Genomic DNA, 115,343 nt, shown 5'->3' on the forward strand with positions numbered 1-115,343 from the left:
TAATTCAAGATCACCAAATAGATCAACATTGATATCAACTAACTCTTCAAGCGTATAGATGCGCTCATCCTTGACGATACCATCTGAAACAAAAGCACCGAAAACACGATCTGATCTCGCATCAATAAATGAGAAACCGTTATTATTTCCTGCTAAAGAAAGTAATGTATTGACTTTGTATATCTCAAGCTTATGGTTTGTAAGAGCAAATGTTTTAGCAAATGTCATACCGATTCTCAATCCAGTATAGCTGCCGGGACCACTAGTTATTACGATTGCATCTATATCCATTGGCACTAATCCAGCCTCTTGAATTGCTTCGTCTACATAACTCAACAAGAATTCTGATTGTTTTTTATCCATAAGTGATTGTTTATTTACTCTCAGTACATCATTCACTTTCAAACCGACAGCAAGAAATTTATGTGATGTATCTATAATTAGTGTATTCATTAGTTAAGCTCCTCAATTGTAATCGTTCTCTCATTTTCGTCTTCATAATCCAGGGTTATTAAATAATCGATTTTGAAATCTAAATCATCTAGGTACTTACCCCATTCAAGTACGACCACATTACGATCATCTAATAAGTCAAAAAGACCGATTGCGTCGGATGATACACCCTCTAATCGATATGCATCAATATGCTTTAAGTTAAGTCTTCCATCATATTCCTTTAAGATTGTAAATGTCGGACTACTAATCGTTTCGTCAATTTCTAATCCCTTAGCAAGACCTTTAGTAAATGCTGTTTTCCCAACTCCCAAATCACCCGCTAGGGAAATGAGGCACCCTTTCTTTAGACTTTGTCCAAGTTGCTCTCCAAGTTTCATTGTCTCAGTTACTGAGTATGTTTTTATTTGTTTTTTCATTTTTATCACCATCCGAATAATTATATCACACTTCTCACACAAAAATTAAAAAAGACACTCTAAATAGAGTGTCAAATTACCTGGCGATGAACTATCTTCACTAGCGCGTGGCTAGATATTGTCGCCGCTAAAGTGCTTAACTTCTGTGTTCGAGATGGGAACAGGTGTGACCACTTCGCTAAAATCACCAGATCATAGTGCATTAGAGAGATGAACTCTCAAAACTGAATAACAGAAATTTGATCTTTTTCGAATCGTTGTATCTTTTGTGATTAAAACCTCGACCTATTAGTATCAGTCAGCTCCACATATCACTATGCTTCCACCTCTGACCTATCAACCTGATCGTCTCTCAGGGGTCTTACTACTTACGTATGGGAAATCTCATCTTGGAGTTGGCTTCGTGCTTAGATGCTTTCAGCGCTTATCCAGTCCATACTTAGCTACCCAGCGATGCCCTTGGCAGAACAACTGGTACACCAGCGGTATGTCCATCCCGGTCCTCTCGTACTAGGGACAGCGCTCCTCAAATTTCCTACGCCCACAACAGATAGGGACCGAACTGTCTCACGACGTTCTGAACCCAGCTCGCGTACCGCTTTAATGGGCGGACAGCCCAACCCTTGGAACCTAATTCAGCTCCAGGATGCGATGAGCCGACATCGAGGTGCCAAACCTCGCCGTCGATGTGAACTCTTGGGCGAGATTAGCCTGTTATCCCCAGGGTAGCTTTTATCCGTTAAGCGACGGCCCTTCCACTCGGAACCGCCGGATCACTAAGCCCGACTTTCGTCCCTGCTCGACTTGTAGGTCTCGCAGTCAAGCACCCTTCTGCCTTTACGCTCGTCGATTGATTTCCAACCAATCTGAGGGTACCTTTGGGCGCCTCCGTTACTCTTTAGGAGGCGACCGCCCCAGTCAAACTGCCCACCTGACACTCTCCCGGTACCGGATCACGGTACGCGGTTAGAACTTCAAACATACAAGAGTGGTATCCCAATGGCGACTCCACATATACTAGCGTACATGCTTCATAGTCTCCCACCTATCCTGTACATGTAGGCTCAAAGTTCAATATCAAGCTACAGTAAAGCTCCATGGGGTCTTTCCGTCTAGTTGCGGGTAACCGGCATCTTTACCGGTACTAAGATTTCACCGAGTCTGCTGCCGAGACAGCGCCCAAATCGTTACACCTTTCGTGCGGGTCGGAACTTACCCGACAAGGAATTTCGCTACCTTAGGACCGTTATAGTTACGGCCGCCGTTCACTGGGGCTTCAGTTCAATGCTTCGAACGAATTCTAACATATTCCCTTAACCTTCCAGCACCGGGCAGGTGTCACCCCCTATACTTCGTCTTGCGACTTTGCAGAGAGCTGTGTTTTAGTTAAACAGTCGCTTGGGCCTCTTCACTGCGGCTCTTACGAGCACCCCTTCTCCCGAAGTTACGGGGTCATTTTGCCGAGTTCCTTGGCAACAGTTCTCTCGCTCACCTTAGGATTCTCTCCTTGCCTACCTGTGTCGGTTTTGGTACGGGCCAATACATAATTAACGCTAGAAACTTTTCTTGAGAGCTGGCATCAGTTACTTCGCTACTTCCTCACGGGTTCACTCCTCGTAACGCCTTTGCTTTGCATGGCGGATTTGCCTACCATACAGCTCCTTCGCTTAAACCAGCACTTCCAGTCGCTGGCATAACCTAGCCTTCTCTGTCATTCCTTCACTTATGTATCGGGTACAGGAATATCAACCTGTTGTCCATCGACTACGCTTTTCAGCCTCATCTTAGGTCCCGACTTACCCAGGGAGGACGAGCCTTCCCCTGGAAACCTTAGGCAATCGGTGTGTCAGATTCTCACTGACATCTCGCTACTCACACCGGCATTCTCACTTCTATACACTCCACTGCTCCTTACGGTACAGCTTCAACGCAGTATAGAACGCTCCCCTACCATTTATTGAAACAATAAATCCATAGTTTCGGTATCATACTTAGCCCCGGTACATTTTCGGCGCAGGGTCACTCGACTAGTGAGCTGTTACGCACTCTTTAAAGGATGGCTGCTTCTGAGCCAACCTCCTAGTTGTCTGTGCATCCCCACATCCTTTTCCACTTAGCATGAATTTTGGGACCTTAACTGATGGTCTGGGCTGTTTCCCTTTCGACTACGGACCTTATCACCCATAGTCTGACTGCCAACTACTATCCACTGGCATTCGGAGTTTGATTATATTCAGTACCCCGAGATGGGGCCATCATACATTCAGTGCTCTACCTCCAGTGGCCTTACATTGACGCTAGCCCTAAAGCTATTTCGGGGAGAACCAGCTATATCTGAGTTCGATTGGAATTTCTCCGCTAGCCACAACTCATCCGCCAGCTTTTCAACGATGGTCGGTTCGGTCCTCCATTTGGTTTCACCCAAACTTCAACCTGGTCATGGCTAGATCACTCAGTTTCGGGTCTACCACAATGTACTATATCGCCCTATTAAGACTCGCTTTCGCTTCGGCTCCGTCTCTTCAACTTAACCTCGCACATTATGAGTAACTCGCCGGTTCATTCTACAAAAGGCACGCCATCACCCATTAACGGGCTCTGACTTCTTGTAAGCATACGGTTTCAGGATCTATTTCACTCCGCTTCCGCGGTTCTTTTCACCTTTCCCTCACGGTACTGGTTCACTATCGGTCACTAAGGAGTATTTAGCCTTACCGGGTGGTCCCGGTTGATTCCGACAAGGTTTCTCGTGCCTCGCCGTACTCAGGATACCACTAGAGTATCTTACGCTTTCGTCTACAGGGTTTGCACCTTCTTTGACTGGCCTTTCAATGCCATTCGACTAGCTTCGATATCCCACGTTGTGGTCCTACTACCCCATCACGAAGATGGTTTGGGCTCTTCCCGTTTCGCTCGCCACTACTCAGGGAATCACTTTTGTTTTCTTTTCCTCTTGCTACTAAGATGTTTCAGTTCGCAAGGTTGCCTCATCATAAACTATGTATTCATTTATGTGTAATACTGCATAACCAGTATTGGGTTTCCCCATTCGGATACCCCCGGATCGTTGTGTACGTACCACTCCCCGAGGCATTTCGCTGTTAGTCGCGTCCTTCATCAGCTCTTAGTGCCTAGGCATCCACCGTACGCCCTTACATATTTAATCACATGTAATTTCGCGCCCTAATTCTTAAAATCAGGTTTTTTTTAACGCTTATCGCTTGATAAGCTGTGTGTTTGCTTTGATTGCTTACTTAATTGCTTAAGTTACTGTTTTTGTTTAACTTGATGTAAATCTAGTTTTATACAACTATTCGAAAAGATCATGTTGATAACATTTATTTCTTTGTCTATCTCTTTTTCTTTTCTGTTATTCAGTTTTCAAAGATCATTTTTCTTGAGATTCCAACGGACTCTCAAAACTAAACAGGAAACTTTAGGTGTCAACTTCACGTCTTTCTAATTACTCCTTAGAAAGGAGGTGATCCATCCCCACCTTCCGGTAGGGATACCTTGTTACGACTTAACCCCAATCATCGATCCTACCTTCGACGGCTCCCTCCTAGTAAACTAGGTTAGGCCACCGGCTTCGGGTATTACCAACTCTCATGGTTTGACGGGCGGTGTGTACAAGGCCCGAGAACGTATTCACCGCGGCATTCTGATCCGCGATTACTAGCGATTCCGACTTCATGGAGTCGAGTTGCAGACTCCAATCCGAACTGAGACGTACTTTCTGAGATTCGCTCCGCATCGCTGCTTCGCTGCCCTCTGTATACGCCATTGTAGTACGTGTGTAGCCCAGATCATAAGGGGCATGATGATTTGACGTCATCCCCACCTTCCTCCGGTTTATCACCGGCAGTCTCTTTAGAGTCCCCAACTTAATGCTGGTAACTAAAGACAAGGGTTGCGCTCGTTGCGGGACTTAACCCAACATCTCACGACACGAGCTGACGACAACCATGCACCACCTGTATCCGCCATAACTATTACACATCTCTGTGCTTTTGCGCGGTATGTCAAGACCTGGTAAGGTTCTTCGCGTTGCTTCGAATTAAACCACATACTCCACCGCTTGTGCGGGCCCCCGTCAATTCCTTTGAGTTTTACGCTTGCGCGCATACTCCCCAGGCGGGATACTTATTGCGTTAACTACAGCACTGAATTTCTCCAACACTTAGTATCCATCGTTTACGGCGTGGACTACTAGGGTATCTAATCCTATTTGCTCCCCACGCTTTCGAGCCTCAGCGTCAGTTACAGGCCAGTTAGCCGCCTTCGCCACTGGTGTTCCTCCATATATCTACGCATTTTACCGCTACACATGGAATTCCACTAACCTCTCCTGCACTCTAGTCTACCAGTTTCTATGGCATCACGGGGTTAAGCCCCGAACTTTAACCATAAACTTGATAAACCGCCTGCGCTCCCTTTACGCCCAATAATTCCGGATAACGCTTGCCACCTACGTATTACCGCGGCTGCTGGCACGTAGTTAGCCGTGGCTTTCTGGTAAGGTACCGTCATATAGAAAGCATTCCCTCTTCCTATCGTTCTTCCCTTACAACAGAGCTTTACAACCCGAAGGCCGTCTTCACTCACGCGGCGTTGCTCGGTCAGGGTTTCCCCCATTGCCGAAAATTCCCTACTGCTGCCTCCCGTAGGAGTCTGGGCCGTGTCTCAGTCCCAGTGTGGCCGGTCACCCTCTCAGGTCGGCTACGCATCATCGTCTTGGTAAGCCGTTACCTTACCAACTAACTAATGCGCCATAAGCCCATCTCGTTGTGATGTATCCCATCTTTAATTAATCTAAGATGTCTTAGATTAACGTATCCGGTATTAGCAGAAGTTTCCCTCTGTTATCCCAGGCATCGAGGCAGGTTGCTTATGTATTACTCACCCGTTCGCCACTAAGTTCCAAGGAGCAAGCTCCTCTTCACTTCGTTCGACTTGCATGTATTAGGCACGCCGCCAGCGTTCATCCTGAGCCAGGATCAAACTCTCCATTTGATTCTTTCTCTTTTTAACTCTGACGAGTTTTGTTTATTTATTTATCCGTATTTCTTTTTGAAATTGACGTTTCCTGTTTAGTTTTCAAAGACCATTTTCTGCACCCAGTTTCCCTTAGCGCTTGTATATAATACCACCCTCTTTAGCCACCGTCAACACTATTTTCACTTTATTTTGACATTTCTTCTTTTTTTAGATCTTTTCAGTTCATTCGTGATTTTCACGGTTCATATATGCCTATTTAACCTATTTTTTTGTCCTTTTTTTAGCCTATTTGAGGATTGCTTTTTGCTTGTTTTACCCTTTCCGGTCTTACAGATTGTGCTTTTATAAGCTTTATGACGATCATCATCAAAGTCCAGAATCTTTCTAAATCCTGAATTCTTGATATTCTCATCGTGTCTTGTCATTTTATACAGAGATGATTGCTTACAGTAATGATTTAATGACATAAAAAAGACACTCGAAAGTGATGATGCTTTGACAGCATAAAAAAAAGACACTCGAAAGTGATGATGCTTTAACAGCATAAAAAAAAGACACTCTAAATAGAGTGTCAAATTACCTGGCGATGAACTATCTTCACTAGCGCGTGGCTAGATATTGTCGCCGCTAAAGTGCTTAACTTCTGTGTTCGAGATGGGAACAGGTGTGACCACTTCGCTAAAATCACCAGATCATAGTGCATTAGAGAGATGAACTCTCAAAACTGAATAACAGAAATTTGATCTTTTTCGAATCGTTGTATCTTTTGTGATTAAAACCTCGACCTATTAGTATCAGTCAGCTCCACATATCACTATGCTTCCACCTCTGACCTATCAACCTGATCGTCTCTCAGGGGTCTTACTACTTACGTATGGGAAATCTCATCTTGGAGTTGGCTTCGTGCTTAGATGCTTTCAGCGCTTATCCAGTCCATACTTAGCTACCCAGCGATGCCCTTGGCAGAACAACTGGTACACCAGCGGTATGTCCATCCCGGTCCTCTCGTACTAGGGACAGCGCTCCTCAAATTTCCTACGCCCACAACAGATAGGGACCGAACTGTCTCACGACGTTCTGAACCCAGCTCGCGTACCGCTTTAATGGGCGGACAGCCCAACCCTTGGAACCTAATTCAGCTCCAGGATGCGATGAGCCGACATCGAGGTGCCAAACCTCGCCGTCGATGTGAACTCTTGGGCGAGATTAGCCTGTTATCCCCAGGGTAGCTTTTATCCGTTAAGCGACGGCCCTTCCACTCGGAACCGCCGGATCACTAAGCCCGACTTTCGTCCCTGCTCGACTTGTAGGTCTCGCAGTCAAGCACCCTTCTGCCTTTACGCTCGTCGATTGATTTCCAACCAATCTGAGGGTACCTTTGGGCGCCTCCGTTACTCTTTAGGAGGCGACCGCCCCAGTCAAACTGCCCACCTGACACTCTCCCGGTACCGGATCACGGTACGCGGTTAGAACTTCAAACATACAAGAGTGGTATCCCAATGGCGACTCCACATATACTAGCGTACATGCTTCATAGTCTCCCACCTATCCTGTACATGTAGGCTCAAAGTTCAATATCAAGCTACAGTAAAGCTCCATGGGGTCTTTCCGTCTAGTTGCGGGTAACCGGCATCTTTACCGGTACTAAGATTTCACCGAGTCTGCTGCCGAGACAGCGCCCAAATCGTTACACCTTTCGTGCGGGTCGGAACTTACCCGACAAGGAATTTCGCTACCTTAGGACCGTTATAGTTACGGCCGCCGTTCACTGGGGCTTCAGTTCAATGCTTCGAACGAATTCTAACATATTCCCTTAACCTTCCAGCACCGGGCAGGTGTCACCCCCTATACTTCGTCTTGCGACTTTGCAGAGAGCTGTGTTTTAGTTAAACAGTCGCTTGGGCCTCTTCACTGCGGCTCTTACGAGCACCCCTTCTCCCGAAGTTACGGGGTCATTTTGCCGAGTTCCTTGGCAACAGTTCTCTCGCTCACCTTAGGATTCTCTCCTTGCCTACCTGTGTCGGTTTTGGTACGGGCCAATACATAATTAACGCTAGAAACTTTTCTTGAGAGCTGGCATCAGTTACTTCGCTACTTCCTCACGGGTTCACTCCTCGTAACGCCTTTGCTTTGCATGGCGGATTTGCCTACCATACAGCTCCTTCGCTTAAACCAGCACTTCCAGTCGCTGGCATAACCTAGCCTTCTCTGTCATTCCTTCACTTATGTATCGGGTACAGGAATATCAACCTGTTGTCCATCGACTACGCTTTTCAGCCTCATCTTAGGTCCCGACTTACCCAGGGAGGACGAGCCTTCCCCTGGAAACCTTAGGCAATCGGTGTGTCAGATTCTCACTGACATCTCGCTACTCACACCGGCATTCTCACTTCTATACACTCCACTGCTCCTTACGGTACAGCTTCAACGCAGTATAGAACGCTCCCCTACCATTTATTGAAACAATAAATCCATAGTTTCGGTATCATACTTAGCCCCGGTACATTTTCGGCGCAGGGTCACTCGACTAGTGAGCTGTTACGCACTCTTTAAAGGATGGCTGCTTCTGAGCCAACCTCCTAGTTGTCTGTGCATCCCCACATCCTTTTCCACTTAGCATGAATTTTGGGACCTTAACTGATGGTCTGGGCTGTTTCCCTTTCGACTACGGACCTTATCACCCATAGTCTGACTGCCAACTACTATCCACTGGCATTCGGAGTTTGATTATATTCAGTACCCCGAGATGGGGCCATCATACATTCAGTGCTCTACCTCCAGTGGCCTTACATTGACGCTAGCCCTAAAGCTATTTCGGGGAGAACCAGCTATATCTGAGTTCGATTGGAATTTCTCCGCTAGCCACAACTCATCCGCCAGCTTTTCAACGATGGTCGGTTCGGTCCTCCATTTGGTTTCACCCAAACTTCAACCTGGTCATGGCTAGATCACTCAGTTTCGGGTCTACCACAATGTACTATATCGCCCTATTAAGACTCGCTTTCGCTTCGGCTCCGTCTCTTCAACTTAACCTCGCACATTATGAGTAACTCGCCGGTTCATTCTACAAAAGGCACGCCATCACCCATTAACGGGCTCTGACTTCTTGTAAGCATACGGTTTCAGGATCTATTTCACTCCGCTTCCGCGGTTCTTTTCACCTTTCCCTCACGGTACTGGTTCACTATCGGTCACTAAGGAGTATTTAGCCTTACCGGGTGGTCCCGGTTGATTCCGACAAGGTTTCTCGTGCCTCGCCGTACTCAGGATACCACTAGAGTATCTTACGCTTTCGTCTACAGGGTTTGCACCTTCTTTGACTGGCCTTTCAATGCCATTCGACTAGCTTCGATATCCCACGTTGTGGTCCTACTACCCCATCACGAAGATGGTTTGGGCTCTTCCCGTTTCGCTCGCCACTACTCAGGGAATCACTTTTGTTTTCTTTTCCTCTTGCTACTAAGATGTTTCAGTTCGCAAGGTTGCCTCATCATAAACTATGTATTCATTTATGTGTAATACTGCATAACCAGTATTGGGTTTCCCCATTCGGATACCCCCGGATCGTTGTGTACGTACCACTCCCCGAGGCATTTCGCTGTTAGTCGCGTCCTTCATCAGCTCTTAGTGCCTAGGCATCCACCGTACGCCCTTACATATTTAATCACATGTAATTTCGCGCCCTAATTCTTAAAATCAGGTTTTTTTTAACGCTTATCGCTTGATAAGCTGTGTGTTTGCTTTGATTGCTTACTTAATTGCTTAAGTTACTGTTTTTGTTTAACTTGATGTAAATCTAGTTTTATACAACTATTCGAAAAGATCATGTTGATAACATTTATTTCTTTGTCTATCTCTTTTTCTTTTCTGTTATTCAGTTTTCAAAGATCATTTTTCTTGAGATTCCAACGGACTCTCAAAACTAAACAGGAAACTTTAGGTGTCAACTTCACGTCTTTCTAATTACTCCTTAGAAAGGAGGTGATCCATCCCCACCTTCCGGTAGGGATACCTTGTTACGACTTAACCCCAATCATCGATCCTACCTTCGACGGCTCCCTCCTAGTAAACTAGGTTAGGCCACCGGCTTCGGGTATTACCAACTCTCATGGTTTGACGGGCGGTGTGTACAAGGCCCGAGAACGTATTCACCGCGGCATTCTGATCCGCGATTACTAGCGATTCCGACTTCATGGAGTCGAGTTGCAGACTCCAATCCGAACTGAGACGTACTTTCTGAGATTCGCTCCGCATCGCTGCTTCGCTGCCCTCTGTATACGCCATTGTAGTACGTGTGTAGCCCAGATCATAAGGGGCATGATGATTTGACGTCATCCCCACCTTCCTCCGGTTTATCACCGGCAGTCTCTTTAGAGTCCCCAACTTAATGCTGGTAACTAAAGACAAGGGTTGCGCTCGTTGCGGGACTTAACCCAACATCTCACGACACGAGCTGACGACAACCATGCACCACCTGTATCCGCCATAACTATTACACATCTCTGTGCTTTTGCGCGGTATGTCAAGACCTGGTAAGGTTCTTCGCGTTGCTTCGAATTAAACCACATACTCCACCGCTTGTGCGGGCCCCCGTCAATTCCTTTGAGTTTTACGCTTGCGCGCATACTCCCCAGGCGGGATACTTATTGCGTTAACTACAGCACTGAATTTCTCCAACACTTAGTATCCATCGTTTACGGCGTGGACTACTAGGGTATCTAATCCTATTTGCTCCCCACGCTTTCGAGCCTCAGCGTCAGTTACAGGCCAGTTAGCCGCCTTCGCCACTGGTGTTCCTCCATATATCTACGCATTTTACCGCTACACATGGAATTCCACTAACCTCTCCTGCACTCTAGTCTACCAGTTTCTATGGCATCACGGGGTTAAGCCCCGAACTTTAACCATAAACTTGATAAACCGCCTGCGCTCCCTTTACGCCCAATAATTCCGGATAACGCTTGCCACCTACGTATTACCGCGGCTGCTGGCACGTAGTTAGCCGTGGCTTTCTGGTAAGGTACCGTCATATAGAAAGCATTCCCTCTTCCTATCGTTCTTCCCTTACAACAGAGCTTTACAACCCGAAGGCCGTCTTCACTCACGCGGCGTTGCTCGGTCAGGGTTTCCCCCATTGCCGAAAATTCCCTACTGCTGCCTCCCGTAGGAGTCTGGGCCGTGTCTCAGTCCCAGTGTGGCCGGTCACCCTCTCAGGTCGGCTACGCATCATCGTCTTGGTAAGCCGTTACCTTACCAACTAACTAATGCGCCATAAGCCCATCTCGTTGTGATGTATCCCATCTTTAATTAATCTAAGATGTCTTAGATTAACGTATCCGGTATTAGCAGAAGTTTCCCTCTGTTATCCCAGGCATCGAGGCAGGTTGCTTATGTATTACTCACCCGTTCGCCACTAAGTTCCAAGGAGCAAGCTCCTCTTCACTTCGTTCGACTTGCATGTATTAGGCACGCCGCCAGCGTTCATCCTGAGCCAGGATCAAACTCTCCATTTGATTCTTTCTCTTTTTAACTCTGACGAGTTTTGTTTATTTATTTATCCGTATTTCTTTTTGAAATTGACGTTTCCTGTTTAGTTTTCAAAGACCATTTTCTGCACCCGGTTTCCCTTAGCGCTTGTATATAATACCACCCTCTTTAGCCACCGTCAACACTATTTTCACTTTATTTTGACATTTCTTCTTTTTTTAGATCTTTTCAGTTCATTCGTGATTTTCACGGTTCATATATGCCTATTTAACCTATTTTTTTGTCCTTTTTTTAGCCTATTTGAGGATTGCTTTTTGCTTGTTTTACCCTTTCCGGTCTTACAGATTGTGCTTTTATAAGCTTTATGACGATCATCATCAAGGTCCAGAATCTTTCTAAATCCTGAATTCTTGATATTCTCATCGTGTCTTGTCATTTTATTCAGAGATGATTGCTTACAGTAATGATTTAATGACATAAAAAAGACACTCGAAAGTGATGATGCTTTGACAGCATAAAAAAAAAGACACTCTAAATAGAGTGTCAAATTACCTGGTGATGAACTATCTTCACTAGCGCGTGGCTAGATATTGTCGCCGCTAAAGTGCTTAACTTCTGTGTTCGAGATGGGAACAGGTGTGACCACTTCGCTAAAATCACCAGATCATAGTGCATTAGAGAGATGAACTCTCAAAACTGAATAACAGAAATTTGATCTTTTTCGAATCGTTGTATCTTTTGTGATTAAAACCTCGACCTATTAGTATCAGTCAGCTCCACATATCACTATGCTTCCACCTCTGACCTATCAACCTGATCGTCTCTCAGGGGTCTTACTACTTACGTATGGGAAATCTCATCTTGGAGTTGGCTTCGTGCTTAGATGCTTTCAGCGCTTATCCAGTCCATACTTAGCTACCCAGCGATGCCCTTGGCAGAACAACTGGTACACCAGCGGTATGTCCATCCCGGTCCTCTCGTACTAGGGACAGCGCTCCTCAAATTTCCTACGCCCACAACAGATAGGGACCGAACTGTCTCACGACGTTCTGAACCCAGCTCGCGTACCGCTTTAATGGGCGGACAGCCCAACCCTTGGAACCTAATTCAGCTCCAGGATGCGATGAGCCGACATCGAGGTGCCAAACCTCGCCGTCGATGTGAACTCTTGGGCGAGATTAGCCTGTTATCCCCAGGGTAGCTTTTATCCGTTAAGCGACGGCCCTTCCACTCGGAACCGCCGGATCACTAAGCCCGACTTTCGTCCCTGCTCGACTTGTAGGTCTCGCAGTCAAGCACCCTTCTGCCTTTACGCTCGTCGATTGATTTCCAACCAATCTGAGGGTACCTTTGGGCGCCTCCGTTACTCTTTAGGAGGCGACCGCCCCAGTCAAACTGCCCACCTGACACTCTCCCGGTACCGGATCACGGTACGCGGTTAGAACTTCAAACATACAAGAGTGGTATCCCAATGGCGACTCCACATATACTAGCGTACATGCTTCATAGTCTCCCACCTATCCTGTACATGTAGGCTCAAAGTTCAATATCAAGCTACAGTAAAGCTCCATGGGGTCTTTCCGTCTAGTTGCGGGTAACCGGCATCTTTACCGGTACTAAGATTTCACCGAGTCTGCTGCCGAGACAGCGCCCAAATCGTTACACCTTTCGTGCGGGTCGGAACTTACCCGACAAGGAATTTCGCTACCTTAGGACCGTTATAGTTACGGCCGCCGTTCACTGGGGCTTCAGTTCAATGCTTCGAACGAATTCTAACATATTCCCTTAACCTTCCAGCACCGGGCAGGTGTCACCCCCTATACTTCGTCTTGCGACTTTGCAGAGAGCTGTGTTTTAGTTAAACAGTCGCTTGGGCCTCTTCACTGCGGCTCTTACGAGCACCCCTTCTCCCGAAGTTACGGGGTCATTTTGCCGAGTTCCTTGGCAACAGTTCTCTCGCTCACCTTAGGATTCTCTCCTTGCCTACCTGTGTCGGTTTTGGTACGGGCCAATACATAATTAACGCTAGAAACTTTTCTTGAGAGCTGGCATCAGTTACTTCGCTACTTCCTCACGGGTTCACTCCTCGTAACGCCTTTGCTTTGCATGGCGGATTTGCCTACCATACAGCTCCTTCGCTTAAACCAGCACTTCCAGTCGCTGGCATAACCTAGCCTTCTCTGTCATTCCTTCACTTATGTATCGGGTACAGGAATATCAACCTGTTGTCCATCGACTACGCTTTTCAGCCTCATCTTAGGTCCCGACTTACCCAGGGAGGACGAGCCTTCCCCTGGAAACCTTAGGCAATCGGTGTGTCAGATTCTCACTGACATCTCGCTACTCACACCGGCATTCTCACTTCTATACACTCCACTGCTCCTTACGGTACAGCTTCAACGCAGTATAGAACGCTCCCCTACCATTTATTGAAACAATAAATCCATAGTTTCGGTATCATACTTAGCCCCGGTACATTTTCGGCGCAGGGTCACTCGACTAGTGAGCTGTTACGCACTCTTTAAAGGATGGCTGCTTCTGAGCCAACCTCCTAGTTGTCTGTGCATCCCCACATCCTTTTCCACTTAGCATGAATTTTGGGACCTTAACTGATGGTCTGGGCTGTTTCCCTTTCGACTACGGACCTTATCACCCATAGTCTGACTGCCAACTACTATCCACTGGCATTCGGAGTTTGATTATATTCAGTACCCCGAGATGGGGCCATCATACATTCAGTGCTCTACCTCCAGTGGCCTTACATTGACGCTAGCCCTAAAGCTATTTCGGGGAGAACCAGCTATATCTGAGTTCGATTGGAATTTCTCCGCTAGCCACAACTCATCCGCCAGCTTTTCAACGATGGTCGGTTCGGTCCTCCATTTGGTTTCACCCAAACTTCAACCTGGTCATGGCTAGATCACTCAGTTTCGGGTCTACCACAATGTACTATATCGCCCTATTAAGACTCGCTTTCGCTTCGGCTCCGTCTCTTCAACTTAACCTCGCACATTATGAGTAACTCGCCGGTTCATTCTACAAAAGGCACGCCATCACCCATTAACGGGCTCTGACTTCTTGTAAGCATACGGTTTCAGGATCTATTTCACTCCGCTTCCGCGGTTCTTTTCACCTTTCCCTCACGGTACTGGTTCACTATCGGTCACTAAGGAGTATTTAGCCTTACCGGGTGGTCCCGGTTGATTCCGACAAGGTTTCTCGTGCCTCGCCGTACTCAGGATACCACTAGAGTATCTTACGCTTTCGTCTACAGGGTTTGCACCTTCTTTGACTGGCCTTTCAATGCCATTCGACTAGCTTCGATATCCCACGTTGTGGTCCTACTACCCCATCACGAAGATGGTTTGGGCTCTTCCCGTTTCGCTCGCCACTACTCAGGGAATCACTTTTGTTTTCTTTTCCTCTTGCTACTAAGATGTTTCAGTTCGCAAGGTTGCCTCATCATAAACTATGTATTCATTTATGTGTAATACTGCATAACCAGTATTGGGTTTCCCCATTCGGATACCCCCGGATCGTTGTGTACGTACCACTCCCCGAGGCATTTCGCTGTTAGTCGCGTCCTTCATCAGCTCTTAGTGCCTAGGCATCCACCGTACGCCCTTACATATTTAATCACATGTAATTTCGCGCCCTAATTCTTAAAATCAGGTTTTTTTTAACGCTTATCGCTTGATAAGCTGTGTGTTTGCTTTGATTGCTTACTTAATTGCTTAAGTTACTGTTTTTGTTTAACTTGATGTAAATCTAGTTTTATACAACTATTCGAAAAGATCATGTTGATAACATTTATTTCTTTGTCTATCTCTTTTTCTTTTCTGTTATTCAGTTTTCAAAGATCATTTTTCTTGAGATTCCAACGGACTCTCAAAACTAAACAGGAAACTTTAGGTGTCAACTTCACGTCTTTCTAATTACTCCTTAGAAAGGAGGTGATCCATCCCCACCTTCCGGTAGGGATACCTTGTTACGACTTAACCCCAATCATCGATCCTACCTTCGACGGCTCCCTCCTAGTAAACTAGGTTAGGCCACCGGCTTCGGGTATTACCAACTCTCATGGTTTGACGGGCGGTGTGTACAAGGCCCGAGAACGTATTCACCGCGGCATTCTGATCCGCGATTACTAGCGATTCCGACTTCATGGAGTCGAGTTGCAGACTCCAATCCGAACTGAGACGTACTTTCTGAGATTCGCTCCGCATCGCTGCTTCGCTGCCCTCTGTATACGCCATTGTAGTACGTGTGTAGCCCAGATCATAAGGGGCATGATGATTTGACGTCATCCCCACCTTCCTCCGGTTTATCACCGGCAGTCTCTTTAGAGTCCCCAACTTAATGCTGGTAACTAAAGACAAGGGTTGCGCTCGTTGCGGGACTTAACCCAACATCTCACGACACGAGCTGACGACAACCATGCACCACCTGTATCCGCCATAACTATTACACATCTCTGTGCTTTTGCGCGGTATGTCAAGACCTGGTAAGGTTCTTCGCGTTGCTTCGAATTAAACCACATACTCCACCGCTTGTGCGGGCCCCCGTCAATTCCTTTGAGTTTTACGCTTGCGCGCATACTCCCCAGGCGGGATACTTATTGCGTTAACTACAGCACTGAATTTCTCCAACACTTAGTATCCATCGTTTACGGCGTGGACTACTAGGGTATCTAATCCTATTTGCTCCCCACGCTTTCGAGCCTCAGCGTCAGTTACAGGCCAGTTAGCCGCCTTCGCCACTGGTGTTCCTCCATATATCTACGCATTTTACCGCTACACATGGAATTCCACTAACCTCTCCTGCACTCTAGTCTACCAGTTTCTATGGCATCACGGGGTTAAGCCCCGAACTTTAACCATAAACTTGATAAACCGCCTGCGCTCCCTTTACGCCCAATAATTCCGGATAACGCTTGCCACCTACGTATTACCGCGGCTGCTGGCACGTAGTTAGCCGTGGCTTTCTGGTAAGGTACCGTCATATAGAAAGCATTCCCTCTTCCTATCGTTCTTCCCTTACAACAGAGCTTTACAACCCGAAGGCCGTCTTCACTCACGCGGCGTTGCTCGGTCAGGGTTTCCCCCATTGCCGAAAATTCCCTACTGCTGCCTCCCGTAGGAGTCTGGGCCGTGTCTCAGTCCCAGTGTGGCCGGTCACCCTCTCAGGTCGGCTACGCATCATCGTCTTGGTAAGCCGTTACCTTACCAACTAACTAATGCGCCATAAGCCCATCTCGTTGTGATGTATCCCATCTTTAATTAATCTAAGATGTCTTAGATTAACGTATCCGGTATTAGCAGAAGTTTCCCTCTGTTATCCCAGGCATCGAGGCAGGTTGCTTATGTATTACTCACCCGTTCGCCACTAAGTTCCAAGGAGCAAGCTCCTCTTCACTTCGTTCGACTTGCATGTATTAGGCACGCCGCCAGCGTTCATCCTGAGCCAGGATCAAACTCTCCATTTGATTCTTTCTCTTTTTAACTCTGACGAGTTTTGTTTATTTATTTATCCGTATTTCTTTTTGAAATTGACGTTTCCTGTTTAGTTTTCAAAGACCATTTTCTGCACCCGGTTTCCCTTAGCGCTTGTATATAATATCCCACATCCTGTGTTTTGTCAAATGATTTCGGGCTTTTTATTTAAATTCTTTTACCGTTAAATATTTATCGAAATATCTATATATCTCTTCTTCATTAAATGGGTAACTTTTACTCTTAACTTGTTCAACCAACCGATCCTTCTCTTCGACAACTATATCGATAATTTCTTTCGAATAATTCATCAAAACTTGATGCTCATCAAATTCATCTTCATCAAGAACTATATACTTCCCGTCTGGAAATACTTTAACATCAAGATCATAATCTATGTTCTTAAGACCTTCTTCATCGAATACACTTGGTGAAGCGAGATTGCAGTAATAATAAACTCCCTTATTACGTATCATTGAAATAACATTGTACCAACGATTTAAGTAGTAAAAACAAATTGCTGGTTCGCGTGTGAACCATCTTCTACCATCTGATTCAACAACCCAAGTTTTATACGTTATTAAAACAATTTTTTCGTCATCGACATCAAGAACTGTGCCACTAGACCAGGTCCGATGAAGCGAACCATCATGTTTATAACTTTGTATATAAATAACTTCTCCAACTTTTGGTAACATAACAACACTTCCCATCCTTTAACATTATACACAATAAATGTCTAATTTCTATGCTTAATTCCAGTTCTATGTATTAATAAAGCATTCAATTTAGGCATGAGTGCTAAAATAAGAGAAAAAGATATTATTGTTGTGGGAATCATGAATGTAGCGTTATATGAAACAACGCCAGAAAACACATTACCACGATAGAACTCTGCATAAAACATTAACCCCGAAATTGTATGTAGCACAAACCTTGATAAATTTGAAACAACAACGCCTACTGGTAAAGATAAATCATAAACTTTGAAATCAGGAACTAATCCTGCGACCGAATAAATCGAATATGCAAAAATGTAATCCAAAAAAAATTGAAACCAGTGAATCACAATCGGAGTATTAATAATGCACTTAACAAGAAAAGATAACACCGCAACACACAGTGATTTTCCAAATCCCAAATGATAGCTAGCAATAATTAACACTATAATACTCAAGGATACGGAACCACCTTGCGGTAATCTCAAAATGTCAAAAGTATTTGTAATACATTCTAAAGCTCCAAAAAGTGCCACATACACTGAAAGCGTCGCTAAATCTTTAGTTTTCATTTAATCACCTCAAAACGTTTAAGACTGAAATAAACAACTTAGCTCTTTAATTATATCTATTGTATAAAAAATAAAAAGAGGTTAAAGCACCTCTTTTCCTAAATTCAAATCTCAACCGCACCACCCAAGGTGCGGTTGTTTTTGTATAATAAAAGGAGCCCACCCGACTAAAAGGAGCTCCCATATGAAGTATAAACAATTAGATAAAAAAATGAAAGACCAAATTGATATTCTATTAAGCATCGGCTACTCTATGCGCAAGGCAGCACGTAAACTCAATATATCTCATTCTACGATTTCTAGATATAAAAATAATGTCTATAAGAAACGAACGATTGATATTCGAGAAAAATATTCCCACCTAATCGAATATCTGCATTCTCACTATGATCCTAAAGTTCATTCGGTAGAAGTATGCTTGAGTAACTATAAACGATATCATCCATATAAACCGTGTGTTTCATCGCAGCAAGTCTATAACTGGATTAATCAAGGTAAACTTGATATAAAACCAAATAGAATGTGCTATAAACGTCGAAAACGTAAAAAGAGAATTAGTGGAATGATGAATCACTTGAGATGGAACTTGGAAGAGAAAACAGTACTTCCAATTAGCCTTAGACCTAAATACATTGAGAAACGTAACGAGATTGGCCATCTCGAAATCGACTCTATAATCGGTAAGAAACATGAATCTGCAGCGATTATATCCATTGTAGACCGCTGCTCAAGAATGACCTGGCTTATTAAAGCAGAATATCGATATGACTATTACACATCAAACTTAATTCGAAAATTTATTGAAGAGAATAATATAACCACGAAATCGATAACAGTAGATAATGGACTTGAATTTAAAACATTAGGAATTACAGCCAAGCGGTTGGGTGTGAAACTATATAAGTGTGATCCATACTGTTCTTTTCAACGTGGAACCAATGAACGAGCGAATGCAATAGTAAGAAGGTTTATACCAAAAGGTAAATCAATGTATGATATAGCGCAACAATATCTTGATGATATTTGCTTCAAAATTAACTCAATGCCGCGAAAAATATTTGACTTCAAAACGGCCTATGAGATAGACTTTAATAAAAGTAAAAGTGGTGCGGTTGAGATTTGATAAAAGAAAAGAGGTTAAAGCACCTCTTTTAAATAGTCAATAAAATCACGATACTTCACTCCATATATATGTTGCCCATCTAATTGCTCATAAAGAAGTAGTTTCGAATTAAACACTAAGTCATGAATTCGAGCATAATTTGGCACAATATCTAAATATGTCATAACTGATTTATCTTTTAAACAGGCCGTCTTTCTTATCACATGATGATCAAGCGTCGCATAAGCAAACTTCGCTTCAAACAATTCCAATACATCACCCACTAAGATAAGCGTAGCATTCAAATCGTAAAAATCTGTAAATACGGAATGCGATCCATAGGGAAAATCCATTTCCGTAGGTCTACCAAAGTATCTACTAAATTTACCCGCTGTCGCAATCATTAAACTTGGGTGTGTAACATAAATGCATTCTTGTTGAAGTGTCATAAGCTGCATCATTTTCCCACTGGATAACACAAGACGTTCTTGATTTGAAATATACGGAACCATATCTTTGACAAGCACATCAGAATTAAACTCACAATCTCCAAAAACGCAAACGGTTCCCTCTTTCATGTGACTTTGAATCCCATCCAGAATAATTTTAGAATAAAACGGATCGAATCCATCACTCTCATGCACAAGCACCAAACCATCTTTTTCCACTTCTAATCGTTTTAAGAGTTTTTCCACTGTTAGAGCCACGTCTTTTGAAGAATACATAGATAACACCTCCGCTTCTATATTCACTAAATAAATTGTTATATATTAATGTTTTTTTCTTGATGTTGACTATGAGCGAGTTTGCTTGCTGCAGAAGCTGCAATTGCTCCCACAATATCGTCAAGAAATGTATTGCAAGTTCCATTGTTATGGTCATTCAAAGTTCCGATTATGCCTGGCTTGACTTTATCAATGTATCCATAATTTGTGAGCGCAATTGAGCCATAAAGGTTACAAATTCCGTAGGCGAGAACTTCATCAATTCCATAAAGTCCTTCATCGCGATGAATAATGTCTTCGATATAATGACCACCAAAATCTTTATTTTCAACAGAAATGTCAATGTTAATTCCGGTAATTAACGCATGTTGAACTTCACGCTTATTCAAAACACTGTTAACAATCGGTTCTATATCAATAGAATCGATATCTTCAACATAGTCTTTTTGAAGAAAAACAACACACTCGATAATATCAGATATTTCAACGCCACGACACTTTAACAATTCCACACATTTATCATACATAATGAACCCTCCCATATATAGATTTATTATACATGACTTTTATCATAAAAAAACAGAAATGGATGGTTGGTTTGTTATTTATTTCATTTTACGACTGCTTGCGTTACAATATAAGGAATAATTAGGAGGTCAATATATGACATACGAAGAATTACTCGATAAATTAAATAGCTTGAATCTTGCAATTACAACAATGAGTTTTGACGCACTCACAATTGCACCGAGAAATGGCGCAGCTTTCCGTAATAAAGCACTATCTATTCTCTCAGGTGAATATTTTGCACTACTGACTGACCCGAAAACCTATCAAATATTGGAAGAGAGTCAAAATAACGAAAACCCCATTATTGCGGAGAGTGCTAAAACACAACTTCGTCAACTTAATAAAATCAAGAATATACCATCCGAAGAATACATTGCATTCGATAAACTAAAATATGACTCACAACAATCTTGGGAAGATGCGCGTGAAAAAGGTGATTACGATATTTTCAAAAAAGATCTTGACGCCTTAATTTTAGGTCAAAAAAGCGCGATCAACCGCCGAAATTCAACTTTAAGTATTTATGAATCATGTCTCGATGATTACGAGGAAGGCTTACGTGAATCTCATGTTGAAGGATTCTTCAGCACAATCGAACAAAAACTTGTACCATTTATTGATAAGGTGATTGAAGCACAAGGACCTAAACCAGCGTTTCTAAGCGCAGCGGTATCAATTCACGAACAAGATTTAATTTCAGATTTAATTAAGGACCATATGGGCTATGATTCATCATTTGGATACATGGGACATGCAGCACATCCATTCAGTAGCACGTTCTCAATTAATGACTCCCGCATCACAACACATTATTACGAAAACGACTTCACATCAAATATTTTTTCAATCATTCACGAAATTGGTCACTCAATGTACAACCACCAAGTCAATATTGACTTCGAAGGTTATCCTATTGCCGATAGTATGAGCATGAGTCTACATGAGTCACAATCACGATTAATGGAAAATATGATTGGTAGAAGTAAATCATTTTGGACACCTCTATATCCAAAACTTCAAGAAATTATTCCTCATGTTTTAGAGGATGTTAATCTTGATGCATTTATCAAGGGTATCAATTACGTAGAAAAAGGCTATATTCGTGTTGAAGCTGACGAACTTACATATCCACTTCATATTATGGTTCGATATAATACCGAGAAAGAAATTTTCAATAACAATCACTGCGCAGAAGGTCTTGATCAATTCTTTGCAAATCAGATGACACAATTACTTGGTATCACACCGAAAAATCCAAGTGATGGAATCCTTCAAGACGTGCACTGGAGCGATGCATCCTTTGGATATTTCCCAACATATGCATTGGGTACAGCCTATGCTGCTCAGTTCATGAAAAAAATGGAAGAAGATATCAATGTTGAAGAAGCACTCTTAAATGGTCAAATGGATATTGTTTTTAATTGGTTACGTGACAACATCCATCAATTCGGTGGGATGTATGATACACAAACCATGATTGAAAGAGTTACCAACGAGCCATTCAATCCAAACTACTACATTGATTATCTCATTGAAAAGTATTCGTCACTTCTAGGCATTTAGTTAGACCCAGTCCTCCATCTTTGTTACAATTTAGTTATAAATAGAGGAGGACTTACGATGACTTATAAATTACCTGAACTTTCATATGACTTTAATGCATTAGAACCACAAATTGATGCGAAAACAATGGAAATTCATTACACAAAGCATCATCAAACATATATTACAAATTTAAATACAGCGATTGAAAAACACCCGGAATTAGAACAAGAATCACTTACAAACCTTATTGAGAACTTAAAGAATGTCCCAGAAGACATCCGCACAGCAGTTCAAAATAATGGTGGCGGTCATCTAAACCATACGATGTTTTGGGAATTTTTATCTCCAAACAAGGGTCAACAACCTGGTGAAGCCTTAATGACTGCAATCAATCATGATTTCGGTTCATTCGACGCATTTAAAGAAGCATTCTCTAATGCAGCAAAAACACGTTTTGGGAGTGGATGGGCTTGGTTAGTGATGGATTCAAACAAATCACTTAAAGTTGTATCTACCGCAAATCAAGATAATCCACTTTCAGATGGATTAACACCAATTTTAGGTCTTGATGTTTGGGAACACGCATATTACCTTAACTATCAAAACCGTCGTCCTGATTACATTAATAGTTTTTTTGAAATTATTAATTGGGCAAAAGTTGATCAATTGTATACAGAAAACAAATAAACTTATCAAAAAGCACCTCACTCATTATTGGAACTGACCTAGTTCCTTGGGACTAAAGAAAAAACCAAGTTAGGATGAAGTTAACCGATAATTTACGGGAGATTGATATCCTAGCTTTTCTTGTATTCGATTTTCATTGTAATATTTTAAATAGTTTATCACAGTTTGTGATACAATTTCAGTAGAACCCTTTAGGTCTGGGTTTAATTCGAATGTTTCACACTTTAGCGAGGCATGAAACGATTCGATAGGAGCATTATCAGCGGGTGTACCCTTACGGGACATACTCATGGTAATGCTTTTATTTTTTACTTTGAGTTGATACTCTTTTGATGTATAGACACTCCCTTGATCAGAATGAAGAATACATGGCTGAACGATATCCGGAAGTTGATTTAATGTATCAACCACACATTCTAGGTTTTGTCTGTCACTCAATGTAGACGCAATAATCTCACCATTATATAAATCCATGATCGTAGATAAATAGAGCATCTTATGGCCATAAGGGATGTAAGTGATATCTGTCACCAATTTCTCTAGAGGACGTAGTGATTTAAAGTCGCGATTAATGATATTGGGCATAATGATCTTCGGATTTTTGTTTTTTCTATACCGTTTGACCTTAACACGGCATTGACATTGGTGTTTCTGCATTATCTTTTGAACAGTGTTCTTATTGATAATTCTTTCTTTTCGAATTAATGCAGTTATTTTTCGATATCCATAACGAAATTTATTTTCTTTACAAAGTTCAATTACTAATGCTTCATTGACAGAATAATTATTAGACTCAAGTTGCTCTTTTTTAGTCCAACGGTAATACGTTGACTTAGGTACCCCAAAAAGATTCAAGATATCTTTAATAGATACAGTGTTGCGATACTCTTCAACGAGCTTGATGATTATTTCAGGAACCACATCCTTTCTCTTTCCAAATACTTTTTTAATAGTTCAATTTGTTGCTCCAAAGATTTAATTCTAAGTCTTTGTGTTTCTTCGACCGTGTCTCCTTCAGGCCCTTTTCCAAAAGTATATTGCTTGCCTACAGGTTGAGAAAATCGGTAGTGTTCACCATTTCGATACCATCTCCACCATGTTTTGACTTGTGTTACATTTTTTATTCCAAGTTCAGTCTGAATAAACCTGCTTGAGTAGCCTGCCAATTTCATTTCTATAACTTTCATCTTTGTCTCATAGCTATGCATAGTTCGTGTTCCCATATAAAAACCTCCTATATTGAACTATTTTACAATAATTCTCATACAAGAGGTTTTTTTCTTTAGTCCCACGGAACTAGGTCAGTTCCATTCATAAAGTGAGGTGCTTTTATTCAAAAAAAACTGCAAGAATGCAGAGATTCTAATTAATCTCGCTTCCTGCAATTTTTTTATCGATCCAAGATCATTTGTTCATATCCTAAAAACTCAAATCCCAATCGTTCATAAAGTTTTTTAGCACCACGATTACCTGGCGTTACTTCCAATCTGAATCGGATAACATCAGGAAATTTATCCATCAAGATCGATAAAGCCTCAGTACCTAGACCCTTACCACGGTAAGCATCGTCCACCAATAACTCCTCTACCCATAATTGCAATCCACCAACCTCAGTTGAAAACATAATCGAACATAATAAATAACCACATACGTTCCCTTCTTCAACCAAAAACCACCCAAAACAGTCGTTTTCTTTGATGATATGATTAAAGTTTCGCTTGAATAATTCGTAATCTGGTTCACCCAAACATGCAGGACTTGTTAAAAACTTTGTCGCAAGTTCGGCGTACAACGTTAAATCCGAATCCGTAAATGCTTTTAATTCCATAATGCCTCCCTATTTTCGAAGTGTGTAACAAATAATTGCGGATGCAATCGCAACATTTAGTGATTCAAACTGTGACGTTTCAATTTTGACAGTTCCATCACATAAGTCCACTACAGCATCCGACACACCACTCCCTTCAGAACCCATCACAACCGCAATCGGACAGGTTTTAATATCTTGTAAATTGTGCGTGTTTTCACCGAGGTAACTCGCATACACAGGAATGTTCCACGCTTTTATTTGAGTTATTGCAAGGTCTAAAGTCATCCGAATGACCGGAATATGAAATATTGACCCTTGTGTGGAACGTATCACTTTGTCATTAAACTCATCCACACAGGTTTCAGAGACAACAACAGCATCAAAACCAAAACTATGCGCGGTACGGATAATGGTACCGAGATTACCAGGATCTTGAACACCATCACAAATGAGATATCGATCAGCGTGCGTTAATGCACGCTGTGGTTTCGAAATCACTGCAAACTGGTTCGAACCAGAAATTGTATTGGATAGTTTTTGAGCTATATGCTCTGTAATCTGGATATCATCTTTTTCCGTTAATCCTATTGTTTTTTTTACAATACCAGCTGCATGAGCTTCCTGAATTAAGTGTTCACCCTCTATCAAAACTTCATTGTGTTCGTCTCGATACTTCTTTTTGCTTAATTTAGTACAATGCTTAACGAAATCATTTTGAAGTGATGTAATTTTCATATCTAAGCCTTAACAACATCGTGACAACGTGGGCAAAGTTCATCTTCACCGACAACATCAACGATATTCCAACAACGCGGACATGTATGACCTTCAACTTTTTCAACAGAAACTTCATAACCCATTACTTCTGGTAACGCGTCATTAACGAGTTCAAGTTTGGACACAATAAACCATTGTGCATCATGTTTTCCAAGAATACTTTGAACGCGTGTTTCATCTACATCATCAAGATGGAGGCGTACATGCGCTTCTAAAGACTTACCAATTACTTTTTCTGCACGTTTTTCTTCAAGTGCTTTAAATACGGATTCACGTAATTTCAAGAGTGAATCCATTGACGCAACTTCTTCACTTGAAAGGATTGGATCAACCAAGTTACTGAATTCTTGAAGATGGATACTCTCATCTTCTGGTCTAAAGACACGGTTCAACTCTTCTGTAGTATGAACTAGAATTGGTGCCATAATTCGGGAATAGATCATTAACGCATGATAAATCACTGTTTGAATTTCACGTCTTGAGCGGTCATCTTCTTTTTCAATATATAGAATATCTTTTGTATAGTCTAAGTAATATGATGACATCATATTTGTAAGAGAACTTACAACTGAGGTCGTTACTTTTTGATAATCAAATGCTTTGTATGCTTCTTGAGCTTCTTTATTAACACGAATTACTTCATTTAAGACATAACGGTTAAGCAGTGATAATTCTTCAATCGCAATTCCGTCCGCGTCAATATCAAAGTTTGCAAGGTTTCCATGCATAAATCTAAATGTATTTCGAATCTTACGGTAAGATTCGGATACTTGTTTTAATAAGTCCTGTGACATCTTGATATCAGAATGGTAGTCGACACTGGCAACCCAAAGGCGTAGAATATCTGCTCCTAAAGTTTCAGTAATTGCTTGAGGACTTAAAGCGTTCCCTTTCGATTTACTCATCTTTTCGCCGTCATCATGCATAATAAAGCCATGACTTACGACTTGTTTATATGGCGCAAAACCATAGAGTGCAACGGAAATGATTAATGATGAGTTGAACCAACCACGATATTGGTCAGAACCTTCTGCATAAACATCCACAGGAAGTGGTGTCTTACAGTGGTTTAACGCTGCAGTGTGTGATGATCCTGAATCAAACCAAACATCCATAATATCTGTTTCTTTTTTAAATGTACCATTTGGTGAATTTGGATGTGTATAGCCTTCTGGTAATAAATCAATTGCTTCACGTTCAAACCATACATTCGTACCAAATTGTTCAACTAAATTAGCTACATGATCAAAAACATCTTGCTCAATAATTGGAGATCCATCTTCAGCGTAAAAAATCGGAATTGGAACACCCCAAACACGTTGACGTGAAATACACCAATCACCACGATCTGCAATCATATTATGCATACGTTTTTGACCCCATTTTGGTGTCCACTCTACTTTTTCAATCTCATCCAATACATTTTGACGTACGGAGTCAATTGATGCAAACCATTGCGTTGTTGCACGGTAGATAATTGGCTTTTTAGTTCTCCAGTCATGCGCATAGCTATGTTTAATCCAACCCATTTTTAAGAGCGCACCCAATGATTCAAGTTTCATGGTTACAGCTTTATTCGCTTCTTCAAAGAAGAGTCCTGCAAATTCACCCGTAACTTCAGTTAAAACACCTTGCTCATTAACTGGACTGATTGGCTTAATACCATAAAGTGCACAGACATTAAAGTCATCAACACCATGGTCAGGAGCCGTATGAACACAACCTGTTCCAGCTTCATCGGTAACATGATCACCATTTAATACAGGTGATAAACGATCATAAAGTGGATGTTGTGTTGTGACACCTTCGATGTCACGCCCTTTGAAACGTTTTAAAATTTCTCCTTGTTCAAGTTCTAATTCTTTAAGTGCGGACTCCATTAAGGATTCCATGAACACCATGTTGCCCTTTTCAGTTTGAACAAGTACGTATTCCATATTTGCATTAACTGAAATTGCCAGGTTTGCAGGGATTGTCCATGGCGTTGTTGTCCAAATAACCATCTTATCGCCAGCATCTAAGACACCTTTACCATCAACCACATCAAAAGCAACAAAAATTGCTGGGTCACGACGTTCTCGATATTCAATTTCTGCCTCAGCAAGTGCAGATTCACTTGATGGTGACCAATACACAGGTTTTAATCCTTTGTAGATCATACCCTTCATAGCCATTTCCGCAAATACACGAATTTGTGTAGCCTCAAAATCCTTATTTAATGTAAGATAAGGATTTTTATAATCCCCAATTTTACCTAAAGATTTAAAATCGGCCATTTGAATTGCAACTTGTTCATGCGCATATTTCTCACAAAGCGCTCTAAATTCATAAGTCGGCATTTCTTTGCGATTTACGCCTAATTTTTGAATTGCATTTTCAATTGGTAAACCATGTGTATCCCAACCTGGTCTAAATGGTGTTTGATATCCCGCCATAAACTTAGTACGGACAATTAAATCTTTTTGAATACCATTTAGGGCATGTCCAATATGGATATTTCCATTTGCATATGGAGGTCCATCATGCACTGTGAAAAGTGGCGCACCTTCGCGCACTTCTTGCATTCTTTCATATAGGTTCATTTCATCCCAATCAGCTTGAATTCCAGGTTCTTTTTTATTAAGATTCCCTCTCATTTCAAAATCTGTCTTTGGTAATAACAGTGTATCTTTATAGTTCATATTTTTTGCTCCTAACATATAAAAAAAGACGCCCTCATAAGGGCGTCTTCAACGCGGTACCACCTTAATTTACAGATAAAATCTGTAATCTCAATACGTTAACGCCGTAATACGTACTTTCTACTATGATTTCAAAAGTAAGGTTCACAAGTGATATTAAAACGGATTGTTACTTGTTTTCACCATCCACAAGCTCTCTGAAACAATTTATCGCCCTAATTTGTCTTGATCTTCACCAATAAGTTTGGAATTGGGTGCATCTGGCAATGTTAAATCGTCAATTGCAATCTCTAATTCCAATAATTTTTCTTTTAACTCGTCACGGAGTTCGTTAGATTCATTTGAAATACGAGCTATTTCAACGAGTACTTGACGCGATGTTGACATCGCCTCACGAACAATCATGTCCGCATTCATATAGGCTGTATCTATAATTGAATTTGCTTCTCGTAAGGCAAGCCGCGACATTTCTTCTGCAGCCTTCTCACGAACACCACTTTCGCTCACCAATTGTTGATATCGCTTTTTGATTATATCACGTTGTTCTTGTAATGACTCAACTTGTTTTTGATAAAGTTCAATTTGTTTCGTTAATATTGTTTTATCATGTTCCAAGTTGGTTATCATTTGATCAACTTCAAAGCGGTCATACCCTTGGCGCATTACTCTAAATTTGGGTTTATGAGACATACTCAATTACTACTGATCTAAATCTTCAAGGTTCATGCTAATTTCCCCTTGAACTCCTATTGTACGTGGTGTACAAAGAATTACATTGTGGCCAATTTTTTGAATTGATCCATCAAGTGCAAACACAACCCCCGTTAAGAAATCAATCGTACGTTGTGCATAATCACGTTGTAATCGATGTAAGTTTACAACTGCTGCACGTTTTTCTTTTAAGTAACGTGCTACCTCTTCAGATTCTTCAAATGATCTCGGTTCAAATAAAACCATTTTTGTATCTGATGGTAATTTAGGCGCCTCTGATGATGCGCGTGGTGTTTCATATTCGCTCAAGCTCTCAGCCTCCTCGTCAGTAAGTTCAAGATATTCATCTTCAACCGGTGTAAGAATATTTTTAAGTTTATCTTTAAAGCTCATCGTTCAAACCTCCGTTTTGATAAGTATATCATATCATAATAATAGTTTAAAATTAATCGTTATCGCGATCAACCTCAAGCAATCCATAATCGCCGTCAAGACGTTTATAGACAACTGCTACATCTGATGTTTCATCATCTGTATAAATAAAGAATGAGTGACCCAACATTTCCATATCTACAATCGCATCATTAAGATTCATTTTTTCAGCCACAATGGATTTAGTCTTAACAAGTTTAGATTCTTCTTTTGCCTCTGATTCTGCAATCATATTTAAAAATGCTTGTGATAATCCCTCACGGTTTTTACGTGAAATTTTTGTTTTATGACGACGAATTTGATCTTCTAATTTATCAACAACACGGTCAAGTGCTGCGTAGAAATCTTCGTGTAAAACTTCCGCACGTAATGGTCCAATTTTAGAAGTAATTGTAACTTCTACTTTAGAACCTTGAGGATAAACATTCACAACCACATTTGCACGCCATGAGTCATCTACCTCAAAATACTTGTGTAAGAATTCTAATTTTTCTTCCACTTTTTCCTGCATTGCATCTGTGATTTCCACATTTTTTCCATGAATATAAACTAACATATAAAACCCTCCCTATTATTGTTGTTTTCTATTTTTGATAAATACTATCATAGTATTTCATCTCACGTCCTGGTGGACGCCCTGTATCATATCGGCGATCACCAAGAAGTGCGTCGAAATTTACAGGTTCATTGTGTTCTAATGCATCGTTTAAAGCCCCGATGCATTCACTTCCTAGCACAATGGACGACTCATAGAGTTCCATAAATGTCTCGTTCGATGTTTCATCGATATTTGTTGGGTTTGACCATGTATCACGCTTTAAATTAAGAACGTCGTATCGCGCATCGATATTCGAATTAACGATATGACTTGAAAACGCCCACGGATAAGCCATTTTACGTTCCAGTTTCTGAATCACTGGAGTCATAATATTGTGCGGATCGTATAAATAACTCAAAATCTTTTTAAAGGAGCAAATTGCTTCTTCAATCACTAAAGGTTCTAAATATATTCCAAAAACTTGAACGAGCATTGCTTGATAGAATGATGCAATAACCCGTCGCTCTTCTTCATTGACATCGACAAAACGTTTCGGTTTTAACGATGCCATATCACGCCCTTTTACATACGTAACCATTAATGAATCAAGCATTGACTCGTACCGGAAATGCCAGTAACGTGTAGCTCCAGCTATTTCCCCACCACGATAAAACACAAATGGATGCGCAAGAGAATCTAAAGACCAATGTTGAAAATGTCCGGCAATAAACGCAATAAGAATTGTTTTTCTTCGTTCATCTTTCATTTCCTTTATAAAACTCACCGCTTGATTATAAAAATCATTAACATGAGTTCGGTGTACAATCCCACCATAATCAGCGACAATTTTATTCAGTTCCTGATCTTGCCATGGAAATACTTTGTAGTAAAACAAAATATCTGGACCATTGCTCCCAAGTAAATACGCCCTTGGATGTTTTTTTATCGCTTTTTGGACTGTCGACACGTCAAGTTCATTATAAACATCGAGTGCCATCAGCCCATGTGTAATAACATTTGGTATGACGGCCACCTCCTTTATTACATTCTAACAAATTACCTCTAAAGTTGCACCACTTTAACACAGTTTTCATATTCTACAAATTCCAATTCAAGTGCTACCGCAACGGCTTCATTTACGACTTGACCATGAAATATATTTAAACCGTTTTTAATTCCTGAATCATGCATAACTGCATCATGAATTCCACTGTTTGCGATTTTTAATGCATACGGTAATGTTGCATTTCCTAACGCATAAGTTGAAGTCTTTGGTACTGCACCCGGCATGTTGGTAACACAGTAATGAACAATTCCCGCTTCAACAAACACTGGTTTGCTGTGTGTTGTGGGATGACTTGACTCAAAACATCCCCCTTGGTCAATCGCAACATCAACCAAGACTGTCCCTGGTTCCATGATTTTCAAATGATCACGTGTGACTAACTTCGGTGCACGTGCTCCAGGTAGTAAGACACTCCCAATCACAACGTCTGCACGACGAAGCTCATCTTCAATGTTTTTTGAATCACTATAAATCGTATTTACAGCAGTACCAAATACATCTTCGATATACGCAAGACGATCTAAATTTCGGTCCATCACGCTCACCGTTGCGCCTGTTCCTAAAGCTGTTTTACAAGCACTCATTCCCACAACGCCACCACCAATAATGACAACATGTCCACCGCGAACTCCCGGAACACCTGACAACAAGATTCCCTTGCCACCATAGGTCTTTTCTAAATATTTCGCACCCTCTTGAATTGATAGGCGTCCTGCAACCTCAGACATCGGCTTTAGAAGTGGTAATCGACCCAACTCATCCGTTACGGTCTCATAAGCTACCGCTGTAATATTACGCTCCATTAATGCTTTTGCTAAGGGTAAATTATCCGCTAAGTGTAGATACGTAAAAAGAATTTGATTGGCTTGCATGAGTTCATATTCTTCAGAAATGGGTTCTTTAACCTTTATGATCATTTCTGATTGTTTCCAAACAGATGCAGCATCATCGCAGATAATCGCACCATTGTTTTGATATTCTTTATCGGTAAATCCACTTCCGAGCCCTAACCCAGCCTCTACATAAACTTCATGACCATTTTTAATATATTCAATAACATGTGAAGGCATAATCCCAACACGTTGTTCAAAATCTTTTCGTTCTTTTACAGATCCTATACGCATTAAAACAACTCCTTTATTTTCTTTAACAAATCTTCGCGTGTTCCGCTCCAATCACACAGATAATCGGTTCCACGATGAATCAGATTATCTGTTAGTAACCATGTTTTCATCCCAAACTGAGACGCCATCATATCTTCTTCGACATCATTTCCAATCATTAAACATGTTTTTGGATCCAACATATTATCACGTATGATTTCTTCATAGTACATTGGGTTTGGTTTACAATGATGGTTTTTCTCAAATCGGGTAATATCATCAAAGTCATCCAATTCAAGGCCCGACCACCAGATGCGTTTATCTGTAGCCAGTTTTGGGAAAAGCGGATTTGTCGCTAAAATTACTTTATAACCCTTTTCTTTGAGGTAACGCACCGTTTCAACCATCGGTTTTGAAATCGATGTTACAGTTTCAACGATATTGTATTCATTTTCATAATAATCATCTAATATCGTATCAATTTGATGTTTGATTTCCGATCCAACAAGGGATTCAAAACAAGTATAAAAAACCTGTTCGTTTGTTTTAAATCCATCCTTATTTTGAATCATTGCCGCACTTGATTTCCACAAGGCCTTAGCCATCAATTCCGGTTCGATTATATGTGCAACCTTTTGCGTAATTGATGTTAAATATGTTCGTTCAAAGTCATCCCCATCAAGCGGTAGAATTGTACCGTCCAAATCAAAGAGTACTGTATCAATTCCGAGTGCATTGCTCAAGTTTACATTTTTCATGTGTTACCTCCCACTTTTTTGAATTATATCATAAGTGTTAAATATTCTTATCATTAAGTTTCAATCTATCGCTCATTTTATTGCTTAATGAACCTCAATTTGTTATAGTTTTAAAGCGAGGAGGTGGAAACCAATGGAAGGTCAGAGTTGCATGAACGATAGTATTAGTGAACGATCTTTGGATGATGACCCCTTGGGTGCACCTCAAGAAAGTCATCGATAAATTTTGTTCATACAAGACAGTATGAAGGGAGTTTATAACTATGTCAGAAATGAAAAAAGAGCTAATTCAAACACTTCAACTTAATCAAGAAGATTTGTTTGAACAATTGGATGCATCTCCGGAGGGTTATACATCCAATCGAGCAGAGGAAAAGCTCGAAGAATTTGGTCCAAATGTGATCAAACCTCAAAAGAAGAAAAACCCTCTTATTGGATTCGTTAATGTTTTAATTAATCCATTTAACTTAGTATTGATGGTAGTTATTGTAATTACATTTATTACAGATATTTTATTAACACAGGAAAAAGATTATTTAACCATTTCGATTTTAGCGATTATCATTATAATTTCGACGCTAATTTCATTTATTCAGGATGAACGCTCAAGTGCGGCCAGCGAGAAACTCTTAAATATGGTGTCAAATACAACGGCAGCACTACGTGATGGTCAGTTTATTGAAATTCCAATTGATGATTTGGTCTTAGGTGATGTTGTACGGCTTTCTGCCGGAGACATCATTCCAGCTGATATGCGTGTAATATCCGCAAAAGACTTATTTATATCACAAGCCACATTAACTGGTGAATCACAACCCATCGAGAAGTTTGTAAAGTTTGATGAGTCTCAAATGGACGCAGACAGTGATTACACGAACTTATGTTTAATGGGAACTAACGTTGTTTCCGGTACAGCTCGTGCAGTTGTAATTCGTACTGGGAGCGATACCTATCTTGGACAAATGAATCGATCATTAAAGAATTCGAAACGTCCAAACAGTTTTGAGAGCAGTATTTCGACAGTAAGTCGCTTACTCATGAAATTAATGCTAATCATGTTACCCGCTATTTTCATCATTAACTGGGTGTTTAAAGCAAATCCAATTGAATCTTTTGTTTTTGCACTTACTGTTGCCGTTGGATTAACACCAGAAATGTTACCCGTTGTATTGAGCAGTGGCTTGGCACGTGGTGCCATCAACATGTCAAAGCATCAAACGATCGTAAAATCACAAAGTTCAATTTCATCATTTGGTGAGATGGATGTATTATGTACCGATAAAACGGGGACGATAACTCAAGATGATATTATTTTAGAACGCTACATGGATACAACCGGTGAAGATGACATGCGTGTATTACGTCATGCTTATCTGAACTCTTATTTCCAAAGCGGACTCAAAAACTTGATTGACCTCGCTATTATTGAACGTGCAACAAGTTACAATATGGATGACCTTGTAAACTATTACACAATTGTTGATGAGATTCCTTTTGACTTTGCACGCCGTCGAATGAGTGTTATTTTGGAAGATAGTAACGATAAAAAACAGCTCATTACAAAAGGTGCTGTTGAAGAAATTATGAAATTATGTTCACACATTGACCGAGATGGAAAAGTATTTCCACTTGACGATGAAACGCGTGAAGAAGCAATGGATGTATATATGCAACATAATAATGACGGTTTGCGTATGATTGCTGTTGCTCAGAAAAATGAATTGCCTACAGATCATGAGTTTGGTGTCGAAGATGAGAAAGATTTGGTTCTAATCGGTTTCATCGGTTTCCTTGATCCACCTAAAGAAAGTGCCAAACCAACAATTGAAAGTTTAAACCGTCATGGTGTTGATGTTGTAGTTATCACTGGTGATAGTTTAGGCGTTGCTAAAAAAGTATGTAGTAAAGTTGGTATTGATACTGAAGTAACTTATATGGGTAAAGATATTGAAGAAATGAGTGATGAACAGCTTCAATCCGTTGTTGAATCCTGTCACCTCTTTGCTAAAATATCCCCTGTACAAAAACAACGTATTGTAGAAGCATTCCAAGCGAATAATCATACCGTTGGTTTCTTAGGCGACGGCATTAACGACGCGCTTGCACTAAAACAAGCTGATGTTGGTATCTCGGTTGATACTGCTGTAGATATCGCTAAAGAGAGTGCTGACATCATTCTTCTGAAAAAAGACTTAACTGTTTTAGAAAAAGGAATTATGGAAGGCCGTAAGACCATTGTAAATATGATTAAGTATCTCGAAATGGCTGTAAGTGGTAATGTTGGGAATATGATTTCCGTAATTGTAGCAAGTGTGTTCTTGCCATTCTTACCACTATTACCTGTTCATATTCTTGTTCAAAATTTACTCAGTGATCTTGCCCAAACTGGAATTCCATTCGATAACTGTGATGACTCAGATCTCGATAAACCTCGCAAGCTTGAATCAGAACGATTGGTTCACTTTATGTCTGTATTTGGACCTTTAAGTTCTGTCTTTGATATTATGTGCTTTATCGTGTTATGGTATGTTCTAGGCGTGAATACAGCCGAACAAGCTACCTTATTTCAAACATTCTGGTTCACATTCGGAATCTTATCTCAAGCACTCATTATCTTTGTAATTCGTGCTAAAAAGCCGTTCTCATTCAAAAACAAACCTGCATCAATTTTGGTTGGTGTATCGACACTTGCTGTCATTATTACCTTGATCTTCGTTCTAACACCGCTTGCTAAGTCAATTGAACTTCAAATCTTAAGTTTAAACCATCTGACATATGTTCTTGGAATCGTAGGTCTATACCTTATTACCACCGCAATTGTTAAGAAATTTGTTTGGACGCCATTGGATTAAAAACAATAGCCCTTATCTTTTAAAAGATAAGGGCTTTTTTATTACTTCGCGTTAAACTTGCGATTAAATTTCGCAATTTGACCCTCAACACGTGCCTCACGTTGTTTTCCCGTATAAAACGGATGCGATGTTGAAGAGCTATCAAGATTCACAAGTGGCATCACGGTACCATCCTCAAGTGTTATCGTTTTATCAGTTTTAATCGTTGAACCAATAATAAATTGAGCTTGCGTGTTGATATCCATAAATACTACATTTCGATATTCTGGATGAATTCCTTTTTTCATACTTATTTTCCCTTCTTTCGATAGTGTTTAATAATCTTTAGTGCTCGTTTTCGTGTTTTAAGATTGGGTGATTTAAGATTTCGATATGCAGTTGAACGATCATTTTTCATAGGTTCCCTCCTCTAGTTGCAAACGTTTCGCATTTAGATATTATCCTACTCTCTATAATTTGTCAATAAAAAAAGACAGGTGGCTTAAAGCACACGTGTCTGAATTGTACTGCCTTTTTCTGTCTTAGTAATAATAATTTGCTGTTCTATAAGTGTTTTCAACTCTGGTACATGAGAGATGATTCCGACATATTCCGCAGTGCCCGCCAGATCTGTTAAAGACTTCATAGCCTGTTGAAGTGAGGCTTCATCCAAGGTTCCAAATCCTTCATCGATAAAGAGCGCATCTACGCGTACTGAGCCTGAGAAGCGTTGAACTACATCAGATAAGCCTAAAGCGAGGGATAACGAAGCTTTAAACGATTCCCCACCGGATAACGATTTAACGGACCTAATCTTCCCAGTATATTGATCGTAAACATCCAAATCCAAGCCCGACTTTGTGTTGAGCCTTTCAGCTTTTTCTTGTCGTAAAAGAACATATCGATTTGAAGTCATCGGTGTAAAACGCTTATTGGCTTCTTCCACAATGTAATCAAAATAAGCCGATTGAACGTAATGTTCTAATGCAATCTTTTGTTTACCGCTTAAATCTCCATTCGCGGTTTTTGAAAGACCGTCCATAATTGCCCCTTGACGTTCCATCGTCAAACTATTCTTTTGGATCGTCTCTAAACGTCTTAAGACAGATTCCAGTGTAGTTATGTTTGTTGAAGCGGCTTGCACCGTCTTATTAAGCGAGACGATCGATCTTTCAATTTCTTGCTTCGCCTCAGATAAGTATTCTAATGTATGAGGTGGTTTCGTTTCACGTTGAACTTTTAATTGATTGATTTCAGAACGAATTTGTATCATGCGCTCATCATAAGTTTTTAAAATTGAAGCTTCGTTTTGTAGTGTTATTTCGTTTACCGTTTCCCACTCAATCTCATGGATATCAAGATTGTATTGATTACAGAGATCAAGAAGTTGTTGCTGTTTAAGTTGATACTCATTTTCTTCTGTTTTGAGTTGTTTAGCGATCTCACTTTCTTGTGTTTTGATTTGTTCAAGCTCTGTTGATGTTGATTGATACAACTCTAAATCTTGTTGTTCTTTCGCTTCCATCTCTTTAATTTGATGATGAAGTGGCTCGATTTTCGCTATCAATACTTCTATACTATCAAACTCTAAATTAGATTGAATCATCTTGATTTCAGATTCTAGAGCTGCATGACGCATATGTTCTTGCTTCATAGATTCGTTAAGTTCATCAAGATTTTTCTTTAATAACTCCATGTTTTGTTGCTGTTCGTGCATTGATTTTATCTTCGAATTTAATGTCTCATGCTCAACACGTTTTAATTCCATCAATGATTTCAAATCTTGAATTTTAATTAAAATCTCATTGAATTCTACTCGAGTCGCATTCTCATCATCTTCTTTAATGAATTCATTAAGATTTGTGATCTTTGTGTTAATCACATGGCAAGTTTGCGCTTGGTTCTGTTGGACCTCTTGTTTCTTAAACACTTCTTGCTTTAATTCCTGTATTTGGTCGTAGGTTAAAACTGAATCCATAAGTAACGCGGGATGTGGATGCTCCAACGATCCACAAACTGGACATGCATGATCATCTTCAAGACTTTGTGCTAACAATCCTGCTTGTTCTTTGTAATATCGTAATTCATGTTGAATAAGCTGTTCGTTGGCGTTAATGTATTCTTTTTCAGCCATTTTAAAAGAATCCTGCTCTTTCATCAAAAGCACTTCTAACTCTCGTTTTGTATCAAAGGATTCGATTCGTTTTAGAAGTTGCTCACGTTGACTCAGATAGGTTTCTAATTGATGCTCTTGAACGATTTTTTCTTTCTCGATCCCATAAGAACGATCTCTAAGCATTTCAAGCGTTGTTTTGAGTTCTTCTTGTTTTGCTAATTCCTCTGCAATCTTCACTTTTTGTAACTTTAGTTCATCTAGACGCTTAATTACCGAGTTGTATGTTACTTTTGTGGACTTCAGGGTCTCATATTGCGGTAACATTTTTTGGTATTGTTCTGCTTGGCGCTTTGCATGTTCAAGCTGGTTCATCCGTTCATTTCGATTTAAATATCGTGTCTTAATTGCAACGAATCGTTCTTGAATGTTTATATTTTTCGCTTGAATGTCTTGATATCGACGCTCGATTGTTGAGTATTTTAGTTTCTTTGCTTCTAATTCTTTATGTAAGGGCATCAACTTATTAAAGATAAGAGTTTGCGTTTCGAGGTTTTTTCGAAGCAATTCGTAATGATCTTTTTGATTTAAAAGCTGCGCCAATTCGTGTTCTTTTTCTTTAAGTAGATTAAGTGTATGTTGGTACGTTTCCCATGCTTTCATTGATTCAAGAATCACATCACGCTTCTTGTTTAGGTTTTTTTGATCGCTAAGATAATCTGTATGTTTGTTTACCATTACACCATGTTTAACTTTTAAATCACTATAGACATCTTCTAAATTAAAACCTGTGTATTCGATGCCTTCTTCAAGATTGGGTAAGCCTACTAAAACACTCTTTACTTCCTGTTTCGTTTGCTCTAATTCACGCTTGAGTTCTAAATTTTTCTGTTTCAGTTTATCTTGCAGTTTAAGATAAAATCGTGTGTCAAAAAGGGTTCGAAATATATCCGATCGCTTAGTGCTCGAGGCATTTAGAAGTTCTAGAAATTCCCCTTGCGCAATCATCACGACTTGTTTAAATTGTTGAGCATCCAAGCCCACAATCTCGATTATTTTCGCATTAACCATTTTAATATCATCAAGTTCTTGACCATTAGGGAGATACAATTGTACACTTGCGTTTTGGACTGTCGTTCCTTCACCACGCGCTTTTAAGCGCTCATAACGGGGTTTGCGAACAATTCGATAGGTCTCATTTCTATGACTGAAGCTTAGATCCACATACGTTTCCACAGATGCATCCGCATAATCACTGCGAAGAGAATCCGACTGACGTTGACTTCCACTGGCTACATCATAAAGTGCAAACGAAATCGCATCAAACAATGTCGTTTTACCTGCTCCAGTATCTCCAGTTATTAAAAATAACCCTTGATGAAATTGGGTAAAATCCACCGTCGTTTCTTCAAAATAGGGACCGAATGCACGCATCGAAAGAAGTATCGGTTTCATAAATTTTCCTCCTGAATTTCGTCGATCATCGCGCTCACAATTTCAGATTCCTCTTGATTAAAATCGCGCCCATTAAGTGTCGTGAAAAAAGCATTAAAAAGATCATACGGCTTTTGTTCTAAAATTTCAGAAGCTCGTGATAACGATGTCTCTGAAGAAGTACGTGCATTATCAAAATCCAAACTTACGAGATTTAGATAAACACTTCTTAATTTATGAAGTGCATCCTCTTGAATAATATCATCGGTCAAGATTGCATGAATATAATCTTCAGTAATATCCTTTTTACCTATTTCATAAAGTTCTTGTAATGGACCTTTAAGAATCCGTACATCCCGCAATGGCTTCATATCCATAAACGATATCGAAACATCCTTATCAAGATTGATAACGATTAATTGTTTTTTATGCATCCATTCAGAGAACGAATATTTTAACGGTGATCCTGCGTAACGAATCGAATCGCGTCCAATCGCTTGAGGTCGATGAATGTGACCGAGCGCTACATAATCAAATGCTTTAAATAAAGACGCATCAATCGCATCCAAACCTCCTACCGAAGGTCCAATTTCTGAATCTGATAAAATTGGTGTTGTTCCATTACCAATTACAAATTGGTGTGCAATCGCGACATTACGATCCTTTTGATTGATCTTTAAATCTTGAAAGATAAACTCAAATGCTTCTTGGAACGTCGTCCCTGTAAACTCAGGATGGCAGTTTCGCACCATGGACGGTTTTATATAAGGAATCATGTGAAAATGAACAGGTCCGAAATCATCCTTAAGTGTCACAACCGGAATAGAACCTGTATAATGAGACGCTAAATAAATATCGTGTTCTTCGAAAAGAGCACGACCAACACCCAGACGCTCTTGAGAATCGTGATTCCCTGAAATGATTAAAACATGAATGCGACGATGGGATAATTGCGTCAAAAAATCATCCCAAACTTCAAATGCTTCTGCACTTGGATTTGCTTTGTCATAGACATCCCCTGCAATAATTAAAACATCCGGTTTGATGTTATCTAAGCTTTCAATAATTTGGTTTAGAACGTACCGCTGATCATCAATAAGACTGAAGTCATTCAGTCTTCGACCAATATGTAAATCTGCTATATGGACTATTTTCACACTATCACTCTTTTCTACCTCTATCTTACCACAATCTTTCAAATTCAAGCGTGGAATTGTACTTCGATTTGGCGTTTAAAAGAGCACCCGCTTCATGATTTTAATGTTCTTTAAGAGAAGGATTGTTTTCTTATTTAATTATGCTAATATCAGAGTATTGGGAGGGTATTATGTTAAGAAAAAGAAAGAAATCAATCAGTGATTCATCACAAAAATTGAGAGTAAGTAAAAAGAAGTGGTTTCGTCGAGACCATGAATCTATCGAAAAAAATAACGAACAATTAGAGCAGGAGCCTCAACGTAAACCAAATTGGTTTACACCAAAGAAAACTATCGCACTTGTTTTAAGCCTTGGAGTTGGTGCCCTTGGAGCGTATTCTATGGATGCAAATCGCGTTTACAGTTTAACGCTCGAAGAAAATGGACAAGCACTCCGAGAACCATTTCTATACACTAATTCTAAAAACACTGAAGTCAGATTACCGAGCGAATCCGATTTTAAAGATGTTGAGCAAGGAAGTTTTAAGGGTTGGTATGATGATCAAGGTAACAACATCACCCATTTAAAATTGGTGAAAGACACACGTGTTGAAGCAAAATGGTATGCGATGCATACTGAAGAGAAAGTCGTACTCAATGAAACCCCGTTTAAGAATATCGAAGAAACAGATGATTCCTTACTTGAATCTGAAAGTTATCAAAAGCAAGTTGGGAAGATTGGGATTGATGAGACACGTAAACAATTGGTGTATCGTGATGATAGTCTCTATAAAGAATCCATCATTTCCGAAAAAAACCTTCAACTTAAAACGGATGCAATTTGGGTTAAAGGGACAAAACCCATTCCTGTAACCCCTACGATACAAGCGACACCTGCTGTAGAATCCGTAAATCATGTGGTTGCAAGATCTGAGGTAAAATCAGAATATTATAAGAACTGTACCGAACTTCGAAAAGTCTACCAAAGGGGTGTTGGGAGTGATCATGAAGCATACAGATTACCACTTGACCGTGACCGAGATGGATGGGCTTGTGAAGCGAAAGGAAATTAGAAAACACTAAAAAGAGAAGGCTTAAGCCTTCTCTTATTTTTTTAATGTATAGGTTGTGACTTCTGAGTATGGGTTTTCTTCTGAATACCAAGGAACACGAGCTCCTGGTAAAAATTCAGGCTCAATTGCGATGGCTGAATGATTCCACGCAAATTGACCTTGACCATTTTTAAAACTCTCATCGAAATAATTTGCAAAATAGATTTGAACTGCCGGACATGATGTTTCAATAAGCAAGGATTTGTTCATAGCCGACAATAAAACACGCTTGTCACCGTTTAATTGATAATTGTGGTCAAGATGACGCGTGTTATCAAATTGTGGATGGTAGCCTTGTAAAACGGACTCAAGTGAGGGATTACTTCGCAAATCAAAAACTGTATCCGTAACATCAATAAATGTACCGTCCGTACATAAATCTTCATCAAGATAGGCTACACGATCCGCATCAACAAGAAGATGATGCTGTGACAAATCCCCATGACCCAACAAATCAAAATACATATGATTTGTAAGATTTAGAGGCATGGAACATGAAGGCGTTGCAGTATAGCTAATTGATAATGATGAACCCTCTAAACGATAGATGATCTCATAGCGAACATTACCGGGATACCCATCACGTTCATGATTAAAATCTCCTTCAAGTACAACAATGGGTTCATCATCGTCATAAAGACTTTTAATCGTTAAATTGCGAGAAGATAAGCCCTCATATCCTCCATGTAAATGCGCGGAACCATTATTCTGACTTAAATGCAGAGTCGTATCATTTAGAGTAATAACACCCTCTCGCGTTCTGCCCGCCAAAGGTCCCACACTGGATCCAAGATAAACCGTATTATTGAGGTAATCCTCATAATTCATATATGACGTTACCACATTCATATCACCAGTTAACTTAAAAGAGGTTATGGTACCTCCAAGCGTTAAGACTTTAACTTCAGCTTCATTTGTTTGTAAAGTAATCTCCTTGACGTTTTGTTGGTGTGTCATCACCTGTTTCACATTTAACATACTATTTCCCCTTTATGAATGTCGAAAAGGATGTGAGGCCACATCCTTTTCTTTATTTAATTTGATGTGTGCCTTCACCAACCGACGCAACATAGAATGTTGCTTCATATCCAATTTTATCAGCATATTGCTTGCCGACATTTTTAATGAATGCATCAACGTGTTGATTCTCAACAATCGCAATCGCACATCCACCAAATCCAGCACCCGTAACACGAGCACCGATCGTTCCTGTTTGACTCCATGCACTTTCCACAAGTGTATCAAGTTCAATACCCGTTACTTCATAATCATCGCGTAGTGATTGATGGCTTTCATTCATGAGCAATCCGAAAGCATTAATATCACCCGATTTTAGCACTTCTGAAGCACGTTTTGTTCGTTCGTTTTCACTTACTGCATGATAAGCACGACGATACACCACTTTATCTTCAAAAAGCGATTCTTTTGCCATCAATTGATCCAAGGAGAGATCACAGAGGTGTTCAATATTATATTCCTCTTTAAGAATAGCAAGTGCTTTTTCGCATTGAGCTCTGCGTTCATTATAAGCAGAATCCGCTAATCCACGACGTTTATTCGTATTCGCAATAACAATGGATGCATCCCCAAGTTCTACAGGAACATATTCATAAGCAAGCGTATTTGTATTTAATAAAATTGCATGATCTTTTTGTCCCATCCCCACAGCAAATTGATCCATAATACCACAATTAACACCAATAAATTGATTCTCTGCTTTTTGTGATAATTTAACACATGTAATCATATCTTCATTGAAATGAAACAGTTTATTAACAATCCAAGCCGTTAAAACTTCAATTGAAGCAGAGCTTGAAAGACCCGCTCCATTCGGAATATTTCCGTAATAGAGAATATCCAATCCAAAGTCACATACATGACCTTCCAACTCAAACATCTTAATAACACCCTTTGGATAATTAGCCCAATCATCTTTTTCATCGTAAACAAGTTGGTCTACTTCTGAAGTAATGATGCCTAAATTTTCAAAATTTGTTGAATAAAGATTGAGTTGTTTATCGTTACGCTTACGAACAAGCGCATACGTACCGTATGTAATCGCACAAGGGAACACAGAACCGCCGCTATAGTCAATATGTTCTCCAATTAAATTAATACGACCTGGTGCAAAGAACTCAAATTCATGGCTTACACCAAATACGGTTTCAAATTGTTGTGCTAGTTGTTTTTCCATAATTATTTCTTACGAGTCGTCTTACGGATATCAAGTGCAACGGCAATAATAATAACAACACCTTGGATTACGTTTGTCATGTCCGGTGATACCCCTAAATAGGATAGACATACTTTCAAGAGTTCGAAAACAAATACCCCAAGAAGAATACCTGGAACCGTACCTTGTCCACCGGCAGTTGATACACCACCAATTGTTGCGGAAGCAATCGCTTCAAGTTCATAACCTTGTCCAGCAGAAGGTCCAACTGAACCAGTTTTAGCGGATAATAAATAACCTGCTAATCCGTAGAGGAATCCTGCAAGTGCAAAGATACGTACTTTAGAGCGACGAACGTTAACACCTGAAACTTCAGCTGCATTTTCATTCCCACCAATTGCATACATGTATTTACCATGTTTTGTTTTATTAAACAAGATCCACATTAAGATACCCACAAAGATTGCAATAATCGTTAGGTATGGAATTGCTCCAAATATTTTACCTTGTCCAATTTGAATAAACTCATCTTTAAATGTACCGATAGGTTTATTTTGACCGTAAAGCATGTTGATACCATAAATCATAATTTGAGTGCCAAGTGTTGCTAAAAACGGTGGAACATTTAGATAGGCAACAATAAGACCGTTAATCATTCCAAATACAGTACATACAACAAGTACGATAAGCAATGGTACAAATAAAGGCATATCTGGAACATTTGGAAAGAACTTTCCAATAAAGTCTGGTTTTTGAACCAGTGTTCCTGTGATTAAAGCTGATAGACCCACAATACGTCCTGCAGATAAGTCCGTTCCGCGAATGATTAAAGTTCCCGAAACACCTAAAGCAATAATAAAGCGTACTGATGTATTCGCTAAAATGTTAGAAACGTTACCTACGGTAAAGAAGTTATCTTGCGTAATACCTGTAAACAGAATCATAACCGCAACCACGATATACATAGAGTAATTTGTTAAAAAATCTTTAAGATCGAATTTTTTATCTTTTTTTTCAAATAAATGCGTTGTCATAATTTTTCTCCCTTATTCCATAAACTTCGTTGCAAGCGTCATAACACTTTCTTGTGTTGCTTCTTTTTTATCTAAGAAGCCTGAAACACGACCCTCGCACATAACCATAATACGATCTGAGACCCCTAATAACTCAGCCATTTCAGAAGAAATCATAATGATACTTTTCCCTTCAGCAGCTAATTCATTAATAATTTGGTAAATCTCAAATTTTGCTCCAACATCAATTCCACGTGTTGGTTCATCTAAAATCAGAATGTCAGGATTGTTGGCTAACCAACGCGATAAGATTACTTTTTGTTGGTTCCCGCCAGATAAATTTTCAATATGCGTTTTCTTGCTTGCAGTTTTAATGTTTAATCGATCAATACTACTATCTACAACTTCGCCTATTTTTTTATCATCTAAAAGACCCTTATGAATATACTGATCAATGGATGCAATGGCAACGTTATCCGATACGGATAAGACACCAAAGATCCCATTACCGCGTCGGTCTTCAGTAACAAGTGCAATACCATTTCGGATTGCATCTTGCGGACGATTAACAACAAGTTGTTTATCACCCAATTTCACAATACCGTGATCAATGGCACGCATACCGTAAATTGCTTCCATAAGTTCGGTACGCTGAGCTCCTACGAGCCCCCCTACCCCCAAGATTTCACCACGTTTTAATTCAAAGTAACACTCTTTAAATGATAATGGATTTGGTGACGTTAAATTCTCAACGCGTAAGACAACTTCTTCAGTCGGTTCGTTTGTCTTTGGTGGGAACAAACTTTTCAACTCACGTCCAACCATATTCTTGATAATGGAATCATTGGTCATCTCACTTGCTGGCCATGTACCAACATAACAACCATCCCGCATGATTGTAATTTCATCCGAAATCCTTAAAATTTCATCCATCTTGTGAGATATATAAACGATTGCGATTCCTTTTTTGGTAAGTTTGTCAATAATTGCGAACAGTTTCTCCACTTCTGTAGCAGTTAATGACGATGTTGGCTCATCCATAATTACAACTTTCGCGTTATGTGAAATTGCTTTTGCAATTTCAATTGACTGCATTTGCGAAACGGTCAGTTCATTAAGTAAGGTTGTTGGCTCCACATCCAATCCAACCTCTTTTAATAAACGATCTGTTTCTTCATACATTTTCTTATGATCAACTGTTTTAAACTTAGTCATTGGGTAATTTCCTAAGAAAATATTCTCCCCAACAGTCATCATCCGAATTGGTTGTAATTCTTGATGAATCATTGAAATTCCTGAATCAATGGCTTCCTTTGCATCTTTAAATTCGACCTCATTACCATTAAAGATTACTGATCCAGAGTCTCTGTGATAGATCCCATATAAACATTTCATCAACGTTGATTTTCCAGCTCCATTTTCACCCATTAGTGCATGAACTGTACCCGGTTTTAATCGTAAATTGACATGGTCTAATGCTTTAACCCCAGGGAATGTTTTATTAATATCTTTCATTTCTAGGATGTATTCGCTCATGTCTGTCACCTTCCTATCCTTATAAATATTCAAGTGTGCCGTTAAGCACACTTGAGATTAAACATTAACGTATTTTTAAATTATTGAGCGTCACGTTCTGCGTAACGTTTTACTGCTTCTTCTACAGTTTCTTTACGAGCTTCTGCGCGTTTAAGTTCTGCTTCTTCAGGTTTAGTTACCCCAACATAATCATGCCAGTAGTAAGCTGAAACATCTTTACCTTGTAATAATTCAAGAGCTACATCAACTGCTGTATGTGATTGGTTAAAGTGGTCATTTAGAACTGTCCCAGTTAACTTACCACCTTTTAGAAGTTCGATCGCATCCGGAATCGCATCAACACCAACTACAAAGATGTCTTCGCCGACTTTACGTCCTGCAGCTTCGATTGCTGTAACAGCACCAACTGCCATACCATCATTATTTGCAAATACTACTTCTAATTTATTACCAAATTGTTCTAAAGCGTTTGCTGTAAATTCTTGTCCTTTAGCTGTATCCCAGTTTGCTTGGTAAGGTTGAGCTAAAGCATTTGTTTTAACGCCTTTTTCTTCAAGACCTTTAACTGAGAACTCTGTACGTTGTTTTGCATCAACGTTTGCAGGGTCACCCATTAAAGTAATGTAGCTTACAGATCCATCGCCATCGATGTCACCTTTGTTTTCAAGGTTTGCAATCATGTAACCTTGGATAGTTCCTGATTGTGTTGCATCAGCTCCAACATAAGTTGTTTTTCCTGGCCAGATTTCTAATTCTTGTGTTTCTGGTTCGCGGTTAATAAATACAACTGGAATGTCTTTTGCTTTTGCTGAATTGATAATTGAACCTGCTGCGGTAGGGTCAACCATGTTTGCGATAATTAAATCTTTACCTTGAGCGATAAAGTTATTAATTTGCTCTGTTTGGTTTGCTTGGTCTTGCTTACCATCTTGAATATCAAGTTTGTAAGTATTTCCATCTTTTTCCCCTACTTCTTTAAAGTATGATGCAAGTTCTTCACGATATAGAGTCATGAAGTTATCATCGAATTTATAGATTGCAACTCCGATGTTGTATGTCTTTCCACCTTCATTAGCATTTCCTTCTGCTCCACCTTTTGATGAGCATCCGAATAAAGTAAGCGCTAACAATGATACCAAAATCAATTTACTCAATTTCTTCATCTGTACTTCCTCCTGTACTAAATTCTAGTAAATGTTTTACCACTAGCAAGGTCATAATAACCCATGTAAGCGCTTATGTCAACGCTTACAGTAAAGTTTTTACTGAAAATACCGTTTCTCTTATAACCAACTTTGTAGAACAAACAATCTTCACGGGAATAAAACTCTTTGAACCGATCATCAGCGTCAGCAGTTGCGCCGCCAACTCTCCCATATACTTCGTATCCAAAGCAACAGTAGTTAGAGGTGGATTGAAGAACTTAGCACTCGCAATATCGTTATAACCAACAATTGAAATCTGATGAGGAATTGAACCCTTCATTTCCCCTAGTGCACGTAATGCTCCCATCGCAATCGTATCACTTGCGCAAACAAAAGCTGTAGGTACAACTTCGTGCTTTAACGCTTCAATGACACTTGCATATCCAGTCTGAGCGGTATACTTTCCAAGATAAACATTATCTTCATGATAATCAAGCTCAGGATCGTTTTTCATTAATTCATTAAACATACTTTCACGTCGATCAACGTATTCAATTTTGGTTGCACCTAAATATTCACGACCTCCAATATAGCCAATTCGTGTGTGCCCCATCTCCTTAAGATGACCAATAGCGGCTTCTGTCGCACCTTCTAAGTCATGGACAACGGCAGAGTATTTGTGAGAATCAGGATTTGAATCGACAAATACAATCGACGGACAATGACGTTCAAGGTCATTTGCTTGTTGGTGCGAAAACTTCCCAACACATACCAAACCATCCAAGTCATCCTCTAGAAACACATCAACCATGTTCTCTTTATAGTAACGTTTAATTTGAATTTTGTGACTGATACAAAAATTTTCAACACTCATTCGCAACGAGTAGTAGTATGGATCCTCTTCTTCTTCATTACTTGAAATCCACTGTACAATACCGACCATCAATACATCTGCTTTTTTATTTTTCTTCTTAATACGATAATTCAATTCTTTCGCAACGCGAAACACCTCATCACGCGTTTCATCTTTTACACTTAAAGTAGGATCTTCATTTAAAATCCTGGAAACGGTTGCCTGACTTACATGTGCCTTCAATGCAATATCTTTAATGGTAGCCATAATATCCTCCTTTTTTTATTGATTCATGCTTCTATCTTGATTTTAGTAAATTTTTACTTGATTTACCAGTGTTATTTACTAATTTCTTCAAGTACTGCTTTTGCTTTGCGACGAAGTTGGTACGTATACACCGCTAGAACGCCGCCAGCACCAATTATTATAAAATAAAGATTATTTCGATAATTTAGATATAAATAGATGAAAAATACTAACAATGATCCAATAACGATTCCACTAAATCGTTCGATGCGGTGAACCATCATTTTTATCACTTCACTGCGATCATCGTTAAATGAAATAATCGGTTCATTTGAACGCGGTCTTGCGAAATAGTAATATGTACCACCTTTCTCACTGCTATAGGTGCAGATCAATATAAATCCTTGATCAAGATATTGTTGCTTTAAGTCATCATCCATAGGTTCAATGGTATACGCAACTTCAAAGTTTAACTTCGCAGGTTCATTCTGACAAAAATGGTATCCATTGCCATCAAATTGTTCCAGCATCAAGCCTTCTTCTGCCTTAGCCTCTAAGTATTGAACCTCTTCTTTAAATTCAATGATCGAAAATGTTGTTTTATCTAATTTCATTTTAATAACCTATCCTTCTAAGTTCGATTATACACGTACAATCCTAAATTAAGCAAATTAAAAGGACCCTGACGGTCCTTTTATTATTGTAATTGTTCTAACACAAGTGCTAATTGACGGCGGTATTCTTCAAGTTTACCACGCTCTTCAAGTACTTTTGCTTCTGGAGCTTTCGCAATAAATTTTTCATTTGAGAGCATTTTTTCAGCACGAGAAATCTCATTCTCGAGCTTTTGTTTTTCTTTTTGGAGCTTTTCAATTAACGCTTCACGATCTACAAGTTCTTCTTGTATTAATCGAATGGCACCCCCGTGAATGGGTTGTGTAATACTATCTTCTGGCAAGGTATTGATTGTAACTTTAGCCATCGACTCAAACATATGGGTGAGCACTTCATTTAATGCATAAGGACTGTTATTTGCATCTAAAAGAGATACATTGAGAGGTTTTGAAGGCTTAACATCATAACTTACACGCACCTCACGTACAGCTTGAATCGCCTCAATCATAAAGTCGACTTCTTCAAGATCTCCAGTTTCAATTTCCACAGCCACCGGCCATGATTCGATATTAATTGAATCTAAATGATTTGGAAGTGCACAGTATATCTCTTCCGTAACAAATGGCATAAATGGATGTAAGAGGATGACAATATTTTTAAGCATGTGGGATAACGTTGCTTTTGTTGCGTATACTACATGCTCATCATCACTTTGCAATCCACTCTTACTTAATTCGATATACCAACTGCAGAAATCATCCCAAACAAAACGAGATAGCGTATTCCCAACAAGAGCAAATTCATATTTATCCATATTACGGGATACTTCTTCCAGTGTTTGGTTGAATTTATGAATTATGTGACGATCAACTTGAGATAATTGTGCTTTTTCGATTTGATAAACATCATCTTCAATATGCATCAATACAAAACGCGAAGCATTCCAAATTTTATTTATAAAATTCCAAGATGCCTCAACTTTTTCGGGCATATAGCGCATATCTTGACCTGGAGTTGAATTGGTTGTTAAGAAATAACGCAAGGCATCAACACCATACGTTTCGATCACATCCATGGGATCAACACCGTTTCCTAAAGACTTACTCATCTTACGTCCATCTTGATCACGAATTAATCCGTGGATTAAGACATCTTCGAAAGGACGAGAATTGGTAAAGTAACGTGCTTGGAAGGCCATACGAGCAACCCAGAAGAAAATAATGTCATATCCTGTTACTAAAACATTTGTCGGATAATAACGTTCTAAATCTTCCGTATTTTCAGGCCAACTTAGTGTTGAAAATGGCCATAATGCACTTGAGAACCATGTATCTAAAACATCTTCATCTTGACGCCAATTATCAATATCTTCAGGTGCTTCAAGTCCAACATAAATTTCCTCAGTTTCTTTATGGAACCATGCTGGAATACGATGTCCCCACCACAATTGACGTGAAATACACCAGTCTTCAATATTATCCAACCAACGCGTAAAAGTATTTTCAAATCGTTCTGGATAAAAATTAATTTTATCATCGCCGTTTTGGTGAGCCAGCACTTCATCCGCTAAGGGTTTCATCTTAACAAACCATTGTTTTGAAAGATACGGCTCAACAATAACATCCGTACGTTCTGAATGACCAACTTGATGAATATGCTTTTCAATCGAAACAAGTTTGCCATCTGCTTCAATATCCGCAACCAAAGCTTTACGACATTCAAAACGTTCCATGCCTTGATATTTACCCGCAAGTTCATTCATAGTTCCATCAGGATTCATACAAATTGGCATCTCTAATCCATATTTTTCACCAATCACGAAGTCATTAGGATCATGGGCAGGTGTACATTTCATAACACCTGTACCAAATTCAATATCAATATAATCATCCGTAATAATAGGTAAAGACTCTCCATTTGCAGGGTTGATTGCATGTTTACCAACTACATGGGTGTATCGAGAATCTTCCGGATGAACCACAATACAAACATCTCCAAACATTGTTTCTGGGCGTGTCGTAGACACTTTAAGCGTTTCACCGGTTTCCAATACAGTATAATCAAAAGTATAGAAATTACCTTCAACTTCCTTATGGATAACTTCGATGTTAGACAGTGCCGTTTGAGCCTCAACATCCCAGTTGATAATTCGGTAACCTTGGAAAATTAACCCGTCATTGTATAAATCTACAAACACTTTATTTACTGCTTGGTTTAAACCTTCATCCAATGTAAAACGTTCACGAGAATAATCCACAGAAATCCCAAGTTTAGACCATTGTTCTCGAATATGCCCAGCATATTCATCTTTCCATTCCCAGGACTTTTCTAAAAACGCTTCTCGCCCAAGGTCGTAACGAGAAATTCCTTGTTCGCGCATTTTCTGTTCAACTTTAGCTTGAGTTGCAATTCCCGCATGATCCATTCCTGGTAAATAAAGTGCATCCTTACCCAAGAGACGTTGATAACGAATGATAATATCTTGTAGGGTATTATCCCATGCATGCCCAAGATGTAATTTCCCAGTAACATTTGGCGGTGGGATTACTAAAGAATATGGCGTTTTTGATGTATCCCCTGCAGTAAAATAACCTTTCTCAATCCATTCATTGTATTTATTTAATTCAATTTCGTTGTGAGCATACTTCTTCGCTAATTTCTCGGTCATAATATTCCTCCTTGAGTAGTCCATAACATATGACATCTTCATATCCGTCTTCAAACTTTGCCGATTGACGTTTAATGCCTTCTTCAATAAAACCTAATTTACGTGCGACAGCACCGGAAGCTGGGTTACACTTTAAGTGTTTGAGTTCCATACGACGCACATCATAATTTTCAAATGCGAAATCCAAGATGGCAGATGCTGCTTCGGTCACAAGACCTAATCCCCAAAATCGTGGATTCAGTGCATAGCCCATTTCATAGACACCTTCTGATGCACTAACCGGCCAAAAATCACAGGTACCAATCATTCGACCATTATTTTTTAAAGTAATCGCAAATGCTTCAGGCCAACCTTTACTTGGTCGGGATAAAAAGACATCTTCGATTACCTGTTTTGTATCCTCAACACTTTGATGAGGTTTAAATCGTGTCATGCGTGATACCTGATACGTTCGCGCATAAAGATACATATCATCTGCATCTTCCATAACCACAGGACGAAGAACCAATCGTTCCGTTTCGAGTCTTAAATCTGTCGTTGGCTTCATAATTCCTCCTACAAAATAAAAAAAACACCATCCAAAGGACGATGAATCGTGGTACCACCTTAATTTACATACATATGTATGCCTCATTGCCGTTAACGCGGGCCACGTAACATCTTACTTAAGTTCAGACATCAATCTCCCAAGCTACATTCACCAGTGCATAAGATTGTTTCACACCAACCAACAATTCTCTTTGCTTAATACAAGGGTTACTCTTCTTGTTCAACGATTTATCTTATTTTATCATATACACACTTACACGTCAATTGAACCCTCGAATATAAAAAAAGAGCTTGCGCTCTTTAATAAGTTTTAATATATTGATCGTAAATTGGTTTTACACCGACTTTTTCATCAGACATACTTGGAATTACTTGGAATGGACCTGTGGACGAATTTCCTTCGATAATCTCCGGACCATCAACCCCAACTGCAACATCCCACCCCATATAACGAACTTGAGGAATTACAAGACAAGCTTCTTGAATACTTGAAATAAGTTGTTCATAATGAGGAACTTTAAAACCAATTAAGTCAGTTCCTATAATTGGATGCTTCGTATGTTGATTACAGTTTTTATCAATAAATGGATATACAACTGTTCCCGATTCATCAAGAATGGTATACATACCCCCTTGACCAATGTTGTCAACGTGACTTCCAAGACCTGATTTTAGGACTGATACCAAAATTCTTGGAATGTTTTCATCATCTAAAAATGTAATGACACGTAAGGTGTTCACACTCGTAGGTGACAATTCATTCATCTTAGGATGTTGCTTGAAGAACTCTTCAATGAGATATTGACGGTTGTCCATCAGTGCAACATATAACTTCTCAAAATCAAGATCTGGATTTTCATTCACATCAACAACTTCAATTCCTCGCCCAACATAATCAGTTGTTCGCTTAGCCATAACCTTACCGTGCTTACGAACAAAAGCTTCAAGACCTTGAGCATCACTTTCGCGAATATCAAATGTATCGCGGTGAACGAAATCACTAAAACGCTTCACAAAAATCGACTTATCATCAAAAATATCAAGATATTCTGGATCGTTATAGTACTTCGCAATACGCGCAGAATGACCTAAAGTAATAAACGTCTCGCGCTGCTTACTGTTTAAATCATAAAATTCAAACTCATTGTAATCAACGTAGCCTGCTGTATACTTGAATGAACACCAAACCATATCAAAGAATAGAACGATACGAGAACGACCACTCTTTTCATGGGCATATTGGATTGCATTCTTAAATCCTGAAAAATCCATACTAAAAAGACGTTTAAAATAATACTTAATTTTCCAAAATAATTTTTTCATTTTCGTCCCTCTCATGTATTCGATAGCAATTAAATTGAATTTAACGCTACTTATTATTAAATATTCTGTTCAATAAACTTAATTATTGGATCACGTGTCTCATTTTTAAGAGTTGAAAATTCAAGTACTGTAACATCTGGGAATTCTTTAAATACATCCCGTTTGATGTTATTAATTTTATTCTTTGATAATTTATCAACTTTTGATAAGACAAGTGCATAACGAATCCCATAATGAATTGCGAATTGAATCATCATAAGATCATCTTGACTTACGCCACGACGCACATCTACAAGAACGAGCATAACAGATGGGTGACGCAGTTCAAAATAACTATCCATTAAAGTCCCATAATGAATTTGCTCCTGTTTGGATCGATTTGCGAAACCATAACCCGGTACATCGGTTAAGATGACTTCTTCATTAATATGATAGAAGTTGATTAATCGCGTTTTTCCAGGTGTTTGTCCAACATAAGCGAGTTTTTTACGATTTGTAATGGCATTGATCAATGAAGATTTTCCAACATTTGATTTTCCAACCATGACAATTTCTTTTTGTCCCGTCTCTGGAAATTGAGACGAATGCGCAGCTGAAATAATCAACTGCGCATCATTTGTCTTCCAAGCCATTAAATAAGCGCTTCTTTCAACACTTCTTCAATGGTTTCGCATGGAATAAATGTAACACTTTCCTTAACAACATCGGGAACTTCTGCTAAGTCTTTTTCATTTAATTTTGGAATAACGATACGGTTAATACCTACACGGTGTGCAGCCAGTGATTTTTCTTTCAAACCACCAATTGGCAAGACATTTCCACGCAATGTAATTTCACCAGTCATCGCAAGATTCGCACGTACTTTATTATCCGTTAAAGCACTAATTAATGCAGTGGTGAAGGTAACCCCTGCGGAAGGACCATCTTTCGGAACAGCACCTTCAGGCACATGAACTTGAACGTCATGTTTTTCAAAGAAATCCGGTGCAATGTTTAAGCTACGAGCATGACTCTTAACATATCCCATTGCAATTTCTGCAGATTCTTTCATTACATCACCTAATTGACCCGTCACAACAAGACGACCCTTACCTTCATAGGTGGTTACTTCGATTGGGAGCACATCCCCACCAAATTGAGTATAAGCAAGACCCGTTACAACACCTACTTGGTCTTTCTTCTCTTTTTGACCATATTCGAAAATAATTTGGCCTAACCATTCGGTAATAAGTTCTTTATTGATTGTGATTGTTTTCTTGCCGTCTTTTAAGATTGCAAGAACTGTTTTTCGACATAATGATGCGATTACGCGTTCTAATTGTCGAACACCCGCTTCACGTGTATAGTGACGAATTACATAACGTAATTGTGCATCACTCATACGGAATTGAGATTTTTTGAGTCCGTTTGATTCCAATTGTTTTGGTATCAAGTGTTCTTTCGCGATATTCAGTTTTTCTTCTTCAGTATAGGAACTGAGTTGAATAATTTCTAAACGATCGCGTAACGCTTCAGGAATATCACCTAAATAGTTTGCAGTCGCAACGAACATAACATTTGATAAATCATAAGGTTCTTCTAAGTAGTTATCACTAAACATTTTATTTTGTTCAGGATCCAACACCTCGAGCATTGCACTTGAAGGATCGCCCTTGTAATCGGATGCCATTTTATCAATTTCATCGATCAAGAACACTGGATTCACGACACCTGCTTTTTTCATTCCCTGAATAATACGTCCAGGTAATGATCCAAGATAAGTACGACGGTGACCACGGATTTCCGCTTCATCACGTACCCCACCTACAGATGCTTTTACAAATTCACGACCAAGTGAATCGGCAATTGATTTTGCAAGTGATGTTTTCCCAACTCCTGGAGGACCCACTAAACAAATGATTGGAGCTTCTAAATTCCCAGTCATTTCTTTTACTGCAAGATACTCCATAATACGATCTTTAACTTTATCTAATCCAAAATGATCATCATCCAGTTTTTCACGTACAAGATTTAAATCTTTAATATCTTCCGTTTGTTGCCACCATGGTGTCTTCAAGAGCCATTCTAAATATGAACGCACAACTCCAGACTCACCCGATGCTTGGGGTAACATTTCATAACGTCGCAACTCTTCCATTGCTTTTTCCTTAACATACTCTGGATAAGGGTTGTTCTCGATCATTTCGCGGAACTCATCACTGTCCTCACCAACATCACCAACATCACCCAATTCTTCACGAATAGCACGCATTTTTTCTCTTAGGTAATATTCACGTTGGTTTTCTTCAACACGATCTTTAACTTTCTCATTGATAGTGTTTTCAATTTGAGCAAGTGTATGCTCACGTTGAATTTCTTCAATAATCATAAGAAGTCTTTCATTTACACTAAGTTCTTCAAGTAATTCCTGCTTGCGTTCAAGTTGAAGTGGGAAGTATTGAGCAAATTGATCACTCAATTGAGATGCAGATACACCCATCGTTAATTGATTAACAATTTCAGTAGGAATCGTTATATTTTGAACAGAAACCTGTTCGATTTCATTTGTGATACGACGAACCAATGCCATTTCTTCATTTTCTTCGCCAATAACATCTTCCAATGCTGTAACGGCACCAAAAAGCATGCGTCCATCATCATTTAATGTATCGATTTTTACACGTTTTAATCCTGTAAATGTAACACGTAAAAAGCCTTGTTTACGTTTAACAGCTTTGATATTAACAAGTGATCCAAACTCAAAAAGTTCATCTTGACGTGGATCATCCACAAGAATGTCTTTTTGACTAACAAGCACTACTTGTCCATTAAAGAACTTTTCTGCTTCATCAATTGCATTCATGCTTTTATGACGTCCAACCTCAATCATAATTTCTTGTTCTGGAAACACAATAACACCGCGCGTTGCAACAACAGGAACGCTTATTGTTATATTTTTTTCGCTCATAGCAATCCCTCCTTTAAGGATAAAAAAGACGCTAAGCGTCTTTTAATTAAGCAAGAGTTTCTTGTACTAGCTCCATCGCTTTTCGTAATAAGATATCGTATCCGATAGCATCTGGTGAAACTAAGTTTTTAACTTGGTCAAGTTCCATGCCGTATGCTTCAGAAATTGTTGTAAATTCTTTTTCAATTTCTTCGTCTTCTACTTTTAATCCTTCAACTTCAGCAATTTTTTCAAGTGTTAAGCGAGTGCGTACACGTTTTTCTGCATCTTCACGCATTTGTTCTTTAACATCTTCTTTAGATTGTCCAAGAATTTGTGAGTAAAGATCGAAGTTCATACCTTGTTGTGCAAGACGTTGGTTGAATTCATTAAACATTTGGTTTAATTCTTCTTCAATCATTGCTGCTGGAATGTCAATTTTCGCATTGTTTGAAATTGTTTCAACAAGTTCTTCATTTACGCGATCTTCTTCTGCTTGTTCACGTTGTGCTTTAAGATTTTTCTTAATTGAATCTTTAAGTGCATCTAATGATGTAATTTCTTCATCATCTAACAATTCAACAAACTCATCGTTTAATTCTGGTAACACTTTTGTTTTTACTTCGTGTAATTTAACTTTGAAGACAACTGGTTGACCAGCTAGGTCTTCTACATGGTATTCTTCTGGGAAAGTGATATCTAAATCTTTTTCATCTTCTGAAACCATACCGATCATTGCTTCTTCGAAACCTGGAATAAATGAGTTTGAACCAATTTCTAATGTATAGTTCTCGCCTTTACCACCTTCAAATGCAACACCGTCTTTAAATCCTTCAAAATCCATTACAACTGTATCGCCGTTTTCTACTGCGCCATCTTTAAGTTGTAATTCTGCTTGTTCTTCTTGTAATTTAACAAGTTCTGCTTCGATATCTTTAGCAGATACTGTGATACGTTTACGTTTGATATCAAGGCCTTTATATTCGCCAAGTTCAACTTCTGGTTTAACTGTAACGATAAATTTCAATGTTAATGCGTCTTCAGTCATTGCTTCAATGTCTAATTCTGGTGTTGCTACGGGTTCAATTTTTTGTTCAACCATTCCCGCAACAAATGCTTCATTAGCGATTGCATTAACTGCATCCATCATAATCATTTGTTCGTTTACTTGTTTACGAGCTAATTCCTTAGGTGCTTGTCCTTTACGGAACCCTTGAATTTCAACGTTTTTAATTGCATTTTCTAAAGTTTTATCTTGTGCTTTTTTCCAAGCTTTTTCTTCAACTTCAACAGTTAATAATCCTGTTGAGTTTTCATTTAATGTCCATGTAGATTTCATGTTTGTCCTCCTAGTACTTCACTATTATAACATAACTTTTAGCACAGTCAACACACGAGTGCTAAAAACTTACCACCACTCTATTTTAACTGAAACGAGTGATTTTTGCATTCTTTATACTTTATACAAATAAGTGTTCACTGTATCTAAAATCTCCTCAGCTTTTAAATCTTTAATTGGTACTGGAAATGCGTCGAGTACACGTTGCTCCAGAGCACCAAGACAAAGAATCAATAAACTCGGATTTTCAGATTCAAGCATATCACCCAGTTGTAACACACATGATTGATACGATGTGGATTCAAATGGATTTTCCAATTGTGATGTATCGATCACATGTTCCGTCATCTTTAACTTTAAATGTAACTCCATATCAATCGATTGATCAATCAAAAAAAACAAAATTTGCTTTTTAATCCAATCTTCGATGTATTCATCTACGAGCCATTTTTTAATATGTGATAGTTCATTACGTAGATTCATTCGTTCCAAAGAAATAATGGCTTTATGTTGTAAAAGTTCATTACCGCGGAATGCTTCCTCCAGGTCTTCAATATCTTCGTAGTATTTACTTGATGGGGTTGTATCAATTCGTAGTGAATCACGAATTGTTTGAAGTTGTGTAAAATATGGTTCGGGTACATAAGGCATTCTCAATTCTTCGTCGATAAGCACAAGTGCCTCACGCGTTTTTCCTTCGTCAAGAAAGCTCTGAATTGAGTCCATGCAAGTTTCATAATAGTTGTTCATACTTTTCCTTTCATACTGTTTCATTTTAACACACTTTTGTTTGATAAAAAACAAAAGTAACGCATTTGTTTTGCTTATCTTTTAAAAGGGTTCGAAACAAAAATAAAACCTCGACGATGTCGAGGTTTAAATATCGATAACTTTTCGAAATTTCGGTAATAAGCCTTCCTTAGAACCGGTTAAACTTGGTTTCATTTGGAATACGCCAGTATTGTAATTTCCTTCGATGAGAGAAGGTCTTTTTTGACCAATTGCGACATCCCATCCAACATATTGGATTTGCGGAACTTCACGTGCCGCACGATCAAGCATCTCAACAATTTCATTGTATAGCGGAACTTGAAAACCAACAATCTCAGTACCTGTAATAGGGTGCTTTTTAAAAGCAACTGCATCTTTATCAAATGCTGGATATAAAACTTTGCCACCATCGTCCAAGACCGTATACATTCCACCAGCACCAAAATTATCCAAGTGCCCTCCATTACCAATTTTTAAAACACCTTCAAGCACATGAACATCCTTACCGTCGAAAAATGTAATCATACGAAGTGTATTGACACTTTCAGGATAAAGGGAAGACATTGCTTCATGTTGAACAAAATACTCCTCAATTAAAAACTGACGGCGTTCCATACGTTCTTTTTTAAACAACTCAAAATCTTCAATTTCTGCCGTAACAAAACGTTCCACGCCATATCCCATAAGACTATCTGTCACTTTTGCCATTACAACATCATGTCCTGCTAAAAACGCTTTAACTAAGTCATCTGATGATTCGCGTAAATCGACAAAATCACGCCCAATATACTCTCGAAATACTTTATTAAATTCTGACTTATCTGCAAATTTATGTCTGAATTCTTTCTGATTATATTTTACGATGATAGAGTTTGCGATACCGCCGGTAATAAACGTCTTGCGTTCCGCACGATTCAATAAATAAAACTCAAACTCGAAGTAATCTAAATAACCCGACTGATAGATAAATGAACATCCAATCATATCTAAAAGAATAAACAATCTAAATTTACCTGTTTCTTTACTAATGACACCAGCAATTCGCCACATATTTTTATAATCTAATGCTTTTAATCTTCTAAAATAATACTTAATTCGACCCATGCTTTACCTCCACATACTCAATCTATAATAACCTTAGTTTTCATTTCAGACAAGACCATATCAATATCCGAATAGTTGAACCCAATACCAATTCCCATCAGGGGCTTGGTAAAGTGCACACGCACCCGACTTAAAATCATCTAAAATATTTGCTCGATGGCTGGGTGATTCCATAAAGCCATTCATGGCACTTTCTACTGAAAACGCACGTTTCGCTAAATTCTCCGCAAAGATTAATTGAGGATTTAGACTATCCCAAGAACTCCCATCTGGACGACGGTGTTCAAAACTTTTCTCAAGATCCACTGCACGAATCCCAGCATACTCAAATAGAGACTCTGACCATGTTAAAACATCTAACTGATGATCTTTTCGAATCTGATTCACATGATTAAACATTAAAAGCGATGCTTCTTTATCAATTTGCTCCGAATTCACGATAATTTCTTTGATTCCAACCCGCGTAATTTCATCAACAGGAGCATAAACAACTTCCGTATATTGAACCGAAGAATCAACCAAATCGTTATTTTTATAGAGTTCTTTGTAAACTGTTCGTTTCAGTCCTGCTTTTCCTTCTTGATCTGTAATCGTTTCTCCCTGATTCATACTTTCATCATTTTTTTCAAGTGTATCAAAGGGAATGGGAGTTTCTTCACTTCGATAATCCTCAACAAAATGATCCGCCGTTTCAGGTTCTAAATCGTCCTGTTGCTCTGTTTTTGTAATTTTTGAACGCTTTGTATTGATAAGGTTCTTTTTCATAATTTTTGGGGGCTGTTGTTCAACTGTTTTCTTGGATATTCCTTGGAAATATCCAACGCCACATCCTAAGCAAAAGACCAATAATCCAAAAAATCCAATAATGTATTTCTTTTTTACTTTCATATGCCCCTCCATATAAAGTTCTTGTATAATTGTACTAAATTTTCACATAAAATCCTATTGTTAAATTCATTTTATCGCGTAGATTATATTTTATGTGAATTTTTATGGAAAACATAAAAAAAACACCAAATAATTGGTGTTATTGTTTAAATTTGGCGTCCCCGGAGAGATTCGAACTCCCGACCACACGCTTAGAAGGCGCGTGCTCTATCCACTGAGCTACGGAGACAAATTGTGCTCTATGCGTCTACAATAATATCATTAAGACGCATAGAATACAATGCTTTTTATAAATCTCTTTCAAATAATTCCTCTACGGTTACTTTATCTTCTGTAATCGTGATTTTTGCGAAACATGTTGGTGATCCATCGCGATTATAATAGAGCGAACCTGGATTAATCAAAAGAATCCCATCCACATCTTTGACGACGGGAACATGGGTATGTCCATAACACGCAATCGTGCAACGGTGTTCCTTTGCGAGCGCGATAATATCATCTTCTATATGGCGATAACGCATTAAATGACCATGAGCCACAAAAATACGCGTGCCTTTTACATCTACGACCAATGATTCTGGATATTTATAAAAGGTATCGTTATTGCCTGTAACTGCGCTAAAAGGTTTCATGGATTCATAATCAAGTTCATTATCGCCACAATGAATGTAGGCATCCGCATGAGGATATTTTTGTAAAATTGCGTCGAGAACTTTTTTCTTACCATGGTTATCACTGCAAACGATAATTTCTGTCATATTGTTTCCACCTTTTCTATCGATCCAAAAAGACTTTCAATTTGTCTTTCCATTTTTTGAGCGTCACCTGTTGTTAAGGTCTTGCATGATGTTGTTAAAAACGCATAGTTCATCGCAACATATTCATAAATCGGACGTCTTGAATCATGAATTTGACCCGTATATATTTTTATAAAAGCATCATACACGAGTGGATAATGCGTACAACCTAAAATAAGATCCGTTGTCTCAAGAATTGGTTTTAATTCATTTTCCAAATAGGTATCCAATTCTAAGTTTTGATTCAAACCCTCGATAATATTGACCAATTCAGGAAGGGCAATTTCCCTAACGTCAATCAATCCTTTTTCTTGAATAAAATTGCGATATGCATGTGCATTGAAGGTTGCAAGTGTCGATACAACACCAACACAAGTATCAGCTTTCGCTTCAATTTGTCCAACCGTTAATTCGATGATACCAATCAAATTCATATCTGGGAAATGATTTCGTGCAGTGGCAAGCGCAACGGCTGAAACTGTATTACAAGCAATCACGACATCCATAATGTCGTGATTGTGGAACCACTTCATCGCTTGAAGAGTGTAAGCAATGATGGCGTCATCCGATTGATTTCCATAGGGGGCGTTTTTTTGATCTGCATACAAAACCAAAGAAACAGGATCAAGACGCTGTTTTAGGTATTGATAAACACTATAACCGCCAAGACCAGAATCAAAAATCCCCAAGGTCTTAATTTTTTTCATGATAATCATTCCAATCTATATGTAGTATATCATACAAATCACTCGCAACATCTTCTGGTAAAACACTCTGAAGCGTTTCTAAAGAAGCCGCACGAATATTCTTCAGAGATCCAAATTTCTTATAAAGTTCCTTCTGTCTTACTTTACCCAATCCACTTACTTCATCAAGAATGGAGCGTGTCATCGCTTTTTTTCTTAAATTACGGTGATACGTTATAACAAAACGGTGTACTTCATCTTGCATTTGCATAAGGAAATTAAAGAGCGGACTTGTTTTATTAATCGTAATTAAGGTTCCATCTTCACGCATTAAAGCATGCGTACGGTGACGATCATCCTTTACCAAGGAACAAACCCTTAAATCAAGTTCAAGGTCACTGAGAACCTCTAACGCTGCATTAAGCTGAGGTTTCCCACCATCAACTAAAATTAAATCCGGCATTGGTTTAGATTCTCGCATTAAACGGAAATATCGACGATACAAAACTTCCTTCATCGAAGCAACATCATCATTCCCTTGATGTAATTTATAACGACGATATTGGTTTTTATTCGGTTCACCATCATCATAAACAACACAGGCAGAAACTGCGAAAGCTCCTGAAATATGAGAGTTATCAAAAACCTCAATACGATGAATCAACGAACTCATACCTAAAGCATCACTTAAATCGCTTAACGCTTCATCTTTAAATTGTTGGCGTTCACGAAGAATCGAGAACTGATCATCAAGTTGTTGTTGCGCATTTTTTTGCGTAATTTCCAACAACGTCTTTTTCTTACCACGAAGTGGCACTTTTACATCTGCACCCAAAACCTCTCCCAACTCTTCTGCGTCCACTAAATCTGGAACATATATTGTTTTAGGAAGCGGTTGGTTCTCATAGAATTGTGCAATAAAAGAAACAAAAGCATCGAGTGGTTCTTCCATACATGCCTCAACCGCCATGCTACGCTCTAACAAGCGACCACCACGAACAAAGAGACCTACAATCGCGATATACCCTTGATAATATGCAAAGTGAAACAAATCAAACCGTTCATTTAAAGAAAATTGAACTTGTTGTTTGTCACCAATATAGTCCAAAGCATGCAGCTTTTCTTTATAGACTTGTGCCAACTCAAAATTTAAAGATTGACTTGCTTCAAGCATTTTCCGCTCCAACTCATCCTTAAACGGCTTTATATTACCATTTAAAATACTCATCACATTTTGACGCCAAACATCCAGTTCTTCCGGTGTATAACGTTTACCTGTGCGATTAAACGCGCTGTAAATAGCTAAAGTATTGGGTAATAATGTATCTCCAGTAGGCACTGAGTCATTTAGAAGACGGGCCATATCACGGGCCGCTGTCGCATCAGGATACGGACCAAAATAATGAAATTGCTTGGATTGCTTACGATCTCGCGCAACCAAAACTTCCGGTTTTCCTTCTCGTGGAATTTTTAGATATGGATACGATTTATCATCCATAAATATGATATTGAATTGAGGCCGATGTTCTTTAATTAAATTAATTTCTAGAATTAAAGATTCTTTCTCTGTACTTGTAATGATAAATTCGAAATCATCAATTTGGCGAACCATACGTGTTGTTTTATGATCATGGGCACCCGTAAAGTAGGAACTTACGCGATTCTTTAACCGCTTCGCTTTCCCTACATATATGATTTCCCCATTCTTATTTTTCATGAGATAACAACCCGGCTCCATGGGCAAACGTCTAAGTTTTTCCTCAATCGTTGAGCGTGTCATTGTTTTAACTTCACAATGGTTGCACCCATACCACCATCACCAACACCGCCTAATTCATAGGAGCCTACATTTTTATTGCGGCGAAGTGTTTGGTGAACCGCAGTACGCAGCTGACCCGTACCGTGGCCATGAATGATTCTAAAGGTTGGTACTTTATGAAGTACACATTCATCAATGTATTTCTCTACCTGAGGCATCGCTTCTGAAACACGCAGGCCAATGATGTTTAACTCTGTTTTAAACGACGAACGCGCATCCACACTGTGACTTCGTGTTGGTTTTACTTTCACTTTTTTGGCAGGTCCTGCAACCCGTGTAAGTTTCCCTAAGTCGACATTAACTTTTAATCCACCAATCGATACAAACGCAGTATTTTTTTCAATTGAATCAACAACACCCACCTGGTTTGTGGATTTCAATTGGACGCGGTCCCCTTTACCGATGGTTTCATCAACAGCTGTTTCAGCTTGTAATGATTGAATTTGCTTTACTGCTTTTTTTCGAAGATCTGGACGGTTTGTTTTATTTAAAACATCTAATTGTCGTTCAGCCTCTTCAACCATTTGTTCCAATAACGCTTCATTTTCCTCACGCAAAGCTTGTTCTTTACGAACAAACTCGGCTTCAAGCGCTTTTTGTTTCATAAGTGCTTCGTGTTTAAGATTTTCAACTGCTTCTTTTTCTTTTAAAAGTTCTTGTTCAAGTTTATCTTGTTCATTAATTTTCGCTTCGAGAATTTCAAGTAAGTGATCTGCTTCATACTGACCTTCTTGTTTGTATTTAAACGCACGGTCAATAATATCGGCTTGTAAACCTAAACGTTTAGCAATCGCAAACGCATTGGATTCACCCATGACATTTTCACGATAACGATAGGTAGGCTTGAGGTTCTGTAGATCAAATTCAACACTTGCAATGAGAATATCTTCATATTGAGTACCGTATTTTTTAAGTCGTGAAAAGTGCGTCGTTGCAATAACCCAACACCCAACATCTCTAAAATGATCCAGAATTGCCATCGACAAACTTTCACCTTCTAAAGGATCGGTTTGCGAACCTAACTCATCCAACAACACAATTGATTTCGAAGTTGCTTGTGCATTAACTTTTGTCATGGTTTCCATATGAGCGGAAAACGACGATAATGATTTTTCAATAGACTGTTGATCTCCAATATCCACAAACAACTGGTCAACCAACATCACTTCAGCAGATTCCGCACAGATTGGACATCCGGCTAAAGTCATGAGAATGGATAATCCCATTGTCTTTAAACTTACACTTTTTCCCCCGGTATTCGGACCACTGATTAAAATCATTTTATGAGGCGGGGTCAGTGTATACGTGTTTGCGACAACCTCTTTAGGATTAATTAATGGATGACGTGCATTTTTTAAGTTCAATCGATCTTGCGTTAGTGTTGCGACCACCGCATCATGATGTGCTCCCCACTCCGCTTTCGCAAAAAGGCAGTCGATGATGGCTACAGTATCAAGGTCAGCACTAAGTTGTTGTGCATCGTGTGCGATCAAATTTGACGTTTCGCGACAAATGCGTTCGATTTCAGTTTGTTCTTGGTGAATAAGACTTTGATATTCATTTTGCATTCGCGCTAAAAAGGCAGGCTCAAAATAAACCGACTGCCCGCTCGCTGATTCACCATAAATTGTACCTTCAAGTTTATATTTATCTGAAGGTTTCACTAAAAATGTCCGACGTCCGTGTTGTAACGAAACAACAGCTTCACTAAGCATTGCACGATTTTTTGTTAAAAACTCTTGAGTTTTATTTTCTATATTTTGTTCAAGCGCTTTACTTTGACGTCTCAGTTCACCTAAGTGTGTACTTGCGCGATCTAAGACTTCACCCTGTTCTCCAAAACAATGTTCGATATGTTTCAGTGTTGACTCCGTAACTTCCAAACTTTCGAACAAATCCTCAAGCGCAGGATAAGATCCTTCTAAATTTTTAAATTGTTTTTTAAGACGTTCAAGACCTTGCATAAAGCGTCCAACATCTACTATATCTTCTACCGATAAAGTTCCACCCTTTTCAGCAAGTGTTAAAGCATAGGCGACATCTGTGATGCCACCAAATGACATAGAACCATTAACAACTACTAATTGTAATGCATCTTTAGCACGCGCTAAATCACGCTTCACAATTAGTGAGGAAAATGAAGGAACCGTATTTAAAACCGCTTCCTTACCCAATGAAAAGGATGCATAATGAGCTATTCGCTCAAGCACTTTATCGAACTCTAATCGAGACGATGTATTATTCATATTTTTCTAAATACTCCCTAATCTGTACTTCATTAAATCCGTGTTTTTCAAGCCACTTCACCATAGCGGTTTGCTGGCTTGGAGATAACTGTTGATCTGTAATAATACTTTGAATCGCAGCATTTTGATTCATAAAGTCATCAAATGATCCTAAAATCGGTGTTGCTGCGCGTTCGACATACACCAACCAGGTATTGTCGATGATTTCTTGACCATTTTTAACAATCGGTGTTGTTAAAAAGACACAAATCAACACGAGCTTAAGTGCAAAAAACGCAACGCTGAAGACACCACCAATTGCAGAATTCACTTGTTTTACTAATGGAACTTTTGAAATTATGGTTGCAAGCGGTGTTACCAGCAATAAAACCACACGAATCACAACGAATAAAATTACGAACCATATCAACTGATTCATTTGATGTACAACGAGTTGATTAATGGTTAGAAACCCAGTTCCAGATGCTTTGAAGAATTGGAATATTTGCACAAATACAGGTGCGAAAATCCATGCTGCAAAAAGCGATACAAAAGTTCCCACAACATCAACGAGCTGCAGCAACAAACCTTTCTTATATCCAATATAAAGGGTCACCGCAAACCAAATAATAATAACCCCATTTAAGTAACCCATCCAATCATTGGGAAACATCACCATAAAATCACTCCTTCTTTTTTTATTTAATGAGTTCAACTATTAATTTCAATCGAAATAGTCTATATTATTAGTATGACAACTATTACAATAAAACTAACAGACAAACAGATAAACGAATTAAAATCACGATATTCAAAATATCCAATTCGTTACGATATTCAATACACACACTTCCAAATTAAGGGAAGTGATGTCACCATCACAGCCTACACCAGCGGTAAGGTTGTTTTCAGCGGTGAAGGCGCAGAATTTCACGCTTCATCTTATTCTGATCAAACTTCAAAGCCCAAATCACCGCTTGCATCAACACAGCAGATTGAAGGATCGATGGCAGGCAGCGACGAAGTGGGTACTGGAGATTACTTTGGTCCAATCACCGTCTGCGCTTGTATCGTAAACGAATCTGACTTGCAACGAATTCCCGTTGCGGAAATTGTCGATTCAAAACAAATGACAGACGATAAGATTCGAAAAATTGCTCCAATCCTTAAAAAAGAACTTCAATACAGTCTTCTTATTCTTGATAATAAAAAATACAACCGTGTCCATGACACAATGAACATGAATGTCATCAAGGCAAAACTACATAATCAAGCATTCTTAAATCTTAAAAAACGATATGAAATGCCACCTTACGCAATCATTGATCAATTTATGGCCGAGAAACCTTATTACAACGCACTCAAAGGAGAACCTGAAATATTTCGTGGGCTTATCTTCGAAACAAAAGCAGAGAACAAGTTTATTGCAGTCGCATGCGGTGCAATTATTGCTCGATTTGGTTTTTTAGATTACCTCGATAAACTCTCAACAAAATATGACTGCGTCTTTCCTAAAGGGGCAGGTGCCCATGTTGACACATTTGGAAAAGAATTTGTTAGACGGTATGGAAAAGAAGAACTTGATAATGTTGCGAAAGTTCACTTTGCCAATACAGCACGAATTCTTAACGATGCGTAAGCGAAACACAAATTGCTTTATCAATTTTTCGATAAGAAACACCAGCAGCATCAAGCATGCGCTTCGATACTAAGACAGCATCCGTTCCTGCGTACTTATCATCTTCATAAACAATTTCTTTAATACCACTTTGAATAATTGCCTTGGAACATTCATTACATGGGAACAATGATACATAAATCGTACACCCTTGTAAGGATTGGGTCGCATTCAAAATTGCATTTAATTCTGCATGAACCACATATGCATATTTCGTCGTTTGAAAATCTCCCTCGCGTTCCCAAGGAAACGCATCATCACTCAATCCCGTTGGAAGGCCATTATAGCCAATTCCAACGATTTTTTTTTGCTGATCTACAATTGCTGCACCAACTTGAGTTGAAGGATCTTTAGAACGCAACGCAGACAAATGAGCGAGGCCCATAAAATATTCATCCCAAGAAATGACATTATCTCGTTTACTCATAAAACCCCCTACTTCATAAAACCGCTTAAACGGTTTGCATAATTTTTAAACCCAAGTTCATACCAGCTATTAATAACCGACATATCCAACCTTGGGCTTGATAAGGTACCCGCATGTTGCGTCATCACAACCACAATCCCTACCACAAATACAGCAGATAGTACCATTGTTCCTTTGCGTAAATAATCCCAATCTTTTCGTTTTGAGAAAACAAGTCCACACAATAATCCTGCAATCAATCCCCCTAAGTGGGCTGTTGCACTAACACCTGGTAATGAACTGATAATGAGATTAATAAATAAGACCTGAAAGACTTGAGACATAACTTTAGGGTTACGCATCGCTTTTGTTTCAAATAAATAGACACACATTGCGCCTAACAACGCAAACAGTCCACCACTAATACCAAGACCGATGACACCCTCATCCAGAATAAAGACAAATGCATTACCCATAAGAATACCCGCGATTAGAGTAAAGAGATATTTTTTCCCTTCCATCACAGTTTCCATAACCACGCCTAAATTTCTGAGAGCCATTAAGTTCATGATTAAGTGTAGAAAAGAAATATGAAGAAAACCTGCAGTAATAAATCTGAACCATTCATGAGCATGAACGATAAACGGTTTATAAAAGGCACCTAACATCACTGCAACAGTATTAATGTTTATCTCTGAAACTAAAATTAAGTATTGTGCGAGTAAAAAAACAACAACACAAATCATTGAGATGACATTGGTTACAGGAAAAGAACGGTATCGTGCTTGTTTTTGCATTCTACCGATCGTTTTTTTCAAATTAAGCACTGCCTTTGAAAGCGAGCGATCTGGATTTTGGCTTATTTTTAAAAGTCCACTTAAATCACCGTATGAGGTAAGAAGTTGTGAGGATGAGATAAAATTCGGTCCTACAACCACATTCACATCATCTCCGACTTTATCCTCTTGATTAACACTAATATTAAGCCCTTCTGCCTTTGTTTTAAATACAAGGGCGAGACTTTCACGATGTTTTGAAATCATCTCGCGATCAATATTTGAAAGGGATGTGGAGGTAACCATAATAATCGCATTGTCCTCAACATTTTGATTCACAAGCCAAACCTGTGAACTGTCTTGAGTCATTGAAACCATTTGATATTGAAAATGCTTCATAAAATAGTTTGCGACTTCAATTACCCATGCATCATATTGAGACTTTGTATACATTAATCTAACCTCCTGATTTCCTCGATAACGTCTTTCATTGTTTGAGGTAATTCAGCTTCAAACGTCATAACCTCTTTGCTAACGGGATGCGTTAACGTTAATTTTTGTGCATGCAAGCACTGACCATTTGTTTCCCATGTATTTTTATAACTATATGTTTGATCTCCAACAATAGGATGCTTAATATACTGAGCGTGAACACGAATTTGATGTGTACGACCTGTATCCAATTTACAACGCAACACACTAAAATCATTAAAACGTTCTGTAAGATAGAAATGTGTTACTGCATGCTTACTGTTTTGATCTGTAACTGCCATACGTTGACGGTTTTTAGGATCACGACCAATTGGCGCATCGACCGTAGCACTTTGATGTTTAAATTGGTGATGCACAATTGCCACGTACTCTCGCGAAATTAAACGTTGCTTTAAATCTTCTACTAAAATTTCATGTGCTTCATTTGTTTTCGCAACAACTAATAAACCCGTTGTATCCTTATCAATTCTATGAACAATACCTGGGCGCAATTCGCCATTAAGATCACTCAATTGCGTTGTATGTGCCAATAGTCCGTGAACCAATGTTGGTTGATTTAACGTTGATGGTGATGGGTGAACAATTAAACCTTTTGGTTTGTTAACAACTAAAATTGCATCATCTTCATAAACAATATCTAAATCCATTGGTACTGGAACAATTGAAATTTGCTCCTCAGTAATTTCATACGCCACTACATCATCTTCTTTTAAGCGAAGGTTTGGTTTAACAACATTACCATTTACTGTAATATTTCCATTTTTAATCCATGTTTGTAATACACTACGAGAATAATCTGTTACAGCAAGAGCCATATACTGATCAATTCTCATTCCATCAAACATTTCTTCTACAATTAATTTATTCATATTTTTGACCTCTTTCATCGAGATAGAGTACAACTGCGAGAATAAAAACGCCCACAACCAAACTCATATCTGCTACGTTAAATACAGGAAACTGATATCCAAAGATATTGAACGCAAACATATCACGTACATAGCCATAAATTGCGCGGTCAAACAAATTCCCAAAAGCACCTGCAAACATTAAGGCAATCGCTGTCAAAATGACAGGTTTATCTTCTTTTACATAATAATAAGCGAGCACGATGCAAACTGCTGTTGCAAGTACGATAAAAAGCCATTTCTGACCGTCAAACATACTCCATGCTGCCCCTGTATTACGTACATACCGAAGTGAGAAAAATCCGGGTATAACGTGTAAAGATTCCCATAATGGAATCGTTTTGTCGATCCATGCCTTTGACAGCAAATCGATAGCGATAATCACGACACTCAATAATCCTAAACGTTTCTTCATAACTTCCTCATTTCATGTGTTTATTATAACATTATCGCATATTCATTGCATATATAAAACCCCATCAAAAAAGATGTGAGTCTTCACACCTTCTTAGCATATTTGTTAAGGAATCCTACAAATTCCTCAAATGTATGGACGGAATAAGGATTATCCATTTTAAATTGATACTCATGACCTAAAACATCCGCAACATCTTCATAAAACACAGAAGTCACCGGAACTTGCAACGATTCCAATTTTTCTTGCATTTTTAAACCGTCTTCCATAAAACTCATTTGATTACCATCCGTAATAAATGTGGGTGGAAAATCTTTAGTAACATGATTGAGAATGGATAACGATTCAACGTACGCTGTATCCATCCATGCCTTTTCACCCATGTAAGCCCAAGCCAAGCGACTCATAAAGAAATCTAAAACACCTGAAGAAGACTGCATATTTAAAAGTCCATTTAGATCGTAAGGTCCACAAAATAACGCAATCCCTTTAACATAACTCGGGTTTAATGTAACACTTTGATCAAGCTTTTGCGCATACTGTGAATCGACCTGAACCATCATATATTGAGATATAATGTGTGCTCCTGCCGAATCACCCGCTAAAATTATATTATTCATATCCAAACCGAAAAGATCTGCCTGCGATTGAAGATACTGAATCGCTTCACCAACTTGATGAACAGGAGAAGGGTAGACCGCTTCGGGAGCTAAATCATAGTTTAGATTGATGACACGATATCCTTGATAAGCTAATTGAACTGCATACTCATAGTTATCCTGCTTGTCACCCCCTACAAAAGCACCCCCATGAACCCAAATAACCGTAGGCAATTTTTGGGTGTTCTTCGGACCAAAAAGATCAAACGTATTTCGCCCAGCCGTTGATTCATAGGTCAAATCTGTGTAAACACGAACTTCTGACTCGATTGCTTCATAACCTTCGGGTTTAACTGCCAAACCCCCTTCAAACACTCTTCGAATTAAAAAGGCAGAAGGTGCTGGATCTACGATAAAATACACCGCAACTCCACCAACAATTAATAAAACTAGAGCTAATACCGCTAAAATCCCACGTTTTATACTCGCCCGATTCATCGAATCACATCCACTTGTAGACCCTCAAGCACATCAAATGTACTTTGATTTAATACTGGGTCATAACTATCTGTGCAGGATGTATCTACAATAATTCGCGCCTCAGGACATGCAGCTTTTGCGATAACACACGTACTGATAACACAGATATTGGAAACTAAGCCCATCACCTCGATCTCATCATAGTTTTTTTTATCTAAATAATTACCCAATTCTAAAGAGGCAAAAGTAGGTTTATTAAAAATAATCGTATCCGGCTTCACAAAGGGTTTTAAACGCATATCAAGTTCCCACCCGCTCGATCCCAAAATACAATGTTCAATCGGTAAACGACGCCCTTCTTGCGTTTCAAGATAATTGGATCCGTGGGTATCACGTGTAAACACAAGGTCACAATCTTGTTCATTTTCTAATTTTTCCAGAATATTCAACACCACTTGATTTGCTCCTTCAAAACCAAGCGTCCCCGATACAAAGTCATTTTGAACATCAACGATAATGTTTAATTTTTTCATATTCTCCACCCTTTTTATTTTATTGTAACATAAAAAAGTCCTCGAAGGAGGACTATGCTTTCTCAAGCCATTGTGATGCTTTTGAGTACAGAAGTGTAAGAACCATTGAACTAATCCATGTAACGGAGTAGCTCCAGTATACCCAATCAATTGAATGATTAATACGCATCATTATAAACAAGAATATCTGTCTTAAAATTGTGAAACACGAAATCATGATTATCATTGGAACCATTGTAAGTCCTGCACCTCTTAATGCACCACTTAGAATACTTGTCGTGCTGAGTGCAAAATAGAACGGTACCATAATCCGCAACATGCGTGCACCATACATTATAACCATAGGTTCAGGTGAAAAGAAAGCAATCAGTTGATCTGCATAAATAAAGGTTGGAATTCCGATGATAATCACAATCCCTACCGCTAAAACGAGAGCAGTCCGAACGCCTTCCATAATACGTTCCTTACGTCCCGCACCCAGATTTTGACCTGTGAAGGTCGTTATTGTGAGTGAGAAACTTTGCGTTGGCATTGATAAAAAAGCATTAAACTTATCTGCTGCACTAAAACCAGCGACCGCAGCGGATCCAAATGCATTAATATATGATTGAACCAAAACATTTGAGAATGAAACAACTGTCTGTTGAATTCCAGTTGGAATACCAAGACGTATAATTTCATATAATTTATCACGATGAATTCGTATGTCAGTCATCTTTAGTTGATAAATATCCTCGACACGTAATAAATGTATCCATACTAAGATTGCGGATGTGAGTTGAGCAATAAGCGTTGCAACCGCAACTCCTAAAATCCCCATATCAAACACAATCACAAACAACAAGTCCAACGATACATTAATAAGACTTGAAATACATAGATAAATTAAAGGATTGCGTGAATCCCCGATTGCTCGTAAAATCCCTGCACCGGAATTATAGATAACAAGACCGGTTACACCCCAAAAATAAACTCTTAGGTAAAGGGTAGCCGGTTCCATTATATTTGCAGGTGTCTTGAGCCACCCTAAAAATATCGGAGACATTACCGAACCGAAAAAAGTAAGAAAAACACTTACAATTAACGAAAACGCCATAAAGGTATGAATTGAATCATGCAATTCTTCATCTTTTTTCGCTCCAAAATAGCGAGAAATAAGAATACCAGCACCCGTTGAAATCCCCATAAACAACCCAATAATAACATTACTCAAGGGTGTACTTGCTCCAACAGCGGCAAGTGCTTCTTCACCCACATAGTTTCCAACCACAAAGGAATCGACGGTATTGTATAATTGTTGGAATAGATTCCCAATCAAAAGCGGTATTGAAAACAAAAGCATTTCTTTCCAAATGACGCCCTCTGTCATTGACGTCTTTTTATGAATTTTCATTATAACCTTCCTTCTTAACCATAAATATTATACACGATATTTTACGTAAATCATTAAATTAGCCACTTTTAATCTTGCACATTGTTTATTCCAATGCTATAATACAAAAGCAGTTAATATCAATGCACCAGTGGCGGAATCGGTAGACGCGCACGCTTGAGGGGCGTGTGACGCAAGTCGTGTAAGTTCAAATCTTATCTGGTGCACCAAATATATATTTCACAGAACCAACTTCGGTTGGTTTTTTTTATGGTTTAGTTAAATTCAAATAAAAAAGAGGACCGAAATCCTCTTTTTTATTGTCGTTGTTCAACGACCTGAGACATTATGCGATATCCTTGGTAAAATCCACCAAACCCACCGATAAGCAAGAAATTAATCACACCTACGATATGAACATAATTATGATCTAAGGGTGAAGAAAGCCATGCCCCTAAATTATTAAAACCAATACCGATACACATTGTCATGGCTAACATCGCCAAAATATGCTGTTGGTCATCATTATGAGTATACAAAGCATAACAATTCACAAATGTAATTGCTAAATACATTGCACCCAGTTCTCGTTGCCAGCCGTAGTCAAAACCCCATATCGAGTTCGCAATCATATAACTTGGGAATATCAAATGAGATAACGCTGCCATAAAAAACACAGCCGTCATAACCGTTAAATACCCTTTTCTTCTTTTCATCAATCCAGCTCCCCTGCATTTCCTTAATTATAGAGAAGATAAGCTAATGGTTCAAGTCCCATACTCGTACGACTTAAAATAACCAAATAAACTATTTTCTAATTTTATACGTTTTCTCAGAAAACAAACGAACACAGAGCACACCGATAATGAAATATAATGCCGTTATGATTGAAAGCCACAAATTCAAATTTGGAATATCGCTCAAACGATTGCCATTATAAGCAACCATGACAACAAGAACTTTCACTAAATTATATAGGAATCCTTTTTCTTGCATCGATTCATTATAAGGTTGTAATGTGTAATACATTAGTAAATTATGAACACTGAAAAAAACACTTAAAAGCACTAAGGTAATCATAAAAATTTGAACTTCACCACGTATCGGAATAATTAATTGGATCCCAACCATAAAAGCTACACCTATAATTATGGGTATAAGCGGAATCATATTTAGAAACACAAGTGTCCCTAAACGCCCTACAAACTGTTTCCAAATAATTTCAGGTCGTCGATAAAACGCATAGTTCAATAATTTTGAATCACAATTTAGATAGTATGCACGGGTCATTGACTCCCCAATATTCAGGAGATAGACGATAAAAATATAAGGTCCAATCGATTTAAACATTTCAGTTGAAAATGGATACCAAACTTGAAAATACATATCTGGGAAAAACGATCTCAGAATCGTTAGGCTTATGACACTAACAACCACCACTGCAAGGATGACTAAAAATCTAAAACGTAGCGGTTTAAACCAGAGTCGTCGATGTCGTTCTAAAAAAAGACGATTCAACAGGCCGTAACCTTCATAACGATTAATAACTTGTTCAGATTGATCAAGATTATAATCATCATCAATTCGTAAAATTGTTTGACTCGATTTGAGGTTAATTGACGCTAGACTTTCTTCCGGACTTATTGATTGAAGCATATATAACCCATACGATTCATGAATTTGAGCTTCGCAAATTGGTCTACGAACCAAAAACGCAATCGCCATTAAAACAATGATACCGGCTAAGAGATAAAAAACCACACCTGATAAATAATTGGTAAATAATAATACGCTAAAACTTAGTACTAAACCAAGCACAAATATCGTCTTATGTTTGCCACTTATTTTCTTATGGTAACGGTTAAAATACGCAAGATCTAAACCCTCTGCTACAACTTTTGTCCCCAATACCACAAGAACCATCATGGATGCCACAAGTACACTTTGGTCATACATCACAACAGTAAACATTATCGCAATACAATAGAGTATGCGTTCAATAATGTCTTTGTGCAAACGGAAATTATAATATGACTTAAAGTCAACTTTGAAGGAGCGAATTAAGGTCCATTTTTCAATTGAATCATCACTTGAAATTGTACTTACACACGATCTAATTATGACCAATAGAAACCAAATAAGTTCGATAGGAACCCGCGGCAATGCTTGAGCAAGAATCCCAAAAAAAATAAACAAATAAATAAAATGATTCGCGATCATTTTCAGATAATGAAATACCGTTACAACACGACCAAGCTTCTTTTTTCGTTCTGTATTTTCATAGACATTAGCGTAAATAACCTTCCGTAATGGTTTAATCGAACGCAGATAGTATAGAAATCGATTTGTTCGATTTACAACGTTAATATCTTTTAAAACACTATGATTCATGATTATCACTTAAGATATCAATAATATCTTCCTCAAATGCAGAATCATGCAAGCGACTGGAGTCCAAAAGGGTTGCATTTCCATGATGCAAGATGATCACCTCATCACAAATATCTTTAGCAATCTGCATCATATGCGTAGATAAAACCATAATACAATCCTCTTTGAGCGAAACAAGTTGCCGTTTCATTTCAATGGATGCGACCACATCAAATGAAGTCAGAGGCTCATCAAGAAACAAAACTTTCGGCTTCAACATCATGATGCATAACATTTGTAGTTTATTTCGCATACCGTGCGAATAATCCTTAATCAGTTTATAGCGGTCATCTTGATTGAATTGAATCGTATCAAAATATGCATGTACATCCTCACGTATGAAACCTTGATCTTTATGAATATCAATAAAAAACGTTAAAAACTCAATACCCGTTAAGAACTCGGGCAACATTGGATTGGTGTATACAAATCCAACATCGTGCTGCGTTAACAGGCTCCCATCATCAAAATGAGCCGTACCACTATCACGTGGTATTTCTTGACTAATACAGTTAAAGAAAGTGGTCTTCCCCGCACCATTTCTCCCCAATAACGCATAGATTTTCCCTTTTTCAAGCGTTATGTTAATGTCTTTCAAAACTTCTTGATGATCGAAAGCTTTTGAAAGATTCTTAATCTCTAATTTCATACTTCCACCTCTGTATCGTTACACCAATACATTACCACACCGCAATTCGTGAAGCAATAAAAAATGCACGCTATAGCGTGCATTTAAAGTTTTGTTGTGTTCGATAAGTTTGCAGTGCTTCCAAAGACAATACGGCTTGTTCAAATGTTGTTGAGACAATATGTAGTTCCTCTTTACTCATCATATCGAATAAATAACGATGAGAAATTAAAAAAGTTCCTGTATTGTAATCCTGGTCGGTACTAACCATTGTGAAGCGTAAGTGTTCTTGATTCAAAATTTCTTTAAACATTACAATTTCTTTTTGCGGAAGTTGTGTTAAGAACCAATCATCAACATTCTCTTTCAAATCACTAATTTGAAACGTATGCAAACGTTCTACGGTATAATCATTAACCAGTGTATCACGATATGTCTCATGAACCAGACTTCCATTCACAACATAATCTTTTTCACAGACAACCTGTTGATTCCGGTGACACCCTGTTAAGCCTAACAGCATTACCAAACAAATATATCGCCTCGACCGTTTCATTATTTTAAAACTGCATATGCGCGGACAGGACTTGCTTCCGCTTCAATTTTTAGCGGTACAGCAGAAATGATAAAATCTTTATGGTATCGTAACGAATCTAAGTTATTTAGATTTTCTAAAATCATGATATCCGCATCCATTAGAATATTGTGAACATAATATGGTTCTAAATCGGGTGATGGAATATCCATTCCTACCATTTTGATTTGTTTTTCTACGAGAAACATTGCCAGTTCCTCCGTAAAAATCGGGTGATCTTCAAAATAAGCTTTTTCACCGCGTCGCTCATCAAATCCCGTGTAAAACACTACCACGTCCCCTGGGTTAACCAAGAGTTCGTAGTCAGGTTTATAATCAATTTCTTTCTGATTGCGAACATCAATCATCACGCCACGACCAATAAAACGGTCAATTGGGAAATTACTGATAAAGCGCTCATCACCTGATAAATGCATCGGAACTTCCACATGGGTTCCTGTATGTAAAGATGCAGTTACTGAGTAGTTTGTATAACCATCATCTTCAAAGCATGCATCCAGATCAAATTTCGTTTTCGTATCTCCTGGGAAAACCCCAGTTGCTTCATTAAATGTTTGTGTTAAATCGATAAGTTTCATATATTTTATCCCTCGTCCCTATTATAACGAAAAATTATGTGAATGCTAGTGTGAAATTATCGTATTTATACACACAAACATCCTGACTCCCGAGTCTTTTAGACTTTTTAATCTCATATTAAAAAGTGACACACATATGTTCCACCCATAAACATCACTCTTTACGCCTTCATTACACATATTTAAACTTTCATGTAAAAATGCAAGAAATACTCAAAGTGTCAATGATACGAAACACTCTCAAAATTAAAATCGAAGTTTTGCCTCTTTTTTTGGTTTAATTCGTTCCAACACCTTGGAAATAAGCAATACAAGAAGACTATTTACCACCATTGCCGGAAGAATGATTCCAAAAAGAAACACTTCGAATGGTAGTTGTATCCCACCTAAGACTTGCACGACACTTAAAAATATCACACCCGAAACAAAGGTTCCAATACTCGAAATAAAGCAATAGGTTATTTTTTGATTAAATCGATTTATAAGAAACTGATAAGTGTAAAACACAAGTGGACCAGTCATTAATTTATCCACCACATTCGCAATTTCACCTCCAGGCATCGAAGTTGTCATTGCAGTTAAAAATCCGCAAACGATGCTAATGACGAGCACCTCACGAAAGGATTGCAGTTCAAACAGGGCAAAGAAAAAGAATGCAAGCATAAAGTCGGGTTTCATCAGACCAACAGCACCAGGGACCGTGATATGTAATACAAGACCTAATGTCAGAAACAAGGTCGAAATGGTTAAATTTTTAATTTTCATTTTATTTTCTCCTTTATCATGATTTTTAAATTGATTCACGTCACTTCATACCACAGTCATCACCTCCCTTAGAACAAAAAAAACTTCACCCATACAGGGCGAAGTCTTCGCGGTACCACCTGAAACACTACGTAAAATACGTAACTCAATAGGAATACAAACATATTCCTGTCCTGTTAACGGGGACAACCGTCGTAAACTACTTACCGAAGTGTTCATTCCGCCTTTCATGAGGCCATTCACTTTCGAAGTAAGATCTGTTCACACCAACCACAGACTCTCTGGACATACTTCTTGAAAGCTACTCATCTCAATCATAAAGTTTGTTATTAATGCAATAATATCACGAATAAGCTTACTGTCAAGCATTAATTAAGGTTTTATAAATCCATCCGGAGTCATCTCAAGAACATCTTCAAATACATGATGGATAAGTTGACGGTCATGGGTAATACACCATACCGCTCCTTTATAGTCCTCCAGCATTTCATAAATTGCCATCAATGAAAACGGACTAAGATTTCGAGTTGGCTCGTCCAACAATAATGCATCAGGTTTAGTACGTAAAACTTTCAACAGCGAGATTTTTGCCTTTTGACCTCCCGATAAAAATTCGACCGGGGTTTCCATCTCATCTGAAGTAAAGTTCAATCCCCCTAATGCATAGCGAACCTTAGTGATTGCATCTTTATCACAAGAGTCAAGACAATTTTCAATCGCATTTTTCTTAACATCAAGATTTCGATGGTAATCTTGATGCATAATACCAACATTACCGGTTATAGATTGAACAATTTCATTAAATAAAGTTGTTTTGCCACAACCGTTAGGCCCTACAATCGCAATCTTCTCACCCGACGTCAACGTATACTTATAGTTATTTCCAATGATACTACCGTTCATGAATAATCGGTCAATGTCAAACGCAAACACAACTTTTGAGGACACATTCGTTTGCGGAAGCTTTTCGATCTTAATCGCCACCTCTTGATCACGGTGAATCAACGATTCTTGCTTTAAACGTTGTGCCTTTTGAACTTTCAAATTCTTCATTTTCTTTTGCAGACCTGGATCTGCACGATTTACATTTTGAAGTTGATGACCAACTTTTTGATACTGCTTTTGCCACTTCGCTTCTTGTTTTGCTTGAAATCGCTTCTGAAATCGTACCTGTTGGTTATGATGGGACAAAGATCGATTGCGACTTTGAATATATTCATCATAAGAACCTTCAAACAGAGTTAATTTTGAAATTGATTTACGGTGTAATTGTTCAAAATGAAGCACTCTATTGGCACTATGCCTTAACGTTTCAAGATCATGTGATACAAAAATAATGGGTGCTGTTTGCACGTCCATCCAAGCTTCAAACCATATCAAACCATCCATATCTAAATTATTAGTTGGTTCGTCCAACACATAACAGTCGACCGCTTGCATCTGCAATTTTAATAATTGAATCCGAACACATTCACCGCCACTTAAAGATGCCATACTACGGTCATAGTCGTGTTCCGTCAACATAGGCACCATGGATAAGAACAAGGGCACAAAATCCCCAAAACGTTCCCATGAGTCCTCCAGCACAAACTCAAGAATTGTTTGAGATCGCTCCGCCACACTTAATTCCTGACCGAGATACCCAAAAACAATCGACTCTGGATGCAAATCCCGACTCACTTTTAAATTACTTATTTCAGGACGGTTTACCAGTGATTTAAGAAAAACACTTTTACCATTGCCCTCTTCCCCAACGACACCAATACGATCACCACGATTTACAGACATAGAAAAAGACGCGATAAGATCACGTCCCTGCTTCGTCTTAACATCTAGACTTATGTTAAACATAGAAAAACGCCTCCTTTTATTTATTATGTTTTAACGTAGGCGCATTTCCCATAAGTCTCACCGGATAGCAATCTGCTACCTTTCTAGTCTAATAAAATATAACATATCTTATCTATTCGAACAAGTAAAAAGTTCTCATACGATAACTTTAGTGTTTAACTTTACTTTTAAATTTTACTTTGACGCTTTCAATCGCTTGATCAAATTCTTCAATTTTCATTAACTTAACAGAAACAAAATAAACGAGCATTCCAATCAATACTACGAATACAAGTCCTGTTACCAAACTAAACTTAGGACTAATGAATGGGTAAGCGAAGAAGACCACCGCTGCCATAATTGATCCCGAAATAATCAATTTTAGAACTGTTTTGAAAATATACTTATTATTGAAATCGCCAATCATCTTGTACAAGAAATAATAAATGAGAATAAAGTATACGAGTTTTGAAATACTTGTACCAAGAGTTAAGCCCGGTAGCCCCATAAACTGAACAAAGAATAAACTCGCAACGATGTTTGACGCAACGGAGATTGCTCCATAAACAACAGGTCGGCGTGTATCACCTAAAGAGTAAAAGACACGCAATAAAATCATCGCATTCGCATTCACAATTAATCCCAGACATGAAGCAATTAATACATTAGACGTTAAAACAACTGCTTCTGGGGTGAATGCACCACGGCCAAAAAACAATTGAACCAAAGGTTTTGATAATACCATCATTCCAAGTGTTGCCGGAACAACAATCATATTCACTGCTATAAGCGTATTTGAAATCGAATTCTTTAAGCCCTCATCATCTCCATTAGCCGCAAACTTCGCCATTGCAGGAAAGAGCACCGTAATAATTGAACTTACAAAAAGACCAATTATTGAGTCGCTAATTTTATTTGAGTAATTCACAATCGAAATCCCACCTTCAATAACACCGGAAGCAATGGTCTTATCAAAAATTGCATTAACTTGATCAATTGACGATCCAATAATAACAGGAACCGCCATTACAAGCATGATCTTAATATGTTCATCTCGAATTTTTAATTTAAATTGATGTTTATAACCCGATCGTTTGGCAATCAGATAGATAAAAAATGACTGGCTAGCAATCGCAAGTGTTACACCATATGCCAGAAGGTAAACAGAATTTCCTTTCGATAAAATAATACTTATAACAATGACAATATTCATGATGACATAACTGATACCATGAGCTGCAAAGCGTTCTTTAATTTGAAGATAACCTTGTAATACCGCTAAAATTGTTTGAAAGAACACAGCAAGTAATGTGATGCGTGTAAATGATACCGCCAAAGCCATTGTCTCGGCATTAAATCCTGAAGCAAAAACACGTACTAAAGGTTCTGTAAAGATTTCCGCCAATATAATAACACCCACAAAGACTACAAGTAAGATATTAATGATATTACTGGTGAACGCCTCTGCTTTATCATTACCTTCACGTTTATGAATCTTACTAAAAATCGGAATAAACGAAGTCGTAATTCCTGTTGCAATAAAACTAAACAACGAATTCGGAATTGAAGATGCAATGATGTATGCATCTGTAATCGCTGTTGCACCAAAATACTTCGCCAATAACAACTCTCTAAAAATTCCAAAGAATTTATTAAACACCATCAGCAATATTAATACTATTGCGTTCTTTTTCATAAAATATAATCCTCTCTTAAACTCATAAAATGAGATCTTTGATTTATGTTTTTATTTATTTTATATATGCATAAGACATTATATCATAAATCCCTTTAAAAACTGATGTGCTCACAAAGAGATCATGATAACAATAAAAAAACTCTTGATACTATTTCAAGAGTAAAAACATTTGGTGCGACTTACAAGAATCGAACTTGTGACACAGCGCTTAGGAGGCACTTGCTCTATCCACTGAGCTAAAGCCGCATTACAACCTAAACTACAATATCGTATTTTCGATACAGCCGGCTTGCAACATTTTGTGGAACAAATCCTTTAAGGTCGCCACCATAACGGGCAATTTCACGTGCTACGCTTGAAGATATGTACGAGTATTTAGGTGACGCAACCAAAAACAAAGTCTCAATCGTTTCATTTAAAACACGATTTGAAGTCGCTAATTGTAATTCGTTTTCATAATCCATAACCGCACGAATCCCTCTAACAAGAATTGGGCATGCTTGCTTTTGCGCAAAATCAATTGTAAGTCCTTCACCAATCATAACCTCAACATTTGATAGATGACTTAAACACTCATGAGCCATTTCTAAACGCTCCGCCATTGTAAACGTTCCCGATTTTTTTTCATTAACCATTATCGCAACAACAACGTGATCAAACATTTTTGCACAACGCTCAATTAAATCAATATGGCCAGTTGTGATGGGATCAAAAGATCCAGGATACATAACCTTCATAGACATACCTCACTTAGGACTATTATAACGTATTTCGATTTTATAAAAAAGCCAAAATCGGATAGACTTCTAACTTTTTTATTGTAGACGCTAGTTTTTGTAATAGTTTCGGAATGCATTGTGACGAAAACAGAAAAAAAAACACATCTGGGAGTGATGTGTTTTTTTAAAGATCCATCGTCAGTATTATTGGAGGAATACTTAATTTATATAATTTTGAGGAAATAGATTATCTATGAGCGATGGTCTAAAGGACAAGTTTTTTTAGATAGATGAACTATCTATAAACTTATTATACCTTCCCAATGAAAAATGTCAACACTTTTTACAAAAGAATATGTAAATTATACATTCTATGAAAGAATTTACATTGATAGCACTCTTTTTGTTTCTTCATATGCTTCTTTCAATTGTTCTTCGGTTGGTTCCCACTGATATGCAAACTTACGTTCCACAATACCACCGGCATCTACAATCTCCTGTTCCCAATTTTCGATCCAAACGCCTTCGCCCCAATCATACGACCCAAAAAGAACAACGCGTTTTCCAGAAAGCATTGGAAGCAGTTCATCAAAAAACGGTCTAAATTCATACTCTTCAACATTCTCATCATTCATAGCCGGTGACCCTAAGAACAATACATCTGCGTCAATTACGGATTCGGCTGTTACATCCGATACAAAGTCATTACTGCCTTCAATGCCCAAATCTTCTACTGCTTCGTAAATTGAATCCGCAATCATTTGCGTATTCCCTGAAGCTGAATAATACACGATATTTATTTTCATAATAACCTCCATCGTAATTACTTACTATTATAAAATAAAAAATGTTAGTTTACACTAACATTTTTAGATTTAAGCATCACCAAGTACTTTTTTCACTTCTGCGATTACAGCTTCACCATTCATCGTACCGTATGCACGCATATCGATAACTTCAATTGGTTTTTCTGGTAATTGTTTTTGAACTGTACTTAAATTAAAACGAACTTGAGGTCCTAACAGGATGATGTCTGCATCAGCACCAACGCGTGCGGCTTCACTTACAGCGTGAGCTGATATTTCTACGTCATATCCTTGTGCAGCAGCTGCTTCTTGCATTTTTGTAACAAGGATACTTGTTGACATACCTGCTGAACATAATAAAATAATTTTTCTCATAATATCCTCCTCGATATGAAACTATTATAACAACAAAGGGAAATAGTGTCTATAAGAAAGCGTTAACATTTCCAATCATTTCTTCCCAGTAAGGATCCCCATGATGTTTCTTGTAATCGCTTTACCTAACTCGTTACCGATGGTACTCATCGTACGATTCATTCCCTTTTCAATCGGTGTCTGACGGTGACGAGTTGTGGTCTTCTTACGGTTTTGTAATTTTTCTTTTTCTTTTTCTAATTTTTGTTTCTCTTTCTCAAATGCGAGACGTTCTTTTTCAAGTTCTAAATTTACTTTTTCTTGCTCCTCTTCAATCCCTGCTTGAGTCATTTTTTCTGCTAAAGACTCATACGCTGAAAATCGATCAATCGACTCCATGTATTTTTGATTAAAACTACTGTTTTGAATCATTGATACCCGCATGCTTGCATCCACTTCAGCCATAAGACTCTGTGGTGGTAACACGAAGGCACGTTCTGCAATTTGTGGCGTACCCTTTTCATCAAGCGTTGAAATAATCGCTTCGCCTGTACCCAGTTCCATAATAGCCGTCTCAGTATTAAAATTAGGATTGGCTCTAAAGCTTTGAGCAGCAGCTCTCACTTGTTTTTGTTCTCCTGGAGTGTACGCACGAAGTGCATGTTGGATACGGTTTCCGAGTTGACTTAAAACACGGTCAGGGACGTCTGAAGGACTTTGAGAAATAAAATAAACACCAACACCTTTTGAACGAATCAACTTAACTACAAGTTCAATACGATCCACCAGGGCTTTTGGAACATCTTTAAACAGGAGATGTGCTTCATCAAAGAAAAACACCATCTTAGGTTTCTCTACATCCCCTACTTCAGGTAATGTTTCAAAGAGTTCCGATAACATCCAAAGTAAAAAGGTTGCATAAAGGGTTGGTTGACGAAACAACTCAACACTATGAAGAATATTAATCATACCGCGACCATTTGAATCCGTACAAATCCAATCTTGAATATCTAAAGCCGGTTCACCAAAGAAAATATCTGCGCCTTGTTCCTCTAAGAAAACAACCTTACGAACAACCGCCCCAACTGTTTGTGTCGACATTAAACCATATTGTGCAGCAAGTTCTTTATTGTTTTGGTAAACATAATCCAACATTGCTTTTAAATCCTTGATATCAAGCAACAACAACCCTTGTGCATCCGCAATTTTGAAAACTAAAGATAACACACTTGCTTGCGTTTCATTAAGATCCATAAGCTTTGAAAGCATGACTGGACCCATTTCTGAAATCGTAGTACGAACAGGAATACCACCCTTACCGTAAATATCCCAAAACGTTACAGGAAACCCTTTATACTCAAAACCATCCACGCCAAACTTTTCAACGCGACTGGACACATTAGGATTATCAACCCCTGCGGAGGCAAGTCCGGACACATCACCTTTAATATCCGCTAAAAACGTAGGAACACCTAAGTCACTTAATGCTTCGGTTAAAACTTTCAATGTAACTGTCTTACCGGTACCTGTAGCACCGGTGATCAGTCCATGACGATTTAACATCTGCGGTAAAATATACACAGGCGCATCGCCCTGTGCAATCCATATTTTATTTTCTTTTAACATGATGATCTCCTTATTTTATGTTTCTATCTCACTAATTGCATTGTACCATGTGCCTAAAAATAAAAAAAGAGCCACAGCTCTTATTGAATTTTCTTGTGAATGTCAATAAGTTCTGTAGCCATAATTTTTAATACTTCTGCGCTCATCATTTGATCTTCAGCATGAATCAACAACAAGTTCACTTGAGTTGCGCCATTTTGAGCTTCTTGTTGAATTAATTGTGCATGAACACGATGTCCCTCAACAAATTGTTCTTCACCTTCAGCCATAAGCTGTTCTGCACGTTCGAAGTCGCCCTCTTTCGCTGCCTGAATTGCTTCCACAAAACATGAACGAGCCGACCCGTTAAATGAAATCATTTGAAAACTAAGTAATTCTAAACCTTCCATGATATTCTCCTTTATGTACATTGTCATTATATCAAATTCATTTTCAAATTGGTAGCCCCATAAACTGAAATAATATTTCATTCAATTCCTTTAAATAAAGGACGTAAACCCCTTACAAGCTAAGTGTGGTTTGAAATGTTTTTTCTATATATTTCAAAAAACAACCATCGACTGCCTCGAGCGATTGTGATAAACTGTGAATATATAAAAAAAACACCAACTGGTGTAAATGTTATGGTGCCGGCTAGAGGACTTGAACCCCCAACCTACTGATTACGATTCAGTTGCTCTACCAATTGAGCTAAGCCGGCGTGATTAAATTGTACATCTCATTTACATTCAAATCAAGACCCTAGGAGAAAAAATATGAAATTATACGTAAAACAACACGTACTCTCGATTCGTGATCGATTTGACGTCAAAGATGAGTACGGTACTACCCTATATTCAGTGCATGGTTCGATTCTTACGATTGGTCGTAAATTCACAATCACAGACGCGACACAAACCCCCGTTGCAACCGTGAAGCATAAACCATTCCATTTTCTATCTCAATACATCATCAGCACAGCCGATCACAATGTACTTTTGAAAAGAGATTTGTCTTTATTCAGAATGAAATTCTCACTTAGACATCTAGACTGGAAACTCAATGGTGATTATCTTGGACATCGCTATAGCATCACTTCTCATAACAAGACATTGATGACCCTCTCCAAGAAATGGTTTAGTTGGGGCGATAGTTATGAACTGAATATTCACGATGACAACAATGCATTACTTTGTCTTTGTATTACGATTGCGATTGATGCGGAACTTGCGAATTTAAGACGCACTACGCAAACGACACAAAACTCAAACACATAAAAAGAACGGAAACATCCGTTCTTTTTTTAACTTTCTTTACATACATTCCCTGTAACTTCAATTTCAAGTTCCTTAAACCCAGATAACTCACCTTTTGTTCGTGTTAGTTGATGGTGTTCAAGTTCAATGATCACAATTTCCGCTGTCGACTTTACGGTACACCCTAAAGCCACATGACCTCCGAGAACTTTAAATTCGGAGTCACTGATGGATGCATGAAGATGATGACCCCCTTGAGAAACCGTTCCAACGCACGAAACAATTTCATAGGGTCCTTGCAATTGAATTTCTTTTTTGTTGTGACCTTTACGAAAAACAACACTGGATAAACTTCCAACGCATGTCCCTATATATCCTGATGTAATTTGAAATTTCTTACAGTAAGCATCAATTCCTTGTAATAGATCATCACCAGGCATTAAACGAATTACATGTTCTTTCATATTCCCACCGTCCTTATTCTTTATTCTACTTGTTTTCACGCAAAGTCTCAATTAGATTCAATTTCATTTTTCTTCACAAAAAATTCACCCGGGAAATATTATGAAATAATCGAGAGTCCCGAAGCGTCAAAATAGTATATATCATGGAAGACTTCTTCAATCAATGTCCTGTCATGTGTTACCGAAATAATCGCACCTTGATACTCATTGAGTAAGTTGTAAATAACCCCGACACTCAAAGGACTTAAGTTACGGGTAGGTTCATCAAGAACAATGACTTTTGGTTTTTTTAGTACAAGTTTTAATAATGACACTTTTGCTTTTTGACCGCCGGATAATCGATACATTGGTGTGTTCATTTCAATCTCCGTGAACTTTAAACTCCCAAGGTGGTTTGTTATTTTTGAGCGTTCATCTCGAGACCCTTCTACAACACAATTTTCAATCGGCGTAAGATTATAGTCCAGATTGAGTTCGTACGATTGATGCATCACCCCTACCTCATCGTTATCAAATCGTTTCACAATTTGATGCAGTAAAGTCGTTTTTCCGATGCCATTTCGACCGACAATCGCGATACGATCTTGACTGTAAACCGTTAATTCAAGATCATGTGCTAAAACATTTTCTCCGCACTTCAATACATCTTCGTGAAATTCCAATATTTTTTTACGATGGACGGACTCTTGTTCGTCAAAAGAAAGCTTGATCGCACCTTCGAAATCTCGTTTCTCAGGTAAAACGTCTCGTTCAAATCGTCGTTCCATTGATTTAATTTGATGCATTTTTTTCTTCAACAGGCGTCCTTTCGCAGGATCTTGCCGCGTTTGCGTACGTTGACGATGTTCTACTTTTTGATATAACTTAAGCCAACGTTCTTCTTGTTTTTGTTTTTCCTTTTGGCGCATCTTTAGATCATGGTTGTGTTTTTGAATATGACTTAGAAAATCTTCAGAGTATGCTTGGTATGTTCCCTCATACACAGTAACACGAGAACGTGTTTTACGATGGGTCTGTTCAAGATGTACAATACGATTCGCACATGTTTGTAAGAGCATAATATCATGCGATACAAAGATAATCGGAATGGTTTGCGAAAGCATCCAAGTTTCAAGCCAAATCAACGTATCCAAATCTAAGTCATTGCTGGGTTCATCAAGTAGATAACAATCACAAGGATGGACCATCAACCTTAATAATTGGATTCGAACACGCTCGCCACCACTATAGGTACGCATTGATCGGTTTAAATCTCCGAGTTCAAAATGGGGTAAAACTTCTTTTAAGAATCGTGAGACATTACCGTATAACTCCCACTTCTCGTTGATTATATAAGCTAATGCATCCATTTCAAGCTCATTCTGAGTCATTTCTTGATTTAAATAACCAAATACAACCGTATGACTGCTTACTGTTTTCGTTACATAGAGATCTTTAAGTGACGCATCTTGAGCGAGAGCTTTCAGTGTTAAACTTTTACCATTTCCCTCTTCCCCAATTAACGCAACTCGATCATTTTGATTTAAAGACATAGAAAAAGGCGCGATAAGCTCGCGCCCTGTTCCCGTCTTAATATTAAGACTAAAATTAAACATGACAAAACTTCCTCCTATTTTATGATTAATGATTTAGAAAGATTTTCTGTCCATGTTCCCACCGCCTTATTAGTGATACTATAACCAAAAACAAAGACGCTGTCAAATAAGTCATTTAAAGACCGAGTATTTCACCGATCAGTTCAATTAAGGTTTGTTCATCCGTGACAACTGTACCCTTAAGCTTGATAAGGCCTACAGTGTATAGATTTACATAAGAAAATTGTGATTCCGCAACATCACGCAATGCGTTGATTTTCTCAACATTATTTGCGCCTTGTTGTCGACTATCCGTATAAAGACCAATCATAGGTATGTTCGCTTGATATGCAACCCCAACCTCGGATGCAACACCCGCATCGATTGTTTGACCGTCCAACACCGCAATAACAAGATCTGACTTCAAAAGCGCATCAGTATCCGCTTTCGCAATCATCATTGAATTCGCATAACTGTTTTTATCGTTAATTTCCATCTGTTCCTGCGGAAGGTACACTTCCAAGTTTGGATAAGCAGATCGAATTTGCGAAACCACTTCCGCATTATAACGAAACTCCATATGGGTAAACAACGGACTTGCAAAATAAATTTTCTTCATAATATCCCCCTTTTAATGTTCGTCTGAAGTATGCAACTTCACAGCTGAAAACATGTTACGTGCAATGTTAACACCGTGATCTCCAATACGCTCAAGAATACCTAAAATATCAATATAAATTGAACTTGTAACCTTCGCATCACAAATTCCCTCCGCCATACGTTGGAAGTGTTTTTCACGATACTTTTCTTCGATAAGATCCATATACTCCTCATCACGGCATAGTGAATCAAAGCCCGATAAATCTTCACGTTCAAAAATCTTCGTAGAACGCTTCAACATATCCATAAGGAGTTGATACATGGTATCCAAATCACGAAGTGCATCTTCAGAAAACGATTCGCGATTCTCAAAACTCATTTTGTAGAATTCTACTAAGTTTGTTGAGAGATCACTCATGCGTTCGTAATTTTTTATAATTTCTAAGTTTTTCGTATATTCTTCGGTAATATGACCTGAAACATCTGTTTGTTTCGCAATCTCAAGCAAATACTTCGTAAGATCAGTATCCAAACTGTTAACCATTTCCTCAAGTTGCATCACAACATCATAATCTTCCATATCACGTGAATGTAAGAATTGATTTGAAGTTTCTACAGACTCTAAAACCAAATCTGCCATTTTAACGATTGTTTTACGCGCTAATTGAAGCGCACCTTCTGGGAATGTTCCAATTAAACCGTAATCAAGAGGCTTAATTTTCTCACGTTCTTTGATTTTATCTTCTCCTGGAATTAAAAACTCCATAAGACGAATAAATGCAGGTACAAAAGGTATAATGACAATCGCAAATATGAGATTAAAGAAGAAATGGTTCAGTCCTACCGCAAATGCCGGTGAACCGCCAATTAATTCATTAACACTTACAATAAATGCTGAGTATGGCTCAATTAATATCATAACAATAATTGCACCTGTAAAGTTAAAAATTACATGAAACCATCCGGCACGTCGAGTTGATACAGAACCACCGATGGATGCAAGCACTGCCGTAAGGGTAGTCCCGATATTTGAACCAAATACAAAAGCTGAAGCAGCGACCATCGACATCCCACCGTTTGCATAAATTTTTTGCACAAGCGCAATCACAGCCATTGAAGAGTTAATAACCGCGGTCGCAATCGTACCTGCAAAAAGCGCAAGCCAAGGACTTTGAGACATTTTAAGCATAAATGCTTCAAAGAATGGGTATTCTTGAATCAAAATAAGCTTATCACTCATAAGCTTTAGACCCACAAACGTAATTCCAAAACCAAATAAAATCTGTCCGATATTTTTATACTTCTTTCGCTTTGAAAATGCAATGATCATTGCACCTACAAATAAAAAGTAAAAACCTAATTCATCAACATTTAAACCAATCATTAATGCCGTGACAGTCGTTCCTACGTTTGCGCCAATTGAAATACCAATTGCTTGATCCAAACGCATCAATCCTGCACGAACTAAACTAATCGAGATAACAGTCGCAGCGGTACTGGATTGCATAATTGCGGTAATCGCAACTCCAACCAAAATTGCCATAACGGTATTACTCGTGTATTTTTCAATATAATCTCGTATTTTAGGCCCTGCGGCTTCCTTTAATCCCTCCCCAAGGAACTTAATCCCGAGAATAAAAAGGCCGAATCCACCTAGAATGACATTAATACCCAAATCCGAAAATGACGGATTTTGAGTTGCCAAGAATAAACTATTCATTCTTTCCTCCATAAAAAAAATTTAGACCATCACCATAATATCACAATATCATTCAAGCATGGTACATATTTCTTTAAAAGAATGAAAAGAAAAAACTGAAACTTTAAGGTTTCAGTTTTAGAATTAGTTATTTGATTTTAGAATTACATCTTCTCGATTCGCATGCACACCAACTGCGGAATGCACATAGCGCGAAACATTAACACCATGATCACCAATACGCTCTAAAATACCAAGAACATCAATAAAGATGGAACTCGCAACTTTTTCATCACAAATCCCTTCCGCCATACGTTGGAAGTGTTTCTCACGATATTTATCCTCAATCAAGTCTAAATACTCCTCATCGCGAATTAAAGCCTCAAAACGCGTTAAATCCTCAGTATCAAAGATCTTAAGAGAACGACGCATCATATCCATTAAGAGTTTATACATAGTATCCAAATCGTGCAATGCATCTGCTGAGAAATTCTCACGGTTCTCAAAAACCATGCGATAGAATTCAACTAAGTTCGTTGATAAATCACTCATGCGCTCGTAATTTTTAATAACTTCTAAATATTTTGTATACGTATCCGCAATATGCGAATCTGAATTACTATGCTTCATAATCTCCAACAAATACTCCGTTAATTCCGTATCCAACTGATTCACCATACCCTCAAGTTGCATCACGATTTCATAATCCTCATCATCTTTTGAATGAAGATATGCATGCGAAGCATCAACTGCTTCGAGCACTAAATCACCCATCTTGGTTGTACGTGCCTTCGCTAATTGAAGGGCACCTTCTGGGTAAGTATGAATAATGTCACGATCAAGGGGTTTCAGTTTTTCACGACTTCTAATTTTATCTTCTCCAGGTATTAAAATCTTAAGAAGACGAATAAAAGCAGGAACAAACGGAATAACTAGAATCGCAAAGAAGAGATTAAAAACGAAATGCGCAATTCCCACTGCCATCGCATCCGTACCGCCCATTAATGCATTAATTTTTAAGATAAACTGTGAATAAGGTGTTACAAACAGCATCATCAAGACTGCTCCAATAACATTAAACATTGTATGGAATAATCCAGCACGACGTGTCGCAATCGAACCACCCATTGACGCGAACAATGCCGTTACCGTTGTACCGATATTGGAACCAAATACAAATGCAGTTGCTGCCACCATCGACATACCACCGTTACCATATATCTTTTGAACAACCGCAATTGTTGCGGAAGACGAGTTAATGATCCCCGTGAGCACTGTACCGCCCAACATTGCAAACCATGGATGATCGGATAACTGAACCATCAATGCTTCAAAGAACGGCATTTGCTGTATCAACATCAGTTTTTCACTCATAATTTGTAACCCGACAAACGTTAAACCAAATGCAAGAACAACTTGACCATAATTCTTAATATCACGACGTGAAGCAAAGAGCACCATCATCGCACCGATAAACAGGAAGAAATAACCCATTTCATCAATATTTAGACCCACGATAATTGCTGTTACTGTTGTCCCAATATTAGCACCCAACGAAATCCCAATTGCCTGGTCTAAGCGCATCAACCCCGCACGAACAAGCGAAATAGAAATAACCGTTGCAGCGGAACTGGATTGCATAATTCCGGTAATCAACGCCCCTATTAAAATCGCAGAAAAAAGGTTGCTTGTATATTTATCAATATAATCGCGCATGCGATTTCCCGCAACTTTTTTAAAACCATCCCCTAATAAATTAATTCCCAACATAAACAAGCCGAATCCACCTAAAATAACGTGAATTCCTAAATCCATAATAGACTGTGATTGTGCAGCCAATAATTGCATAGTATGCCTCCATTTATAAAATTCGACCATCCACATAATACCACGTGAAAAAACGGTGAATATGAAATTAAATTAACATTTCTTTTTTTGTGACATTAAACATACAAAATTCCATTCTAAAACAGCCTCAACGACGCTTCATATGTAAGATTGGGAATGGACGTCCTGCTTCATCAAACTCAGAGCGTTCAAATACTTCAAAGCCTAAATGTTCATAAAATCCTCGGGCTTGATAATTTTGTTCATTCACATCCACACGATCAACTGCGTATTCTGAAATTGCATATTGGATTAAACGAGAACCAACACCTTGCCCACGTGCTGAAGCATCAAGAAAAAGCATTTCAACTTTACGATCTAAAACTCCCATAAATCCCGTAATCGTATCATGATCTTCATATACGACAACCGCATCCATTGAAGCAAAAGCTGTATGAACTTCGGGACGCATCGCATCAATCATTTCTTCTGTGATAAAATCATGTGTATCACGCACAGACTGTTCCCACACATCTACAAGACGCATCACATCATCTCTATGTATATCTATCGTTCGAATCATCTCATCACCTCTTATCCTTATTATAACGGTTAAGGCATGGTTAAAACGGACATTTTAACGAGAGTTCTGTGTATTCTCAAGATAAAGGCATTGATAACGTAAAAAAAACATGACCGAAGTCATGTGTTATTTTATATATGGTGGAGCTTAACGGGATCGAACCGTTGACCTCCTGCGTGCAAGGCAGGCGCTCTCCCAGCTGAGCTAAAACCCCAAGTCATATTGTCAAGTTAAAATGGTGGGCCTGAATGGATTCGAACCAGCGACCTCACCCTTATCAGGGGTGCGCTCTAACCAACTGAGCTACAGGCCCATTTCCTTGACTGCCTTAATAATATACCACCCAAAACATAGCGTGTCAATAAGATTTTCAAACAAATATCACTTTTTATAACTGTGTTCTTTTACATCACCATTCACGTCTAGATTAACGTCAGAAACAAATTAATTCACCATCCACAACGCAAATCAGACATGTTCTGATCACACTCAATTGATTAATCAAAAAAACACCAAAACGCACAGTTCCTACAGTTCATGAGACCTTTTAATTTTAAATCTTAATATAGTGTTCTAATTTTTCAAACATTTGTTTAATTCCTCAAAAAAAAAAACGCTCGTATTGAGAAAGAATTCTCTATATGAACGTTTATAAATATATAAATTGGTGGAGCTTAACGGGATCGAACCGTTGACCTCCTGCGTGCAAGGCAGGCGCTCTCCCAGCTGAGCTAAAACCCCAAAATTTAAATAAAAGAAATGGTGGGCCTGAATGGATTCGAACCAGCGACCTCACCCTTATCAGGGGTGCGCTCTAACCAACTGAGCTACAGGCCCATTTCTTAACTGCTTTAATAATATACCACTCTCAAACACCCGTGTCAACACGAAATGGACCAAAACAAACAAATAAAAAAAATAAATCATAAACGTGATTTTACCGATGCATTCTGTCCTGCAAAACATAAAAAAAGCATCCTAGGATGCCTTTAATTTAACAATTAATCACGAATGTATGCATTGAACATCCATAAGTTCTTGCCAAGATCTTGTGATACTGCAGTAAAGTAGTCTGCTGTTCCAGGATCGTTTGCTGCTTCAGCAAGTTCAACGAGACGTAATGCGGAACGATTCATGTGTTCAAAATCCACAATCAAGTGTTCAAATCCTTCTTTTGCGGTTTTCCATGATTGATCCAATTCTTTAATTGAAGTCATTTTAAGTACTTCCGCTAAATTACCTACAGGTTTTGATCCGATTGTTAGAAGGCGTTCAGCAACTTCATCAATGCGTTCTTCTGCTTCTTCATAATATGTGTCCATTTGCTCATGAACCGGGAAGAAACCTTCACCTTTTAAGAACCAGTGGATATTATGAATTTTCATACCCAAAACAATTTGATCCGCTAAAAATACATTCATTTCTTCATACAAGTTATTCATCTCAAAATCCTCCTATAGGTATAGTATAACGCCGATACCCAGATATTTGCAATGAAATGACCGTGATAATCTTGTATCAAGTCATCACATAATTGAATTCAAGAACAACTCAGCGACATCATAAAAAAAAACGACATTAGATGTCGTTTGTTATTTGAAATTTGGTGGAGCTTAACGGGATCGAACCGTTGACCTCCTGCGTGCAAGGCAGGCGCTCTCCCAGCTGAGCTAAAACCCCATGTATTTCGTGTATTTATAATATCATAGGAATCTAAAAAAAACAATAGTTAATTAAGCAATATAGTATATATTTTTAATATTCCGACACCTCCTTATTCAAGCGCCACTAAGCGTTAAACAAAACAGTTTCCAGTCACAGATGCAAAGAAGCGTTAACACCGCTTAAACCGCCCTAAAAAGGCTTTCTGAGACATCATAACATTAATAGAATCCACTCATCATTAACTAAGTGAATAAAAAAAAAGCCATTCGATGAATGGCTATTAATTTAAAATTGGTGGAGCTTAACGGGATCGAACCGTTGACCTCCTGCGTGCAAGGCAGGCGCTCTCCCAGCTGAGCTAAAACCCCAAAATTTTATTTAAAGAAATGGTGGGCCTGAATGGATTCGAACCAGCGACCTCACCCTTATCAGGGGTGCGCTCTAACCAACTGAGCTACAGGCCCATTTCTTAACTGCCATAACAATATATCATCTATGAATAAGGGTGTCAATTGATATTTGTGAAATAGTGAAATTTCCTTTAAAAAGCTTCTTTGAGGTGATTTTAGAGCCACACCAGCATAAAAAAAACTCCCACCGAAGTGAGAGTTTCCAAAATTGAAAATCTTTGAGATTAACGTTTTGAGAATTGAGGTGCACGACGAGCGCCGCGTAACCCTGGTTTTTTACGTTCTTTAGCACGTGGATCACGTGTAACGAATCCAGCTGCTTTTAACAATGGACGGTAATCTACTGATGCTTCCATTAAAGCACGAGTAATACCATGACGGATTGCTCCGGCTTGACCTGTTAAACCGCCACCTTTAACATTAACATTTACGTCAAATGTATCTTGAGTTGAAGTAACTTCAAATGGTGAACGAACTGTCATACGTAATAGTTCTGAAGGCAAATGCTCTTCAATTGGTTTGTGATTAATTGTAATCACACCTGTTCCAGGAGTTAAATAAACACGAGCAACAGATGTCTTACGACGTCCTGTACCTAGGTATTGTACAGCGTTTTTGTTTTTTGTTGTCATATATTCTCCTATCCCTTAATAACCATTTCCACAGGTTGTTGTGCTGTGTGTGGGTGGTTTTCGCCCTTGTATACAAATAAGTGTGTACGTTGTTTATCGCCTAAACGTGTATGTGGTAACATACCATGAATAGCTCTTTCAACCCATTCGATTGTATATGTTTCGCGCATTGTACGTGTTGAACGTTCTCTCATACCACCTGGGTAGTGTGAGTGATTGTAGTACATTTTCTTATATTCTTGATCTCCACTGACTTTAATTTTGTCAGCGTTGATTACGATAACGTAATCTCCACCATCAACGTTAGGTGTGTATGAAGGTTTGTGTTTACCACGTAATACATGTGCAACTTCACTCGCAAGACGACCTAATGTCATGTTTGTTCCGTCGACGATGTACCATTGGCGTACAACCTCTGCTGGTTTCGTCATAGTTGTTTGACGCATAATAATTTCCTCCTAAACCAAAAGTAGTTTCCGGGGCTACTATTGGCATAAAGTGCCGATTACTATTGTATGCTTTTTATAGGCTCATGTCAAGAAAACAAACTTTATTTATAGTTAACTTTCTTTAAGTATAAACCACAAGCATCAATATTGTAGGAAACACTGTTTTTATCAACTGCTTTGAGCATCTGGGTGATCTCTTCAGCATCACATTTACCACTTCCGCATGCGACACATGTCGCAACAATCATGCGCACCATATAACGGAGAAATCCGTCTCCTGTTATGACAAAGCGAAGGTGATCTCCTGTCACGATTAAATCGAAATCGGTAATCGTTCGAACCTGGTTTTTAATTTCATCAAGACCAGTGGCATTGAAGGATGTGAAATCATGAGTACCAACAAATGATTTCATTGCATCGTGCATTGCTTGAAGGTCTAAGGGTTCATTATACTGATAAACATAATTTCGCTCAAAAAGATTATAAGTTCCCATATTGAGTTGATATTCGTAGGTTTTTGAGACAACATCAAAACGCGCATGAAAATTCGAATCAACTGATTGGATTTCACTAATTTTTATATCATCAGGTAAGAGGGTGTTAAGGGCACGAAATAATTGCTTCTCATCCATATTCACAACATTATCAAAATGAAAGACCTGACCTAAAGCATGGACTCCTGCGTCAGTACGTCCTGATCCACTTATATGAATGGGTACTTTATTGATTCTTGTCAGTACGGATTCAATCTCTGTTTGAACACAACGACCTGAAGGTTGTTTTTGCCATCCTTTAAACATGGATCCATCATATTGAACCGTCGCTTTAAATCGCATCATAAACGACCCAATCCAATCACTGCAATTAACACACCCACACAGAGCACTAACATAAACCAGTCCGAAAATTTAATTTTCAGTTGTTTATAGCGTGTTCTTGTTTTACCGGGATAATAACCACGCGCTTCCATAGCATCCGCTAAATCTTCGGCACGATGGTAAATTGAAACAAATAAAGGAATCAACATCGATATGGCGCCGTTAATTTTTTCTTTAAACGACCCTTCTTTTAAATCAACACCCCGACTTGCTTGCGCATCCATAATTCGTTGCGTATCTTCAATAAGCGTTGGAATAAATCGAAGCGCAATTGAAATCATCATAGCAATCTCATGAGAAGGCACTCCAATTTTTTTTAATGGATTTAATAAGTCTTCGATGCCCAGTGTTAAATCAAGTGGTGCTGTTGTAGCTGTAAGCAGCGTAGTAACCATAATCATTAGAACTAACCGCGTTACAATAAATGCAGTTTGATAGAGGGCTCCACTGTAAATTTTAAAGAAAGCAAATTGAAATAGTAAAGTTCCCTCACGAATCAAAAACATATTCATAACAAATAAAAAGACTAGCATGAATAACATGGGTTTAATGGACTTTAGGATAAATTTAAAGGTTAATTTTGAAGCAAGAATTGCGCAAACAAAAAAGAAGAAAAGGAATACATTTGCCCAAACATTTTTCACCATAAAAATGGACACCATAAGGACAAGCATCGCAATGATCTTGATACGTGGGTCTAATTTATGAATTTTTGAGTCGAGTGGAACATAACGACCTAATGCGATATCGTTCATTTTAAATCCCCCTCAATCATTTGAGCAATCTCATCAAGATCCAAAGATGTGGATGAATTAAAGCCGCCCTTCTTAAGTAGTTGCTTTAATTGAAGGATTTTAGGTGCTACAAATCCCAAAGATTCAAGTTTATTTGAGTCATCAAAGAAATCCTGGACGGGTCCATCGTAAAAGACACTCCCGTGATTGAGCACTAAAACATTGTCCGCATATCTTAGAACATGATCCATATCATGGGTTACCATAATTACTGTTTTTTTCATTTCTTTGTTTAAACGAACAAACAAGTCCATCATATCTTTACTACCCTGCGGATCAAGACCTGCCGTCGGCTCATCAAGAACAATCACATCTGGATTTGTAGCAAGAACACCCGCAATTGCAACGCGGCGCTTTTGTCCTCCTGAAAGATCAAGAGGTGAGCGTTCCCAAATATCTGGATGAATCCCTACAAGATTTAAAGAACGCGATACATTTTCTTGAATTTGTTCTTCGGTAAAGCCAAAATTCTTAGGACCAAATGCTACATCTTTGTATATTGTTTCTTCAAAAAGTTGCATTTCAGGAAATTGAAATACCAAACCGACCTTTGACCGTAGTTGCTTCAAATTTCGTGTCTTATCATTTGCTTTGATTTTATGATCTAAGATTGTTACGACACCGCTTGTGGGTTGAATGAGCCCATTCAAATGTTGGACCAAAGTAGATTTACCACTCCCGGTTGCTCCAATTATGGCTGTAATTTTTCCAGTCTCAAGGGTAGTGTTAATATCCGTCAATGCATGGTGAGAAAAGGGAGAATTCGGAGAATAAACATAACTTACATCTTCGAACGTAATTGACATAACTCTTCCACCATCCCTTCTAGATCATATGGCGTAGATAAATCAATGCCACACGCCTTCATCGCTTGGAAAAATTTAAGACTAAAAGGAATATCCAGCGATAACGCTACTAAACGTTCCGCATGAATTAGTATTTCTTCAGGAGTTCCCTGCATCGCAATTTTACCTTCATTCATTACGATGACATAATCACTCATTGTTACTTCTTCAATGTCGTGAGTGATCGATAAAATACTCATTTTATTTTCAGTATGCAATTCATGGACAAGATCATTCACTTCTTTTCGACCTTTTGGATCAAGCATACTTGTTGCTTCATCGAGAACAAGTAACTCGGGTTGCATTGCTAAAACACCTGCAATGGCTACACGTTGTTTTTGTCCCCCACTTAATTTTGTAGGTTCATGATTCAGAAAATCTTCCATGCCGACACGTTTCGAATAAGTCTGAATCAAAGAATCCATTTCATCTGGGGCAATCATACGATTTTCCAAACCAAATGCGATATCATCCCGAACCGTTGAACCAATAAACTGGTTATCAGGATTTTGAAATACGATTGCAATTTTCTCTCGTATATCATAAACATTCTCTGGATTCAATCGTAACTCATCGATTTCGATGGTCCCAGCATTACTTTCAAGTAACCCAATTATAAGTTTCGCAAGTGTAGATTTACCACTTCCGTTATGGCCAATTACGGTTACATAATCACCCTTTTTAACATTAAAAGATACGTTGTCGACAGCATTTCTTGTACCATCGTAAGAAAACGTCAACCCATTAACTGCTAATTGTTTCAACTCTAATCACTCCAAACTAGCGCTTTGTATTTAACTCTGATATCGCAATAATCAACTCTGTAGCTTTAGCCATGGTTTCCACAACTGCAAACTCATGTTTACCGTGGAAATTCTCACCGCCTGTAAATAGGTTCGGTGTTGGTAATCCCATATAAGAAAGACGGGATCCATCCGTACCACCACGTACCGGTGCAATGATAGGTTCCACATCGATTGAAACCATCGCTTTTTCAGCCAATTCCACAATGCTCATGTCTTTTTCGATAATGTTCTTCATATTGTAGTAAGTATCTGTAGTTTTAACCGAAACACATTCGTAGCCGTATTTCTCATTAAGTTTTAATGCGATGGTGTCTAACATTTCCTTACGACGTGTAAACAGATCCATATCATGATCACGAATGATAAATGACATCGTTGCATCTTCAATATTTGAACTCATCTCGGTTAATAAGTAAAATCCTTCATAACCCTCCGTGTGTTCAGGTCGCTCTTGAATCGGTAACATTGCAAAAAATTCATGTGCTACCACAGAAGCATTTACCATTGTATCTTTCGCAGATCCTGGATGTACCGAAACACCCTTCACAGTAACAACGGATTCCGCCGCATTAAATGTTTCATATTCCATTTCACCTAAAGCACCACCATCAACAGTATAGGCAAAATCAGCTCCAAAAGCTTCAACATCAAAACTCTCAGCCCCTGTACCGATTTCTTCATCGATGGTAAACGCAATCCGAATATCTCCGTGTTTTACCTCTGGATGCTCAATTAGATATTCCATGGCAGTCATAATTTCCGTAACTCCAGCCTTGTTATCTGCGCCGAGTAAAGTTGTACCATCAGTCACAATTAATGTTTTACCAACATAATCTTTAAGTGATGGGAACATTGAAACCTTTGAAATGATGTCTAGTTCTTCATTCAGAACAATATCAGAACCATCGTAATTTTCGATAACGCGTGGTTTAACATTTTCCGAATTAAAATCGGCCGTATCCATGTGTGCAATAAATCCAATGGTAGGCACATCAACATCAACATTAGATGGACATAGCGCAGTTACAATACCAAATTCATCCATATGAACTTTTTCAAGACCGATTTGAATGCACTCATTATAAAGAACCTCAGCTAAATCAAATTGGTTTTTCGATGATGGAATCGTTTTGGACGCCGCATCGGAACGGGTATTAATTTTTGTATAACGAACAAGTCGTTCTATTAGTGTCTTTTTCATTGTTTACCTCACCTTTTTATGTGTTTACTTATGATATTTTATCATATTTGAGACCGTAAAACTAAAAAAAGCTTAGTTTTACTAAGCTTCTTCCGATTCATCAATTTCTTGTGCAAGTTCTGAGACCGTATCTGCAGCAGATCGGCTAATTTCATCGAGAGTTTCAATCGTTTTCTCAACATGCTTTTTGTTATTTTGATTCATATAATAACCTGCAGCTCCAATTGCGGCGCCAAGAATTGCGAGTGGAAATACTTTTTTCATACATGATCCTCCCTTTCTTATCTATTACTATTCTAACACAAATTCGAATGGAAATTAAAGTTATAAGATAAGGAAGATTGTGTAAACTTCGTGTTAATTTTAAAATTAATTCTTGAGATTTATTTGTGCACTCATTTCTTATTGGTTATCCGTTTCTTTTTTATGAATCCCTCTCACAAGAATCCAACCAAGAACAGTTAAACCGCTCCCTAGACCATAAGTGAAACGCTTGTTTATACCTGTCTTAGGTAAGGTCGAGATATTTGTAGTTTGTTGATCCCCTGATAATACTGGAGTTTTCATATCGATACCAGGTGTTACCGGTTTTTCAGGGACTACGATTGGTTTATCCAAGTCTTTAAGTTTGAGATTCGCAATCGCATCTTCAATCTGCGCAATCGCTTTATTAATATCGTCTTGTGAAACCGGTGAAGCAGTTCTCTTACTTAGAGACTGAAGGTAAGATTCTCCGACAGCAATCGCATCCTGTAGGTTTTGAAAACTTTCTTCTGTATAGTCATTCGGTTTAATTGCTTTTGCTTTGTCCAGGATTTGTTCAAGTGCTTCAAACTCTAAAGGGGTAACACTTGGGATGACATAATCTTTTTCAAGAATCGAAATGATACGTTGAGGATTTTGAGTTTCATCATAACGTTCCCAATCGATAAATGCGTTATGTTCCATGAAATCTGCGAAGACTGCATCAAGGGATGGGCCTTCTTCACGCGCACCACCCAACATCGAGTAACCATCTCCACCAGCAGCTAGAAAATCATTGGTCGCCATGTGATAGGTTTTTTCTAAATCAATTGGGACGAAGCGATCTTGTTTGACATCATAGATATCAATTCCGAGGACCCGACTGGATGCATCTTTAGTCGGATCATAATGGATGCGTATCGTATCCGATACATGTAAGAAACCACCATTTGAGCCTAATTTTGGGAGTCCATGATGATCAAGAACATCTTGCACATCAGTACGAAGTGAGAATTCAAACATGTCCCATACTTGCTGCCCTGTTACGGAAATTTGGGACATGACATTCCCAAATGGTAATACGCTAATTACATCACCCAGTGTAATCGGTCCCTTCGAAAGATTTGCCCGAATACCGCCACCATTAATGACCGCGAAATCTGTAGGATTTCTAAATCCTTCTTTTCCATAAGCAACCATCGAGTCCGTAATAATATTACCTAAGTTTGTTTCTTGAACACGTACGAAGTCACGTTGCCCTTGGAAATCTATCGTATTATTTTCTTTTATGACTCTCGAAACGAGATCTGAATATGCAGCATCTGAAGTTTGAATAATTTCCATAATTTCTGGATCCGGTTGATTCGCAATGTCTTTTAAAGGAATTAATTTCGCGACACTTGAACTGAAATCATCTAAATTAAGTGTTACAAGTCCTACGTTATTTAGATGTTCTCCAGTTTGAACTAAGATTACATTATCTCCAACATGAATCCCCTTTTCGATCGGTGTATGAGAATGACCATCTACGATCAGGATCTTCTTGTCCTTCATGTTACTGTTTTCAGATAAAGAATGCGCTAACGTATCTGAGCGCCATGCAGTTTTAGTTTCATTATCAATACCGAGGTGTGTTAAGACAACATAAAAATCTACATCCTGGTATTCTTCTTTTAAAATTTCATGTGTAACTGTTGGAATTGGATCCAACCACGATATACCTTCAATATTTTTAGGATGCGTTTTAGTCTGTGTTTCAGGTGTTGTTGCCCCAATTACGGCAATTTTATAACCGTCCTTCTCGATAAGTGCGGAGTTTGAATTCGATTTCGAAATAAGCGTCGACTCTTTAAATACTTTCTGATTTGACTCAGTATATATTGTATTTGATGAAAGAACTGGAAACTTCAAGTTTGATCCAAAACCTTCCTCTTCACCTAATGCAACCGCTGTACCAAAATCAAACTCGTGGTTTCCAACGACCATTGCATCATAGCCAACGGCATTCATGATTTTTGCCATACTCGCCCCTTTATCTACGTTTGAAATAGGTAGACCTTGAAAGGCATCACCACCATCGACTAAAAGCAGTGGATTTATCTCATCTTTAAGTGTTTTAATATGTGCAAGACCGAGAGACTTCGTACCAAAACGACCGTGCATATCATTCGTATGCATGATGGTAACAGTATTTGAGTCTTGCGTGGCATTATCTGCAGCCACAGACAGGACACGATGTCCGGGAGTAATAAGTGTTATAAGCGATAAAACTAAAAGAATAATTTTTGGCTTTTTCATTGTAACTTCCTCCTACAACATCAATCGTAAGAAATAAACAGTGATAGTTCAAGCATAATCCGATGAATTCGATACCATTGATGCAATTCCGCAAGTTAAAGCAATTTTTAAAAATTTCCTTTAAAGACAATACATTTTAATGTAAACTTGACTTGACATGTCAATGCAATTATTGTAAAGTTAACTTAACAGGAGGAATACTATGAAACAAACACGTAATCGAATTATTTATGTAATAATCCTAATTTGGGGCTTCCTTGGAACCATGATTCAATTTGATAAGATAAAACAGCTAATCATAAGTGATGCAGGTGTGGGACCCGTCACAAATCAGGCTAAAATTTCAATTGTATGGGTTTTTATTTTTATTACATTTGCCCTTACAGTTCTTTTTATCTACAAGAGAAAAAGTGGAGATTCTTGGAAAACATTTCTTTTCGAAGAAATTGATCAACTCGATGAAGATGAACGCAGTATTTTAATAGATGCGCCAGCACGACGCTTTGCTGGCAATATTCTTGTAATGGCTGTACTCATTTACCTATCCGTATTAATGATGGGACCCCTTTTAGTTAAGAGTAGTACAATACTTTACGCAATCGGGATTCTATTCACGATCTATGAACTTTGTTATTACTTCAAACTCAAACAACTTTACTTTCGCTAGGAGGCCTATTTTGATTCTAAATAATATTCGTGATAAACGCGAAGAACTCGGTTATACCCAGCAATATTTTGCTGAACAAGTTGGCGTCTCACGTCAAACCGTTATTGCCCTGGAAAAAGGTTCCTACAATCCGTCTTTAGAACTTGCGTTTAAATGCGCAATTGTTTTGAATTGTACCCTTGATGTACTATTTCAATACGAAGAAACCCCCTTATGAAATTTCATAAGGGGGTTTTTTGATTTAAAAGTAGATAAGCAGCATATTCAACAGTTTGATGGTTCGGCACAACCTCATAGTCTTCATGAATATGTTCGATGAATGAAGCTCGAACACACTCATTATTTAAAAGGACACCACCACCCAGAGCAATTTTCGTTTTTCCATTGAGCTCAAAACTGTTTGCGAGTTTCGCAAGTTCAATACCCGCATTTCGATATGTTGTAGCAACATGGTCAACATGCAAGCATCTAGAACCCACAAGGCTAACCTCCGCAGCAAAGCTTCGATAACAGTCTTTTGCTTCATTCACAACACTCACAAGATCATACGGTTTTTTTAATTTAAAATGCTCCATCATCACGTGATAGAAATCAGATTTCGGGAGACGGCCATCCGATTCTTGGGTAAAAACACTTAATAAATGGCGCCCAATCCAAAAAGCACTTCCCTCATCACCCAACAAATACCCAAAACCGCCTCGCCGGTCCATAGTACATCCTATTTTACGCATCGCAATTGAACCTGTACCCGAAATAATGTACACGCCATCATGGTTATCCAGTGCTGAGACCATTGCGAAATGCGCATCATTCATAATAAGAGCATTTGGAAATACCAACCAAATGGCATTCTCAATTTTTTCTCTTATTTTTGAGTCATTTCCATAACCCGCTGTCCCAATCGCAACATCAACTGCTTCAAAAGAATAGCCGCGATTCTCAAATTCAGCCTTTCCTTGCTGGAGAATCTTTGTAATACCATCAAAACCAACTTGCATGTAATGAATACTCTCTAAACGGAGGGAATCAACTTCATGACCATCATCGTTAAAGAGTACCAGACGCGTATAAGTTCCCCCTGCATCAATGCCTAAATAATACTTCATAATGTAAAACTAAACTTTTGCCATGGCTTAATACGGTCCAGTAAGAAAAGTTCTTCCGCGATGACATGACCCACGACATTCGATTTCCCTGTATTTTTCATATCTTTGGTTGCAATCTGTAATTCACCCGCATAATGACCAAATAAACTACTTTCAATAATAATATCGCCCCGTTTGATTACGTCCGGAGTGTTAAAGATTTTAAAATCGTGCCCTTTATACTTTACTCGTGACATCGTAGAGCGAATCAAGAAGTCGCCCAAATCACCACGATTAAAATGGGGTTCTTCTAAGACAATCTTTCGCTCAACTTCTGGAATATCTGGAACTAATTCGACAGATAAATTTAACTTGTAAAGATCGATTTTTTTAATCGCTTCCATCTCTTCCTTAGTCGGATAACAATTTGAAATAATAATGTCATCAACTACGTTCATTGCAACATAATCTTTGATTTGCACATCAATTGGTAAATAACGATGTTTCTCTAACGTAACAAGACCATCAGAAACTGGCCACGGTCCATATGATCCTTCCGCTTGACTTGTCACAAAGGCAGCAGAACGTAAACCGTATTTTGTAAAGTTTTGAGTACACTTCACAAAAAAATCTTCGTTAAGTCCCGAGTATGGGTGTGGATAGAAATTATGACAAGCAATTAGATTATATTGATTCGGTTGATAGTCCATAATCGTGTCGATGTAATGCGTATCATTACTCATATTGATTTCTATTTTTAAATTATATGGATTAAAAGTCATCATTGCCTCTTCACTTCCACCAAAACCAGCATCCAGTCTTAATCCATCTGCCTCAATTTCAGAAAAAAATGAAAGGTCTGCGTAACTGATGTCAAGATCTTTGAAGACTCGGGGACTTACGTCCACAATAATTTCAAATCCTTTTGATCGGGCATAACGATTTATTTCTAAAAACTCCTCTTTGATAACTGATTTAGGTTTATCTACTGACAACAAACACGAAAAAATTCGGGAAAAACCCGCTTCGGCTGCATCATCGATATAACGCTTCATTGATTCAACTGACGATTTGTCAGGATAAATTGATATTCCAAGTTTTCTCATACTAACTCCTTATATATATAATATTTCGTAAATCCAAAATGTCGAGATAAGACCGATAACGAAAAATAAGACGATCGAAACAATCCAAAATGACCGCGTTAAACGCTTATTTGTTTCAATAAAGAAGAAACAAAAACTTGTCGAGAGTGAGGTGATCCCTGATACTACAAGTACCTCAATCCATTTTTGGTTTAATCCTAATTGTTTAAGCATCGCTGGTATCAAAATTGTTCCCAAAAGAATACTCCCAACAATTATAAATGCACTTTTAAAACTAATAAGTGGTGCAGAATTACTTTTTTCGTATTTATACATAGTATACCTCATATTTAATGAAAGAGGTCTTGCGGATGCAAGACCTTCGTCTAAGTTAAAAATCTTTAATTTCCAATGCGCTCTTCTTCCAATAATTTATTATCATAAATTTTAAAGAACGGATAGTAAATCACCACTGAAATTATTATTAAAATAATATTTAGAATCGAGGCTCTATAATCTCCTCCAGTTGCGATATAGGCACCAATTGGCCCCGGTAAGGTCCAAGGTGCTGTAACGATAACACGGTTCACAAGACCGGCTGATGTAGCCACCCATGCGATAATCGTACCCACCATTGGTGTAATGATAAAAGGAATGATAAGAATTGGGTTCATTACGATTGGTGCTCCGAATATAATTGGTTCGTTAATATTGAAGCACGCCGGTATAAATGCTGTTTTCCCGAGTGATTTCGCATACGCAGATTTCGAGAAAAACGCCATCGCTATTGCAAGCCCAATAGTAGCTCCTGAACCTCCAATCCAAATAAACCATTGATAGAAAGGTTCTGCACTGATTGCTGGAAGTGCATCTCCAGCTACTAAAGCAGCTGTATTTTTATCAAGAAGTTGTAACCAAATTGGTCGTGCTAATGTACCGATAATGGATACACCATGGATCCCAAATGACCAAAAGAATGTCACTAAGAATACGATAATAAGTACGCTTGGTAAGGTATCCGCTGCATGGACAATTGGTTTAACAAGTCCCGCAATAAATGTATGCCAATTGAAGCCAATCCAATATGTAATTGTTGCCATGAGAATAAGAATAATTGCAGTTGGCACAAGTGCTTCAAAAGAACGTGCTACAGATGTAGGAACTTGAGGTGGCATGGAGATCTTAAAGTTTGATCTATCAGTCCAACGGAATATTTCTACTGCAAGAATGGAAGTGATGATACCAACAAACATACCTGCTCCACCAAGGTTTGCCATTGGTAATACCCATCCAGATACCTCCAAGCCTGCATCTGCAGGGATATTTATCGGAATAAAAGTCAGTAGAAAGGCTGCAGTTGCAAGAATTCCTCCCGATAGTTCGTCCAAATCATAAGACTTAGCCAAACTTGAACCAATTCCGAATGTTGCATACAAGGTCATGATTGCCATTGACAATCGGAATGGTAATAATATTTTAGCTGCATGCTCAGTTAGAAATTGATAAAGTTTCCAACTTTCAGGCAACGGCGGTGCTGCGAGAATTAAAAAGAAAGATCCTACGATGATTAACGGCAATGTTGCGATAATCCCGTCACGAATTGCACGTAAATGTCGTTGGTTCGCAAGTTTAGCCATTGGCGCGGACAATTTTTCATCCAAAAACTTAATAAATGCGTCCATATTTCTCCTCCTTGGTACTTATGTACCCTTAATATTAAATTACCTTATTTCATCTAATAAGTCAAATTATATTTTCATCATCTTTGGTCAAATATTGAAATATTATTTCTAACTTTTAAATTGTAGACAACCGGCGTATAACTCGTTTCTAGCCTATCTACGGAACTTTAATAATTGAGAGTTTATGATGCAATAAATCTATATTAACCCTGCCTCTTGTTGTTTATAGCGTTCAAAACGCAAAAAAAACCGCTTTAGAAATCTAAAACGGTTTTAAAAGAAATAATTATAGTATCTCGAGACGGAAACCGTAAGGATTCCGTGCATACTAAAATTTATCTTTATTAACTAAAATTAAACGAATTCAATAATAGCCATTGGAGCTGCATCACCGCGACGCATTTCAGTTTTGATTACACGTGTGTAACCACCATTACGGTCTGCATATTTAGGTCCAACTTCATCAAATAGTTTTTGAAGCGCTGTTTGACCAGTTTTTTCATCTGCAACAACGTTAAATACGATTTTCGCTGCTTCACGACGAGCATGTAAGTCCCCGCGTTTTGCAAGAGTTACAAGTTTATCAGCAACTGAACGTAGTTCCATTGCTTTCTTTTCTGTTGTTTCGATTCGACCATGAACAATTAAGCTAGTTGAAAGATTGCGTAGCAATGCTTTACGGTGAGCTGAATCACGACCTAATTTACGGTTTTTCATTCTATTTCCTCCTATTCAAATGATTTAAAGCCTAATCCAAGATCATGGAGTTTGTCTTTAACTTCTTTAAGTGACTTCTTACCTAGATTACGAATGCGCATCATTTCATCTTCAGTCTTAAGTGTTAACTCTTCAACTGTTTGAATACCTGCGCGCTTTAAGCAGTTATATGAACGAACTGACAAGTCTAAATCTTCGATCATCATTGTTGCCATTGGATTTTCAACGCCTGATACATCAGGTTTAATTACTGATTCTGTTTCATAAACTGAATCTTTAATTGCAACAATTTGTTCTAAATGGTCCATTAAAATTTTTGAACCTAATGATAACGCTACTTGTGGTTGAATTGAACCGTTAGTCCAAACTTCCATAATTAAACGATCATATTTAGAGTCTTGACCGACACGTGTCGGTTCGATGTGATACTTAACTCTTTCAATTGGAGTATAAATAGAATCTGTAAAAATCGTGCCAATTCCTTGTGATGCATTTTGATAGATTAATTTGTTTTCATCAGAACTTACATAGCCACGACCATTACGAGCTTTAAGCTCCATCTCTAACACTGCACCTTCTGCAAGTGTTGCAATGATGTGATCTTTATTCAAGATCTCCACATTTGCTGGGCATTCGATGTCAGCTGCTGTTACAACTTTAGGACCTTTTTGTGAGATTCGAAGTGTATAAACTTCTTCATCTTGTACATTTAAAACAAGATCCTTAACGTTGAGAACGATACCTGTAACATCTTCTCCAACGCCTGCAATTGATGTGAATTCATGATACACACCCTCAATTTTGATCGAGTAAACTGCTGCGCCTGGTAAAGATGAAAGGAGTACACGTCTTAGCGCATTCCCGATAGTATTACCAAAACCACGTTCAAGTGGTTCGATAACGAACTTACCATAATGTGCTGTTTCATCAAATTCTTTTACTTCAAATTTCGCACGTTCAAACTTGTTCATCTATGAATACCTCCTTGTTATAGTTTATATTATTATCCACGTGGACGTTTTGGTGGACGGCATCCATTGTGCGGAACTGGTGTAACATCATTAATTACACTAATTTCTAGTCCTGCTACTTGAAGTGCACGAACTGCCGATTCACGACCTGGTCCAGGTCCTTTAACACTAACTTCAACTGTTTTCATACCATGATCAACTGCCGCTTTAGCTGCTGCTTCTGATGCCATTTGAGCTGCATAAGGTGTTGACTTACGTGAACCCTTGAAGCCTAAAGCACCAGCACTTGACCAAGCGATAACATTTCCTTGTTCATCTGAGATTGTAACAATAGTATTGTTAAATGTCGAATGAATATGTGCAACTCCGCGTGCTATATTCTTACGGACACGACGTTTACGAGCTACTTTTGCTTTTGCCATTACGTTTTCCTCCTAATTAATTAACCTAATTATTTCTTCTTGTTCGCTACTGTACGACGAGGTCCTTTACGTGTACGTGCATTTGTTTTTGTACGTTGTCCACGAACTGGTAAGCCACGACGATGACGGATTCCTCGGTTTGAACCGATTTCCATTAAGCGTTTGATGTTAAGGTTAACTTCACGACGAAGATCCCCTTCAACTTTGATTGATTCTACTTCACGACGGATTGCATTAACTTGCTCTTCAGTTAAATCTTTAACGCGGATATCTTCGCTGATTTCGCATTTTGTTAAGATTTCTTTTGATGTTGTTAAGCCAATACCGTAGATATATGTTAATGAGACTACTACACGTTTGTTACGTGGAATGTCAATTCCTGCTATACGAGCCATTAATATGACGTCCTCCTATCCTTGTCTTTGTTTGTGTTTTGGATTTTCACAAATAATCATTACTCTACCATTGCGTCGAATAACTCTACATTTTTCACACATTGGTTTTACAGATGGTCTTACTTTCATAGTATTATCCTCCTAAAACTATCTTATTTATGTCTAAATGTAATGCGCCCACGTGATAAATCGTAAGGCGAAATCTCAACAGTCACGCGATCTCCCGGTAAAATGCGAATGTAGTGCATACGGATTTTACCAGATACGTGAGCTAAAATTTCATGACCATTACTGAGTTCCACCTTAAACATTGCTCCAGGCAATGTATCAAGAACTACTCCATCTACTTCGATAACATTTTCTTTGCTCATGAGTGTTTAAAAGCCTCCTTTGTTCGAGTTAAAATTTCATAACTATCTTCAAGAATTACTACTGTATGTTCAAAATGAGCTGTTAAGGATCTGTCTTCTGAAACAACAGTCCACTCATCATCTAATACAGATGTTTTATTGGTTCCAATTTGAACCATAGGTTCAATCGCAATAACCATATTTTTGCGAAGAAGCGCCCCTTTATTAGGAACACCAACATTGGGTACGTATGGAGCTTCATGCATCGAAGTTCCGACACCGTGTCCTGAGTATTCAACAGGTAGTCCATAACCAAATGGTTGAACAACCGTCATAACTGCATGACCAATATCTCCTATACGATTTCCCGCTACAGCAGCTTCAATTCCTGCAAATAACGACTCTTCAGTTACTTTTAATAAGTTTTGTGCTTCATCACTTATTTCCCCAACAGGATATGTCCAAGCATGATCGCTGTAATAACCTTTATAAATAGCGCCAACATCAATCGTGATAATGTCACCATTCTTGAGGATTACCTCTGAACTAGGAATACCATGAACTAAAACTTCATTTACCGAAGCACATATTGAACCCGGAAATCCATCATAACCAAGAAACGCTGGTGTTGCACCTTGACTTAGAATATAGTTACGAGCAATATCATCCAAATGTTTGGTTGATACGCCTGGTTGGATTGCTGCTTTAACTGCCTCTTGGCATTCAAAAGCAATTCGACCGGCTTCGCGCATTAATTCTAACTCACGTTCAGACTTGGTTGATATCATTTAACCGCCTCCAAGATGTTTTTTATCTCATTCATAACATTTTCTGCAGGTTGAGATGCATTAACGTCACGAACTAAACCTTTTTCACGATAATAATCGATAACTGGTTTTGTTTGGTTAATATACTCTTCAAAACGGACTTGAAGTTTCTCTTCATTGTCATCGCTTCGTTGGTATAGTTCTCCACCACAAATATCACATTTAGATTCTACTTTAGGTGGATTATTGTCAATATGATAGATTGCACCACAATCTTTACATAGACGACGGCCTGTAATTCGATTTACAAGCTCCTCATATTCTACCTCAAGATTGATTACTAAATCAATAGGGCGGTTAATATCATTTGACATTACCTCAAGTGCTTCTGCTTGATGTAAGTTACGTGGATATCCATCCAATAAGTAACCATTCAAGCAATCATCTTTTGAGATACGCTCTTTTACCATGCGGTCGGTTACTTCGTCAGGCACAAGCTTTCCTTGATCAATATAAGATTTTGCTTCGATTCCAACTGGAGTAGCATTTGAGATAGCTTCTCTAAACATATCTCCAGTCGAAATGTGAGCAACATTGAACAATTCAACAATATGCGCTGACATTGTACCTTTACCACTACCAGCAGGACCCATGATTAATAAATTCATAAACTGTCCTCCTAATTGTTATTTGTTAAATAAACCTTTATATGAACGTTGTGTCATACGACCCTCAAGTTCTTTAACTGTTTCAAGTGCAACTCCGACAACGATGATGATACCAGTACCACCAATTGCTGTACTTGCTGGAATTGCTCCTCGTGTAATCATTGGTAACACATGAGGGAGTAGTGCTACAAACGTTAGGAATAACGATCCTAATACCGTAATACGATTTAAAATCGTACTAATGTAATTTTTTGTATCTTTACCTGGGCGAACGCCTGGGATATAAGATCCATTCTTACCGAAGTCCTCTGAAATTTTCTCAGGGTCTACTTGTAAGTGAGTGTAGAAGAATGTGAATGCAATTATTAATAATGCATAAACAATCAATCCTACGGGTTGTTGTAAGCTCATTGTCGTTGTCATGAATTTATAGAAACCACTATTTTGGTTAATCCAACTCATAACAATAACTGGTGCTTGCATAATTGCTCCAGCAAAAATTACTGGAATAACTGATGCAGAGTTAATCATTAATGGCAAATGGTTCATACTCTTACCACGTGTAGTTCCACCTACGTTTGATGTATATTGAATTGAAATTTTACGAACGGCACCGTTCATATAAATAACAAGAATAATAATCGCTAAGTATAGAAGCACATAAACTGCACACCATACAAAGCCCATAGTTGTACCACCCTTAGTCATTTCAGCGAAAGCGCCTTTAAATTGACTTGGAAGATTTGATACGATACCTGCGAAAATAATCATTGATAATCCATTACCTACACCCTTTTGAGTGATTTGATCACCAAGCCATAGAAGGAACATTGTTCCCGCAGCCATTACAGTTCCCATAAAGAAGTAGTCCGCTACAGTACTACTCAACAAAATCTTATGTTGATTGTTGAGTAAGCTAATAATTCCAATCGCTTGAACGTATGCTAATACCACTCCAAGATAACGTGTAATTCGGTCAAGTTGTAATTTACCCTTTTGACCAGATTTCGTTAGCTCAGTTAAATATGGTATAACATCCATTGATAACAATTGGATAATAATTGATGCGGTAATGTAAGGTCCTACACCTAGAGCGAAAATTGAAAATGATTGGATAAACCCTCCACCAAGAATATTCATCATTCCAACTAATGTATTTGAGTTTAGTTCGCTTGCCATTGATCCTGCGACTTTAACGCTATCGACGTTAGGAACAGGAATAACTGTCCCTAGTCGATAAATCAATAACAATGCAAGTGTGAAAATGATTCTTATTCTGATTTCTTTATTTTTGAATAAATCAGTAAAAAATCTCATTAGATTACCTCTGCTTTTCCACCTAATTTTTCAATACTTTCAACTGCTGATTTTGAGAATGCGTTAGCTTTAACAACTAATTTTTTCTCTAATTCACCTTGACCTAAGATTTTAACTCCGTCAAGTGTTTTTTTGATAATTCCTTTTTCTAAAAGTGCTTCAATTGTAACTTCAGTTCCGTCTTCAAATACGTTTAATGAACTTAAGTTAACAACTGCGTAGTCCACACGGTTAACATTTTTGAAACCGCGTTTAGGAATACGTTTGAACAATGGTGTTTGACCACCCTCAAATCCTAGTGCAACACCACCGCCACTACGAGCATTTTGACCCTTGTGACCTTTTCCTGATGTCTTACCAGTTCCTGAACCTTGTCCACGACCAAGACGTTTACGATCTTGGCGTGCACCTTCATTGTATTTTAATTCATGTAATTTCATAAAGGCCTCCTACTATCGTACGTCTTCGACTTTGATTTCTCTTAAACTCGCAACTTCATCAACAGTTTTCATTGATTCAAGTGCTTCAAATGTTGCACGAACCATGTTGATTGGTGTACGTGAACCAATACATTTTGTTAGCACGTCAGTAACTCCTGCTAACTCCATAACGTCACGAATTGCTCCACCAGCAATAACTCCAGTACCTTCTGCTGCAGGACGTACAAATACTTCTCCGGCACCAAATTTTCCTGTGTTAGCGTGTGGCAATGTTCCGTTAATCATCTTAACGTTAATTAAGTTTTTCTTTGCGGCTTCAACACCCTTGCGGATTGCATCTGGAACTTCGTTGGCTTTACCTGTTCCGAAACCGACGCGACCTTTTTTGTCACCAACTACAACTAGAGCAGCGAAGCGGAAACGACGACCACCCTTAACAACTTTAGTTACACGATTGATGACAACAACGCGTTCTTCGAATTCTTGTTCACGTTGTTCTCTTCTAGGTTTACGATTCATCATGTTCCTCCTTATTAAAACTCTAGTCCAGCTTCTCGAGCTGCCTCTGCTAATGCTTTAACACGTCCATGATAAATATAACCACCACGGTCAAACACTACAGATTTAATTCCATTTTCTAATGCTAATTTAGCTACAGCGTTACCAACTTGCGCTGCTGCCTCAATATTACCGCCATTTGCGAGTTTCATTTGTACCGATCCTGCTGATACTAATGTGTTACCTGTAACATCATCAATAACTTGTGCAGAAATGTTTCCATTTGATCGATACACGCTAAGACGTGGGCGTTCTTGCGTTCCACTGACTTTACGACGAACTCGAGCATGACGACGAACTCGTTCTTGATTTCTTGATAATTTTTTTGCCATCGTTCAAATTCTCCTTTCCCACTATTTCTTAGCTGCTGTTTTACCCTC

At 38.5% G+C, this 115,343-nt stretch carries 103 protein-coding genes, 11 tRNA genes, 9 rRNA genes and 3 other annotated features (2 of these 126 only partly in view); of the genes, 10 read left to right on the forward strand and 113 right to left on the reverse strand.

Translation table 11 applies throughout. The annotated features are described in order from the left end of the window. The 13 genes from tsaB to NMG63_RS05755 all read right to left on the reverse strand — a co-directional run. Nucleotides 1-453 carry the 5' portion of a tRNA (adenosine(37)-N6)-threonylcarbamoyltransferase complex dimerization subunit type 1 TsaB gene (gene tsaB, locus NMG63_RS05695; protein ID WP_254006637.1) on the reverse strand. The gene continues 111 nt to the left of window position 1, outside the view, so the window shows 453 of its 564 coding nt (coding positions 1-453); it begins with the start codon at nucleotides 451-453; its stop codon lies beyond the left edge, outside the window. Further along, nucleotides 453-872: a tRNA (adenosine(37)-N6)-threonylcarbamoyltransferase complex ATPase subunit type 1 TsaE gene (gene tsaE, locus NMG63_RS05700; protein ID WP_254006638.1), complete on the reverse strand. Its 420-nt coding sequence runs from the start codon at nucleotides 870-872 to the stop codon at nucleotides 453-455. Before tsaE ends, tsaB begins: the two co-directional genes overlap by 1 nt. Before the next feature lie 78 nt (nucleotides 873-950). Beyond that, nucleotides 951-1,064 (reverse strand): 5S ribosomal RNA (gene rrf / locus NMG63_RS05705). 76 nt (nucleotides 1,065-1,140) lie between these two features. Then, nucleotides 1,141-4,038 (reverse strand): 23S ribosomal RNA (locus NMG63_RS05710). 308 nt (nucleotides 4,039-4,346) lie between these two features. After that, nucleotides 4,347-5,885 (reverse strand): 16S ribosomal RNA (locus NMG63_RS05715). 563 nt (nucleotides 5,886-6,448) lie between these two features. After that, nucleotides 6,449-6,562, reverse strand: a 5S ribosomal RNA gene (gene rrf / locus NMG63_RS05720). A gap of 76 nt (nucleotides 6,563-6,638) precedes the next feature. Continuing rightward, nucleotides 6,639-9,536, reverse strand: a 23S ribosomal RNA gene (locus NMG63_RS05725). Nucleotides 9,537-9,844: 308 nt separating this feature from the next. Then, nucleotides 9,845-11,383 (reverse strand): 16S ribosomal RNA (locus NMG63_RS05730). Nucleotides 11,384-11,907: 524 nt separating this feature from the next. Next, nucleotides 11,908-12,021, reverse strand: a 5S ribosomal RNA gene (gene rrf, locus NMG63_RS05735). Between the two features lie 76 nt (nucleotides 12,022-12,097). Beyond that, nucleotides 12,098-14,995 (reverse strand): 23S ribosomal RNA (locus NMG63_RS05740). A gap of 308 nt (nucleotides 14,996-15,303) precedes the next feature. Continuing rightward, a 16S ribosomal RNA gene (locus NMG63_RS05745) occupies nucleotides 15,304-16,842 on the reverse strand. The 16S, 23S and 5S rRNA genes sit together here, the layout of an rRNA operon. Nucleotides 16,843-17,013: 171 nt before the next feature. Then, complete coding sequence (locus NMG63_RS05750; RefSeq protein WP_254006639.1) at nucleotides 17,014-17,547, reverse strand: DUF402 domain-containing protein; 534 nt, start codon at nucleotides 17,545-17,547, stop codon at nucleotides 17,014-17,016. Nucleotides 17,548-17,588: 41 nt separating this feature from the next. Then, complete coding sequence (locus NMG63_RS05755) at nucleotides 17,589-18,140, reverse strand: energy-coupled thiamine transporter ThiT (protein WP_254006640.1); 552 nt, start codon at nucleotides 18,138-18,140, stop codon at nucleotides 17,589-17,591. 184 nt (nucleotides 18,141-18,324) lie between these two features. Here NMG63_RS05755 and NMG63_RS05760 point away from each other — a divergent pair, with 184 nt between their 5' ends. Next, nucleotides 18,325-19,263 carry an IS30 family transposase gene (locus NMG63_RS05760; protein WP_254006434.1) on the forward strand — a complete coding sequence of 313 codons (939 nt, stop codon included), beginning with the start codon at nucleotides 18,325-18,327 and terminating at the stop codon, nucleotides 19,261-19,263. A 14-nt stretch (nucleotides 19,264-19,277) separates the two neighbouring features. Here the strand turns inward: NMG63_RS05760 and NMG63_RS05765 are convergent, their stop codons facing one another. Together NMG63_RS05765 and NMG63_RS05770 are read right to left on the reverse strand one after the other, a co-directional pair. Next, nucleotides 19,278-19,967 carry a hypothetical protein gene (locus tag NMG63_RS05765; protein WP_254006641.1) on the reverse strand — a complete coding sequence of 230 codons (690 nt, stop codon included), beginning with the start codon at nucleotides 19,965-19,967 and terminating at the stop codon, nucleotides 19,278-19,280. A gap of 38 nt (nucleotides 19,968-20,005) precedes the next feature. Continuing rightward, entirely contained in the window at nucleotides 20,006-20,494 is a 489-nt protein-coding gene (locus NMG63_RS05770; protein WP_254006642.1) for a phosphatidylglycerophosphatase A family protein, read from the reverse strand. A 136-nt stretch (nucleotides 20,495-20,630) separates the two neighbouring features. Here NMG63_RS05770 and NMG63_RS05775 point away from each other — a divergent pair, with 136 nt between their 5' ends. Both NMG63_RS05775 and NMG63_RS05780 read left to right on the forward strand, forming a co-directional pair. Next, a complete protein-coding gene (locus NMG63_RS05775) occupies nucleotides 20,631-22,100 on the forward strand; it encodes a carboxypeptidase M32 (protein ID WP_254006643.1) in 1,470 nt (489 codons plus the stop codon). Between the two features lie 57 nt (nucleotides 22,101-22,157). Then, on the forward strand, nucleotides 22,158-22,769 hold the full coding sequence (locus NMG63_RS05780; RefSeq protein WP_254006644.1) for a superoxide dismutase: 612 nt from the start codon (nucleotides 22,158-22,160) through the stop codon (nucleotides 22,767-22,769). Between the two features lie 69 nt (nucleotides 22,770-22,838). Here NMG63_RS05780 and NMG63_RS05785 read toward each other — a convergent pair. From NMG63_RS05785 to NMG63_RS05830, 10 genes are all read right to left on the reverse strand, one after another. Continuing rightward, nucleotides 22,839-23,992, reverse strand: a protein-coding gene (locus tag NMG63_RS05785; protein ID WP_123171090.1) for an IS3-like element ISErh1 family transposase whose coding sequence is annotated in 2 segments (ribosomal slippage) — nucleotides 22,839-23,719 and nucleotides 23,719-23,992 — 1,155 coding nt in all. Because the reading frame shifts where the segments join, the coding sequence is not laid out codon by codon here. Between the two features lie 167 nt (nucleotides 23,993-24,159). Then, nucleotides 24,160-24,597 (reverse strand): GNAT family N-acetyltransferase, encoded by a 438-nt coding sequence (locus NMG63_RS05790; RefSeq protein ID WP_254006645.1) that lies wholly within the window; start codon nucleotides 24,595-24,597, stop codon nucleotides 24,160-24,162. 9 nt (nucleotides 24,598-24,606) lie between these two features. Then, complete coding sequence (locus NMG63_RS05795) at nucleotides 24,607-25,314, reverse strand: TrmH family RNA methyltransferase (RefSeq protein WP_254006646.1); 708 nt, start codon at nucleotides 25,312-25,314, stop codon at nucleotides 24,607-24,609. A 2-nt stretch (nucleotides 25,315-25,316) separates the two neighbouring features. Beyond that, the gene (gene ileS / locus NMG63_RS05800; protein WP_254006647.1) at nucleotides 25,317-28,037 is read right to left on the reverse strand and encodes an isoleucine--tRNA ligase; all 2,721 of its coding nucleotides are present in this window, start codon (nucleotides 28,035-28,037) and stop codon (nucleotides 25,317-25,319) included. Between the two features lie 35 nt (nucleotides 28,038-28,072). Next, nucleotides 28,073-28,279: a binding site (T-box leader), on the reverse strand. Beyond that, complete coding sequence (locus NMG63_RS05805; RefSeq protein WP_254006648.1) at nucleotides 28,245-28,727, reverse strand: DivIVA domain-containing protein; 483 nt, start codon at nucleotides 28,725-28,727, stop codon at nucleotides 28,245-28,247. It overlaps the preceding feature by 35 nt. A 9-nt stretch (nucleotides 28,728-28,736) precedes the next feature. Then, the gene (locus NMG63_RS05810) at nucleotides 28,737-29,141 is read right to left on the reverse strand and encodes a cell division protein SepF (RefSeq protein WP_003775374.1); all 405 of its coding nucleotides are present in this window, start codon (nucleotides 29,139-29,141) and stop codon (nucleotides 28,737-28,739) included. A gap of 52 nt (nucleotides 29,142-29,193) precedes the next feature. Then, on the reverse strand, nucleotides 29,194-29,736 hold the full coding sequence (gene hpf / locus NMG63_RS05815; RefSeq protein ID WP_003775373.1) for a ribosome hibernation-promoting factor, HPF/YfiA family: 543 nt from the start codon (nucleotides 29,734-29,736) through the stop codon (nucleotides 29,194-29,196). A 28-nt stretch (nucleotides 29,737-29,764) separates the two neighbouring features. Beyond that, on the reverse strand, nucleotides 29,765-30,751 hold the full coding sequence (locus NMG63_RS05820) for a zinc dependent phospholipase C family protein (RefSeq protein WP_123171330.1): 987 nt from the start codon (nucleotides 30,749-30,751) through the stop codon (nucleotides 29,765-29,767). A gap of 29 nt (nucleotides 30,752-30,780) precedes the next feature. Beyond that, nucleotides 30,781-31,908, reverse strand: coding sequence for an alanine dehydrogenase (ald, locus tag NMG63_RS05825; protein ID WP_254006649.1), 1,128 nt, complete (start codon nucleotides 31,906-31,908; stop codon nucleotides 30,781-30,783). Beyond that, a complete protein-coding gene (locus NMG63_RS05830) occupies nucleotides 31,908-32,645 on the reverse strand; it encodes an HAD family hydrolase (RefSeq protein ID WP_254006650.1) in 738 nt (245 codons plus the stop codon). The genes ald and NMG63_RS05830 overlap by 1 nt, the downstream gene beginning before the upstream one ends. Nucleotides 32,646-32,908: 263 nt before the next feature. Here NMG63_RS05830 and mgtA point away from each other — a divergent pair, with 263 nt between their 5' ends. Next, complete coding sequence (gene mgtA, locus NMG63_RS05835) at nucleotides 32,909-35,497, forward strand: magnesium-translocating P-type ATPase (RefSeq protein ID WP_254006651.1); 2,589 nt, start codon at nucleotides 32,909-32,911, stop codon at nucleotides 35,495-35,497. A gap of 41 nt (nucleotides 35,498-35,538) precedes the next feature. Here mgtA and NMG63_RS05840 read toward each other — a convergent pair whose 3' ends face one another. The 4 genes from NMG63_RS05840 to NMG63_RS05855 form a co-directional block, all read right to left on the reverse strand. Next, nucleotides 35,539-35,784 (reverse strand): type B 50S ribosomal protein L31, encoded by a 246-nt coding sequence (locus NMG63_RS05840; protein WP_254006652.1) that lies wholly within the window; start codon nucleotides 35,782-35,784, stop codon nucleotides 35,539-35,541. Between the two features lie 2 nt (nucleotides 35,785-35,786). Next, nucleotides 35,787-35,894 carry a putative metal homeostasis protein gene (locus NMG63_RS05845; protein WP_254006653.1) on the reverse strand — a complete coding sequence of 36 codons (108 nt, stop codon included), beginning with the start codon at nucleotides 35,892-35,894 and terminating at the stop codon, nucleotides 35,787-35,789. 84 nt (nucleotides 35,895-35,978) lie between these two features. Then, nucleotides 35,979-39,044 carry an AAA family ATPase gene (locus NMG63_RS05850; RefSeq protein ID WP_254006654.1) on the reverse strand — a complete coding sequence of 1,022 codons (3,066 nt, stop codon included), beginning with the start codon at nucleotides 39,042-39,044 and terminating at the stop codon, nucleotides 35,979-35,981. After that, entirely contained in the window at nucleotides 39,041-40,180 is a 1,140-nt protein-coding gene (locus tag NMG63_RS05855; RefSeq protein ID WP_254006655.1) for an exonuclease SbcCD subunit D, read from the reverse strand. The genes NMG63_RS05850 and NMG63_RS05855 overlap by 4 nt, the downstream gene beginning before the upstream one ends. Nucleotides 40,181-40,350: 170 nt before the next feature. Here NMG63_RS05855 and NMG63_RS05860 point away from each other — a divergent pair, with 170 nt between their 5' ends. Continuing rightward, a complete protein-coding gene (locus tag NMG63_RS05860) occupies nucleotides 40,351-41,232 on the forward strand; it encodes an excalibur calcium-binding domain-containing protein (RefSeq protein WP_254006656.1) in 882 nt (293 codons plus the stop codon). 33 nt (nucleotides 41,233-41,265) lie between these two features. Here NMG63_RS05860 and NMG63_RS05865 read toward each other — a convergent pair whose 3' ends face one another. From NMG63_RS05865 to NMG63_RS05970, 22 genes are all read right to left on the reverse strand, one after another. Then, nucleotides 41,266-42,249: an aldose epimerase family protein gene (locus NMG63_RS05865; RefSeq protein ID WP_254006657.1), complete on the reverse strand. Its 984-nt coding sequence runs from the start codon at nucleotides 42,247-42,249 to the stop codon at nucleotides 41,266-41,268. A gap of 52 nt (nucleotides 42,250-42,301) precedes the next feature. After that, a complete protein-coding gene (locus tag NMG63_RS05870) occupies nucleotides 42,302-43,465 on the reverse strand; it encodes a galactokinase (protein WP_254006658.1) in 1,164 nt (387 codons plus the stop codon). A 2-nt stretch (nucleotides 43,466-43,467) separates the two neighbouring features. Continuing rightward, the gene (locus NMG63_RS05875) at nucleotides 43,468-44,478 is read right to left on the reverse strand and encodes a galactose/methyl galactoside ABC transporter permease MglC (RefSeq protein WP_123171321.1); all 1,011 of its coding nucleotides are present in this window, start codon (nucleotides 44,476-44,478) and stop codon (nucleotides 43,468-43,470) included. Nucleotides 44,479-44,490: 12 nt separating this feature from the next. Further along, nucleotides 44,491-45,993 carry a sugar ABC transporter ATP-binding protein gene (locus NMG63_RS05880; RefSeq protein WP_254006659.1) on the reverse strand — a complete coding sequence of 501 codons (1,503 nt, stop codon included), beginning with the start codon at nucleotides 45,991-45,993 and terminating at the stop codon, nucleotides 44,491-44,493. 80 nt (nucleotides 45,994-46,073) lie between these two features. Continuing rightward, nucleotides 46,074-47,156 (reverse strand): galactose ABC transporter substrate-binding protein, encoded by a 1,083-nt coding sequence (locus NMG63_RS05885; RefSeq protein WP_254006660.1) that lies wholly within the window; start codon nucleotides 47,154-47,156, stop codon nucleotides 46,074-46,076. Between the two features lie 85 nt (nucleotides 47,157-47,241). Next, nucleotides 47,242-48,258: a LacI family DNA-binding transcriptional regulator gene (locus NMG63_RS05890; protein ID WP_254006661.1), complete on the reverse strand. Its 1,017-nt coding sequence runs from the start codon at nucleotides 48,256-48,258 to the stop codon at nucleotides 47,242-47,244. A 71-nt stretch (nucleotides 48,259-48,329) separates the two neighbouring features. Continuing rightward, nucleotides 48,330-48,851, reverse strand: coding sequence for a DUF2812 domain-containing protein (locus NMG63_RS05895; RefSeq protein ID WP_254006662.1), 522 nt, complete (start codon nucleotides 48,849-48,851; stop codon nucleotides 48,330-48,332). An 83-nt stretch (nucleotides 48,852-48,934) separates the two neighbouring features. After that, complete coding sequence (locus NMG63_RS05900) at nucleotides 48,935-51,520, reverse strand: valine--tRNA ligase (protein ID WP_254006663.1); 2,586 nt, start codon at nucleotides 51,518-51,520, stop codon at nucleotides 48,935-48,937. Next, nucleotides 51,477-52,067: a GNAT family N-acetyltransferase gene (locus NMG63_RS05905; protein ID WP_254006664.1), complete on the reverse strand. Its 591-nt coding sequence runs from the start codon at nucleotides 52,065-52,067 to the stop codon at nucleotides 51,477-51,479. The genes NMG63_RS05900 and NMG63_RS05905 overlap by 44 nt, the downstream gene beginning before the upstream one ends. A gap of 31 nt (nucleotides 52,068-52,098) precedes the next feature. Then, nucleotides 52,099-52,302, reverse strand: a binding site (T-box leader). A gap of 67 nt (nucleotides 52,303-52,369) precedes the next feature. After that, a complete protein-coding gene (locus NMG63_RS05910) occupies nucleotides 52,370-53,392 on the reverse strand; it encodes a sugar-transfer associated ATP-grasp domain-containing protein (protein WP_254006665.1) in 1,023 nt (340 codons plus the stop codon). A 56-nt stretch (nucleotides 53,393-53,448) separates the two neighbouring features. Then, complete coding sequence (gene yihA / locus NMG63_RS05915) at nucleotides 53,449-54,024, reverse strand: ribosome biogenesis GTP-binding protein YihA/YsxC (protein WP_003775342.1); 576 nt, start codon at nucleotides 54,022-54,024, stop codon at nucleotides 53,449-53,451. Next, nucleotides 54,024-56,339, reverse strand: a complete 2,316-nt coding sequence (gene lon, locus NMG63_RS05920) for an endopeptidase La (protein WP_123171314.1) — start codon at nucleotides 56,337-56,339, stop codon at nucleotides 54,024-54,026. Before lon ends, yihA begins: the two co-directional genes overlap by 1 nt. A gap of 46 nt (nucleotides 56,340-56,385) precedes the next feature. Then, nucleotides 56,386-57,657, reverse strand: coding sequence for a trigger factor (gene tig, locus NMG63_RS05925; protein WP_254006666.1), 1,272 nt, complete (start codon nucleotides 57,655-57,657; stop codon nucleotides 56,386-56,388). A 114-nt stretch (nucleotides 57,658-57,771) separates the two neighbouring features. Next, nucleotides 57,772-58,407, reverse strand: coding sequence for a hypothetical protein (locus tag NMG63_RS05930; RefSeq protein WP_254006667.1), 636 nt, complete (start codon nucleotides 58,405-58,407; stop codon nucleotides 57,772-57,774). 126 nt (nucleotides 58,408-58,533) lie between these two features. After that, nucleotides 58,534-59,532, reverse strand: coding sequence for a sugar-transfer associated ATP-grasp domain-containing protein (locus NMG63_RS05935; RefSeq protein WP_254006668.1), 999 nt, complete (start codon nucleotides 59,530-59,532; stop codon nucleotides 58,534-58,536). A gap of 60 nt (nucleotides 59,533-59,592) precedes the next feature. Next, complete coding sequence (locus NMG63_RS05940) at nucleotides 59,593-60,420, reverse strand: G5 domain-containing protein (RefSeq protein WP_254006669.1); 828 nt, start codon at nucleotides 60,418-60,420, stop codon at nucleotides 59,593-59,595. 153 nt (nucleotides 60,421-60,573) lie between these two features. Beyond that, nucleotides 60,574-60,649: transfer RNA gene (locus NMG63_RS05945), tRNA-Arg, on the reverse strand. A gap of 58 nt (nucleotides 60,650-60,707) precedes the next feature. Then, nucleotides 60,708-61,178: a YfcE family phosphodiesterase gene (locus NMG63_RS05950; RefSeq protein ID WP_123171310.1), complete on the reverse strand. Its 471-nt coding sequence runs from the start codon at nucleotides 61,176-61,178 to the stop codon at nucleotides 60,708-60,710. After that, nucleotides 61,175-61,924, reverse strand: coding sequence for a glutamate racemase (gene murI, locus NMG63_RS05955; protein ID WP_254006670.1), 750 nt, complete (start codon nucleotides 61,922-61,924; stop codon nucleotides 61,175-61,177). Before murI ends, NMG63_RS05950 begins: the two co-directional genes overlap by 4 nt. After that, complete coding sequence (gene uvrC / locus NMG63_RS05960) at nucleotides 61,911-63,683, reverse strand: excinuclease ABC subunit UvrC (protein WP_256478927.1); 1,773 nt, start codon at nucleotides 63,681-63,683, stop codon at nucleotides 61,911-61,913. Before uvrC ends, murI begins: the two co-directional genes overlap by 14 nt. After that, on the reverse strand, nucleotides 63,680-65,968 hold the full coding sequence (locus NMG63_RS05965) for an endonuclease MutS2 (protein ID WP_254006672.1): 2,289 nt from the start codon (nucleotides 65,966-65,968) through the stop codon (nucleotides 63,680-63,682). Before NMG63_RS05965 ends, uvrC begins: the two co-directional genes overlap by 4 nt. After that, the gene (locus NMG63_RS05970) at nucleotides 65,961-66,626 is read right to left on the reverse strand and encodes a CvpA family protein (RefSeq protein WP_123171306.1); all 666 of its coding nucleotides are present in this window, start codon (nucleotides 66,624-66,626) and stop codon (nucleotides 65,961-65,963) included. The genes NMG63_RS05965 and NMG63_RS05970 overlap by 8 nt, the downstream gene beginning before the upstream one ends. A 72-nt stretch (nucleotides 66,627-66,698) precedes the next feature. Here NMG63_RS05970 and rnhC point away from each other — a divergent pair, with 72 nt between their 5' ends. After that, a complete protein-coding gene (gene rnhC, locus NMG63_RS05975) occupies nucleotides 66,699-67,586 on the forward strand; it encodes a ribonuclease HIII (protein ID WP_254006673.1) in 888 nt (295 codons plus the stop codon). Here rnhC and NMG63_RS05980 read toward each other — a convergent pair. The 7 genes from NMG63_RS05980 to NMG63_RS06010 form a co-directional block, all read right to left on the reverse strand. Beyond that, nucleotides 67,573-68,052, reverse strand: a complete 480-nt coding sequence (locus tag NMG63_RS05980; protein ID WP_254006674.1) for a deoxycytidylate deaminase — start codon at nucleotides 68,050-68,052, stop codon at nucleotides 67,573-67,575. The two genes, rnhC and NMG63_RS05980, sit on opposite strands and share 14 nt — an antisense overlap. Before the next feature lie 8 nt (nucleotides 68,053-68,060). After that, the gene (locus NMG63_RS05985; RefSeq protein WP_254006675.1) at nucleotides 68,061-69,260 is read right to left on the reverse strand and encodes a rhomboid family intramembrane serine protease; all 1,200 of its coding nucleotides are present in this window, start codon (nucleotides 69,258-69,260) and stop codon (nucleotides 68,061-68,063) included. Further along, a complete protein-coding gene (locus tag NMG63_RS05990) occupies nucleotides 69,260-70,168 on the reverse strand; it encodes an RluA family pseudouridine synthase (protein WP_254006676.1) in 909 nt (302 codons plus the stop codon). Before NMG63_RS05990 ends, NMG63_RS05985 begins: the two co-directional genes overlap by 1 nt. Continuing rightward, on the reverse strand, nucleotides 70,161-70,622 hold the full coding sequence (gene lspA / locus NMG63_RS05995) for a signal peptidase II (protein WP_254006677.1): 462 nt from the start codon (nucleotides 70,620-70,622) through the stop codon (nucleotides 70,161-70,163). Before lspA ends, NMG63_RS05990 begins: the two co-directional genes overlap by 8 nt. A gap of 83 nt (nucleotides 70,623-70,705) precedes the next feature. After that, nucleotides 70,706-71,719, reverse strand: a complete 1,014-nt coding sequence (locus NMG63_RS06000; protein ID WP_254006678.1) for an alpha/beta hydrolase — start codon at nucleotides 71,717-71,719, stop codon at nucleotides 70,706-70,708. Next, entirely contained in the window at nucleotides 71,716-72,234 is a 519-nt protein-coding gene (locus tag NMG63_RS06005; protein ID WP_254006679.1) for a cysteine hydrolase family protein, read from the reverse strand. Before NMG63_RS06005 ends, NMG63_RS06000 begins: the two co-directional genes overlap by 4 nt. A 52-nt stretch (nucleotides 72,235-72,286) precedes the next feature. Next, nucleotides 72,287-73,627, reverse strand: a complete 1,341-nt coding sequence (locus NMG63_RS06010) for an MATE family efflux transporter (protein ID WP_254006680.1) — start codon at nucleotides 73,625-73,627, stop codon at nucleotides 72,287-72,289. Nucleotides 73,628-73,751: 124 nt separating this feature from the next. On the opposite strand from NMG63_RS06010, the gene NMG63_RS06015 reads away from it, so the two are divergent. After that, nucleotides 73,752-73,836, forward strand: a tRNA-Leu gene (locus NMG63_RS06015). 87 nt (nucleotides 73,837-73,923) lie between these two features. Here the strand turns inward: NMG63_RS06015 and NMG63_RS06020 are convergent. The 15 genes from NMG63_RS06020 to NMG63_RS06090 form a co-directional block, all read right to left on the reverse strand. Next, entirely contained in the window at nucleotides 73,924-74,322 is a 399-nt protein-coding gene (locus NMG63_RS06020) for a hypothetical protein (RefSeq protein WP_254006681.1), read from the reverse strand. Nucleotides 74,323-74,413: 91 nt separating this feature from the next. Further along, on the reverse strand, nucleotides 74,414-75,997 hold the full coding sequence (locus NMG63_RS06025; RefSeq protein WP_254006682.1) for a hypothetical protein: 1,584 nt from the start codon (nucleotides 75,995-75,997) through the stop codon (nucleotides 74,414-74,416). Then, nucleotides 75,987-76,685: an ABC transporter ATP-binding protein gene (locus NMG63_RS06030; RefSeq protein WP_254006683.1), complete on the reverse strand. Its 699-nt coding sequence runs from the start codon at nucleotides 76,683-76,685 to the stop codon at nucleotides 75,987-75,989. The genes NMG63_RS06025 and NMG63_RS06030 overlap by 11 nt, the downstream gene beginning before the upstream one ends. Nucleotides 76,686-76,755: 70 nt before the next feature. After that, a complete protein-coding gene (locus NMG63_RS06035; protein ID WP_254006684.1) occupies nucleotides 76,756-77,220 on the reverse strand; it encodes a hypothetical protein in 465 nt (154 codons plus the stop codon). After that, nucleotides 77,220-77,837, reverse strand: a complete 618-nt coding sequence (locus NMG63_RS06040) for a cyclase family protein (protein ID WP_254006685.1) — start codon at nucleotides 77,835-77,837, stop codon at nucleotides 77,220-77,222. Before NMG63_RS06040 ends, NMG63_RS06035 begins: the two co-directional genes overlap by 1 nt. A 246-nt stretch (nucleotides 77,838-78,083) precedes the next feature. After that, nucleotides 78,084-78,602 carry a tryptophan transporter gene (locus NMG63_RS06045; protein ID WP_254006686.1) on the reverse strand — a complete coding sequence of 173 codons (519 nt, stop codon included), beginning with the start codon at nucleotides 78,600-78,602 and terminating at the stop codon, nucleotides 78,084-78,086. A gap of 91 nt (nucleotides 78,603-78,693) precedes the next feature. Then, nucleotides 78,694-78,929: a binding site (T-box leader), on the reverse strand. Between the two features lie 45 nt (nucleotides 78,930-78,974). Further along, nucleotides 78,975-80,453 carry an ATP-binding cassette domain-containing protein gene (locus NMG63_RS06050; RefSeq protein WP_254006687.1) on the reverse strand — a complete coding sequence of 493 codons (1,479 nt, stop codon included), beginning with the start codon at nucleotides 80,451-80,453 and terminating at the stop codon, nucleotides 78,975-78,977. Nucleotides 80,454-80,601: 148 nt separating this feature from the next. Then, nucleotides 80,602-82,128, reverse strand: coding sequence for a murein biosynthesis integral membrane protein MurJ (gene murJ / locus NMG63_RS06055; protein WP_254006688.1), 1,527 nt, complete (start codon nucleotides 82,126-82,128; stop codon nucleotides 80,602-80,604). 173 nt (nucleotides 82,129-82,301) lie between these two features. Continuing rightward, nucleotides 82,302-82,377 (reverse strand) — tRNA-Arg (locus NMG63_RS06060). Between the two features lie 8 nt (nucleotides 82,378-82,385). Then, entirely contained in the window at nucleotides 82,386-82,868 is a 483-nt protein-coding gene (gene coaD, locus NMG63_RS06065; RefSeq protein ID WP_254006689.1) for a pantetheine-phosphate adenylyltransferase, read from the reverse strand. 365 nt (nucleotides 82,869-83,233) lie between these two features. After that, complete coding sequence (locus NMG63_RS06070) at nucleotides 83,234-83,656, reverse strand: flavodoxin domain-containing protein (RefSeq protein ID WP_254006690.1); 423 nt, start codon at nucleotides 83,654-83,656, stop codon at nucleotides 83,234-83,236. 69 nt (nucleotides 83,657-83,725) lie between these two features. After that, a complete protein-coding gene (locus NMG63_RS06075; RefSeq protein ID WP_003775282.1) occupies nucleotides 83,726-84,031 on the reverse strand; it encodes a PTS sugar transporter subunit IIB in 306 nt (101 codons plus the stop codon). A 75-nt stretch (nucleotides 84,032-84,106) separates the two neighbouring features. Next, nucleotides 84,107-85,636, reverse strand: coding sequence for a helicase HerA-like domain-containing protein (locus NMG63_RS06080; protein ID WP_254006691.1), 1,530 nt, complete (start codon nucleotides 85,634-85,636; stop codon nucleotides 84,107-84,109). A gap of 80 nt (nucleotides 85,637-85,716) precedes the next feature. After that, nucleotides 85,717-86,025 (reverse strand): PTS lactose/cellobiose transporter subunit IIA, encoded by a 309-nt coding sequence (locus NMG63_RS06085; protein WP_013853133.1) that lies wholly within the window; start codon nucleotides 86,023-86,025, stop codon nucleotides 85,717-85,719. A 235-nt stretch (nucleotides 86,026-86,260) separates the two neighbouring features. Then, nucleotides 86,261-86,336: transfer RNA gene (locus tag NMG63_RS06090), tRNA-Thr, on the reverse strand. 55 nt (nucleotides 86,337-86,391) lie between these two features. Here NMG63_RS06090 and NMG63_RS06095 point away from each other — a divergent pair. Beyond that, a complete protein-coding gene (locus tag NMG63_RS06095) occupies nucleotides 86,392-86,892 on the forward strand; it encodes an LURP-one-related/scramblase family protein (RefSeq protein ID WP_254006692.1) in 501 nt (166 codons plus the stop codon). A gap of 26 nt (nucleotides 86,893-86,918) precedes the next feature. Here the strand turns inward: NMG63_RS06095 and NMG63_RS06100 are convergent, their stop codons facing one another. The 23 genes from NMG63_RS06100 to NMG63_RS06210 all read right to left on the reverse strand — a co-directional run bounded on the left by NMG63_RS06100 (nucleotide 86,919) and on the right by NMG63_RS06210 (nucleotide 103,839). Beyond that, entirely contained in the window at nucleotides 86,919-87,335 is a 417-nt protein-coding gene (locus tag NMG63_RS06100) for a PPC domain-containing DNA-binding protein (protein WP_254006693.1), read from the reverse strand. A 98-nt stretch (nucleotides 87,336-87,433) separates the two neighbouring features. Next, nucleotides 87,434-88,930, reverse strand: coding sequence for an ATP-binding cassette domain-containing protein (locus NMG63_RS06105; protein WP_254006694.1), 1,497 nt, complete (start codon nucleotides 88,928-88,930; stop codon nucleotides 87,434-87,436). A gap of 115 nt (nucleotides 88,931-89,045) precedes the next feature. After that, complete coding sequence (locus tag NMG63_RS06110; RefSeq protein WP_254006695.1) at nucleotides 89,046-89,528, reverse strand: nucleoside 2-deoxyribosyltransferase; 483 nt, start codon at nucleotides 89,526-89,528, stop codon at nucleotides 89,046-89,048. A gap of 12 nt (nucleotides 89,529-89,540) precedes the next feature. Then, entirely contained in the window at nucleotides 89,541-91,229 is a 1,689-nt protein-coding gene (locus NMG63_RS06115; RefSeq protein ID WP_013853137.1) for a Na/Pi cotransporter family protein, read from the reverse strand. 123 nt (nucleotides 91,230-91,352) lie between these two features. Beyond that, nucleotides 91,353-93,056 carry a Na/Pi cotransporter family protein gene (locus NMG63_RS06120; protein WP_254006696.1) on the reverse strand — a complete coding sequence of 568 codons (1,704 nt, stop codon included), beginning with the start codon at nucleotides 93,054-93,056 and terminating at the stop codon, nucleotides 91,353-91,355. A gap of 127 nt (nucleotides 93,057-93,183) precedes the next feature. After that, entirely contained in the window at nucleotides 93,184-93,618 is a 435-nt protein-coding gene (locus NMG63_RS06125) for a GNAT family N-acetyltransferase (RefSeq protein WP_254006697.1), read from the reverse strand. Between the two features lie 138 nt (nucleotides 93,619-93,756). After that, nucleotides 93,757-93,832: transfer RNA gene (locus NMG63_RS06130), tRNA-Ala, on the reverse strand. Between the two features lie 22 nt (nucleotides 93,833-93,854). Next, nucleotides 93,855-93,931: transfer RNA gene (locus NMG63_RS06135), tRNA-Ile, on the reverse strand. 352 nt (nucleotides 93,932-94,283) lie between these two features. Further along, nucleotides 94,284-94,359: transfer RNA gene (locus NMG63_RS06140), tRNA-Ala, on the reverse strand. 19 nt (nucleotides 94,360-94,378) lie between these two features. After that, nucleotides 94,379-94,455: transfer RNA gene (locus NMG63_RS06145), tRNA-Ile, on the reverse strand. A gap of 164 nt (nucleotides 94,456-94,619) precedes the next feature. Then, entirely contained in the window at nucleotides 94,620-95,060 is a 441-nt protein-coding gene (locus NMG63_RS06150) for a Dps family protein (RefSeq protein WP_003775262.1), read from the reverse strand. A gap of 162 nt (nucleotides 95,061-95,222) precedes the next feature. After that, nucleotides 95,223-95,298, reverse strand: a tRNA-Ala gene (locus tag NMG63_RS06155). A gap of 277 nt (nucleotides 95,299-95,575) precedes the next feature. After that, nucleotides 95,576-95,651, reverse strand: a tRNA-Ala gene (locus NMG63_RS06160). Between the two features lie 19 nt (nucleotides 95,652-95,670). Beyond that, nucleotides 95,671-95,747, reverse strand: a tRNA-Ile gene (locus tag NMG63_RS06165). A 170-nt stretch (nucleotides 95,748-95,917) separates the two neighbouring features. Next, nucleotides 95,918-96,325: a 30S ribosomal protein S9 gene (gene rpsI, locus NMG63_RS06170; RefSeq protein WP_003775261.1), complete on the reverse strand. Its 408-nt coding sequence runs from the start codon at nucleotides 96,323-96,325 to the stop codon at nucleotides 95,918-95,920. 8 nt (nucleotides 96,326-96,333) lie between these two features. Then, nucleotides 96,334-96,771 carry a 50S ribosomal protein L13 gene (rplM, locus tag NMG63_RS06175; RefSeq protein WP_003775260.1) on the reverse strand — a complete coding sequence of 146 codons (438 nt, stop codon included), beginning with the start codon at nucleotides 96,769-96,771 and terminating at the stop codon, nucleotides 96,334-96,336. A 104-nt stretch (nucleotides 96,772-96,875) separates the two neighbouring features. Further along, complete coding sequence (truA, locus tag NMG63_RS06180; RefSeq protein WP_254006698.1) at nucleotides 96,876-97,613, reverse strand: tRNA pseudouridine(38-40) synthase TruA; 738 nt, start codon at nucleotides 97,611-97,613, stop codon at nucleotides 96,876-96,878. Further along, complete coding sequence (locus tag NMG63_RS06185; protein WP_254006699.1) at nucleotides 97,610-98,407, reverse strand: energy-coupling factor transporter transmembrane component T family protein; 798 nt, start codon at nucleotides 98,405-98,407, stop codon at nucleotides 97,610-97,612. Before NMG63_RS06185 ends, truA begins: the two co-directional genes overlap by 4 nt. Continuing rightward, the gene (locus NMG63_RS06190) at nucleotides 98,404-99,252 is read right to left on the reverse strand and encodes an energy-coupling factor transporter ATPase (protein WP_254006700.1); all 849 of its coding nucleotides are present in this window, start codon (nucleotides 99,250-99,252) and stop codon (nucleotides 98,404-98,406) included. The genes NMG63_RS06185 and NMG63_RS06190 overlap by 4 nt, the downstream gene beginning before the upstream one ends. Beyond that, on the reverse strand, nucleotides 99,228-100,055 hold the full coding sequence (locus tag NMG63_RS06195) for an energy-coupling factor transporter ATPase (RefSeq protein WP_254006701.1): 828 nt from the start codon (nucleotides 100,053-100,055) through the stop codon (nucleotides 99,228-99,230). The genes NMG63_RS06190 and NMG63_RS06195 overlap by 25 nt, the downstream gene beginning before the upstream one ends. 16 nt (nucleotides 100,056-100,071) lie before the next feature. Then, nucleotides 100,072-101,298 (reverse strand): peptidase T, encoded by a 1,227-nt coding sequence (gene pepT, locus NMG63_RS06200; protein WP_254006702.1) that lies wholly within the window; start codon nucleotides 101,296-101,298, stop codon nucleotides 100,072-100,074. Between the two features lie 81 nt (nucleotides 101,299-101,379). After that, nucleotides 101,380-101,562: a hypothetical protein gene (locus NMG63_RS06205; RefSeq protein ID WP_003775252.1), complete on the reverse strand. Its 183-nt coding sequence runs from the start codon at nucleotides 101,560-101,562 to the stop codon at nucleotides 101,380-101,382. A 138-nt stretch (nucleotides 101,563-101,700) separates the two neighbouring features. Beyond that, a complete protein-coding gene (locus NMG63_RS06210) occupies nucleotides 101,701-103,839 on the reverse strand; it encodes a 5'-nucleotidase C-terminal domain-containing protein (RefSeq protein WP_254006703.1) in 2,139 nt (712 codons plus the stop codon). 202 nt (nucleotides 103,840-104,041) lie between these two features. Between NMG63_RS06210 and NMG63_RS06215 the strand changes: the two genes are divergently transcribed. Both NMG63_RS06215 and NMG63_RS06220 read left to right on the forward strand, forming a co-directional pair. Beyond that, complete coding sequence (locus tag NMG63_RS06215; RefSeq protein ID WP_254006704.1) at nucleotides 104,042-104,506, forward strand: hypothetical protein; 465 nt, start codon at nucleotides 104,042-104,044, stop codon at nucleotides 104,504-104,506. Between the two features lie 10 nt (nucleotides 104,507-104,516). Further along, nucleotides 104,517-104,723, forward strand: coding sequence for a helix-turn-helix transcriptional regulator (locus tag NMG63_RS06220; protein ID WP_254006705.1), 207 nt, complete (start codon nucleotides 104,517-104,519; stop codon nucleotides 104,721-104,723). 4 nt (nucleotides 104,724-104,727) lie between these two features. On the opposite strand, the gene NMG63_RS06225 is transcribed toward NMG63_RS06220, so the two are convergent. From NMG63_RS06225 to rplF, 17 genes are all read right to left on the reverse strand, one after another. After that, complete coding sequence (locus tag NMG63_RS06225) at nucleotides 104,728-105,612, reverse strand: N-acetylglucosamine kinase (protein ID WP_254006706.1); 885 nt, start codon at nucleotides 105,610-105,612, stop codon at nucleotides 104,728-104,730. Next, complete coding sequence (locus NMG63_RS06230; RefSeq protein WP_254006707.1) at nucleotides 105,609-106,697, reverse strand: DUF871 domain-containing protein; 1,089 nt, start codon at nucleotides 106,695-106,697, stop codon at nucleotides 105,609-105,611. Before NMG63_RS06230 ends, NMG63_RS06225 begins: the two co-directional genes overlap by 4 nt. A 9-nt stretch (nucleotides 106,698-106,706) precedes the next feature. Next, complete coding sequence (locus NMG63_RS06235) at nucleotides 106,707-107,012, reverse strand: hypothetical protein (RefSeq protein ID WP_254006708.1); 306 nt, start codon at nucleotides 107,010-107,012, stop codon at nucleotides 106,707-106,709. 65 nt (nucleotides 107,013-107,077) lie between these two features. Then, entirely contained in the window at nucleotides 107,078-108,358 is a 1,281-nt protein-coding gene (locus NMG63_RS06240; protein WP_254006709.1) for a PTS sugar transporter subunit IIC, read from the reverse strand. Nucleotides 108,359-108,712: 354 nt separating this feature from the next. Next, nucleotides 108,713-109,075, reverse strand: a complete 363-nt coding sequence (gene rplQ / locus NMG63_RS06245; protein WP_003775234.1) for a 50S ribosomal protein L17 — start codon at nucleotides 109,073-109,075, stop codon at nucleotides 108,713-108,715. 11 nt (nucleotides 109,076-109,086) lie between these two features. After that, a complete protein-coding gene (locus NMG63_RS06250; RefSeq protein WP_003775232.1) occupies nucleotides 109,087-110,046 on the reverse strand; it encodes a DNA-directed RNA polymerase subunit alpha in 960 nt (319 codons plus the stop codon). 32 nt (nucleotides 110,047-110,078) lie between these two features. Next, nucleotides 110,079-110,468, reverse strand: coding sequence for a 30S ribosomal protein S11 (rpsK, locus tag NMG63_RS06255; protein WP_003775229.1), 390 nt, complete (start codon nucleotides 110,466-110,468; stop codon nucleotides 110,079-110,081). A gap of 29 nt (nucleotides 110,469-110,497) precedes the next feature. Continuing rightward, nucleotides 110,498-110,863: a 30S ribosomal protein S13 gene (rpsM, locus tag NMG63_RS06260; protein ID WP_003775228.1), complete on the reverse strand. Its 366-nt coding sequence runs from the start codon at nucleotides 110,861-110,863 to the stop codon at nucleotides 110,498-110,500. Between the two features lie 15 nt (nucleotides 110,864-110,878). After that, nucleotides 110,879-110,992, reverse strand: a complete 114-nt coding sequence (gene rpmJ, locus NMG63_RS06265) for a 50S ribosomal protein L36 (protein ID WP_016357297.1) — start codon at nucleotides 110,990-110,992, stop codon at nucleotides 110,879-110,881. 23 nt (nucleotides 110,993-111,015) lie between these two features. Continuing rightward, nucleotides 111,016-111,234, reverse strand: a complete 219-nt coding sequence (gene infA / locus NMG63_RS06270; RefSeq protein WP_003775226.1) for a translation initiation factor IF-1 — start codon at nucleotides 111,232-111,234, stop codon at nucleotides 111,016-111,018. Beyond that, a complete protein-coding gene (gene map / locus NMG63_RS06275; RefSeq protein WP_003775225.1) occupies nucleotides 111,231-112,001 on the reverse strand; it encodes a type I methionyl aminopeptidase in 771 nt (256 codons plus the stop codon). Before map ends, infA begins: the two co-directional genes overlap by 4 nt. After that, the gene (locus NMG63_RS06280) at nucleotides 111,998-112,648 is read right to left on the reverse strand and encodes an adenylate kinase (protein WP_003775223.1); all 651 of its coding nucleotides are present in this window, start codon (nucleotides 112,646-112,648) and stop codon (nucleotides 111,998-112,000) included. The genes map and NMG63_RS06280 overlap by 4 nt, the downstream gene beginning before the upstream one ends. A gap of 18 nt (nucleotides 112,649-112,666) precedes the next feature. Then, the gene (gene secY / locus NMG63_RS06285; RefSeq protein WP_003775221.1) at nucleotides 112,667-113,965 is read right to left on the reverse strand and encodes a preprotein translocase subunit SecY; all 1,299 of its coding nucleotides are present in this window, start codon (nucleotides 113,963-113,965) and stop codon (nucleotides 112,667-112,669) included. Beyond that, the gene (gene rplO / locus NMG63_RS06290) at nucleotides 113,965-114,405 is read right to left on the reverse strand and encodes a 50S ribosomal protein L15 (protein WP_003775219.1); all 441 of its coding nucleotides are present in this window, start codon (nucleotides 114,403-114,405) and stop codon (nucleotides 113,965-113,967) included. The genes secY and rplO overlap by 1 nt, the downstream gene beginning before the upstream one ends. Nucleotides 114,406-114,417: 12 nt before the next feature. Beyond that, the gene (gene rpsE, locus NMG63_RS06295) at nucleotides 114,418-114,924 is read right to left on the reverse strand and encodes a 30S ribosomal protein S5 (protein ID WP_013853151.1); all 507 of its coding nucleotides are present in this window, start codon (nucleotides 114,922-114,924) and stop codon (nucleotides 114,418-114,420) included. Between the two features lie 14 nt (nucleotides 114,925-114,938). After that, nucleotides 114,939-115,295 carry a 50S ribosomal protein L18 gene (gene rplR, locus NMG63_RS06300; RefSeq protein ID WP_123171273.1) on the reverse strand — a complete coding sequence of 119 codons (357 nt, stop codon included), beginning with the start codon at nucleotides 115,293-115,295 and terminating at the stop codon, nucleotides 114,939-114,941. A 21-nt stretch (nucleotides 115,296-115,316) separates the two neighbouring features. After that, nucleotides 115,317-115,343: the final stretch of a 50S ribosomal protein L6 gene (gene rplF / locus NMG63_RS06305; protein WP_003775214.1), read on the reverse strand. The gene runs 519 nt beyond the window's last position; only the last 27 of its 546 coding nucleotides appear in the window; its start codon lies off the right edge, out of view; its stop codon occupies nucleotides 115,317-115,319.

Source organism: Erysipelothrix amsterdamensis, from assembly GCF_940143175.1.
GTDB classification, from domain to species: domain Bacteria; phylum Bacillota_I; class Bacilli_A; order Erysipelotrichales; family Erysipelotrichaceae; genus Erysipelothrix; species Erysipelothrix amsterdamensis.

Excerpts from the sequence above, each read along its gene's own strand:
- NMG63_RS05950 (WP_123171310.1), bottom strand. The coding sequence starts at position 61,178 with ATGACAGAAATTATCGTTTGCAGTGATAACCATGGTAAGAAAAAAGTT.
- NMG63_RS06025 (WP_254006682.1), bottom strand. The coding sequence starts at position 75,997 with ATGAATCATAGTGTTTTAAAAGATATTAACGTTGTAAATCGAACAAAT.
- NMG63_RS05760 (WP_254006434.1), top strand. The coding sequence starts at position 18,325 with ATGAAGTATAAACAATTAGATAAAAAAATGAAAGACCAAATTGATATT.
- NMG63_RS05890 (WP_254006661.1), bottom strand. The coding sequence starts at position 48,258 with ATGGCTACCATTAAAGATATTGCATTGAAGGCACATGTAAGTCAGGCA.
- rnhC (WP_254006673.1), top strand. The coding sequence starts at position 66,699 with ATGACAACTATTACAATAAAACTAACAGACAAACAGATAAACGAATTA.
- NMG63_RS06010 (WP_254006680.1), bottom strand. The coding sequence starts at position 73,627 with ATGAAAATTCATAAAAAGACGTCAATGACAGAGGGCGTCATTTGGAAA.
- NMG63_RS06210 (WP_254006703.1), bottom strand. The coding sequence starts at position 103,839 with ATGAAAAAGCCAAAAATTATTCTTTTAGTTTTATCGCTTATAACACTT.
- NMG63_RS06230 (WP_254006707.1), bottom strand. The coding sequence starts at position 106,697 with ATGAGAAAACTTGGAATATCAATTTATCCTGACAAATCGTCAGTTGAA.
- NMG63_RS05970 (WP_123171306.1), bottom strand. The coding sequence starts at position 66,626 with ATGGTGATGTTTCCCAATGATTGGATGGGTTACTTAAATGGGGTTATT.
- NMG63_RS06125 (WP_254006697.1), bottom strand. The coding sequence starts at position 93,618 with ATGATTCGAACGATAGATATACATAGAGATGATGTGATGCGTCTTGTA.
- NMG63_RS05910 (WP_254006665.1), bottom strand. The coding sequence starts at position 53,392 with ATGAAAAAATTATTTTGGAAAATTAAGTATTATTTTAAACGTCTTTTT.
- NMG63_RS05765 (WP_254006641.1), bottom strand. The coding sequence starts at position 19,967 with ATGTATTCTTCAAAAGACGTGGCTCTAACAGTGGAAAAACTCTTAAAA.
- NMG63_RS05790 (WP_254006645.1), bottom strand. The coding sequence starts at position 24,597 with ATGGAATTAAAAGCATTTACGGATTCGGATTTAACGTTGTACGCCGAA.
- NMG63_RS06150 (WP_003775262.1), bottom strand. The coding sequence starts at position 95,060 with ATGAATAACTTGTATGAAGAAATGAATGTATTTTTAGCGGATCAAATT.
- murJ (WP_254006688.1), bottom strand. The coding sequence starts at position 82,128 with ATGAAAAAGAACGCAATAGTATTAATATTGCTGATGGTGTTTAATAAA.
- NMG63_RS05870 (WP_254006658.1), bottom strand. The coding sequence starts at position 43,465 with ATGGAAAAACAACTAGCACAACAATTTGAAACCGTATTTGGTGTAAGC.
- NMG63_RS05840 (WP_254006652.1), bottom strand. The coding sequence starts at position 35,784 with ATGAAAAAAGGAATTCATCCAGAATATCGAAATGTAGTATTTATGGAT.
- NMG63_RS05755 (WP_254006640.1), bottom strand. The coding sequence starts at position 18,140 with ATGAAAACTAAAGATTTAGCGACGCTTTCAGTGTATGTGGCACTTTTT.
- pepT (WP_254006702.1), bottom strand. The coding sequence starts at position 101,298 with ATGAAAAAGACACTAATAGAACGACTTGTTCGTTATACAAAAATTAAT.
- NMG63_RS06095 (WP_254006692.1), top strand. The coding sequence starts at position 86,392 with ATGAAATTATACGTAAAACAACACGTACTCTCGATTCGTGATCGATTT.
- lspA (WP_254006677.1), bottom strand. The coding sequence starts at position 70,622 with ATGAAGAAACGTTTAGGATTATTGAGTGTCGTGATTATCGCTATCGAT.
- NMG63_RS06085 (WP_013853133.1), bottom strand. The coding sequence starts at position 86,025 with ATGGAAGGTTTAGAATTACTTAGTTTTCAAATGATTTCATTTAACGGG.
- NMG63_RS06100 (WP_254006693.1), bottom strand. The coding sequence starts at position 87,335 with ATGAAAGAACATGTAATTCGTTTAATGCCTGGTGATGATCTATTACAA.
- NMG63_RS05875 (WP_123171321.1), bottom strand. The coding sequence starts at position 44,478 with ATGACAACGCATTTATTTGAAAAAAAAGATAAAAAATTCGATCTTAAA.
- NMG63_RS06045 (WP_254006686.1), bottom strand. The coding sequence starts at position 78,602 with ATGAAAATTAAAAATTTAACCATTTCGACCTTGTTTCTGACATTAGGT.
- NMG63_RS05900 (WP_254006663.1), bottom strand. The coding sequence starts at position 51,520 with ATGACCGAGAAATTAGCGAAGAAGTATGCTCACAACGAAATTGAATTA.
- NMG63_RS05935 (WP_254006668.1), bottom strand. The coding sequence starts at position 59,532 with ATGGGTCGAATTAAGTATTATTTTAGAAGATTAAAAGCATTAGATTAT.
- NMG63_RS06280 (WP_003775223.1), bottom strand. The coding sequence starts at position 112,648 with ATGAATTTATTAATCATGGGTCCTGCTGGTAGTGGTAAAGGTACAATG.
- NMG63_RS06240 (WP_254006709.1), bottom strand. The coding sequence starts at position 108,358 with ATGGACGCATTTATTAAGTTTTTGGATGAAAAATTGTCCGCGCCAATG.
- truA (WP_254006698.1), bottom strand. The coding sequence starts at position 97,613 with ATGATGCGATTTAAAGCGACGGTTCAATATGATGGATCCATGTTTAAA.
- NMG63_RS06040 (WP_254006685.1), bottom strand. The coding sequence starts at position 77,837 with ATGAAACTTATCGATTTAACACAAACATTTAATGAAGCAACTGGGGTT.
- NMG63_RS05860 (WP_254006656.1), top strand. The coding sequence starts at position 40,351 with ATGTTAAGAAAAAGAAAGAAATCAATCAGTGATTCATCACAAAAATTG.
- NMG63_RS06185 (WP_254006699.1), bottom strand. The coding sequence starts at position 98,407 with ATGAACGATATCGCATTAGGTCGTTATGTTCCACTCGACTCAAAAATT.
- NMG63_RS05985 (WP_254006675.1), bottom strand. The coding sequence starts at position 69,260 with ATGTATACAAAGTCTCAATATGATGCATGGGTAATTGAAGTCGCAAAC.
- ileS (WP_254006647.1), bottom strand. The coding sequence starts at position 28,037 with ATGAACTATAAAGATACACTGTTATTACCAAAGACAGATTTTGAAATG.
- NMG63_RS05895 (WP_254006662.1), bottom strand. The coding sequence starts at position 48,851 with ATGAAATTAGATAAAACAACATTTTCGATCATTGAATTTAAAGAAGAG.
- NMG63_RS06115 (WP_013853137.1), bottom strand. The coding sequence starts at position 91,229 with ATGAATAGTTTATTCTTGGCAACTCAAAATCCGTCATTTTCGGATTTG.
- NMG63_RS05775 (WP_254006643.1), top strand. The coding sequence starts at position 20,631 with ATGACATACGAAGAATTACTCGATAAATTAAATAGCTTGAATCTTGCA.
- NMG63_RS05750 (WP_254006639.1), bottom strand. The coding sequence starts at position 17,547 with ATGTTACCAAAAGTTGGAGAAGTTATTTATATACAAAGTTATAAACAT.
- NMG63_RS05885 (WP_254006660.1), bottom strand. The coding sequence starts at position 47,156 with ATGAAGAAATTGAGTAAATTGATTTTGGTATCATTGTTAGCGCTTACT.
- NMG63_RS05810 (WP_003775374.1), bottom strand. The coding sequence starts at position 29,141 with ATGAGCTTTAAAGATAAACTTAAAAATATTCTTACACCGGTTGAAGAT.
- NMG63_RS06250 (WP_003775232.1), bottom strand. The coding sequence starts at position 110,046 with ATGAACAAGTTTGAACGTGCGAAATTTGAAGTAAAAGAATTTGATGAA.
- NMG63_RS06020 (WP_254006681.1), bottom strand. The coding sequence starts at position 74,322 with ATGAAAAGAAGAAAAGGGTATTTAACGGTTATGACGGCTGTGTTTTTT.
- NMG63_RS05905 (WP_254006664.1), bottom strand. The coding sequence starts at position 52,067 with ATGAAGCCAACGACAGATTTAAGACTCGAAACGGAACGATTGGTTCTT.
- ald (WP_254006649.1), bottom strand. The coding sequence starts at position 31,908 with ATGCGTATAGGATCTGTAAAAGAACGAAAAGATTTTGAACAACGTGTT.
- coaD (WP_254006689.1), bottom strand. The coding sequence starts at position 82,868 with ATGAAGGTTATGTATCCTGGATCTTTTGATCCCATCACAACTGGCCAT.
- NMG63_RS06035 (WP_254006684.1), bottom strand. The coding sequence starts at position 77,220 with ATGAAACGGTCGAGGCGATATATTTGTTTGGTAATGCTGTTAGGCTTA.
- NMG63_RS05805 (WP_254006648.1), bottom strand. The coding sequence starts at position 28,727 with ATGTCTCATAAACCCAAATTTAGAGTAATGCGCCAAGGGTATGACCGC.
- NMG63_RS06225 (WP_254006706.1), bottom strand. The coding sequence starts at position 105,612 with ATGAAGTATTATTTAGGCATTGATGCAGGGGGAACTTATACGCGTCTG.
- NMG63_RS05850 (WP_254006654.1), bottom strand. The coding sequence starts at position 39,044 with ATGAAACCGATACTTCTTTCGATGCGTGCATTCGGTCCCTATTTTGAA.
- tsaE (WP_254006638.1), bottom strand. The coding sequence starts at position 872 with ATGAAAAAACAAATAAAAACATACTCAGTAACTGAGACAATGAAACTT.
- NMG63_RS06190 (WP_254006700.1), bottom strand. The coding sequence starts at position 99,252 with ATGTCAATTACGTTCGAAGATGTAAGTTATGTTTATTCTCCGAATTCT.
- infA (WP_003775226.1), bottom strand. The coding sequence starts at position 111,234 with ATGAGCAAAGAAAATGTTATCGAAGTAGATGGAGTAGTTCTTGATACA.
- rpsI (WP_003775261.1), bottom strand. The coding sequence starts at position 96,325 with ATGACAACAAAAAACAAAAACGCTGTACAATACCTAGGTACAGGACGT.
- NMG63_RS06050 (WP_254006687.1), bottom strand. The coding sequence starts at position 80,453 with ATGTTTAACATAAGTCTAGATGTTAAGACGAAGCAGGGACGTGATCTT.
- hpf (WP_003775373.1), bottom strand. The coding sequence starts at position 29,736 with ATGTTAGTTTATATTCATGGAAAAAATGTGGAAATCACAGATGCAATG.
- rplM (WP_003775260.1), bottom strand. The coding sequence starts at position 96,771 with ATGCGTCAAACAACTATGACGAAACCAGCAGAGGTTGTACGCCAATGG.
- NMG63_RS06215 (WP_254006704.1), top strand. The coding sequence starts at position 104,042 with ATGAAACAAACACGTAATCGAATTATTTATGTAATAATCCTAATTTGG.
- tig (WP_254006666.1), bottom strand. The coding sequence starts at position 57,657 with ATGAAATCTACATGGACATTAAATGAAAACTCAACAGGATTATTAACT.
- NMG63_RS06030 (WP_254006683.1), bottom strand. The coding sequence starts at position 76,685 with ATGAAATTAGAGATTAAGAATCTTTCAAAAGCTTTCGATCATCAAGAA.
- map (WP_003775225.1), bottom strand. The coding sequence starts at position 112,001 with ATGATATCAACCAAGTCTGAACGTGAGTTAGAATTAATGCGCGAAGCC.
- NMG63_RS05830 (WP_254006650.1), bottom strand. The coding sequence starts at position 32,645 with ATGAAAAATGTAAACTTGAGCAATGCACTCGGAATTGATACAGTACTC.
- NMG63_RS05965 (WP_254006672.1), bottom strand. The coding sequence starts at position 65,968 with ATGAATAATACATCGTCTCGATTAGAGTTCGATAAAGTGCTTGAGCGA.
- NMG63_RS05845 (WP_254006653.1), bottom strand. The coding sequence starts at position 35,894 with ATGAAAAATGATCGTTCAACTGCATATCGAAATCTTAAATCACCCAAT.
- NMG63_RS06205 (WP_003775252.1), bottom strand. The coding sequence starts at position 101,562 with ATGAAAAAAGTATTTCCACTCGCAATTCTTGGCGCCGCAATTGGAGCT.
- rplQ (WP_003775234.1), bottom strand. The coding sequence starts at position 109,075 with ATGAAAAACCGTAAATTAGGTCGTGATTCAGCTCACCGTAAAGCATTG.
- rplR (WP_123171273.1), bottom strand. The coding sequence starts at position 115,295 with ATGGCAAAAAAATTATCAAGAAATCAAGAACGAGTTCGTCGTCATGCT.
- mgtA (WP_254006651.1), top strand. The coding sequence starts at position 32,909 with ATGTCAGAAATGAAAAAAGAGCTAATTCAAACACTTCAACTTAATCAA.
- lon (WP_123171314.1), bottom strand. The coding sequence starts at position 56,339 with ATGAGCGAAAAAAATATAACAATAAGCGTTCCTGTTGTTGCAACGCGC.
- NMG63_RS06005 (WP_254006679.1), bottom strand. The coding sequence starts at position 72,234 with ATGAAAAAATTAAACATTATCGTTGATGTTCAAAATGACTTTGTATCG.
- rpsE (WP_013853151.1), bottom strand. The coding sequence starts at position 114,924 with ATGAATCGTAAACCTAGAAGAGAACAACGTGAACAAGAATTCGAAGAA.
- NMG63_RS05880 (WP_254006659.1), bottom strand. The coding sequence starts at position 45,993 with ATGAGCGAATACATCCTAGAAATGAAAGATATTAATAAAACATTCCCT.
- NMG63_RS05795 (WP_254006646.1), bottom strand. The coding sequence starts at position 25,314 with ATGAAAATTACATCACTTCAAAATGATTTCGTTAAGCATTGTACTAAA.
- NMG63_RS06235 (WP_254006708.1), bottom strand. The coding sequence starts at position 107,012 with ATGTATAAATACGAAAAAAGTAATTCTGCACCACTTATTAGTTTTAAA.
- NMG63_RS05940 (WP_254006669.1), bottom strand. The coding sequence starts at position 60,420 with ATGAAAGTAAAAAAGAAATACATTATTGGATTTTTTGGATTATTGGTC.
- NMG63_RS06070 (WP_254006690.1), bottom strand. The coding sequence starts at position 83,656 with ATGAAAATAAATATCGTGTATTATTCAGCTTCAGGGAATACGCAAATG.
- NMG63_RS05770 (WP_254006642.1), bottom strand. The coding sequence starts at position 20,494 with ATGTATGATAAATGTGTGGAATTGTTAAAGTGTCGTGGCGTTGAAATA.
- NMG63_RS05780 (WP_254006644.1), top strand. The coding sequence starts at position 22,158 with ATGACTTATAAATTACCTGAACTTTCATATGACTTTAATGCATTAGAA.
- rplO (WP_003775219.1), bottom strand. The coding sequence starts at position 114,405 with ATGAAATTACATGAATTAAAATACAATGAAGGTGCACGCCAAGATCGT.
- NMG63_RS06120 (WP_254006696.1), bottom strand. The coding sequence starts at position 93,056 with ATGCAATTATTGGCTGCACAATCACAGTCTATTATGGATTTAGGAATT.
- NMG63_RS05865 (WP_254006657.1), bottom strand. The coding sequence starts at position 42,249 with ATGTTAAATGTGAAACAGGTGATGACACACCAACAAAACGTCAAGGAG.
- NMG63_RS06075 (WP_003775282.1), bottom strand. The coding sequence starts at position 84,031 with ATGAGAAAAATTATTTTATTATGTTCAGCAGGTATGTCAACAAGTATC.
- NMG63_RS06080 (WP_254006691.1), bottom strand. The coding sequence starts at position 85,636 with ATGTTAAAAGAAAATAAAATATGGATTGCACAGGGCGATGCGCCTGTG.
- NMG63_RS05980 (WP_254006674.1), bottom strand. The coding sequence starts at position 68,052 with ATGAGTAAACGAGATAATGTCATTTCTTGGGATGAATATTTTATGGGC.
- rpmJ (WP_016357297.1), bottom strand. The coding sequence starts at position 110,992 with ATGAAAGTAAGACCATCTGTAAAACCAATGTGTGAAAAATGTAGAGTT.
- murI (WP_254006670.1), bottom strand. The coding sequence starts at position 61,924 with ATGAAAAAAATTAAGACCTTGGGGATTTTTGATTCTGGTCTTGGCGGT.
- secY (WP_003775221.1), bottom strand. The coding sequence starts at position 113,965 with ATGAGATTTTTTACTGATTTATTCAAAAATAAAGAAATCAGAATAAGA.
- NMG63_RS06000 (WP_254006678.1), bottom strand. The coding sequence starts at position 71,719 with ATGAATCGGGCGAGTATAAAACGTGGGATTTTAGCGGTATTAGCTCTA.
- uvrC (WP_256478927.1), bottom strand. The coding sequence starts at position 63,683 with ATGACACGCTCAACGATTGAGGAAAAACTTAGACGTTTGCCCATGGAG.
- NMG63_RS05930 (WP_254006667.1), bottom strand. The coding sequence starts at position 58,407 with ATGAACAACTATTATGAAACTTGCATGGACTCAATTCAGAGCTTTCTT.
- rpsM (WP_003775228.1), bottom strand. The coding sequence starts at position 110,863 with ATGGCTCGTATAGCAGGAATTGACATTCCACGTAACAAACGTGTAGTA.
- NMG63_RS06105 (WP_254006694.1), bottom strand. The coding sequence starts at position 88,930 with ATGTTTAATTTTAGTCTTAATATTAAGACGGGAACAGGGCGCGAGCTT.
- rpsK (WP_003775229.1), bottom strand. The coding sequence starts at position 110,468 with ATGGCAAAAGCAAAAGTAGCTCGTAAACGTCGTGTCCGTAAGAATATA.
- NMG63_RS05990 (WP_254006676.1), bottom strand. The coding sequence starts at position 70,168 with ATGAATAAATTAATTGTAGAAGAAATGTTTGATGGAATGAGAATTGAT.
- NMG63_RS06110 (WP_254006695.1), bottom strand. The coding sequence starts at position 89,528 with ATGAAGAAAATTTATTTTGCAAGTCCGTTGTTTACCCATATGGAGTTT.
- yihA (WP_003775342.1), bottom strand. The coding sequence starts at position 54,024 with ATGGCTTGGAAGACAAATGATGCGCAGTTGATTATTTCAGCTGCGCAT.